This window comes from Streptomyces sp. NPDC002490, assembly GCF_040296045.1.
In the GTDB taxonomy this organism is placed as follows: domain Bacteria; phylum Actinomycetota; class Actinomycetes; order Streptomycetales; family Streptomycetaceae; genus Streptomyces.
Map to the genome: position 1 here is coordinate 1 of NZ_JBEOWM010000016.1, position 114,703 is coordinate 114,703.

General features: G+C 73.1%; 99 protein-coding genes, 2 tRNA genes and 1 riboswitch (1 of these 102 cut by a window edge). Of the genes, 39 read left to right on the forward strand and 62 right to left on the reverse strand.

Translation table 11 applies throughout. The annotated features are described in order from the left end of the window. Positions 1–165: 165 nt before the first annotated feature. Both ABT092_RS12630 and ABT092_RS12635 read left to right on the forward strand, forming a co-directional pair. A complete protein-coding gene (locus tag ABT092_RS12630; protein WP_351243094.1) occupies positions 166–597 on the forward strand; it encodes a MarR family transcriptional regulator in 432 nt (143 codons plus the stop codon). 182 nt (positions 598–779) lie between these two features. Continuing rightward, a complete protein-coding gene (locus ABT092_RS12635) occupies positions 780–2,903 on the forward strand; it encodes an MMPL family transporter (RefSeq protein WP_502968432.1) in 2,124 nt (707 codons plus the stop codon). Between the two features lie 59 nt (positions 2,904–2,962). On the opposite strand, the gene ABT092_RS12640 is transcribed toward ABT092_RS12635, so the two are convergent. Continuing rightward, positions 2,963–4,531: an MFS transporter gene (locus ABT092_RS12640; RefSeq protein WP_351242857.1), complete on the reverse strand. Its 1,569-nt coding sequence runs from the start codon at positions 4,529–4,531 to the stop codon at positions 2,963–2,965. A 340-nt stretch (positions 4,532–4,871) separates the two neighbouring features. Next, entirely contained in the window at positions 4,872–6,218 is a 1,347-nt protein-coding gene (locus tag ABT092_RS12645) for a UDP-glucose dehydrogenase family protein (RefSeq protein ID WP_351242859.1), read from the reverse strand. Between the two features lie 240 nt (positions 6,219–6,458). On the opposite strand from ABT092_RS12645, the gene ABT092_RS12650 reads away from it, so the two are divergent. Then, positions 6,459–7,640: an acyl-CoA dehydrogenase family protein gene (locus ABT092_RS12650; RefSeq protein ID WP_351242861.1), complete on the forward strand. Its 1,182-nt coding sequence runs from the start codon at positions 6,459–6,461 to the stop codon at positions 7,638–7,640. 82 nt (positions 7,641–7,722) lie between these two features. Here ABT092_RS12650 and ABT092_RS12655 read toward each other — a convergent pair whose 3' ends face one another. From ABT092_RS12655 to hutU, 8 genes are all read right to left on the reverse strand, one after another. Further along, positions 7,723–8,031, reverse strand: a complete 309-nt coding sequence (locus ABT092_RS12655) for a hypothetical protein (protein ID WP_351243096.1) — start codon at positions 8,029–8,031, stop codon at positions 7,723–7,725. Between the two features lie 64 nt (positions 8,032–8,095). Continuing rightward, complete coding sequence (locus ABT092_RS12660) at positions 8,096–8,605, reverse strand: DUF6879 family protein (protein ID WP_351242863.1); 510 nt, start codon at positions 8,603–8,605, stop codon at positions 8,096–8,098. After that, positions 8,589–8,786 carry a hypothetical protein gene (locus ABT092_RS12665; RefSeq protein WP_351242865.1) on the reverse strand — a complete coding sequence of 66 codons (198 nt, stop codon included), beginning with the start codon at positions 8,784–8,786 and terminating at the stop codon, positions 8,589–8,591. The genes ABT092_RS12660 and ABT092_RS12665 overlap by 17 nt, the downstream gene beginning before the upstream one ends. A 154-nt stretch (positions 8,787–8,940) precedes the next feature. Continuing rightward, complete coding sequence (locus tag ABT092_RS12670; protein WP_351242867.1) at positions 8,941–9,621, reverse strand: class I SAM-dependent methyltransferase; 681 nt, start codon at positions 9,619–9,621, stop codon at positions 8,941–8,943. Positions 9,622–9,804: 183 nt separating this feature from the next. Next, entirely contained in the window at positions 9,805–10,284 is a 480-nt protein-coding gene (locus ABT092_RS12675; RefSeq protein WP_351243098.1) for a GNAT family N-acetyltransferase, read from the reverse strand. A 64-nt stretch (positions 10,285–10,348) separates the two neighbouring features. Continuing rightward, positions 10,349–11,710, reverse strand: coding sequence for a formimidoylglutamate deiminase (locus ABT092_RS12680; RefSeq protein ID WP_351242869.1), 1,362 nt, complete (start codon positions 11,708–11,710; stop codon positions 10,349–10,351). Beyond that, on the reverse strand, positions 11,707–12,927 hold the full coding sequence (locus tag ABT092_RS12685) for an allantoate amidohydrolase (RefSeq protein WP_351242871.1): 1,221 nt from the start codon (positions 12,925–12,927) through the stop codon (positions 11,707–11,709). Before ABT092_RS12685 ends, ABT092_RS12680 begins: the two co-directional genes overlap by 4 nt. Beyond that, positions 12,924–14,582, reverse strand: a complete 1,659-nt coding sequence (gene hutU / locus ABT092_RS12690; protein ID WP_351242873.1) for a urocanate hydratase — start codon at positions 14,580–14,582, stop codon at positions 12,924–12,926. The genes ABT092_RS12685 and hutU overlap by 4 nt, the downstream gene beginning before the upstream one ends. A gap of 143 nt (positions 14,583–14,725) precedes the next feature. On the opposite strand from hutU, the gene ABT092_RS12695 reads away from it, so the two are divergent. The 4 genes from ABT092_RS12695 to ABT092_RS12710 all read left to right on the forward strand — a co-directional run bounded on the left by ABT092_RS12695 (position 14,726) and on the right by ABT092_RS12710 (position 17,861). Beyond that, positions 14,726–16,135, forward strand: a complete 1,410-nt coding sequence (locus ABT092_RS12695) for a type III PLP-dependent enzyme domain-containing protein (protein ID WP_351242875.1) — start codon at positions 14,726–14,728, stop codon at positions 16,133–16,135. Between the two features lie 234 nt (positions 16,136–16,369). Then, positions 16,370–16,783: a hypothetical protein gene (locus ABT092_RS12700; RefSeq protein WP_351242877.1), complete on the forward strand. Its 414-nt coding sequence runs from the start codon at positions 16,370–16,372 to the stop codon at positions 16,781–16,783. A 97-nt stretch (positions 16,784–16,880) separates the two neighbouring features. Further along, positions 16,881–17,396, forward strand: a complete 516-nt coding sequence (locus tag ABT092_RS12705) for a roadblock/LC7 domain-containing protein (RefSeq protein WP_351242879.1) — start codon at positions 16,881–16,883, stop codon at positions 17,394–17,396. A 90-nt stretch (positions 17,397–17,486) separates the two neighbouring features. Next, complete coding sequence (locus tag ABT092_RS12710; protein ID WP_351242881.1) at positions 17,487–17,861, forward strand: roadblock/LC7 domain-containing protein; 375 nt, start codon at positions 17,487–17,489, stop codon at positions 17,859–17,861. A gap of 15 nt (positions 17,862–17,876) precedes the next feature. Here the strand turns inward: ABT092_RS12710 and ABT092_RS12715 are convergent, their stop codons facing one another. From ABT092_RS12715 to ABT092_RS12750, 8 genes are all read right to left on the reverse strand, one after another. Then, positions 17,877–18,560 carry a hypothetical protein gene (locus ABT092_RS12715; protein WP_351242883.1) on the reverse strand — a complete coding sequence of 228 codons (684 nt, stop codon included), beginning with the start codon at positions 18,558–18,560 and terminating at the stop codon, positions 17,877–17,879. A gap of 151 nt (positions 18,561–18,711) precedes the next feature. Continuing rightward, a complete protein-coding gene (locus ABT092_RS12720; RefSeq protein ID WP_351242885.1) occupies positions 18,712–19,578 on the reverse strand; it encodes a MurR/RpiR family transcriptional regulator in 867 nt (288 codons plus the stop codon). Between the two features lie 234 nt (positions 19,579–19,812). Next, positions 19,813–22,467, reverse strand: a complete 2,655-nt coding sequence (gene alaS / locus ABT092_RS12725) for an alanine--tRNA ligase (RefSeq protein ID WP_351242887.1) — start codon at positions 22,465–22,467, stop codon at positions 19,813–19,815. Positions 22,468–22,707: 240 nt separating this feature from the next. After that, positions 22,708–23,385: an HAD family hydrolase gene (locus tag ABT092_RS12730; protein ID WP_351242889.1), complete on the reverse strand. Its 678-nt coding sequence runs from the start codon at positions 23,383–23,385 to the stop codon at positions 22,708–22,710. Continuing rightward, positions 23,382–23,927: an orotate phosphoribosyltransferase gene (locus ABT092_RS12735; protein ID WP_351242891.1), complete on the reverse strand. Its 546-nt coding sequence runs from the start codon at positions 23,925–23,927 to the stop codon at positions 23,382–23,384. The genes ABT092_RS12730 and ABT092_RS12735 overlap by 4 nt, the downstream gene beginning before the upstream one ends. Continuing rightward, positions 23,924–24,538: an SLOG cluster 4 domain-containing protein gene (locus ABT092_RS12740; protein WP_351242893.1), complete on the reverse strand. Its 615-nt coding sequence runs from the start codon at positions 24,536–24,538 to the stop codon at positions 23,924–23,926. Before ABT092_RS12740 ends, ABT092_RS12735 begins: the two co-directional genes overlap by 4 nt. Beyond that, the gene (locus ABT092_RS12745; RefSeq protein WP_351242895.1) at positions 24,535–25,431 is read right to left on the reverse strand and encodes a hypothetical protein; all 897 of its coding nucleotides are present in this window, start codon (positions 25,429–25,431) and stop codon (positions 24,535–24,537) included. The genes ABT092_RS12740 and ABT092_RS12745 overlap by 4 nt, the downstream gene beginning before the upstream one ends. Positions 25,432–25,481: 50 nt before the next feature. Beyond that, positions 25,482–26,318: an aspartyl/asparaginyl beta-hydroxylase domain-containing protein gene (locus ABT092_RS12750; RefSeq protein ID WP_351242897.1), complete on the reverse strand. Its 837-nt coding sequence runs from the start codon at positions 26,316–26,318 to the stop codon at positions 25,482–25,484. A gap of 345 nt (positions 26,319–26,663) precedes the next feature. On the opposite strand from ABT092_RS12750, the gene ABT092_RS12755 reads away from it, so the two are divergent. Together ABT092_RS12755 and ABT092_RS12760 are read left to right on the forward strand one after the other, a co-directional pair. Beyond that, positions 26,664–28,241 (forward strand): tetratricopeptide repeat protein, encoded by a 1,578-nt coding sequence (locus tag ABT092_RS12755; RefSeq protein WP_351242899.1) that lies wholly within the window; start codon positions 26,664–26,666, stop codon positions 28,239–28,241. An 18-nt stretch (positions 28,242–28,259) separates the two neighbouring features. Further along, complete coding sequence (locus ABT092_RS12760) at positions 28,260–28,610, forward strand: ASCH domain-containing protein (protein ID WP_351242901.1); 351 nt, start codon at positions 28,260–28,262, stop codon at positions 28,608–28,610. Positions 28,611–28,703: 93 nt separating this feature from the next. Here the strand turns inward: ABT092_RS12760 and ABT092_RS12765 are convergent, their stop codons facing one another. Both ABT092_RS12765 and ABT092_RS12770 read right to left on the reverse strand, forming a co-directional pair. Next, entirely contained in the window at positions 28,704–29,840 is a 1,137-nt protein-coding gene (locus ABT092_RS12765) for a serine hydrolase domain-containing protein (RefSeq protein WP_351242903.1), read from the reverse strand. An 86-nt stretch (positions 29,841–29,926) separates the two neighbouring features. Continuing rightward, positions 29,927–32,182, reverse strand: coding sequence for an MMPL family transporter (locus ABT092_RS12770; RefSeq protein ID WP_351242905.1), 2,256 nt, complete (start codon positions 32,180–32,182; stop codon positions 29,927–29,929). A 239-nt stretch (positions 32,183–32,421) separates the two neighbouring features. Between ABT092_RS12770 and ABT092_RS12775 the strand changes: the two genes are divergently transcribed. The 4 genes from ABT092_RS12775 to ABT092_RS12790 all read left to right on the forward strand — a co-directional run bounded on the left by ABT092_RS12775 (position 32,422) and on the right by ABT092_RS12790 (position 35,622). Next, entirely contained in the window at positions 32,422–33,609 is a 1,188-nt protein-coding gene (locus tag ABT092_RS12775; RefSeq protein ID WP_351242908.1) for a sensor histidine kinase, read from the forward strand. Beyond that, positions 33,606–34,346, forward strand: coding sequence for a response regulator (locus ABT092_RS12780; RefSeq protein ID WP_351242910.1), 741 nt, complete (start codon positions 33,606–33,608; stop codon positions 34,344–34,346). The genes ABT092_RS12775 and ABT092_RS12780 overlap by 4 nt, the downstream gene beginning before the upstream one ends. Positions 34,347–34,669: 323 nt before the next feature. Then, positions 34,670–34,903, forward strand: a complete 234-nt coding sequence (locus tag ABT092_RS12785; protein WP_351242912.1) for a LuxR C-terminal-related transcriptional regulator — start codon at positions 34,670–34,672, stop codon at positions 34,901–34,903. A 254-nt stretch (positions 34,904–35,157) separates the two neighbouring features. Then, entirely contained in the window at positions 35,158–35,622 is a 465-nt protein-coding gene (locus ABT092_RS12790; RefSeq protein WP_351242914.1) for a hypothetical protein, read from the forward strand. A 376-nt stretch (positions 35,623–35,998) separates the two neighbouring features. Here the strand turns inward: ABT092_RS12790 and ABT092_RS12795 are convergent, their stop codons facing one another. From ABT092_RS12795 to ABT092_RS12805, 3 genes are all read right to left on the reverse strand, one after another. Further along, positions 35,999–36,814 (reverse strand): phosphotransferase family protein, encoded by an 816-nt coding sequence (locus ABT092_RS12795; protein WP_351242916.1) that lies wholly within the window; start codon positions 36,812–36,814, stop codon positions 35,999–36,001. Between the two features lie 374 nt (positions 36,815–37,188). Beyond that, positions 37,189–37,839 (reverse strand): hypothetical protein, encoded by a 651-nt coding sequence (locus ABT092_RS12800; protein WP_351242918.1) that lies wholly within the window; start codon positions 37,837–37,839, stop codon positions 37,189–37,191. Between the two features lie 99 nt (positions 37,840–37,938). Continuing rightward, positions 37,939–38,139: a hypothetical protein gene (locus ABT092_RS12805; RefSeq protein WP_351242920.1), complete on the reverse strand. Its 201-nt coding sequence runs from the start codon at positions 38,137–38,139 to the stop codon at positions 37,939–37,941. A 510-nt stretch (positions 38,140–38,649) separates the two neighbouring features. On the opposite strand from ABT092_RS12805, the gene ABT092_RS12810 reads away from it, so the two are divergent. The 5 genes from ABT092_RS12810 to ABT092_RS12830 all read left to right on the forward strand — a co-directional run bounded on the left by ABT092_RS12810 (position 38,650) and on the right by ABT092_RS12830 (position 41,558). Then, positions 38,650–39,474 (forward strand): helix-turn-helix domain-containing protein, encoded by an 825-nt coding sequence (locus ABT092_RS12810; protein ID WP_351242921.1) that lies wholly within the window; start codon positions 38,650–38,652, stop codon positions 39,472–39,474. A gap of 15 nt (positions 39,475–39,489) precedes the next feature. Further along, positions 39,490–39,678, forward strand: a complete 189-nt coding sequence (locus ABT092_RS12815) for a DUF397 domain-containing protein (protein WP_351242923.1) — start codon at positions 39,490–39,492, stop codon at positions 39,676–39,678. A 63-nt stretch (positions 39,679–39,741) separates the two neighbouring features. After that, a complete protein-coding gene (locus ABT092_RS12820) occupies positions 39,742–39,948 on the forward strand; it encodes a DUF397 domain-containing protein (protein ID WP_351242925.1) in 207 nt (68 codons plus the stop codon). Positions 39,949–40,087: 139 nt separating this feature from the next. Continuing rightward, complete coding sequence (locus ABT092_RS12825) at positions 40,088–41,272, forward strand: helix-turn-helix domain-containing protein (protein ID WP_351242927.1); 1,185 nt, start codon at positions 40,088–40,090, stop codon at positions 41,270–41,272. Positions 41,273–41,351: 79 nt separating this feature from the next. Further along, the gene (locus tag ABT092_RS12830; protein WP_351242929.1) at positions 41,352–41,558 is read left to right on the forward strand and encodes a DUF397 domain-containing protein; all 207 of its coding nucleotides are present in this window, start codon (positions 41,352–41,354) and stop codon (positions 41,556–41,558) included. A 106-nt stretch (positions 41,559–41,664) separates the two neighbouring features. Here the strand turns inward: ABT092_RS12830 and tgmC are convergent, their stop codons facing one another. The 4 genes from tgmC to ABT092_RS12850 all read right to left on the reverse strand — a co-directional run bounded on the left by tgmC (position 41,665) and on the right by ABT092_RS12850 (position 46,532). Then, on the reverse strand, positions 41,665–42,861 hold the full coding sequence (tgmC, locus tag ABT092_RS12835; protein WP_351242931.1) for an ATP-grasp peptide maturase system methyltransferase: 1,197 nt from the start codon (positions 42,859–42,861) through the stop codon (positions 41,665–41,667). Positions 42,862–42,863: 2 nt separating this feature from the next. Further along, positions 42,864–43,817: an MvdC/MvdD family ATP grasp protein gene (locus tag ABT092_RS12840; RefSeq protein ID WP_351242933.1), complete on the reverse strand. Its 954-nt coding sequence runs from the start codon at positions 43,815–43,817 to the stop codon at positions 42,864–42,866. After that, on the reverse strand, positions 43,811–44,272 hold the full coding sequence (locus ABT092_RS31015; RefSeq protein WP_502968435.1) for a putative ATP-grasp-modified RiPP: 462 nt from the start codon (positions 44,270–44,272) through the stop codon (positions 43,811–43,813). The genes ABT092_RS12840 and ABT092_RS31015 overlap by 7 nt, the downstream gene beginning before the upstream one ends. 175 nt (positions 44,273–44,447) lie before the next feature. Beyond that, positions 44,448–46,532, reverse strand: a complete 2,085-nt coding sequence (locus tag ABT092_RS12850) for an AAA family ATPase (protein WP_351242935.1) — start codon at positions 46,530–46,532, stop codon at positions 44,448–44,450. A gap of 319 nt (positions 46,533–46,851) precedes the next feature. On the opposite strand from ABT092_RS12850, the gene ABT092_RS12855 reads away from it, so the two are divergent. Both ABT092_RS12855 and ABT092_RS12860 read left to right on the forward strand, forming a co-directional pair. Then, positions 46,852–47,709, forward strand: coding sequence for a hypothetical protein (locus ABT092_RS12855; protein ID WP_351242937.1), 858 nt, complete (start codon positions 46,852–46,854; stop codon positions 47,707–47,709). A 99-nt stretch (positions 47,710–47,808) separates the two neighbouring features. After that, the gene (locus ABT092_RS12860) at positions 47,809–48,192 is read left to right on the forward strand and encodes a beta/gamma crystallin domain-containing protein (protein ID WP_351242939.1); all 384 of its coding nucleotides are present in this window, start codon (positions 47,809–47,811) and stop codon (positions 48,190–48,192) included. Positions 48,193–48,395: 203 nt separating this feature from the next. Here ABT092_RS12860 and ABT092_RS12865 read toward each other — a convergent pair whose 3' ends face one another. Beyond that, complete coding sequence (locus ABT092_RS12865) at positions 48,396–49,796, reverse strand: SMI1/KNR4 family protein (protein WP_351242941.1); 1,401 nt, start codon at positions 49,794–49,796, stop codon at positions 48,396–48,398. 85 nt (positions 49,797–49,881) lie between these two features. Further along, positions 49,882–51,267 carry a cystathionine beta-synthase gene (locus ABT092_RS12870; RefSeq protein ID WP_351242943.1) on the reverse strand — a complete coding sequence of 462 codons (1,386 nt, stop codon included), beginning with the start codon at positions 51,265–51,267 and terminating at the stop codon, positions 49,882–49,884. A gap of 239 nt (positions 51,268–51,506) precedes the next feature. Here ABT092_RS12870 and ABT092_RS12875 point away from each other — a divergent pair, with 239 nt between their 5' ends. Continuing rightward, complete coding sequence (locus ABT092_RS12875; protein WP_351242945.1) at positions 51,507–52,538, forward strand: SGNH/GDSL hydrolase family protein; 1,032 nt, start codon at positions 51,507–51,509, stop codon at positions 52,536–52,538. 48 nt (positions 52,539–52,586) lie between these two features. Here ABT092_RS12875 and ABT092_RS12880 read toward each other — a convergent pair whose 3' ends face one another. Beyond that, complete coding sequence (locus tag ABT092_RS12880) at positions 52,587–53,099, reverse strand: hypothetical protein (protein ID WP_351242947.1); 513 nt, start codon at positions 53,097–53,099, stop codon at positions 52,587–52,589. 516 nt (positions 53,100–53,615) lie between these two features. Between ABT092_RS12880 and ABT092_RS12885 the strand changes: the two genes are divergently transcribed. Together ABT092_RS12885 and ABT092_RS12890 are read left to right on the forward strand one after the other, a co-directional pair. Next, positions 53,616–54,836, forward strand: coding sequence for an acetyl-CoA C-acetyltransferase (locus ABT092_RS12885; RefSeq protein ID WP_351242949.1), 1,221 nt, complete (start codon positions 53,616–53,618; stop codon positions 54,834–54,836). Positions 54,837–55,163: 327 nt separating this feature from the next. Next, on the forward strand, positions 55,164–56,078 hold the full coding sequence (locus ABT092_RS12890; RefSeq protein WP_502968433.1) for a hypothetical protein: 915 nt from the start codon (positions 55,164–55,166) through the stop codon (positions 56,076–56,078). Between the two features lie 66 nt (positions 56,079–56,144). Here ABT092_RS12890 and ABT092_RS12895 read toward each other — a convergent pair whose 3' ends face one another. The 6 genes from ABT092_RS12895 to ABT092_RS12920 form a co-directional block, all read right to left on the reverse strand. Next, a complete protein-coding gene (locus ABT092_RS12895; protein ID WP_351242953.1) occupies positions 56,145–56,456 on the reverse strand; it encodes a hypothetical protein in 312 nt (103 codons plus the stop codon). A 127-nt stretch (positions 56,457–56,583) separates the two neighbouring features. Continuing rightward, entirely contained in the window at positions 56,584–57,486 is a 903-nt protein-coding gene (locus tag ABT092_RS12900) for a Bax inhibitor-1/YccA family protein (protein WP_351242955.1), read from the reverse strand. A gap of 646 nt (positions 57,487–58,132) precedes the next feature. Then, positions 58,133–58,585, reverse strand: a complete 453-nt coding sequence (locus ABT092_RS12905) for an RICIN domain-containing protein (RefSeq protein WP_351242957.1) — start codon at positions 58,583–58,585, stop codon at positions 58,133–58,135. Positions 58,586–58,901: 316 nt separating this feature from the next. Beyond that, positions 58,902–59,312: an RICIN domain-containing protein gene (locus tag ABT092_RS12910; RefSeq protein ID WP_351242959.1), complete on the reverse strand. Its 411-nt coding sequence runs from the start codon at positions 59,310–59,312 to the stop codon at positions 58,902–58,904. Positions 59,313–60,260: 948 nt separating this feature from the next. Then, a tRNA-Leu gene (locus tag ABT092_RS12915) sits at positions 60,261–60,344 on the reverse strand. A 359-nt stretch (positions 60,345–60,703) separates the two neighbouring features. Further along, the gene (locus ABT092_RS12920; RefSeq protein ID WP_351242961.1) at positions 60,704–61,054 is read right to left on the reverse strand and encodes a DUF5713 family protein; all 351 of its coding nucleotides are present in this window, start codon (positions 61,052–61,054) and stop codon (positions 60,704–60,706) included. 276 nt (positions 61,055–61,330) lie between these two features. On the opposite strand from ABT092_RS12920, the gene ABT092_RS12925 reads away from it, so the two are divergent. Further along, positions 61,331–62,101, forward strand: a complete 771-nt coding sequence (locus tag ABT092_RS12925) for an ABC transporter ATP-binding protein (RefSeq protein WP_351240681.1) — start codon at positions 61,331–61,333, stop codon at positions 62,099–62,101. 101 nt (positions 62,102–62,202) lie between these two features. Further along, on the forward strand, positions 62,203–64,734 hold the full coding sequence (locus ABT092_RS12930) for an ABC transporter permease (protein ID WP_351242963.1): 2,532 nt from the start codon (positions 62,203–62,205) through the stop codon (positions 64,732–64,734). A 111-nt stretch (positions 64,735–64,845) separates the two neighbouring features. Here the strand turns inward: ABT092_RS12930 and ABT092_RS12935 are convergent, their stop codons facing one another. From ABT092_RS12935 to ABT092_RS12945, 3 genes are all read right to left on the reverse strand, one after another. Beyond that, positions 64,846–66,273: a class I SAM-dependent methyltransferase gene (locus ABT092_RS12935; RefSeq protein WP_351242965.1), complete on the reverse strand. Its 1,428-nt coding sequence runs from the start codon at positions 66,271–66,273 to the stop codon at positions 64,846–64,848. A gap of 231 nt (positions 66,274–66,504) precedes the next feature. Then, positions 66,505–67,887 (reverse strand): NAD(P)/FAD-dependent oxidoreductase, encoded by a 1,383-nt coding sequence (locus tag ABT092_RS12940; RefSeq protein ID WP_351242966.1) that lies wholly within the window; start codon positions 67,885–67,887, stop codon positions 66,505–66,507. A 449-nt stretch (positions 67,888–68,336) separates the two neighbouring features. Further along, on the reverse strand, positions 68,337–69,797 hold the full coding sequence (locus tag ABT092_RS12945) for a DUF2079 domain-containing protein (RefSeq protein ID WP_351242967.1): 1,461 nt from the start codon (positions 69,795–69,797) through the stop codon (positions 68,337–68,339). A gap of 528 nt (positions 69,798–70,325) precedes the next feature. On the opposite strand from ABT092_RS12945, the gene ABT092_RS12950 reads away from it, so the two are divergent. Next, positions 70,326–70,535 carry a type II toxin-antitoxin system RelE family toxin gene (locus tag ABT092_RS12950; protein ID WP_351243100.1) on the forward strand — a complete coding sequence of 70 codons (210 nt, stop codon included), beginning with the start codon at positions 70,326–70,328 and terminating at the stop codon, positions 70,533–70,535. A 4-nt stretch (positions 70,536–70,539) separates the two neighbouring features. Here ABT092_RS12950 and ABT092_RS12955 read toward each other — a convergent pair whose 3' ends face one another. The 12 genes from ABT092_RS12955 to ABT092_RS13010 form a co-directional block, all read right to left on the reverse strand. After that, positions 70,540–71,481 carry a Ppx/GppA phosphatase family protein gene (locus ABT092_RS12955; RefSeq protein WP_351242968.1) on the reverse strand — a complete coding sequence of 314 codons (942 nt, stop codon included), beginning with the start codon at positions 71,479–71,481 and terminating at the stop codon, positions 70,540–70,542. Continuing rightward, positions 71,478–72,065: a DUF501 domain-containing protein gene (locus tag ABT092_RS12960; protein ID WP_351242969.1), complete on the reverse strand. Its 588-nt coding sequence runs from the start codon at positions 72,063–72,065 to the stop codon at positions 71,478–71,480. Before ABT092_RS12960 ends, ABT092_RS12955 begins: the two co-directional genes overlap by 4 nt. A 74-nt stretch (positions 72,066–72,139) precedes the next feature. Continuing rightward, positions 72,140–72,655, reverse strand: coding sequence for an FtsB family cell division protein (locus ABT092_RS12965; protein WP_351242971.1), 516 nt, complete (start codon positions 72,653–72,655; stop codon positions 72,140–72,142). A 139-nt stretch (positions 72,656–72,794) separates the two neighbouring features. Further along, positions 72,795–74,075 (reverse strand): phosphopyruvate hydratase, encoded by a 1,281-nt coding sequence (gene eno, locus ABT092_RS12970; protein ID WP_351242973.1) that lies wholly within the window; start codon positions 74,073–74,075, stop codon positions 72,795–72,797. Between the two features lie 416 nt (positions 74,076–74,491). After that, on the reverse strand, positions 74,492–75,250 hold the full coding sequence (locus ABT092_RS12975; RefSeq protein WP_351242975.1) for a LysM peptidoglycan-binding domain-containing protein: 759 nt from the start codon (positions 75,248–75,250) through the stop codon (positions 74,492–74,494). 3 nt (positions 75,251–75,253) lie between these two features. Beyond that, positions 75,254–75,442: riboswitch (cyclic di-AMP (ydaO/yuaA leader) on the reverse strand. A gap of 175 nt (positions 75,443–75,617) precedes the next feature. Beyond that, positions 75,618–76,742 (reverse strand): transglycosylase family protein, encoded by a 1,125-nt coding sequence (locus ABT092_RS12980; RefSeq protein WP_351242977.1) that lies wholly within the window; start codon positions 76,740–76,742, stop codon positions 75,618–75,620. A 346-nt stretch (positions 76,743–77,088) separates the two neighbouring features. Then, positions 77,089–78,348 (reverse strand): cytochrome P450 family protein, encoded by a 1,260-nt coding sequence (locus ABT092_RS12985; RefSeq protein WP_351242979.1) that lies wholly within the window; start codon positions 78,346–78,348, stop codon positions 77,089–77,091. 1 nt (position 78,349) lies between these two features. After that, positions 78,350–79,342: a nucleoside triphosphate pyrophosphohydrolase gene (locus ABT092_RS12990; protein ID WP_351242981.1), complete on the reverse strand. Its 993-nt coding sequence runs from the start codon at positions 79,340–79,342 to the stop codon at positions 78,350–78,352. Positions 79,343–79,393: 51 nt separating this feature from the next. Further along, a complete protein-coding gene (locus ABT092_RS12995) occupies positions 79,394–80,068 on the reverse strand; it encodes a SurA N-terminal domain-containing protein (protein WP_351242983.1) in 675 nt (224 codons plus the stop codon). Positions 80,069–80,269: 201 nt separating this feature from the next. Further along, on the reverse strand, positions 80,270–81,844 hold the full coding sequence (locus ABT092_RS13000) for a serine/threonine-protein kinase (protein ID WP_351242985.1): 1,575 nt from the start codon (positions 81,842–81,844) through the stop codon (positions 80,270–80,272). Then, positions 81,841–82,527, reverse strand: a complete 687-nt coding sequence (locus ABT092_RS13005; protein ID WP_351242987.1) for a hypothetical protein — start codon at positions 82,525–82,527, stop codon at positions 81,841–81,843. Before ABT092_RS13005 ends, ABT092_RS13000 begins: the two co-directional genes overlap by 4 nt. 199 nt (positions 82,528–82,726) lie before the next feature. Then, a complete protein-coding gene (locus ABT092_RS13010) occupies positions 82,727–84,913 on the reverse strand; it encodes an N-6 DNA methylase (protein WP_351242989.1) in 2,187 nt (728 codons plus the stop codon). A 194-nt stretch (positions 84,914–85,107) separates the two neighbouring features. Between ABT092_RS13010 and ABT092_RS13015 the strand changes: the two genes are divergently transcribed. Continuing rightward, positions 85,108–85,581 (forward strand): hypothetical protein, encoded by a 474-nt coding sequence (locus ABT092_RS13015; protein WP_351242991.1) that lies wholly within the window; start codon positions 85,108–85,110, stop codon positions 85,579–85,581. 163 nt (positions 85,582–85,744) lie between these two features. Here ABT092_RS13015 and mfd read toward each other — a convergent pair whose 3' ends face one another. From mfd to ABT092_RS13045, 6 genes are all read right to left on the reverse strand, one after another. Continuing rightward, a complete protein-coding gene (mfd, locus tag ABT092_RS13020) occupies positions 85,745–89,305 on the reverse strand; it encodes a transcription-repair coupling factor (RefSeq protein ID WP_351242993.1) in 3,561 nt (1,186 codons plus the stop codon). A 157-nt stretch (positions 89,306–89,462) separates the two neighbouring features. Then, positions 89,463–92,039, reverse strand: a complete 2,577-nt coding sequence (locus ABT092_RS13025; protein WP_351242995.1) for an ABC transporter permease — start codon at positions 92,037–92,039, stop codon at positions 89,463–89,465. After that, positions 92,036–92,812, reverse strand: a complete 777-nt coding sequence (locus ABT092_RS13030; protein ID WP_502968434.1) for an ABC transporter ATP-binding protein — start codon at positions 92,810–92,812, stop codon at positions 92,036–92,038. Before ABT092_RS13030 ends, ABT092_RS13025 begins: the two co-directional genes overlap by 4 nt. A gap of 629 nt (positions 92,813–93,441) precedes the next feature. Then, positions 93,442–94,335 carry a cellulose-binding protein gene (locus tag ABT092_RS13035; RefSeq protein ID WP_351242999.1) on the reverse strand — a complete coding sequence of 298 codons (894 nt, stop codon included), beginning with the start codon at positions 94,333–94,335 and terminating at the stop codon, positions 93,442–93,444. Positions 94,336–94,711: 376 nt separating this feature from the next. After that, on the reverse strand, positions 94,712–97,273 hold the full coding sequence (locus tag ABT092_RS13040; RefSeq protein ID WP_351243001.1) for an SUKH-4 family immunity protein: 2,562 nt from the start codon (positions 97,271–97,273) through the stop codon (positions 94,712–94,714). Positions 97,274–97,280: 7 nt separating this feature from the next. Beyond that, the gene (locus ABT092_RS13045) at positions 97,281–98,288 is read right to left on the reverse strand and encodes an SMI1/KNR4 family protein (RefSeq protein WP_351243003.1); all 1,008 of its coding nucleotides are present in this window, start codon (positions 98,286–98,288) and stop codon (positions 97,281–97,283) included. Between the two features lie 294 nt (positions 98,289–98,582). Between ABT092_RS13045 and ABT092_RS13050 the strand changes: the two genes are divergently transcribed. Further along, positions 98,583–99,161, forward strand: a complete 579-nt coding sequence (locus ABT092_RS13050; RefSeq protein WP_451363926.1) for a YwqJ-related putative deaminase — start codon at positions 98,583–98,585, stop codon at positions 99,159–99,161. Between the two features lie 35 nt (positions 99,162–99,196). After that, positions 99,197–99,730, forward strand: coding sequence for an SUKH-3 domain-containing protein (locus tag ABT092_RS13055; RefSeq protein WP_351243007.1), 534 nt, complete (start codon positions 99,197–99,199; stop codon positions 99,728–99,730). A 28-nt stretch (positions 99,731–99,758) separates the two neighbouring features. Here ABT092_RS13055 and ABT092_RS13060 read toward each other — a convergent pair whose 3' ends face one another. Then, on the reverse strand, positions 99,759–101,090 hold the full coding sequence (locus ABT092_RS13060; RefSeq protein WP_351243009.1) for a sensor histidine kinase: 1,332 nt from the start codon (positions 101,088–101,090) through the stop codon (positions 99,759–99,761). Between the two features lie 226 nt (positions 101,091–101,316). Between ABT092_RS13060 and ABT092_RS13065 the strand changes: the two genes are divergently transcribed. The 6 genes from ABT092_RS13065 (at position 101,317) to ABT092_RS13090 (ending at position 106,220) form a co-directional block, all read left to right on the forward strand. After that, a tRNA-Gln gene (locus tag ABT092_RS13065) sits at positions 101,317–101,391 on the forward strand. Between the two features lie 110 nt (positions 101,392–101,501). Beyond that, positions 101,502–102,947 carry a bifunctional UDP-N-acetylglucosamine diphosphorylase/glucosamine-1-phosphate N-acetyltransferase GlmU gene (glmU, locus tag ABT092_RS13070; RefSeq protein ID WP_351243011.1) on the forward strand — a complete coding sequence of 482 codons (1,446 nt, stop codon included), beginning with the start codon at positions 101,502–101,504 and terminating at the stop codon, positions 102,945–102,947. Positions 102,948–103,085: 138 nt separating this feature from the next. Beyond that, positions 103,086–104,060, forward strand: coding sequence for a ribose-phosphate diphosphokinase (locus tag ABT092_RS13075; protein WP_351243013.1), 975 nt, complete (start codon positions 103,086–103,088; stop codon positions 104,058–104,060). 218 nt (positions 104,061–104,278) lie between these two features. Next, complete coding sequence (locus ABT092_RS13080) at positions 104,279–104,866, forward strand: 50S ribosomal protein L25/general stress protein Ctc (protein WP_351243015.1); 588 nt, start codon at positions 104,279–104,281, stop codon at positions 104,864–104,866. 106 nt (positions 104,867–104,972) lie between these two features. Next, positions 104,973–105,569 (forward strand): aminoacyl-tRNA hydrolase, encoded by a 597-nt coding sequence (gene pth / locus ABT092_RS13085; RefSeq protein ID WP_351243017.1) that lies wholly within the window; start codon positions 104,973–104,975, stop codon positions 105,567–105,569. A gap of 141 nt (positions 105,570–105,710) precedes the next feature. Then, entirely contained in the window at positions 105,711–106,220 is a 510-nt protein-coding gene (locus ABT092_RS13090; RefSeq protein ID WP_451362114.1) for a hypothetical protein, read from the forward strand. A 7-nt stretch (positions 106,221–106,227) separates the two neighbouring features. Here the strand turns inward: ABT092_RS13090 and ppc are convergent, their stop codons facing one another. Next, positions 106,228–108,960, reverse strand: a complete 2,733-nt coding sequence (gene ppc / locus ABT092_RS13095) for a phosphoenolpyruvate carboxylase (RefSeq protein WP_351243019.1) — start codon at positions 108,958–108,960, stop codon at positions 106,228–106,230. Positions 108,961–109,247: 287 nt separating this feature from the next. On the opposite strand from ppc, the gene ABT092_RS13100 reads away from it, so the two are divergent. Both ABT092_RS13100 and ABT092_RS13105 read left to right on the forward strand, forming a co-directional pair. Beyond that, positions 109,248–110,237, forward strand: coding sequence for an acyl-CoA desaturase (locus ABT092_RS13100; protein WP_351243021.1), 990 nt, complete (start codon positions 109,248–109,250; stop codon positions 110,235–110,237). Beyond that, positions 110,234–110,905 (forward strand): TetR family transcriptional regulator, encoded by a 672-nt coding sequence (locus ABT092_RS13105; RefSeq protein ID WP_351243023.1) that lies wholly within the window; start codon positions 110,234–110,236, stop codon positions 110,903–110,905. Before ABT092_RS13100 ends, ABT092_RS13105 begins: the two co-directional genes overlap by 4 nt. Positions 110,906–110,936: 31 nt before the next feature. Here ABT092_RS13105 and ABT092_RS13110 read toward each other — a convergent pair whose 3' ends face one another. Continuing rightward, a complete protein-coding gene (locus tag ABT092_RS13110; RefSeq protein ID WP_351243025.1) occupies positions 110,937–111,758 on the reverse strand; it encodes a trans-aconitate 2-methyltransferase in 822 nt (273 codons plus the stop codon). 91 nt (positions 111,759–111,849) lie between these two features. On the opposite strand from ABT092_RS13110, the gene ABT092_RS13115 reads away from it, so the two are divergent. Both ABT092_RS13115 and ABT092_RS13120 read left to right on the forward strand, forming a co-directional pair. Continuing rightward, positions 111,850–112,347, forward strand: coding sequence for a MarR family winged helix-turn-helix transcriptional regulator (locus ABT092_RS13115; RefSeq protein WP_351243027.1), 498 nt, complete (start codon positions 111,850–111,852; stop codon positions 112,345–112,347). A 233-nt stretch (positions 112,348–112,580) separates the two neighbouring features. Continuing rightward, positions 112,581–113,285, forward strand: coding sequence for a restriction endonuclease (locus ABT092_RS13120; protein WP_351243029.1), 705 nt, complete (start codon positions 112,581–112,583; stop codon positions 113,283–113,285). A 40-nt stretch (positions 113,286–113,325) separates the two neighbouring features. Here the strand turns inward: ABT092_RS13120 and ABT092_RS13125 are convergent, their stop codons facing one another. Further along, a complete protein-coding gene (locus ABT092_RS13125; protein WP_351243031.1) occupies positions 113,326–114,090 on the reverse strand; it encodes a LuxR C-terminal-related transcriptional regulator in 765 nt (254 codons plus the stop codon). Between the two features lie 358 nt (positions 114,091–114,448). Next, positions 114,449–114,703: the final stretch of a galactokinase gene (gene galK / locus ABT092_RS13130; RefSeq protein ID WP_351243033.1), read on the reverse strand. Its footprint extends 930 nt past the window's final position; 255 of the gene's 1,185 nt are visible here — the last part of the coding sequence; its start codon lies off the right edge, out of view — the gene reads right to left on this strand; it ends in the stop codon at positions 114,449–114,451.

A 114,703-nucleotide genomic window follows, 5' to 3' on the forward strand; every position in this document is an offset into this window, starting at 1 on the left:
GCCCCCGCCCCCCCGCGCGCGGGCCGCCCCCGCCCCCGGCGCGCCCGCCCCCCCCCCCCCCCCCCCCGGGGGGGGGGGGGGCCCCCCCCCCCCGCCGCGGCCGGTACGCTTCCGGGCGTGGACGGCGAGAACGGGGTGGGGAACGCGGGGGCATCCGACCGGCTGATGGCGCTGGCGGTGTCCTTGCGGCGGGTGAACGGCGAGATCGACCGGCTGACGCGCGCCTTCGCCTCGGCGCACGGTCTGCACCCGACCGACGTGAGCGCGCTCGCGATGGTGCTGGACGCGGACCGGCCGGTCACCCCGGGGATGCTGGGGGCCCGGCTGGGACTGACGTCCGGGGCGGTCACCGCCTGTCTGGGCCGGCTGGAGCGCGCCGGTCACATCCGCCGCACCCGGGACGAGGTCGACCGGCGCGTGGTGCGCGTCGTGTACGTGGACGAGGCGCGACTGGCCGCGCGGGCCTTCTTCAGGCCGCTGGCGGTCGCCGGAGAACGCGCGCGGGTCCGGTTCGAGGACGCGGAACTCGCCGTCGTGCTGCGGTTCCTGGACGCGTTCAGCGAGGAACTGGCCCGTCTGGACGAGCCCCCGCGCTGAGCGTCGCCACCGGGTGCGGCGGGCCGTTCGCGCACCGGTCGTCGCAGAGGCGCGCCGGACTCCTCCCCGGCGCGGAGGGGGACCGGTTGCCGGCCCGTCCCCCCGGTCCCCTACCATCGCGAACATCTCACTCCATCAAGATGTTGAGCCCGGGTGAGACCGTTGCCCCGTCGAGACAGCGGATGTGTCCCGTGCCCAAGCCCACCCGCCCCGCCGGCTCCTCCCGCGCCGCCCGCCTGCTGATCCCGCTGGTCCTCCTCGTCACCTGGCTCGAGGTCGGCGGGGTGCTCGGCCCGTACGCGGGACGGCTCGGCGAGGTCGCCACCAACGACCAGGCCGCGTTCCTGCCCCGTAGCGCCGAGTCGACCCGGGTCATCGACGTCCAGGAGGACTTCCGGCAGGGCGAGTCCCTGCCGCTCGTCGTCGTGTGGACCGCACGCGGGGACGGCGCCCCGCTGCCCGAGGCGGCACGCGGAGGGGCCACCCGGGTCCTGACCGGACTCGCCGGCGCGACCCCCCTCGCGGGGGCCGCCTCCCCCGCGCTCGCCTCGGACGACGGCCGCGCGCTGCGCGCGGTGGTGCCGCTGCGCACCGACCTCGACGACGGACTGGCCGACGCCCTGGACGAGATCGGGGCACAGGCCCGGACCGTGCCCGGGACCGTCGTCCACCTAGCGGGTCCGGCGGCGGCCCAGGCGGACCTCAAGAACGCGTTCTCCGGCATCGACGGCCTGCTGCTGGGGGTCGCCCTGGCCACGGTCCTCGTCATCCTGCTGCTGGTCTACCGCAGCCTCCTGCTCCCCCTGCTGATCATCGTGGCCGCCGTCCTCGCCCTCGCCCTCGCCTGCGCGGTGGTGTACGCGCTCGCCGAACGCGGCGTCGTCCGGGTCGACGGCCAGGTGCAGGGCATCCTCTCGATCCTGGTGATCGGCGCCGCCACCGACTACGCGCTGCTGCTGACGGCCCGGTTCCGGGAGGAGTTGACCCGCGGGGACGACCGGACGGCGGCCATGCGGGCCGCGCTGCGCCGCTCGGCCGGTCCGGTGCTGGCCAGTGCGGCCACGGTGGCGCTGGGGCTGCTCGCCCTGCTGCTGAGCGATCTGACCAACAACCGCGCCCTGGGCCCGGTCGGGGCCGTGGGCATCGTCTGCGCCGTCGCGGCGGCGCTCACCTTCCTGCCCGCCGTCCTCGTCCTGCTGGGACGTGCGGCCTACTGGCCCGCGCGCCCGTCCCGCACCGACGGGGAGGCGCGCGGCGGCTCGCACCGGCTCTGGCGCCGGGTCGCCGACCTGGTGGACCGCGCCCCGCGCCGGGTCTGGGCACTCACCCTGGCCGCCCTGCTCGCCTGCGCGGCCTTCGCCCCGACGCTGACCTCGCGCGGCGTGCCGCTGGACGAGACCCTCGTCGGCGAGGCCCCCTCGGTGACCGCGCAGGCCGTGCTGGGCGAGCACTTCCCCGGCGGTTCGGGCAGTCCCGCCGTCGTGGTCGCCCGCGCCGACGCCCTGGAGCCGGTCACCGCAGCCGCCCGGCAGGTGCCGGGGGTCGCCTCCGTCCTCCCGACCACGGCCGGCGACCCGGGCGGCCCGCCGCTGGTCGCCGACGGCCGGGTGCGCCTCGACGTCACCCTCGCCGACCCCGCCGACGGCGAGGCGGCCGAACGCACCGTGACCGCGCTGCGCGAGGCCGTCCACGCGGTGCCGGACGCCGAGGCGCTGGTCGGCGGGGTCACCGCGCAGCGGATCGACACCCAGCGGACGGCGGCGGCCGACCGCGCCCTGATCGTGCCGGTCGTCCTCGCCCTCATCCTGGTCATCCTCACGGCGCTGCTGCGCTCGCTGCTGATGCCGCTGCTCCTGGTCGCGACGGTGGCGCTGAACTTCTTCGCCACCCTCGGCGTGGCCTCCCTGGTCTTCACCCACCTGTGGGACTTCACCGGCACGGACGCCTCGGTGCCGCTGTACGGGTTCGTGTTCCTGGTGGCGCTCGGGGTGGACTACAACATCTTCCTGATGTCCCGCGTCCGGGAGGAATCGATCCGCCTCGGCACCCGGGAGGGGCTGCACCGCGGTCTGGTGGCCACCGGCGGGGTCATCACCTCCGCCGGGGTGGTCCTGGCCGCGACCTTCGCGGCCCTGGGGGTGATCCCGCTGGCCTTCCTGATCCAGATCGCCTTCATCGTGGCCTTCGGGGTGCTCCTGGACACCCTGGTGGTCCGCTCCCTGCTGGTCCCGGCACTGGTGCGGCAACTGGGCCCCCGGGCCTGGTGGCCGGGGGGCCCGGCCGGCTTCCGCTCCCCCGCCGCCTAGCCGGCCGCGGGCAGGTCGCCGCCCTGCGGGGCCGGACCGCGGGCGGCGGCGGACCCCGGTCACGGGGGCGGCGCGGTGGCGGTGCCGGGCGGGAAGAGATGCCGGACCCCGAGGGATTCCCGGGCGAGTGCCTCCGCGGCGGCCTCCAGGTCGCGGTCGGCTCCGGTGAGGCGCCCGCCGTGCTGGCTCAGGTGCTCGCCCCAGGACCGGACGGCGAACAGTTCGACGATCCGCTCGGGGTCCGCACCGTCCTGGTACACCGACCAGTCCATCGCTCCGGTGCGTCTGCGGGACTCGCGTACCGCGTCCAGCGCGGTGAGGAAGGGGGCGAGGCGGTCCGGCGCCACCCGGTAGGTCTTGATCACCAGGACGGGGCCGTCGTCGGGATGCGGCTCCACCAGGAGCATGGGCTCCGGCCAGTGCAGCGAGGGGGTGCGGTCCAGGTGTTCGGTCGCCGCCGGAACCGGCCACCACAGCACGCTGAGCGCGCACAGGAGCAGGCCGGCGGCGGCCGTGAGCAGAGTGGCGGTCAGGCCGGCCGCACCGGCGACCAGCCCCCACAGGAAGGAGCCCAGGGCCTGCCCGCCCATGAACACCACCAGGTAGGCGCCGAGCCCCCTGGCCCGCACCCATTCGGGCAGGACCAACTGGAGGGAGGCGTTCAGGGTGGACAGTACGGCGAGCCAGGCGGCCCCGGCGAGGAGCAGCGTCGCGCTCACCACGAGCGGGTCCCCGACGAGCCCGAGCACCGCGCACGCCCCGGCGAACACGGTGCCGGAGGCGGCCAGCACCTGGTTGGCCGTGTGGCGGGCACGCAGGGCGGGCAGCCCGACCGCGCCGATCACCGCCCCCAGACCGAGTGCGCCGAGGAGGATCCCGTACCCGGCCGATCCCAGCCCGAGCGGTCCGCTCGCCGCGAGCGGCAGCAGAGCCCACAGTGCGCTGGCCGGGACCACGAAGAGCACGGAGCGCAGGAACAGTCTGCGGACGATGGGCGCGTACCGGACGTAGCGGGTTCCGGCGCGCAGTGCCGGAACGGCTCGTTCTGCGCGCAGCGTCGTCGTCGCCACCGGACGGTGCCAGGCGAGGAGCACGGCGACCACTCCGGCGAAGGACACGGCGTTGATCGCGAACACTGCCGTGGGCCCGGACCACGCGACGAGTACGCCGCCGACGGCCGGGCCGACGGCGCGGGCCACGTTGATGCTCATGCTGCCCAGCGCCACTGCCGCCGGGATCTGGGCCCGGGGAACCAGTTCGGGCTGGACGGCCTGCCACGCGGGCCCGGCGAGGGCCTGGCCGCACCCCAGGACGAACAACAGCAGAAGGAGCACGGCGGGGTCGGTCGCCCCCAGGGCGGTGACCACGGCGAGGGCGGCCGCAGCGACGGCCATGCCGGTCTGGACAGCCACCAGGAGCCCCCGCCGGTTCAGCGCGTCCGCGAGGATGCCGGCGGGCACGGAGAGGAACACCGCGGGCAACAGACCCGCGGTCTGCACCAAGGGCACCAGCGTCGCGGCGTTCGGCGCGGACACCAGCATCCACTGCGCGCCCACCATCTGCATCCACGTCCCGAGGTTCGACCCGAGCTGCGCGATCCACAGGGCGCGGAACACGGGCCTGGCCATCGGCGCCCACGCGGACGACCGCGGCCCCTCAGCGGTGCCGTCCCGCCTCCGTCTGCCCACGTGTCCTCACCACTTCCCGGCAGCCGCACCGCCCGGAACGCCCGGCGTCGCCCCCAGGCCGTGGAGCACTCGCGCCGCCCCGAACCGCTCGGCGGGTCGGGGCGGCCCCGTCGTGGCCGACTGCCGAAGTCCACGCTGCCGCAGACGCCCGGGCCCGGCGAGCTCACCGGCGTGCCCGGGTGAACCGGTCCGCGCCGACCGGCGACGAGTCCGTCCTCCTCGTGCTCGACGCCCGGCAGGTGGACTCACGCGGCTGGCCCGTCGCCGGGACGGCCCCCGCTCAGGCCGTGGGGCGCCCCATGGCCCGGAACGTCCAGCCGGCCCGGCGCCACACCGCCGGGTCCAGGGCGTTGCGCCCGTCCAGCAGCACCCGTTGACGGACCACGGCGCCCAGCTCCTCGGGGTCCAGCTCGCGGAACTCCCGCCACTCGGTGAGGTGCAGCACCGCGTCGGCGCCGCGGGCCGCCTCCTCGGCGGAGTCCGCGTAGCCGAGCGTCGGGAACAGCCGCCGCGCGTTCTCCATGCCCTTGGGGTCGTACACGGTGACCTGTCCGCCCTGGAGGTGGATCTGCCCGGCGACGTTGAGCGCCGGCGAGTCCCGCACGTCGTCGGAGTCCGGCTTGAACGCGGCGCCCAGCACGGCGATCCGCCGCCCGAGGAACGGCCCGCCGCCGAGCGCCTCGCGCGTCATCTCCACCATCTGCCCGCGCCGGCGCATGTTGATGGAGTCGATCTCGCGCAGGAACGTCAGCGCCTGGTCGGCCCCCAGTTCCCCGGCCCGGGCCATGAACGCCCGGATGTCCTTGGGCAGGCAGCCGCCGCCGAAGCCGATCCCGGCGCGCAGGAACTTGCTGCCGATCCGCTCGTCGTGGCCGATCGCCTCGGCGAGCTGGACCACGTCCCCGCCGGCGGCCTCGCACACCTCGGCCATCGCGTTGATGAAGGAGATCTTGGTGGCGAGGAAGGAGTTGGCGGAGGTCTTCACCAGTTCGGCGGTGGGGAAGTCCGTCACCACGAACGGGGAGCCCTCCGCCACGGGCGCGGCGTACACCTCCCGCAGCAGCTTCTCGGCCCCGGCGCTGCGCACCCCGACCACGATCCGGTCCGGGTGCAGGGTGTCCTGGACGGCGAACCCCTCGCGCAGGAACTCGGGGTTCCACGCCAGCTCGACCCCGTCCCCGGCGGGCGCCAGCTCCACCAGCCGGGCGGCGAGCCGGTCCGCGCTGCCCACCGGCACCGTCGACTTGCCGACCACCAGGCAGGGCCGCTCCAGGTGCCGGGCCAACGACTCGACGGCGGAGTCGACGTACGACATGTCGCAGGCGTACTCGCCGTGCTTCTGCGGGGTGTTCACGCAGACGAAGTGCACCTCGCCGAAGGCGCCGACCTCGGCCCAGTCCCGGGTGAACCGCAACCGTCCGGTGGACCCCTCGATCCCGGCGACGTGCCGCCGCAGCAGTTCCTCCAGCCCCGGCTCGTACATCGGCACGCGCCCCTCGCTGAGCAGGGCGATCTTCTCGGGGACGACGTCCAGGCCCAGCACCTCGAAGCCCAGCTCGGCCATGGCGGCGGCGTGGGTGGCGCCGAGATAGCCGGTTCCGATCACGGTGATCTTGAGGGGGGCCATCAGTGCTCCGGGTCCGTAGCGAGGGGGGCGGGTTCAGCGGGTTCCGGGGTGCCGGTCGCGCCCGGCCGAGCATAGTCGGGCAGGTGGCGGCGGCAGCGGTCGAGTGGGGCGCCGCCGCACGGTTCGCGCCAGCGGGGACGTGTCGTCCAGGTCACCTGGTCCCGACCCGGTGCGCGCCCTAGGATGCGGGGTACTCATCGAGTTACTTAACGGTAATTAGCGACCTGGGAGCGTGGGCCCGTGGCTGGTTCGGCAGGCAACCCGGCATTCGACCTGTACCGGCCGTCCGAAGAGCACGACCTGCTCCGCGAGACGGTCCGCGCCCTCACGGAGGCGAAGATCGCCCCGTTCGCCGCCGCCGTCGACGAGGAGGCGCGCTTCCCGCAGGAGGCCCTGGACGCCCTGGTCGCGGCCGACCTGCACGCGGTGCACGTGCCGGAGGAGTACGAGGGCGCTGGAGCGGACGCCCTGGCCACGGTGATCGTGATCGAGGAGGTGGCCCGCGCCTGCATGTCGTCCTCCCTCATCCCGGCCGTCAACAAGCTGGGCTCGCTGCCGGTGATCCTCTCCGGCTCCGAGGAGTTGAAGCGCCGCTACCTGCCCCCGCTGGCCCGCGGCGAGGCGATGTTCTCCTACTGCCTCTCCGAGCCGGACGCCGGTTCGGACGCGGCCGGGATGCGAACCCGTGCCGTCCGGGACGGCGACACCTGGGTGCTGAACGGCGTCAAGCGCTGGATCACCAACGCCGGCGTGTCCGACTACTACACGGTCATGGCGGTGACCGACCCGGAGCAGCGCACCCGCGGCATCTCGGCGTTCGTGGTGGAGAAGTCCGACGAGGGCGTCACCTTCGGCGCCCCCGAGAAGAAGCTCGGCATCAAGGGCTCCCCCACCCGCGAGGTGTACCTGGACCAGGTCCGCATCCCCGCCGACCGTATGATCGGCGCGGAGGGCACCGGCTTCGCCACCGCCATGAAGACCCTGGACCACACCCGCATCACCATCGCCGCGCAGGCCCTCGGCGTCGCCCAGGGCGCGCTCGACTACGCCAAGGGCTACGTCCGCGAACGCAAGCAGTTCGGCAAGCCGGTGGGCGACTTCCAGGGCGTCCAGTTCATGCTCGCCGACATGGCGATGAAGCTGGAGGCGGCCCGCCAACTCACCTACGCCGCCGCCGCCAAGTCCGAGCGGGTGGCCGAGGGCGGCACCGAGGACGACCTCACCTTCTTCGGCGCGGCGGCCAAGTGCTACGCCTCCGACGCGGCGATGGAGATCACCACCGACGCGGTGCAACTCCTCGGCGGCTACGGCTACACCCGTGACTACCCGCTGGAGCGGATGATGCGGGACGCGAAGATCACCCAGATCTACGAGGGCACCAACCAGATCCAGCGGATCGTGATGGCCCGCAACCTGCCCTGATCGGGGATTTCGCAGTTCAGCGACGGTCTCATCGACTCAAGTGGGAGCCCCGGCCGCGGCCGGGGCTCCGCTGTCGCCTCGTTCACCCGACGGGACAGGCCAGTTCGGGCATCGAGCGGTTCGGGGAACACGTCACGACGGCCAGGGACAGGTACGAGGGACGTTCGAGGTAGAAGCCGTGGGCCACGTCGCCTCCCTCCCTCAAACGCTCGGCGGCACGGTCCACGAGGAGCGACAGTCGGTCGGCATCCCGCTCCGCCACCGAGGCGAATCGGGGCGCGTACTCGGCGAGCCCTTCCCCCGCTTCCTTCACCTCACCCCAGGTACCGCTCACCAGGCTGATCTTGGTTTGACTCATGTTGCAGCGGAGCGCCAGGCGTTCCCCGCTCAGCCCCGAAGCACGACGGAGGCCCCGAAGGGCCTCCGCGAGGTTCTGCCGTTCCCGGTCCTGGGTCTCAGGTTCGATGGGCACGGAAGGGTACTGCGCTTTCCGACGCCAGGTCCCGCCACATGAGGTACTGGGCGAGGTTCGGTTCGGCGATCAATTCACGGTTGATCTGTGTTCCGTCCGAGCGGTAGTTCAGGTGCACCACGACCGATTCGTCGAACATCCAGAAGTCCTGTCGAGGGAGGTCGACGTTCTCGTTGGTGAGGTCCAGGATGCGGATGCCCTCCCCGGCCCGGATGTTGCCCGGGATTCCCCAGGCGAACTGGTAGCGCTGGTAGTCCGTGAGCGGCTGGCGGACGACCCGGACCCGGCCGATGGTCTTGCCCGACGCCACGGCGTCCCGCACCGTGCCGTGCCAGTTCGCGTTGTGGTCGTCCGGCTTCGGCTCGCCCCGCAGGAAGCGGGCGAAGTTCTCCGCCTCCGCGGGCATCGTGTACGTCGGCTGCACTTCGAGTCGCCAGGCCGACCGCTTGAAGTCCCGGAACATCGCTGCCCAGGGTTCACCATCCAAGAGCACGTGCGGCCTCCTTCAAGACCCGCCCGGGCAGCACGACGATCGCTTCGCCCTGCGGAGCGGGGTGGTCGGTCACGTACCCCTGTACGGCGATGGTGTCGGGCTGGTCCGTCCTGAAGACGTTGGCGCAGTCGCCACCGTCACACTGCGGATCTTCGCCCGCAACCTTCTCGGTCAGCTTCATGGAGCCCCCTCCGGCTGTGTGATCGACAAGCTACGGAGTGTCGTCAGGCGGGGCAAGCGCGGCGGGCGTCCAGTCACGTTTTCGCATAACTCCGCTGCGAGCAGCCGTCGATGAAGCAGCGCGGGGCGTGGAGCGGTGCCGGCGCGAGCACGTCCTACCCCCCGCGCACCCCCCGCACCAGCAGCGTGCCCAGTCGGCGGGCGCCGTGCCGGGGCGGGGGCAGGAGGACGGCGGTCACCTCCTCGAAGCCGTGTTCCTCCAGCAGGGCGACCCAGGTGGGCGCCGGGTAGTCCCAGCGCTTCACCACCGCGGGGTCCTCGTCCGGGCCGCGGGCGACGTACGACGCCTGGCAGCCGTAGCAGCCGTCCACGGCGGGGTGCTGCGACATCGCGAAGACGCCGCCGGGGGCGAGCGCCCCGTGCACGGCGGGCAGGAGCTGTCCGGGGGCGGTGGAGTAGGCGGCGCCGAACACCGAGTACACGGCGTCGAAGGGGCCGGTGGGGTGGGCGAGGAAGGCCAGGGCGTCGCCCCAGTGGAGTTCCATGCCAACCACGTCCTCCCAGTGCTCGCGGGCCCGGGCGAGTTGGACGGCGGAGGCGTCCACGCCGACCGCGCGCATGCCGAGCGCGGCCAGGTGGGCCAGGTTGCGGCCGGCGCCGCAGCCCAGGTCCAGGACCCGCCGCCCGGGGCGCAGGGCGAGCACCTCGGTGCCGGGGCCGTGGCCGGGGTGCAGGGTCCAGCCGAAGGAGGTGGTCGGGGGCGGGGCGGTCGCCGTCAGCGCCGGCGGGCCGTTCCTCGGGTACGTGGTCCAGGGGGCGCTGCGGGGAGGCGTCACGTGCGTTCCGTTCCGGTTCGGGGCCGTTCGCTGGTTCCAGCGTGGCACCGTGCGCGGTCGGTACGGGCGGGTCCGGGGTGGTTCGCCGGCCGGTCACCCGCTCGTCCACCGTCCGGGAGGGGCGGTCGAAAGGGTGACCGCAGGTGATTCGCAAGCGGGTTCGGTGGGTTGCGCCCGGCGTGGTCAGGGTGCGGTCAGGGCGGTCAGGGTCAGGAGCAGTTCCTCGATCTCCTCGCCGCGGGCGGCGGCGAAGCTCCGCTCGCGGCCGGTCACCGTGAACCCGCAGGCGTGCAGCACCCGTAGCGAGCCCGCGCTGTCGGCGGCGACCCGCGCGTGCAGGGGGCGTTCGGGGACGGTGACGAGCAGGGCGCGCAGGGCGGCGGTGGCCACGCCGCGGCCCCAGTGGGCGCGGCCGATCCAGTAGGTGACCTCGCGCTCGTCCGGGGGGCCGTACACGGCGGCGTGGCCGAGGAGTTCGCCGTCGGCTCCGGCGGTCACCGCGCGCAGCACCACCTGCGGGTCGGTGCGGATGCGGCTCCAGTGGGCGTCGAAGCGGGTGCGGTCGGTGGGGTCGTCGGCGGTGAAGGCGGCCATGCGGAGGGCCTCGGGCTCGATCGACTGGGCGTGGAGGGCCGGCAGGTCGGCGTCGCGGACCTCGCGCAGGACGACGTTCGCGGTGACGGTTCCTCCCCACCCCGAGGGATTCGCACGGGTGTACGGGGCGAGCCTAGCCGCTCAGTGCCGCGATGGCCTCGCGGAGCGCTGCGGCCGGGTCGGGCACCGTGGTGTGGACGCCGTCGCGGACCACCTGCCGGCCGGCGACCACGGTGTGGCGGACGTCGGCGGCGGTGGCGGCGAACACGGCGGCCTCGGCGACCAGGCGGGGCGGGGTGCCCGCGGTGCGGACGGTGTCGAGGGCGACGGTGGTGAAGTCGGCGAGGGCGCCCGGGGCGAGGGTGCCGCCGTCCGGCCAGCCGAGGGCGACGTAGCCGGCGGGCGAGGCGGCGTGCAGCAGGGCGGCGGTGGTCCAGTGGCCGCGGATGCGGGTGCGCAGCCGCTCGTTCAGCTCCAGGGCGCGGGCCTCCTCCAGCGGGTCGATGACGGCGTGGCTGTCGGAGCCGAGGCTGAGCGGGGAGCCGGCGCGCTGGAGGTCCCGGGCGGGGCCGATGCCGTCCGCGAGGTCGCGTTCGGTGGTGGGGCACATGCAGGTGCCGGTGGACGAGGAGCCGATGAGGTCGATGTCGGCGGAGGTGAGGTGGGTGAGGTGGACGCCGGTGGTGCGGGGGCCGAGGACCCCGTGGTCGGCGAGGAGCCGGGCGGGGGTGCAGCCGTACGCACGGTGGCAGGCTTCGTTCTCGGCGGGCTGTTCGGAGACGTGGACGTGCAGCGGGGCGCCGCGTTCGGCGGCCCACTGCACGACGGGGCCGAACTGGTCGGCGGGCACCGCCCGGACGGAGTGGATGGCGGCGCCGATGCGGGTGTGCGGGGATTCGCGCAGGGCCGAGGCCCGTTCGGCCCAGGCCCCGGCGGAGCCGTCGGAGAACCGGAGCTGGTGGTGGGTGGGGGGTTCGCCGAAGCCCGCGGAGAGGTAGGCGGTGTCCAGCAGGGTGAGGCGGATCCCGGCGTCAGCCGCGGCTTCGACCAGGGCCTCGCCCATCGCGTTGGGGTCGGCGTAGCGGGTGCCGCCCGGGCCGTGGTGCAGGTAGTGGAACTCGCCGACGACGGTGATCCCGGCGAGCGCCATCTCCGCGTACACGGCGCGGGCGAGGGCGTGGTAGGTCTGCGGGTCGAGCCGGTCGGCGACCGAGTACATGACGTCGCGCCAGGTCCAGAAGGTGCCGGAGCCGGCCTGGACCCGGCCGCGCAGGGCCCGGTGGAAGGCGTGGGAGTGGGCGTTGGCGAAGCCGGGCAGGGTCAGTCCGCGCAGCACTTCGGCGCCGGGCGGCGGGGTGGGCACCTCGGTGCGGACGGCGTGGACGCGGCCGTCCGCACCGGTCTCCAGGAGGACGCCGGGTTCGGCGGACGGGTCCAGCCAGGCGTACTCCAGCCAGTAGGTGCGCGGCACGGCGGAGCCCGGTTCCGGCGTCATCGGCATGCGAGTCCTTCCAGTACGTCGGTGAGCGCGGCCACCCCCGCGAGACAGTCGTCCTCGGTCGCCCGTTCGGCCGGGGAGTGGGAGACGCCGGTGGGGTTGCGCACGAACAGCATCGCGGTCGGGACGCTGCCGGCGAGGATTCCGGCGTCGTGTCCCGCGCCCGTGGCGAGGACGGGCACCGGTGGGCGGGTGCCGTCGCGGGTGAGCAGCCGGCCGAGTTCGTCACGCAGGGCGTGGGCGAACTCGACCACGGGGGTGAAGGACTCGCGGGTGACGGCGAGCCGGACGCGGTGCCGGTCGGCGTGGTCGCGGGCGGCCCGTTCGACGGCGGAGACGACCCGGTCGAGGGTCGTCCGGTCGGCGGCGCGGGAGTCCAGCCAGCCGCGGACGAGGGAGGGCACGGCGTTGACGCCGTTGGGTTCGACGGCGACCTTGCCGAAGGTGGCGACGGCGCCGGCGCTCCTCGCCGCCTCGCGGGCGGCCAGGACGGTGGCGGCGTAGGGGAGCATCGGGTCGCGGCGGTCGGCGAGCCGGGTGGTGCCGGCGTGGTTGGCCTCGCCGTGGAAGTCGAAGCGCCAGCGGCCGTGCGGCCAGATCGCGGCGGCCACGCCGACCGGGTGGTCGGTGAGGTCGAGGGCCCGGCCCTGTTCGACGTGGAGTTCCACGAAGGCGCCGATGCGGGCGAGCCGTTCGGGGTCGGGGCCGATGGCTTCCGGGTCGTGTCCCGCGGCGGCCAGGGCGGCGGGCAGGGTGGTGCCGTCGGCGTCGGTGAGGGCGAACGCCTGCTCCCGGGTGAGGTGTCCGGCGGTGAGGCGGGAGCCGACGCAGGCCAGTCCGAAGCGGGCGCCCTCCTCGTCGCCGAAGTTGACGATGCCGAGGGGGCGGGTGAACCGCGCGCCACGGGCCAGGAGTTCGTCCAGGGCGGCGAAGGCGGAGACCACGCCGAGGGGGCCGTCGAAGGCTCCGCCGTCCGGGACGGAGTCGAGGTGCGAGCCGGTCACCACGGCGTCGCCGACGGTCGGGTCGCCGTGCCAGGCCCACTGGTTGCCGTTGCGGTCGACCTCGTAGGCGAGGGCGCGCCGTTCGGCCTCGGCGCGGAACCAGGCCCGGCACTCGGCGTCGGCGGGGGTCCAGGCGTGGCGGCGGTAGCCGCCGGTGCGCGGGTCGCGGCCCAGGGGGGCGAGGTCGCGCCACATCCGGTGGAAGCTCATCCGTCCTCCCGCATGGGGATGCGCACGCCCTGCCGGGCGGCGACGCGTTCGGCGCTCTCGTAGCCGGCGTCCACGTGCCGGATGACGCCCATGCCGGGGTCGTTGGTGAGGACCCGGCGGATCTTCTCGCCGGCGAGCGGGGTGCCGTCGGCGACGGTGACCTGGCCGGCGTGGATCGAGCGGCCCATGCCGACGCCGCCGCCGTGGTGGAGGGAGACCCAGGAGGCGCCGGAGGCGACGTTGACCATGGCGTTGAGCAGCGGCCAGTCGGCGATGGCGTCGGAGCCGTCGCGCATGGCCTCGGTCTCGCGGTAGGGGGAGGCGACGGAGCCGCAGTCGAGGTGGTCGCGGCCGATGACGACGGGCGCGGACAGCTCTCCGCTGGCGACCATGTCGTTGAAGCGTTCGCCGGCGCGGTCGCGTTCGCCCTGGCCGAGCCAGCAGATCCGGGCGGGCAGCCCCTGGTAGGCGACGCGCTCCCCGGCGAGGGTGATCCAGCGGCGCAGCGACTCGTTCTCGGGGAAGAGGTCGAGGACCGCACGGTCGGTGGCGGCGATGTCCTTGGGGTCGCCGGACAGGGCGGCCCAGCGGAAGGGTCCGCGGCCCTCGCAGAACAGCGGGCGGATGTAGGCGGGGACGAAGCCGGGGAAGTCGAAGGCCCGTGCGTACCCGGCGAGTTGTGCCTCGCCGCGGATGCTGTTGCCGTAGTCGAAGACCTCGGCGCCGGCGTCCTGGAAGCCCACCATGGCCTCGACGTGCCGGGCCATGGACTCGCGGGCGCGGGCGGTGAAGCCGGCGGGGTCCTCGGCCGCGTACGTCGCCATGTCGGCGAGGTCGACGCCGAGCGGGAGGTAGGCGAGGGGGTCGTGGGCGGAGGTCTGGTCGGTGACGATGTCGACGGGCGCGCCCTCGGCGAGGAGCCGGGGCAGCACCTCGGCGGCGTTGCCGAGCACCCCGACGGAGAGCGGGCGGCGGGCGTCGCGGGCTTCGACGGCGAGCCGCAGGGCGTGGTCGAGGGAGTCGGCGCGCACGTCGAGGTAGCGGTGCTCGATGCGGCGTTCGATGGCGCGCGGGTCGCAGTCGATGCAGAGGGCGACGCCGTCGTTCATGGTGACGGCGAGCGGTTGGGCGCCGCCCATGCCGCCGAGTCCGGCGGTGAGGGTGATGGTTCCGGCGAGGGTGCCGCCGAACCGTTTGGCGGCGACGGCGGCGAAGGTCTCGTAGGTGCCCTGGAGGATGCCCTGGGTGCCGATGTAGATCCAGGAGCCGGCGGTCATCTGCCCGTACATGGTGAGGCCGAGGGCTTCGAGGCGGCGGAACTCCTCCCAGTTGGCCCAGTCGCCGACCAGGTGGGAGTTGGCGATGAGGACCCGGGGCGCCCACTCGTGGGTGGTCATCACGCCGACCGGGCGGCCGGACTGGACGAGCATGGTCTCGTCCTGCTTGAGGGTGCGCAGGGTGCGGACCATGGCGTCGTAGGAGGCCCAGTCGCGGGCCGCCTTGCCGGTGCCGCCGTAGACCACGAGCCGGTCGGGGTGTTCGGCGACCTCGGGGTCGAGGTTGTTCTGGAGCATGCGCAGGGCGGCTTCCTGCGGCCAGCCGAGGGCGCTGCGTCCGGTGCCGCGCGACGCTCGTACGGGGCGGGGTCCTGACACGGTCTGCCTCCTCGCGGCGGGCCCGCCGGAGGGGCGCCCGCACTCCCATGACAACTTTCCATTCACATCCTGAAGTTCTGAATAGAGCTAGTCAATAGGGCGGTGGGGAAGCCCGCGCGCCCGAGCGGTGGTTCGCTGGACGCATGCCTCCCACGAGCGAACGCGCCCCGCACCCCCGAAGCGACGCGGCCGCCCTGGTCGCCCGCCGCGACACGGCCGTCCGCGCGGCCGTGGCCCGGGGCCTGGTCACCGACCGGGAACCGCTGGTGGCGCTGATCGACGTGACCGGCGTGCGCACCGCCGCCCGGGCCCTGCACGCCGCCTTCGCCGCCGCCACCGCCCCCGGCACCGAGGTGCTGCACACCTTCGCGGTGAAGGCGTGCCCCCTGGTCGCCGTGGTGCGGCTGCTCGGCGACGAGGGCATCGGTGCGGAGGTCGCGAGCCCCGGCGAGCTGGCCCTCGCCCGGGCCGCCGGCACCCCCGCCGAACGGACCGTGCTGGACTCCCCCGCCAAGACCCCCGCCGAACTGCGCGAGGCGTTCGCCCTCGGCATCGCCGTGAACGCCGACAACCTCCAGGAACTCGCCCGGCTGGACGACCTGGCGGTGGCGTACGGGCCGGCCGGCGCCGACCGGCTGCCGCCGCTGGGACTCCGGGTGAACCCGCAGGTCGGCGCGGGGACCATCGACGCCCTGTCCACCGCCACCGCCACCGCCAAGTTCGGCGTGGCGCTCGGCGACCCGGGGGGACGCGAACGGGTGGTGCGCGCCTTCCTGGACCGGCCCTGGCTGACCCGGCTGCACGTGCACAGCGGTTCGCAGGGGGTGCCGGCGGACCTGATGGTCGAGGGCGTCGCCCGCACCCACGCCCTGGCCGAGGAGGTCAACGCCCGCGCCGGGCGGCTCCAGGTGGACACGGTGGACCTCGGCGGCGGGCTCCCCGTCGACTTCGCCTCCGACGACCCGGACCCCGGCTTCGCCCGCTACGCACGGCTGTTGGCGCACCGGGTGCCGGCCCTGTTCGACGGGCGGTACCGGCTGGTGACCGAGTTCGGCCGGGCGCTGCTGGCCAGACCCGGGCTGGTGCTGAGCCGGGTGGAGTACACCAAGTCGGCGGGCGGGCGACGGATCGCGGTCACCCACGCGGGGGCGCAGATCGCGGCCCGCACCGTCTACGCCCCCGAGCAGTGGCCGCTGCGCGTCGCCGGGTACGACGCCCGGGGCGTGCCGCTGGCCACCCGGCCCGAGGTGCAGGACGTCGCCGGGCCGGCCTGCTTCGCGGGCGACCTGATCGCCCGCGGGCGCACCCTGCCCCGACTGTCCCCGGGGGACCACGTCGCGGTGCTGGACACCGGCGCGTACTTCTTCGCCCACCCCTACGCGTACAACGCGCTGCCCCGCCCCGCGGTGTACGGCTTCCTCACCGCACCGGACGGCGACCCCGCGGCCGGAACCCCGGACGGGGTGAGTTTCGCCACGGTGCGCAGCGCCCAGACGATCGCCGAGGTGGTGGCCGAGGCGGGCGGCGAGCACCCGGACGGGCTGCTGTTCTGAGCCCCGGCCGGCGGGACGGGCCCCGCACGGAACCGGGCGACCGACCGCCCCGACCCGACCGGAACCCTTCGTTCGGCGATCGCCTCCGATCAGTTCACGCACGTTCCGGAGGAAAGTGCCGGCTCGGCACATCAGACACGTGTGCGTAGAGTAGCCTTTCGATTACCGGGTCCACGGCAGAGGTTCCGGTGCCGATGCCACGACGCCCGAGCGGGCCCAGGGGAGGAAACCGGCGTGCCCGGAATCGATGCGTGCCTCCAGGAGGCGATGGCGCTGCCCGGAGCCCGGGGAGCGGCCGTCGTCGACTGGACCAGCGGCCTGGCCCTCGGCGCCCTCGGCGAAGCCTCCGGCGGGGACCACGAGGTGACGGCGGCGGAGACCGCCGACATGGCCCGCGCGGCCGTCGAGTACACGGTCTTCGCGCCGCCCGCGCCCCGCGCGCTCGGCGACCTCCCCACCCCCACGGCCCCGCCCGCGGTCGAGGACCTGCTGGTCACCACCGCGACCGCCTACCACCTGATGCACTTCGCCGACGCGGCGTTCGACACCCACGCCTTCGTGTACCTGTGGCTCGACCGGGACACGGGCAACCTCGCCCTGGCCCGCATGCGCCTGCGGGACCTCGCACGGGGACTGGTCCTGGAGTGAGCCCCCGCGACGACGAGGGGGCGCCCCGCCCGTGCCCGGCCGCGGGGCCCCGCCCCGGGCCCGGCGCGCATCGGCAGCGCCCGAGAGGAGAACGTTGATGGCCGCCGAAGCCGACATACTCGGCGAACTGCGAGAACTGCGCGCCCGGGTCCCCCAGATCACCGGGGCGCTGCTCGCCAGCGCCGACGGATTCGTCCTCGCCCAGGACGCGGACGGCATCGAGACCGAAGCCGTGGCGGCCCTGACGGCCGCCGCGCTCGGCGTCGGCAGCCGCCTCACCGAGGCGACCGGCCGGGGCCCCTTCCTGGAGCTCCTGGTGCGCGGCACCCACGGCTACGCCGCCACCTACGCCGCGGGCCGGGCCGGCGTCCTCACCCTGGTCGCCGACGCCCGGGTGAACGTCGGCCGGCTGCACCTGGAGGGCCGCCGGTGCGGCGCCCGGCTCGGCGCGCTCGTCGAGGCCGCCGCCCGCGCCGCCGCACCCACCGCCGTGCCCACCGTGCCGCCCGCACGACGCCCCGACCCCGAGGCGCCCCGGCCGCCCCTCTCGCCCCGCCCGGTCAGACATCCGGGATCCCCGGGCCAGTGGGGTCCGCCCGTCCACCGAGCCTGAGCCGGCTCCCCCCGGGGCCGCCCCCGCACGCCCCGGCACACCGAACGCCCGACGTCCGCACGCCCTCGACCACCAAGGAGTCAGCTCAAGATGAGCACCACCGAAGCCGCCCTCAAGGACATCACCACCTCCATCGAGGGGTTCATCGGCGCGGCCCTCGTCGACTACACCAGCGGCATGGCCCTGGGCACCGCGGGCGGCGGCAAGGACTTCGACCTCGCGGTCGCCGCCGCCGGCAACACCGACGTGGTCCGCTCCAAGTTCCGCACCATGGAACTCCTGGGCCTCCAGGACGAGATCGAGGACATCCTGATCACCCTGGGCACCCAGTACCACCTCATCCGGCTGATCCGGGGCCGCGGCCACAGCGGACTGTTCCTGTACGTGGTGCTGGACAAGGGCCGCGCCAACCTGGCGATGGCCCGCCACCAGCTGCGCCGCATCGAGGCCGAACTGGAGATCTGACGGGGAACCGGCCCGTCAGCGGGCGGCCAGGCGGCGGGCGCCGCCCGGAGCCGCGTCGCCCGCGCCCGGCCCGGTCGTCCGCAGCGCCCGCACCGCGGGCCCCACGGGCCGGCCCCCGCGGGCGTCCAGCCAGTCGATGCGCACCCACCACAGCACCCCGTCCCCGGCCTCGCGGCGGCCGATCCGGACCGCCTTCAGCCAGCGGCCGACGCCCACCCCGGCCAGCAGCATGCCGAGCGCCGCGGGCACCGCGACCGAGGAACCCGCCGCGACCAGGAACGCGAGCACCAGCCACCAGCGGTGGCCGCGGCGCCACGCCCGTACGGTGACCGCCCGGTCCTGGAGCACGTCGTGCCGCCCCGCCCGTTCGGCCCGCCCGGCGAGTTCCGCGTACCGCCCGAAGCCCGTGCGGCCCACGACCGCAGCGGCGACCAGGAACAGCGCGGCCCCGGCGAACACCCCGATCCGCCGCCCGGTCAGCCCCGGCACCAGCAACCCCGCGCCGGCGGCCACCGCCCCCGCCCACCACAGCGGCGCCGCCCCGGCGCGCACCACCACGGCCACCCGCGCCAGCCCGTGGTTGCCCTGCCGTCCCCGCGCCCGGGCGCTCCGCCCGTCCCGGGGCACCCGGCCCGTGCGGTCGGTACCGGCGCCCCGGTCGGTTCCGTCCGTCGTGTCCGTGCCGTGTCCGCGCGCCATCCGCGCCTCCCGTTCCCGCTCCGGCCCCGGGCCCTCGCCCGCCGGCGGGACCGCAGGCTACCCGCCGTTCCTTAAGGCGCCATGAGGACGTGCGGGACCCGCCCCCGTACGGCGCAGCCCCGACCGGCGGGCCGGTACGGACCCGCCCGCGTCACTCCACGAACAGCGCCCGCGCCGCCGCCCGGGCGTCGAAGTCCTCCAAACGGGCCTGGGCCTCGGGCAGGGCGTCGCACATCGCCTCCAGGAGCACCCGGCCGAGCAGCATCGGGGCGCACGCCGTGTCGAAGGCCAGCCCGGTGCCCACCGGAGCGGGCAGCAGGACGTCGGAGAGGGCGGCCACCGGCGCGAAGGCGCTGTCCGCGACGGTCACCACCCGCAGCCCCGCGCCGCGCGCCTGTTCCAGGGCCTCGACCGTCTCCCGCGGGTACCGGGGCAGGGCGAAGCAGAGCAGTGCCCCGGCCCCGGCCGCCGCCGCCCGGTCGATCCGGTCCGCGAGCAGCGAACCGCCCCCGTCCAGCAGCCGGACGTCGGGGTGCACCTTGGCCGCGAAGTACGCGAAGCCGTACGCCTGGGCCGCCGCCGCGCGCAGCCCCAGCACCGGCAGCGGGCGGGAGGCGGCGAGCAGCGCCCCCGCCTCCCGCACCGGAGCCGGGTCGGCCAGGAGGGCGGCCAGATGGCGCAGATTGCCGATCTCGGCGTCCACCGCCTGCTGGTAGGCGGTGCGTTCGGGCCGCTCGACGGCGGTCTCCGCAGGGACGACCTCCCTCAGGTGGCGCCGGAGCGCGGGGTAGCCGTCGAAGCCGAGCGCCACCGCGAAGCGGGTCACCGAGGGTTGGCTGACCCCCGCGAGTTCGGCGAGTTCCACGCTGGACAGGAACGGCACCTCGGCCGCCCGGCTGACCATGCAGTGCGCCAGCCGCCGCTGGGTGGGGGTCAGCCGATGCCCCTCGAACAGCCTCCGCAGCCGCTGCGCGGCCCCCTCCTCGACCCGGCCCGCCTCGTCGCCCTGACCCCTCATGGTCGTCGGCTCCCCCTTCCCCGGCGCCCCGGCGGCGCCTCGTCCCTCCCCCCAATCTATTCAGGAACGACGACCCCTGCATGGCGGTATGCAGTACCGGTGGGCGCCGGCCGTGCCCGGCCCGTTGGGGACGCGCAACGGGCGGCCCGTACGAGGCGGGGCACGTCCACGCGCATCCGTCCTCCCGCCACCCGTACGCGGGGCTGATGGAAGTTCACGGACGGCGGTCCTGCGTCACTGGGTCAGCAGAGCGGTGGCGTCCTCGGCGGCCGCGGTGAGGGCCTGGTCGAGATGCTCGGGGCGGCGTCCGCCCGCGCTGGCGAGGGCGCCGGTGCCGCCGCCTCCCCCGCCGACGGTCTTCGCGGCGCGGGCGATGACCTGGGCGGCCTGGATACCGTGACCGAGCAGGTGCGGTGTGATGGCCGCGACGAGCAGGGCCTTGCCGGAGTGCTCCAGAGCCAGGATCACGGCCGCGGGCCCAGAGGGCAGATGGGTCAAGGTTTCGGAGGCCAGTTGCCGCAGCTCGTCCGGCGTGACTCCGGTGATCTTCTGGGCGACAAGCTGCCCGCCACCGGTCGGGCGCGCCTGTTCGGCAAGCCGTGCGGCCTGGGAGCCCAGTTCGATGGCCCGAAGCCGCCCCAGCTCGGCCTGGGCTGCGGCGAGGGAATCCAACCGCTTGCGCAGACCGTCGGGGGTATCGGCGGGTCGGGTGCCGAGCAGGCCGGCGAGTTCGTTCAGCAGGCGCCGTTCGGTGTCGAGGTGGCGGAGGGTGCCGTGGCCGGTGAGGGCTTCGACGCGGCGGAGGTTGGAGCCGATCGAGGATTCGGACAGGAGGCGGAAGGCGCCGACCTGGGAGCCGTGGGCCACGTGGGTGCCGCCGCAGAGCTCGCGGGAGAAGTCTCCGATGTCGACGATGCGGACGGTGTCACCGTACTTCTCTCCGAACAGGGCGATGGCGCCGGCGGCCTCGGCTTCGGCGCGGTCGGCGTACCAGGCCCGCACTGCCGGGTCGTCGAGGACGTGGCCGTTGACGGCCTGCTCGATCTGGTGAAGCTGGTCGGGGGTGAGGGCGGTGAAGTGGGCGAAGTCGAAGCGGAGCCGGTCGGGCTCGACGAGGGAGCCCTGCTGGCGGGCGTGCTCGCCGAGGGTGGCCATGACGACGGCGTGCAGGATGTGGGTGGCGGAGTGTGACCGCATCAGGCCGGCCCGGCGTTCGGCGTCCACGACGGCTTCGCCGCTGGAGCCGGTGCGGAGTTCGCCTTCGAGGACGCGGGCGGTGTGGACGCGGAAGCCCTCCAGGCCGTAGCGGGTGTCGGTGATCTGCAGGCGGGTGCCGTCGGTGAGGTCCAGGGTGCCGCTGTCGCCGATCTGGCCGCCGGCCTCGGCGTAGAAGGGCGAGCGGTCCAGCACGAGCTCGACCTCGACTCCTCGCCCGGCGGTGGTGACGACGGTGCCGCCGGAGATGAGGCCGGTGACGGTGGCCTCCGCCGTCAGGTGCTCGTAGCCGAGGAACTCGGTCCCGGGCAGGCGCGCGGCCAGTTCGCGGTAGGTGTCCATTTTCCTGAGGGCCTCGGCGGTCTTGGCCTTGCCGCCGGCCTTCGCGCGCTTCTTCTGCTCGTTCAGGAGCGCGGCGAAGCGGTCCTCGTCGACGGTCAGCCCGGCGTCGCGGGCGGCCTCGACGGTCAGCTCCAGGGGGAATCCGTAGGTGTCGGCGAGCTCGAACGCGGTCTCGCCGGGCAGGGCGGCCGAGCCGCTGTGCCGGGTGCGGCTGATCGCGGCGTCCAGCAGCCTCGTGCCCTGGGCGAGGGTGCGGGTGAAGGACCCTTCCTCAGCAGTGACGACCTGCTCGATCAGCGCTGCCTGTGTGGTCAGCTCGGGCCAGACGCTGCCGAGGTTGCCGATCACCGAGGCGGTGGCGGCGGGCAGGACGGGGCCGTCGATGCCGAGCAGACGCGCGTGGCGGATCGCGCGGCGCATCAGGCGCCGCAGGACGTAGCCGCGGCCGTCCTTGGCGGGCAGGACGCCGTCGGCGATCAGGAAGGCGATGGAGCGGGCGTGCTCGGTGACGACCTGGAAGGACACCTTCTCCTCGCCCTCGTCCGGGCAGGCCCGTCCGGCGAGGTCCTGGACGGTGTGGAAGGTGGGCAGGAGCAGGTCGGTGGTGCAGACGTTCTGGGCGTCCTGGAGGATGGCGGCGAGCCGGTCCAGGCCGAGGCCGGTGTCAACGCCCTTGCGGGCGAGCTCGCCGAGGACGGGGAAGTTGCCCTTCTTGTCTCCTTCGCCGCGCTGGAACTGCATGAAGACCAGGTTCCAGATCTCGACGTAGCGTTCGCCGTCGACAGCGGGGCCGCCCTCCTTGCCGAAGGCGGGGCCGCGGTCGTAGTTGACCTCCGAGCACGGTCCGCAGGGGCCGGGGACGCCCATGGACCAGTAGTTGTCCTCCATGCCCAGGCGCTGGATGCGGGAGGCGGGGACACCGATGCGGCGCCAGATGTGCTCGGCCTCGTCGTCGTTCTCGAAGACGGTGATCCAGAGCTTGTCCTTCTCCAGCCCGTACCCCTGGGTCAGCAGCTCCCAGGCGAAGGCGATGGCGTCCTCCTTGAAGTAGTCGCCGAAGGAGAAGTTGCCCATCATCTCGAAGAACGTCGCGTGCCGGTTGGTACGGCCGACGTTGTCGATGTCGGAGGTGCGGGCGCACTTCTGGATGCTGGTCGCGCGGGGGAAGAGTGGGGTGGTCTCGCCCAGGAAGTAGGGCTTGAACTGGTTCATCCCGGCGTTGGCAAGCAGCAGGGTGGGGTCGTCCGGGACCAGCGGGCTGGAGGGGACCGGCTGGTGGCCGCGGGAGGTGAAGAAGTCGGTGAAGGTCTGACGGATCTGCGTCGAGCGCATGGCTGGATGGCCTCACGGAGGAGTCACGGAAGGTGGGAGGGGAGATCACACGCCGAGCCGGGCCGAGAACTAGGGACTGAGAGGGTTCTCAGTTCTCCGGCTCGACGCAGATAGCTCGCGCCCCCATGGGCCGCACCTTGACTCCAGATCCGTTGATCACATCGGTGGTGCAGCAGATCACCAGAGGTGCTGTCCTGTCTGCTGCTCCAACGACTGTAGCGGGTCGGGAGTCAAGGTCGCTCAGCGTGTGCGTGTCGTCGCCGTGAGCCCGGTCGTCGGGCAGGATGTGAAGTCAAGCAGGCCGGGCCCGATCCGGATCGGATCGTCCAGGACCGCAGCGGCCCCGGCTGCCTTGAGGGCGGCGGGTCCGGCATAGCCCCACGCGGCCCCGAGCGGGGTGATGCCTGCGGCGCGGGCGGCGGCGATGTCCCCGACCGTGTCACCGAGGAACGCCGTCTCGTACGGGTCGGCACCGAGCTTGCCCAGGGCGAGCAGGAGCCCGTCCGGGGCGGGTTTGGCCGCGGCGTCTTCCCGGCAGACGGTCACGTCCAGCAGTGCCAGGACGGCCCGGGGCAGCAGCCAGGGCAGCCGGGTGCGGGTCTGCAGGGTGACGAGGCCCGTCGCGATCCCGGCGTCCTTGATCGCCGTCAGCCCTTCCAGCACCCCGGGGAACAGGGTGGTACCGGTGGCGGTGGCCAGGGCCGGGTCCCACCAGAGCGCGCAGAGCTCGTCCGCCTCGGCGACGCCGAGTCCGGTCAGGACCTGCACTCGCGGGCTGGTGAGTGCGTCCGGTGGCAGGTCGGCGGCGGTGACGCGGCGCCCGAGGGCGGCGGTAGCGATCCCGGCGAGGGTGGCCAGCATCGTGTGGCGGCTGTCCAGCAGGACCCCGTCCATGTCGAACAGCACCGCCCCCGTCACGACGCCGCCCCCTTGGCGGTGGGCAGGTCGGCCTCGGTCAGCAGCGAGTGGAGGGCGACACCGTGCTCGTCCAGCAGCAGTCGCCCGCCGAGCGGACGTTCCAGTACGCACAGCGCGTGGGCGACCGGAGCTCCGGCGACCCGCAGTATGCGGGTCATGGCCAGCAGTTGGCCGCCGGAGCGGACCACGTCGTCGACCAGGACGACCCGCCGCCCGGTGACGTCGGGGCCCTCGATCTGCCGCTTGGAGCCGTAGCGCTTGGACAGCCGCCTGAGGAACGCGGCCGGGAGCCCAGTCACGGCCGACAGGGCGATGACCAGAGGGACGCCGCCGAGCTCGATGCCGGCCAGTACCTCGGCGCCCTCGGGGACGAGGGCTGCCATCGCGTCGGCGACGTCGTGCAGCAACTGCGGGCGGGCGGCCAGGCGGTACTCATCGAAGTACGCGTCCAGTACCTGCCCGTCGGCCAGAGTGAACGTGTCGGCGACGCAGGCCGTCTCGGCTACCCGGGCCGCCAGGGTGGCGGTGGTGTCGGCGGTCATGCTCCGGCCTCCTTCTCGGCTGTCAAGGTGTGGAGCTGGGTGGCGAACGCGGCCGCCGACGCGATCGGGCTGATGAAGCCAAGCGGCCGGGTGGGCGTCTCGAACAGCCACTTCTCGCGCCGCAGGAAGGCCAGCAGTTTCAGCGCGGTGGGACCGGTGATCCAGACGGGAACGGATCGGATGTTGCCCGCGTAGTAGAGGGCAGCGGTCAGCTCGTGCAGGGTGCCGACCCCGCCGCCCATCGCGACCACCAGGTCCGCCGAGTCGAGGTAGCGGTTGAGGCGGGCGCCGATGTCGGGCAAGTGGACCTCGTCGGTGACGTACGGGTTGAAGTCGCCCCACTGGGTGTGCTTGTCGGCGAGGGTGACGGCGGTGACCGTGCCGCCCTCGGCCGCGGCCCCTTGGGCGGCGGCTGCCATCAGCCCGTTGTAGCCGCCGTGCAGCAGCGCGAACCCGGCCCCGGCCAGGGCCATGCCGACCTCTTCGGCGAGACGTTCCTCGCCCGGGGAGGCGGGGACCACGCCTCCGAAGAACGCCGCCGTCTTCTGCCGGCCCTGGGCCCCGTCCCGGCCGGTGGCCGGCACGGGGAGGCGGCTGGCCTGGGGCTTCACGCCAGCTCCAGGTAGGCGCGGTACGCGGTGATCGCGTCCGCCAGGCCGTCCAGGGCGTTCGGGCAGGCCCTCGTCGTCAGCGCGATCACCCGGTCCAGGGCGTCGTTGACGTCGGAGGCGTCCGGGACGGCCGGGGAGGTGATCGCGGCGTCCAGGTCGGCCAGGCAGGCCCGGCCGATCGGGGTGAGCGCGAGCTCCTCCCTCAGCTGGTACCAGCCCCAGAACCTGGAGGTCGGCGCGAGCGCGGTCTTGATCAGGTCCTTCGTCGCGGTGTGTAGCAGGTGCCACTCGGCGTAGGCGACGAACCGCTGACCGCGCTGGATGCGCTTGTGCAGCAGCACCGCCAGCACCAGGTGTTCGATCAGCAGCTCGGTGCACGAGCGCGGCCGGGCCGTCAGCTCGGCCACCTGAGTCTGGGCCTGCTCGATCTGGGAGGTGGTGATCTCCTGCGGCGGGCGCTGCAGCAGCATCTTGCCGCCGACCTTGCGCCGCAGGGCGGTGATCCGGGAGGCGGGCGCGATGTAGAGGTCGACCTGCTGGAGCTTGCCCTCGTGCTGGACGAGGAAGACGAACCCGATGCCACCGAGGTCCGCGACGATGCTGTCGCGCCAGCCGGGCAGCAGGGCCCCGGCCGCGACCGTCATCAGGTCGTTCAGGGCCGAGGTGAAGGCGGGCAGGTCGCGGTCGTGGACGCCGACGACGAAGTCGACGTCCGAGAGGCGGTCGGCGGTGCCGGAAGCGAGCGAGCCGCGTACCAGCAGGTGGGTGACGGCCGGGGAGGCCGACAGGAGGCCGGCGATGCGGGTCAGCAGCGGCAGCTGGGCGGGCCGGTTGGCCTCGGTGAGTTCGGCCAGGTGTAGTTCGGCCGGGGCCGGGGACAGTGCGGTGGGCATGAGCGGGAGTCCTTCCGGGCTGGTGGTGGCGCGGACAGGTGCGGGCGGCGTCACGGGACGAGAGCGAGGAGCTTGGACTTCGCGGACGTCCAGCGGCGGTTGGCCTCGCGGTCGCCGAGCGCGGTGTGCAGGCCGGCGATCAGGTCGTAGGCGGTGCCCTCGGGGAGGGCGTAGGAGTAGAACATCCGCAGTAGCAGTCGTTCGGCGGCCTCCACGTACCCGAGGTCGGCCAGGCGCCGGGCGGCGGCGAATCGCTCGGCCAGCTCCGTTTCCGACGCGGACGGCAGACGCTCTGCCTTGGTCGCCTCGTCCGCGTTCCGGGCGAGGCGGGTGTAGGCGTCATCGGCGTAGACGTCCGCGATCAGGTGGATCCTGTCCGGGCCGAGCAGGTTGCAGACCCCGTGCGCGTAGGTCGGGGTCAGCCGCCAGATCCGCCCACCGTCCATGTGGACCTTGGTGCCACCGGTGACCAGGAACGCGGAGGAGTTGGTGTGCAGTGCGATGTGCAGGCGGTGGCGTTCGACCTGGTCAAGCTCGTCGTAGTCGCGGTGCTCCCACAGAAAGGCGTTCGGCTCCAGCCTGGCGAGCCGCACCCACATGTAGTTCAGGCCCAGTTCGGCCAGCAGGCCGGCGGTGGCGGGCATGTGCTCCAGCAGGGCGGTGGGGCGGGCAGCGCCGTCGGCGATCCTGACGTCGGCGGCGTCGCCGGAGGCGTTCATCAGCGATGTGGTCCACCAGCCGCCGGACTGGAAGTCGCCGTACTCGGCCTTCCAGGGCGCCGGGGCGGTCAGGGCCTCGTGCCGCATTCGCTCGATCAGCGAACCGTCCAGACGGTCGAGCTGGACGATCTGCCCGGCCAGGGCTGCGGCCGGTTGTGCGTCTTCCATGGAATCCCTCTCGGTCTTTCGCCCGGGCCGGGGCCTGGGGCATGTGGACGGGGTGGAGGGCGCGGCGCGTCCGGCCGGATGCCCCTGACGCAACCGCCGAAGGGGAGCCGGCCTATGTCGAAGGGTCCGTCGGCCGGACGCGGCGCCGGGATTCAGAGTGATCTGCCCGCGTCGTCGCAGGTAGTGCGAGGTGACCGCCCCTCGTGGGCGGTACGGCCGCACCCTGCGGGCGGCGAACCCGCCTTCGCCAGGTGGTTTGATCCCCTGCCGGGTCAGGCAAGCAACCGTTGGCCAGCACCGGCGGCGCAACCGGCGCCCGCATCGTGCTCGCGGGGGAGGCGACCAGTGAGATCCCAGGCGAAGCCGCAGACCCAAGTGGTCCACGACATCTCGTGCGGCAAAGCCTTACGTGAACGGGCCCTGGGCGAGGCCGGCTCCCCCGACCCGGTGCCGCAGGTCCTCATCGCGCGGATCGCGGCCCAGATCGAGGACCACTGCGGCCACCGCCGACTCAAGTGCCGCCGCCTCGCGGTGGGGTGGACCGTCGTCCAGGCCGTCGCCGCCGCCCACCAGTTCGTCGAGGACGAGAACCTGGCCAAGGTGGGACTGTCCGAACGGTCCTGGAAGGACTGGGAGGCCGGCGGCCTGCCCAGCCCCGACTACCAGGACCTGCTGTGCCGCCTGCTGGCCACCAACCCCGTCGAGCTGGGCTTCGCCCGCGACTACTCCCCCGCCCCTGCCCAGGACGATGCCGATCCGCTTGGGAACGGGGACGGCCCGGATGGAACACTTCTCCAAGGGACAGCGGTCGGCGCAGGTGCCGGTCCGCAGGCCGGCACGGAGGTGGGGGCAACGAAGCGTCGAGACGCGGTCAAGCTCGCCGGACTGGCCGTGGCCTCCCCCGCCGCCGCAGCCCAGATCCTGCAACAGGCCGCGGCCGAGGCCATGGAGTTCACCCGGCAGGCCGAGGCGACCTCGCTCGGCTCGGTAACCCTGGACCACCTCGACCTCGCGGTCACCGAGTTCAACCGGGCGTACTCGCTCAAGCCGCCCCGGGCCGTCTTCGACGCGGTGATGGACTACCGGCGCAAGGTCGATGCCCTCCTCAAAGGCCGGCACACCCACCGTCAGAAACGCGAACTGCTGGGGTTCGCAGGCTGGCTGTCCGAGCTCCTGGCCTGGCTCGCACACGACCTCGGCGACGCCCGTACCGGCCTGGCGTTCGCGACCGACGCCTTCGTCCACGGCCAGCAGGCCGGACACGGCCAGCTGTGCGCGTGGGCCATGGACGCCTCCGCTTCCATCAACCTGTACGAGCAACGGCCCGGCAAGGCCCGCGACGCCGCCCTCAAGGGCCTCGTCGAGACCCCGGCCACCCATCCGCTGACCGTACGCCTGCACGCCCAGGCCGCCCGCGCGGCCGCCGCCGACGGCGATGCGGACGGCTTCACCACCGCCTACCGAGCAGCCCAGGACGCCCACCGGCTCCTGCCGCCCCGCTCGCCCCGCCGCTTCGGCATGGACGTGCTGCCGCTGGCCGACTACGCCCTCACCTCCTACCCGGCGACCTCGTTCATCTGGCTCGGCCAGGCCGAGGAAGCCCGCCGACACGCCGAACAGGCCCTGGCGACCTACGAGGCAGCCCCTGCGGCATCGAGGTCCCCCAGCCGGGAGGCCATCGCCCGCATCGACATGGCCCTCGCCCATGCTCTCCTCGGCGACCCCGACGACGCCGTCGCCCTCGGCCACCAGGCCCTCGGCTCTGCCCGCGTCGTCGACTCCGTACGCCACCGGGCTGGCGACCTCACCTCGTACCTCACCCGCCGCTATCCCGGCCAGGCAGCAGTCGAGGGCCTGTGCGAACGGCTGGCCGCCACCGACGCAACCGCCCGTACGGGCCTGCCCACAACCACCGGAGCCTGAGCCCGAAGGAGACGAGAAGTGACCGGCGACCAACAGAGGGCCGAGCACTCCCTCAGCATCCGCAAGTCGTACTTCGACCTGATCGCGGCCGGCGCGAAGACCATCGAGGTCCGCGTCGGATACCCGAAAATCCGAAAGATGGCCGCCGGGGACACCCTGACCATCGCCTGTGCACACGAGACGCTGACCACCCGCATCTCGGCCGTCCGGGAGTACGACTCGTTCGCCGCCATGCTGGACGCCGAAGAGCCCGCCGCGATCGGCGGACCGGGCATGACCCATGACCAACTCGTCGCCGCGATCCGTGACATCTACCCGCCGGAGAAGGAGGCCCTCGGTGCCTTCGCCCTCCACCTCACCCTCGTGTAGACCAGCAGCGGAGACGTGCGTCCCTCTTTCTCTCCGGGAGGGGACGTAGGGGTGGTGTACCGCGTAACGTCCGCGGCCGCGCGGCCGAGGGGGTCAGCGGCACAGGGCCCGGTCCACGAGCGCTCCGGCCCGTGCGATCGTGGGGCCGTCCGGGATGGTGGTGAGCGTGACGTTCACCGCGCGGCCGTCCGCGGTGACGCCGCCGTAGGTGCTGAAGCCGGGGATGCCGCCGCCGTGGCCCCAGGAGCGGCCGCCGCAGCTCAGCGCGGTGCTCAGGACGCCCAGGCCGTAGCGGGCCCCCTCGGCGTCGGTGGGGACCGTCGTGCGCATCTCGGCGAGTTGGGCCGGAGCGAGGAGGCGGCCGGAGAAGAGCGCCCGGTAGAAGCGGTTGAGCTCGCTGTTGGTGGAGACCATGGCGCCCGCCGCCCAGCCCCAGGAGGGGTCCATCTCGGTGAAGTCCCGCCAGGGGCCGTCCTCGGCGAGCTTCTGGTAGCCGTGCGGGTGCTTGCCCCGGATCGACAGGTCGCCGGGCGCCGGGAGGTAGGTGCGGCGCAGCCCGATGCGGTCGGTGATCCGCTTCTCGATCTCCTCGCCCAGCGGACGTCCCGTCACCTTCTGCACGAGCAGTCCGGCGACGACGTAGTTGGTGTTGCTGTACGACCACGTGGTCCCGGGCGCGAACTCGGCCGGGCGGGCGAGGGCGCGGTCGACGAGTTCGCGGGGCTCGTAGTAGCGGCGCGGATCGGTGAGCGCCGCCTGCTTGTCCAGGTACTCGGGGAGTCCGCTGGTGTGCTGGAGGAGCTGACGGACCGTGATCCTCCGGCCGTCGACGCCCTCACCGCGCAGCAGCCCGGGGAGGTACGCGTCCACCGGCTCGTCGAGGCCGACCCGGCCCTCGCCGACCAGTTGCAGCACGACCGTCGCCGTGAACGCCTTGGTGTTGCTGCCGATCCGGATCGAGCCGTCGCGGGGCACCTTGGCACCGGTGGCCAGGTCGCCGACGCCCGCGGTGTGGTGCCGTACCGTGCCGTCGGCCCGCACGGTCCCGGCCAGCGCGCCGGGCGCACCGCCGCCGCGGACCAGGGCGTCCAGCTCCCGCTGCACGGGGTCGGGGGTGCGGGCGGGACTCGCCGCGAAGGCCGCGGGGGTGCTGGTGACGAGGCCAGCGGTGAGGGCGGCGAGCACGGTCAGCGCGGCCGCTCGGAAGGCGGTGCGGGGGGATGCGGACATGGGTTGCTCCCTTGTGTCGGGTAGGACGCCGGCCGGTTGCCGGGTCGGTTTCGGGCCGTGGTCGGTCGGGCCGGGCCAGGGGTGGGTCAGCCGGTGTTCGCGGGGGATTCCGCACGGTGGTCGGCCGTGCCGGGCACGGGTGCGGCGGGCTCCGGGCGCCGGCCAGGGCCGCGGCGCCCGCCGGGGCGCACCGGCCACCAGATGCCCCGGCCGAGCAGCGCTGCCGCCGCCGGGACCAGCACGATCGACAGGACGAACGCGGACAGCAGGATCCCGAGTCCCGTCGCGAAGCCGATCTGCTGGGTGGAGGCGTTCGAGCCGATGGCGAGGCTGCCGAAGGAGGCGGCGAGGACGATGCCCGCGGTGGCGATGGCCGGTGCGGTGTGGCGCACGGCCCGGGCGACGGCGGCGCGGGCCGTGCGCGGGCCCTCCATCTCCTCGCGGATGCGGTCGCTGATCAGGATGTTGTAGTCGGTGCCGATCGCGACGACGAAGAGGAAGAGCACGAGCGGCAGGACGAAGTTGACGCCGGGCTCGTCGAGCGCGTGTTGGAAGACGAGGGTCGCGGAGCCGAGCGTGGCGGCGAAGCACAGGCCCACGGAGAGCAGCAGCACGACCGGGGCGAGCAGGCTGCGCAGCAGCACCAGCAGGATCAGCGCGATCAGGCCGGCCGCCACCGGGAAGACGGTCTTCAGGTCCTCGTCGACGGCGCTGGAGATGTCCGCGAAGATCGCCGCCGTGCCGCCGACATGGGCCCGCAGGCCCTGCGGGGTGTGGGCGGCGACGGTGTCGCGCACCGGCCCCGAGACCAGGTCGCGAGCGGCTTGTGTCTGGGAGTCGGCCGTCAGGTGGAGGTCGATGCGGGCGGCGTCGCGCTGCGCGTTGAGGACCGGGGCGGCCACCGAGCCGACGCCCTCGACGCGGGCCAGCTCCCGGGAGAGTCCGCCCAGTGACGTGGTGGTGACGCGGTCGCCCGCGGAGGCGGTGACGTAGACCGTGGCCGGGTCGGACACGCCGGCCGGGAGGGCGCGGGCGATCTCGGCGGCGGTGGTGGCGGACCGGGTCTCGTGCGGGGTGCCGCCCTGGCCGAAGTCCATGTGCATGCCGGTCATACCCATGGCGAGCGCGCCGAGCAGGGCGACGGAGGCGAGGAACGAGGTCAGCGGCGCACGGGCGACGAGGTCGCCGGTCCGCCCGGCGAGCCCGGGGCGCGGGGTGCGCTTCAGGGCGCGGGAGGGCCAGAACATGCGGCGGCCGGTGACCGCGAGCAGGGCGGGCATCAGCGTGAGGCTGGCCACGAGCATCACGAGCACGGCCACGGCCACGGCGGGGCCGAGCACCCGGAACCCTCCGTAGGTCGCGATGCCCAGGGTGGCGAAGGCGGCCACGATGGTGAGGGCGGCGGAGGTGACGGCGGTGCCGACGCGGGAGCCGACCTCGGCGGCGACGGCGCGCGGGGGCGCGTCGGGGCGTTCTCGCAGCAGCTCGCGGAAGCGGAAGAGCAGGAACAGGAAGTAGTCGACGCCGATGCCGATGAGGACGACGCCGATCATGCTGGGCGTGGAGGCGTCCAGCTTGATGCCGGTGAGCAGGGCGCCGACGACGATGACGCCGGTCGCCGCGCCCCCGACGACCACGACCGCGAGCAGCGGGATGAACGCGGCGCACAGGCTGCGGAACACCAGCACGTTCACCAGCACGATCAGGCCCAGCATCAGCAGGCCGACGACGCGCTGGGTGGTCTCCTCGGCGTCGCGGGTGTCGACCTGGTCGGCGAGGCCGCCGGTGAACCCGGTCCGCAGGTCCACGTCGGCGAAGGCGCCCTCGGCCTGCTCGCGGAAGGCCCGGAACAGGTTGTGCATGCCGGTGTCGACGGTGTTGCCCTCCAGACGCACCGACAGCAGGGCGAAGGTGCGGTCCGGGGCGGTCATGCCCACGCTGACCTCGGGCGTCTGCGAGTAGTCCGTGGCCAGGAACGGGATCTGGTCGTCGGCCGTCGTCGCGGTGTCCTGCGGGTCCGGCATGGTCACCCGACGGCTGCCGAGCTCCTTCGCGACGGAGGCCACGTGCTTCTGGTCGGTTCCCGTCAACGGCTTCCCGTCGGGCCTGCCGACCAGGACGGTGAGGGCGCTGGCGTCGGACGCCACGCCGAACCTCTCCTCGGCGACCCGGAGGGCTGCGGCCGAGTCGTAGCTCTTCGGCAGGAGCTCGCCGCTGGACGCCTGCGACGCACGGGGCATCAGCGCTCCGGCGACCACGGTGAGGAGCATCCCGATCACCGACCACAGGGCGATGACCTTCCAGGGATGGCGGGTGGAGAACCCGGTCAGGGCACGGATCACGGCTTGCCTCCGGCAGGGTGGAGAAGGGGGTGGGGTCGCCGGGACCTTCCGGCTGCCTCCAGCACATCAGCGCCGAGGCGCCGGATCCTCCGGGCCGGGAACGAGATGGCGGGCGGGAGCACGGTGCCGCGCGGCCCCCGACCAGGACCCTGCTCCCGGTCCGGGATCGTCCTCGGGCCCCATGCCCCGGGCCGGAGCCCGGGGAGAATGGACGTCGAGGTGGCTGAGGAAGGAACACGATGCCCACGACCCGCACCGCGCCCGCCGCACGGCGCGACCGAGCGCCCCTCGGCGACGCCCTGCCCTGGACCCGCGACGACGCCCTCGTCGCGGTCGGCGCGGCGGCCCTCGACCTGATCGGCTTCACCCTCACCAGTCAGGACGTCCAGGGCTTCGTCCCGGTGGCCGGCTGCCTGCTGATGACGGTGTCCGCGCTGACGCTCCTCGCCCGGCGGCGGGCACCGCTGCTCACCCTCGCCGCCGTCCTGGCCGTCGGGCTCGTGGTCCATCTGAGCTGGCCGGTGGGCCAGGGCTTCAACGCCGCCGTGGTCGTCGCCCTCTACTCCGTCGTCCGCGCCCGGGGGCCCGCCGTCTACGTGCCGGCGGCGCTGGTGAGCGTGGCCTTGCCGCTGGCCGTGCGGGAGCCCTGGTCCCAGGGTTCCGTCCTGAAGCTGACCGGGAACTGTGCGGCCGTGCTCTTCGTGGTCGTCGCCGGACTGGTGATGAACCGCTGGCAGCGGGAGGTCGAGGCGCACCGCAGGCTGCTCGCCGAGCGGGCCCTGGCCGACGAACGCCGCCGCATCGCCCGCGAGATGCACGACATCGTCGCCCACCACGTCACCACGATGCAGCTGATGGCGGGCGGTGCCCGTGCCAACCTCGATCGGAACCCGGAGGTCGCGCGGGACGCCCTCGTCACCCTGGAGGGCCTGGGGCGCACGGCCCTGCACGAACTGCGGCAACTCCTCGACGTGCTGCGGGCCAACGACGCCCGGGAGGAGTCGACCGCGCCGCAGCCCGGCATCGCCGACCTGGAGCGGATCGTCGCCGAGTCGTGCGCGGCGGGCCTGCCCACGGAGTTCGAGGTGCGGGGAGAGCGCCGGCCGCTGCCGGCCGGCATGCAGTTGACGGTGTTCCGCGTCGTGCAGGAGGCGCTGACCAACACCCGCAAGTACGCGGGGAGCGACGCCCGTGCGCGGGTGCGCCTCACGTACGGGGAGCACGGGACGACGGTGGACGTCCTGGACGACGGGGAGGGGACGGCCGGCGGCCTCGGTTCCGCACCCGGCTCCGGCTACGGCCTGATCGGCATGCGCGAACGCGTCGCGCTGCACGGCGGGTCCCTGGAGGCGGGCCGGCGCGAGGGACCGGGCTACCGGGTCACGGCCCGGCTGCCGCTGTCGGAGGAAGCGGGAGCACTGCGGTGAGCGGGACCACGGACGGCACGAACGGGGCGGACGCGACGGCCGCGGCGGAGCCCGCCCCCATCCGCGTGCTCGTCGTCGACGACCAACTCCTGGTCCGCCACGGCCTGGTGCTCATGCTCGGGCCCGAACCCACCGTCGAGGTCGTCGGCGAGGCGGCCGACGGCGCCCAGGCCGTGGAACTTGCGCGGCGGCTGCGGCCCGACGTCGCCGTCATGGACATCCGCATGCCGGTCCTGGACGGCATCGCCGCGACGGAACGGCTCACCCGGGAGGTGCCGGACTGCCGGGTGCTGGCGCTGAGCACCTTCGACCTGGACGAGCACGTGGTCGCCGCGCTGCGCGCGGGCGCCTGCGGCTTCCTGCCCAAGGACGTCTCGCCCGAGGAACTCGTCACCGCGCTGCGCGTGGTCCACACCGGCGAGGCGGTGGTCGCCCCGCGCCTGCTGACCCGTCTCCTCTCCTCGTACGTGACGGCCCCGCAACGCCCGGCGCGGCCCGCCGCCGGGGCCGACCCCGCGGGCGTCCCGGACGAGCTGACGCCGCGCGAACGGGAGGTGTGGCGGCTGATCGCCACCGGCCTGAACAACACCGGCATCGCCGCGGAGATGGCCGTCAGCCCGTCGACGGTGAAGAACCACATCACCGCGCTCTTCGCGAAGCTCCGGGTCCGCGACCGGGCCCAGGCGGTGATCGCCGCGTACGAGGCGGGCCTGGTCAGGGCGGGCGAGCGTGACTGACGAGGGCAGCCGCACCAGGTCGCACCGCGCAGGAGCGTCCCTCGGGCGGATCGCCCGGCCAGAACGCCCCCGGCCGGAACGCCGACCCGCGGGGGGCGAGCCGCGGCGAGCGAGCCGTCGGCCGTGCCGACCGCCGTCCGCGCGGGGGCCGATCCCCCGGAAGACGGTCGTTGTCGACCACCGGGATGCACACTGGCGCAATTACGCCAGCTAGACCGCCCCTTTACTGACCTTTGAGGAAAAATATGAGCCTGCCGAGAGGGGGTCGGGCTTCTTACAGTGGAGGAGATCGTTGACCACCGATCGCCTTACGGGGAGCACCGATGACCGACATACCGGACGCCACCGAGACCGAGATCCGCATTCTCCGCCTGCTGCACGCGGGCCTCGACGACGCGGCCGTGGCCCGTCGCCTGTGCGTGGGACACCGCACCGTCCAGCGCCGGGTGCACAACCTGATGAAGCGTTGGGAGGTGAACGGTCGGGTGGCCCTGGGGGCACGCGCCCAGGAGTTGGGCGTCTACACGCACGAAGACTCGCACCAACTGACCGTGTAGAGCGCCCGGACGGTCCGGGCCGCGGGGGAACGCGGCCCGAGGACCGTGCCGGGAGCACGAGGAACCACCGTCCGGGGCGAGACCCGCACCCGGACCGGACAGCACGCAGGGAGCGCACGGGGAGCGCGGCCGGCAGGGGGACGACGGCCGCGCTCCCCGTGGCGTTCCGCACCCTCGGCCCGGTGGGGAACCACAGGTCAAGAGGGGGGATTACCCCAGTGTGCCGCCGGCACCCGCTGCCTAGGCTTGTCGTCATGGAAGCCCGCGATGCCGACTTCAAGAAGGAACTCGACGCCACCCTCCAGGCCCGCAAGGACCTGGGCGAGGAGTACGAGTCCGCCTTCGTGGACTCGTTCCTGGAAAAGATCGAACAGCGCGTCGACACCGCGGTCGACCGCCGGGTCCGACGCCAACTCGCCGAGCACCAGATGGTCGTCGCCCGCGGGAGCAGCCCGGATCGTTCCGCCGAACGCTGGGGGGAGCGCTTCGGCTTCGCCATGATCAGCATGATCCTGGCCATCCCCCTGTCGGCGATAGGCGGCACTCAGGGCGGCAAGTTCGGCCTCTTCGTCACCTGGTTGGGCATCGTCGGAGTCAATGCCGTGCACTCGGCCGGCCCCTGGTCCCTGCGCGCCCTGTGGTCGCGGTGGACCCGCCGCGAGGAGCAGGGGCACGGCCCCGGGGACGGCAGGAGACGCACCTCCGACTGGGCCGCGTAGCCACCCGCACGCCACGGGGACAGCGGTGCGCGGGGACCGCCGGCCCCCCGGTGGCACCGGAGGACGGGACGACGGCGGTCCCCGCGGGCACACGGGGCCGGTTCAGGGACCGGACCCTGCGTGCATGGCGTTCCCACCGGTTCCGGGAGCCGCTCGTCACCTCCCCGGCAGGGCGCCGTTCGCTGTCGGACCGGGACGGGGAGCCGCGCCCGCCCCCGCCGACACCTCCACTGTGCGGGAGGGCTGTTAACGGCGTGCTGCGCCCGTGTGACGTGCGGATGCCGATCGGACGAAGCGGGGCCGTCCCCGCCCGCCCCGCGTGCACGGGGCACCGGGAGCGGCGGTGAGGCCGGCTCCAGCAGGTGCCCCCACCACGTCACTTCTCGACGAGCTTCTGCCGGTATTCGGACCAGTCCCGTGATGCCCGCACGAGTCGAGAAGTCCACGCATCGGGTTGCGCTCCCCCGATCTCCCTCCACATCCGTGCGTTGGCCGAGGCGAAGGCATCCAGGGCCATCGGCGTGGCCGCTTCCCAAGACGGGATGCGCCGCGCCCACCCCTCCGCCTGCTCCACCGTGTGCTTCCCCGCAGCCAGCAGCCACATCACCCAGTATCCGGCGTCGAGCCAGGGCGCCCCCCTCGTGGCCCACGCCCAGTCCACCAGGTAGGCGTGCCCATCCTGAACGAGAACGTTCTCATTGTTCAGATCCGTGTGAAGGAGAGATTCACCCTCGAACAATTCCAGCTGCGATCGATCGCTCACATAGTTGCCGAGCCTTTGCCCTGCTTCACGCAATTCGATCGAGGGAAGCTCGACCTCACCCAGGCGGGTCAGAAGATCCGCCACGCACGACAAGTCCTGAGATCTCGGGCGGTAATCCGCATGGTGACCGGAAACGAAATCGAAACCGAGAACGTCCCAGCCGTCCACTTCCTCCCGCCAGAGGAGTTCGGGGGAGATCCCTTTGAGGAAGGGGTTCACCTCGGCCTCGCGTCGCTGCGTCCAGACCCTATCGTGATCGGATCGAAGACCCTTCACATGCACGTCGCCTGCCTCGCAGCGCAGACGAACGGCAAGCTGGCTGTTGAGCCCCGAAGACACCGGGTCGGCACAGTGAATCCGACCCGTGTGGAACGCGATAGCCGCCCGGACGCGTGGGGGCAACTCCTCGAAGGTGGTGCGAGACGCCATGAAGCCACTCTCTCACTCAACGCGGCGTGGGCCCCACCGAGGCGAGGCCCACACGAAGAGCACGCTGATCAGTTGTACGGGTTGTCGTCACCGCAACCGGGAACGATGTCCTCCGTCAAAGAGGCCACGTCGTCCACCAGAACGAGGGAGCCCACCCTCTCCTCGCTCGCCGGGGCGGCGAGAGCCAACTGTCATCCCCTTTCGAGACCCAGGGAGGACGGCGATATACTTTCCCTGCTGGGGACTCACAATCACCTTGCGCAACAGAAGTCTCCACTCTCATGCATGTCGTTCCCTCTTTGACGTTCCGGACGACCCCGTCCAGCACCAGGAGGAGCGCATTCCAGCCGTGGCGAGGGGTCGCCGGGAACGCGTCAGCGACTTGCCAGGGATTCCCGGTCCGCCCGGCCGATCTCCTCCTCGGCGATCGCCGCCAAGCGACCGGTGCAGGCGGCACACGCGTACATGGGAGTGTCGCCCCGGGGGACTCGGACGGGACCGATCCAGGTCACGGGAAGATCCACGCCCCCGCAGTACAGCCAGCACCGACCCGGCGCCCACCCCTCGCCCGGCGCACCGGCCGCCGCTGGGCCTCCCAGCGCCGGCCGGTCCGGTGGCGGGGTGTCCAAGGCCGGGCGGGCGGTGCAGAGCCTGGTCGTGCTGAGCCAGCGGGCGAGCGATTCGTACTCGGGGTCCCGCAGCTCCCACGAGTGGTGGCGGGCGTGGTCCCAGTACAGGGTGCACGCCTCATCCCGTCCAAGACGGGCAACCTCGCACCAGGGCAGCGACTCCAGCCGGGTCCCCGCCCCGTCCGGGGACCAGCGCACCCACAACGCGTGCGAGGGCCGGTGGTCCCAGTCCCACACGTGGTCGGCGTGCTCGCCCTCGTGCCACAGGCCCAACTCGCAGCGCAGCTTGCGGGGAATCCGCGCCAGGTCGGAGGTGCTGACCCTCCCCTGACCCGCGAGTATCGCCAAGAACACGTCACGGTGGGGTACTTCGGCGGCAGCGGTGCACTTGCGCATGTCGTGTGTCCTTCACTGTGGTGGACGCCCCGCCCGGGCGCGTGCGCGCGGGGACGGGGCTCGAACGCCCGGCGGAGCCGGGTCTCCGGGACGTGCGGGTCAGGGTGCGGAGGCGAGCCGCAGACAGGTCGGGCAGTTGACCCGGCGCAACCACTCCCAGGTCTCGTCGCCGTCCTTCCCGGCGCCGCACATCGGCCAGGCGTAGGGCCTGCGGTCGGGCTCGCGCCGCATCTCCAGCACGTGGACGGTCAGCACGTCCTCCCCCACGGTCACGGCCCGCACGCCGGACGCCGCCCTCACCGGTACACACCCCATCGAGCCCGTCGGTTCTCTTCCTCCACGATGGGCCGGATGCGCTCCATGGTGGGGCTGTGCGACCGGTCGTCGGGGCCCGCGTACGGAACGGGGTCGGCCGGCGCGGCCGGCTCCGGTTCAGCCGGGCCCACTTCGCCCGGACCCTTCTTGCGGACCATCCGGCGGAGTTGTTGCAACGCCGCTCTCGTCTTGCCTGACACGTACCCTCATTCCCGAACGGTGCGGAAGCCTCGATGGCGAGGGAGCCTTCGAAGCCCCGCAAGATGCCTGCGAAAGGCACATCAGTGCCCCAGGAGCCTTCAGACCGCAGGCGCGACCGGTGCCTGCGGCCCTTCTTCACGTCACCGTGCGTGTCCCACCATGGACTCACCGCTAGTAGGCTGGAAAGGGCTTCACGTCTCGATCTGGGCAATGGGAAGCGAGGCATATGCCTGCCCTTCTGACCAGGCACGAGACACGGTGGCCAGTTACGACCAGCGGTATGGGCAGGGGCCGATGAGCAGCGACGAAGAGCAGGACCACCCGCGGCGTCGATTCGCCGAAGAACTCCGGAGCGCCCGGGAACTCCACGAAGACGGACCCCTAACTCAGACGGAGTTGGCCAAACGCACGCGTACGTCCAAGTCGACCATCAGCCGACTGGAGACGACCGACTGCCCCATCCCGCCGGAGCTTCCCGAACTGTTCGATCAGGTCTTCGCCACGAACGGGAAGTTCAAGGCTCTCTACGAGGCGTGCATCGCAGCCGACTTCCCCGCCGTCTACCGGCGCAGAATGGAACTTGAGTTGCAGGCGGATTCCATTTGGGAATGGTCTTCCAGCGTGGTGCCTGGCCTCTTGCAGACCGCGCCGTACGCGGGTGTGCTCCTGGGGAAGGGCTCCCCTCGGGCAACCAAGGAGGAGATCGCAGCAAGCGTGCGGAAGCGGCTGGCTCGGCAGAAAATTCTGCGAAGCTCTGCACCCCCGGACCTCCGCGTCATCCTCTGCGAGTCCGTACTGATGCGCCTCATCGGCGGGCGAGAGGTCATGCGGGAGCAACTAGGCACGCTCCTGGATCAGCACAACACCCCCACCACACACGTACGGATCTTGCCCATCGGTGCAGAAGCACACCTACTTTTGGACAGCTCCGCATCGTTCATCACCCTTCCAAACCGACGAGCGCCCGTGATCTGTGTCGAGGCGTACTACACAGCGGGAATCATCGAGGATCCTGAGCGTGTCAAGGCCGCAGTGCGCGCCTACACTGACCTGATGGGCGAAGCGCTATCTGCCAAACAAAGCGCAGACCTCATCGTCAAGTACATGGAGAAGCTGTGAACTCCGCCCAGCACTTTGGCCCGAATCCGGTGGATCAAGTCCAACTACAGCGAACCTGACGGTGACAACTACCTGGAACCGATGCCGGACGGCACTGCCCACTCCGGTACCGTCCCAGCACGGGACTCCAAGCAGCACGACGGCCCCGTCCTGCGGTTGCCCACCATTCAGTGGGCCCACTTCGTGGATCACATGGGCGTCTGACCTCGCACAACTGTCGCTCACTTCGACCGCAGCCACATCGTCACGTACGTACACGGAGAAGTTGTGAACCTCAACCAGCCCTTGGATCAGGACATTTGGCTCAAGTCCAGTTACAGCAATCCCCAGGGCGGCAATTGCCTGGAATGGGCGCCCAGCACCGCCGCGCACTCCGGCACCGTCCCCGTCCGGGACAGCAAGAGCCCCGACGCCGGAACCCTCCTCGTGCCCCACCCCCAGTGGACCCGCTTCGTCCGGCACATCAGCGCCTGACCCACCCGGAACCACCTCGGAGCCCCGGTCCCCGACCGGGGCTCTCGCACGCTCACGTGGCAACCGTCGCACCACCATCGACGAAAGCCCGAACCGCTCCCGACGAATCACCCACCGGGGAACGTGGAACCGTAAGGACATGGAGAGCGTCCCCGCACCCGGCGAGAACATCGCCGTCCTCCGCAAAGCACGTGGCCTCGCACAGGCCAAGCTGGCTCGGGCGGCCGGAATCTCGGTTTCCTACCTCAGCAAGATCGAGGTCGGCACGCGGCCGGTGACGCCTCCCGTCGTCGCCGCCCTGGCCAAGGCCATGCGTGTGCCCACGCAACGCATCTACGGACAGCCGTTCCTCGGCCCGTCCGAGCAGGCCGACCTCCTCAACGACCTGCGGAGCGCCGTGCGGAGGTACACCCTTCCGCGGGAGGACGTTCCCGCCCCGGAGCAGTTGGCAGCTGACGTGGCCAGAGCCATGCAACTGCGGGCGGAAACGAACTACCTGGAACTCCTCGGAATGCTCCCGAAGCTGTTGGGCCAGGCCACCGCCACCGCCTTGTCCGCCGCTTCCGGTGAGGCAGGCGCCTGGACCCAGGTCGTGGACGTCTACGGATGCGCCTACGCGGCGGCGCACCGGTTGGCGCAACCGGACCTCGCGGACATGATCGTGTCCCGTCAGACTTGGGCCGCCCGTCAGACGTGGAACCCGGAGGCCGAAGTCGCCGCGGCCTGGAACGAGGCCGGCACCTACCAGTCGGCCGGACAGTACGAGGACGGCCTGGCCATCGTGGAGAGGGCCGTCATCCAGTACGAGAGGGCATCGGACCGGACACCGGCACGGTCGTCGGTCTATCTGGGATCGCTACACCTCCGAGGGGTCGTCCTGGCCTCCCGGGAGAAGGACGAGCAGGCCACCGCCGATCACCTCCGGAAGGCCAAGCTGCACGCCGAGGGCATCCCGCACGACGTGTTGCGGCACAACCTGACCTTCGGCCAGGAGAACACGGCCCTGTACGAACTGGCCGCACACATCGAGTTGGGGAAGCCGAACAAGGCGGCCGAGATGGCCAACCCCTTGCTCAAACGACCACCCACGACGCTGACCCCGAACCGTCTGGGCCGCATGTACATCGACATGGCTCGGGCCCGGCTCGACACCAGGAACTACCCGGGCACCGAGGAGGCTCTCGAAAGGGCCTTCCAGATCGCACCCCAGATGACCGAGGTGCACCCCATGGCCCGCGAGGTCGTACGGGTGCTCTTCGTCCTCCACCAGAGGGCACGACCGAAGCTGATGGAGATGGCCAAGAGGACCGGCCTCACCCTATGAGCCAACCCCTCCCGCTTCCCGGGAACAGCCCCAACAGCTGCCATCCACGTTGGTCTTTCGGATAGAGAGGCACTTCCTGATGAGCACCACCCCTGACCTCGCCCACGCCCGCTGGACCGCTTCGAGCTACAGCGGAAACGGAGGGGGGCACTGCCTCATCGTGGCCCCCGACGTCGCCACCGCGACCGGCACCGTCCCCGTCCGGGACAGCAAGAGCCCCGACGCCGGAACCCTCCTCGTGCCCCACGGCCAGTGGACCCGCTTCGTCCGGCACATCAGCGCCTGACAGTGAGGATGTACGTGAGCGTTCCCCGGCCCACGCTCCCGGACCGGGGATCGGTGCGTCGAGTCTGTCCCCTCTCCCGGGGCACGATGCCGGCGAGCCGCCGTGATCACTCCAGGGAAAGAGTGGGCATCGCCGGGTGCTGGAGATGCTGCCCCGCCGCGTCGATGGTGAGGCGGAACGCTTCCGGCCCAGGACGGCCCGCCGCCTCGTGGGCGTCGAGGACTTCCGCGGCGCGGTCCCAGAGGCGGACCGGACCGGCTTGACGTACGCGCAGTCGATCACCCTCGGGGACGAGTTCGGCCACCGATCCGGTAGCGATGTCGATCAGGCTGGTCGCGCCGTCGACCGTGGTGATCTGGCTGGTCGGCAGGGCCGACTGGATCAGGAAGCGGGTGAAGAACGCTTCCTCGGTCGCGGCGGTGAACCAGTCGAGGGAGTGACCGGTGGTGGTCGGGTTCGCGTCGGCCAGGAGCGAGAGCCAGTGGGTGGGGTTCCCGAAGCCGGGAGCCTGGTGCGAACGGGCGAGCATGAAGGACACGCTGCCCGGGAGCAGGGGCCCGCTAGCGGCGCCGTCGTCGTGGACGGTGAGTAGAGTGCGGCCGAAGCCGAACTGCCAGCCGCCGAGGGTCGTGAGGATCTTCCCCCCGGGCCGGGTCTGAGCGATCCACACCCGGGGGACGGTGCGGACGGAGCAGGCGGCGACGATCCGGTCGAACGGGGCCGACGGCCAGTAGCCGTACAGGCCGTCCGCGACCGCGAGATCGGGAGCGTAGCCGAGGCCGTACAAGGCGTCGGCGGCCTGTTCGAGCCGGTGGTTGTCGACCTCCACGCTGGTGATCGCGTCGGACCCGTATCGTTCACAGGCCAACGCGGTGGAGTAGCCGGTGCCCGTTCCGATCTCCAGGATGTCCTGGCCTTCGGCCATGTCCGCGTCCTCCCACATCCGCAGGACCAGGGACGGCAGGGTGGACGACGAGGTGGGGTTGCCACCATCGCAGGGCTCGGGGTGGTCCCAGTCCGGCTCCTCACCGTCGAACTGGGTGACGAGGGTCTGGTTGGTGTAGGCAGCGGTGAGCCACCGCTCGGGGTCCAACTCGGCGGTGACCGGCTCCCACCAGGTGAACCCCCTCGGAGAGGGCTTCTCGGCCGGCAGGTAGAACCCGGGGGTGAACCGGTGTCGGGGGACCGCCTCCACAGCTGACAACCACCCGTCAGCCCGCTCATCGCGCACCACGACAGCGGCCAACTCCCTCCGGAGCCGCTCCGCGCGCCGCTCGCGCTCGGTGTCGCCTGCGCTGGTCATGATCAGGGTCCTTCCATCAGGATGCGGGCGAAAGCCACTGCGATGTCGGTCGAGTCGGGCAGCCACCCCCACTGTCCGTTGGCGTTGCACTCGATGAACGTGAACCGCTCCGGAGCGTCCCGGGCAAGTTCCTCCCGGAGGGCGAAGTCGAAGCAGCCGAACGCGAGGCCGAAGGTGTCCAGGTACGCGATCAGGGTCTCGGCGAGCGCGGGCGGAACGGTGAGCGGCTGGTGGCCCAGCTCGTCCCAGTCGCCGCGCCGCCAGTCCAGGACCCCGTCGGGGGCGCAGATCCGCTGGGCGAAGGTCGTCCGCCCCACCACTGTGATCCGGGCGTCCGCCGTCTTCGGCACCTCGGCCTGGAAAAGGTGAGCGGTTAGGGCGACGGACTCGTCCAGCGTTGCCGGGTCGATCCGCTGGGCCCAGATCGCGCCGGCCTGCCCGTCGTCCGAGACGGGCAGGCCCCGGAAGGGCTTGTAGACCACCGGCCCGTGCTCAGCGGCGAAAGCGTGCGCCCGCGCGACATTATTGGTGACCAGCGTCGGGGGCACCACCAGGCCGAGTCCCACGGCCGTCTGGAGCTGGGCCGTTTTGAACTCGGCCCGGGTGACGGCCCCCGGATGGTTCACGTACCGGCATCCCGAGATGTTCGTCAGAACGCCGCCGAGGCCGTGTTTCGCCTCCGTCGCGGCGAACGCGCGGGTCCGGTCGTCGGCCCCGGCGAGAAGGGGCATCCGCCAGGGGCCCGGCCGCCGGTAATACACGGCCCCGATCTCTTCCAGCGCCACCGTGCGACTCGGCGTCGTCAACGAACCCGCCCACCCGCGGGGCCCCAGGGCGGCCCCGAACGTCAGCTCGGGACCGATGTCCGCCGGGTCGACCCGCACGACCCGGGCGCCCAGGGCGTTCAGCTCCTCGATGACGAGGTCCGCGGTGACGTCCTCCAGGGATGTCACCACCAGTACCGCCTGACCCACCGGATCAGTCCGATTCGAAGTCGGTCGTCACGTCGTCCTGAACCTGTGGCTTCGGGCCTGACCGTCGCCGCCCCCGGACCCCCCCCGGACATCGACGCCGTCCCCTTCGTCTTGCTCGTCCCGTGTTTCCCCATCTCCACAACCTGCCCGGCTGCGTCGGTGTAGCGGGCGAGCTGCGTCAGCGGGTCCAGCTCGACGCTCGCGTACGACGGCGGCGACACCGGCAGCCGGTCGGTCACTAACTGCATGGCCCAAGGAACATCCTGCATCGGCATGCCTTCCCCATCGCCGGGGCGCGGGACCGTACCCGGCGCCCCGAAGGTCATGGTGACCCTACCGATCACGAACTGCGCGGCCCCTGCGATTTCGCCATTCCGCCTCTCTGATCCGGTGGCCCGAGGCCCACGACTACCGGGTCCGCTCCCGGGGAACAGCATGGCCACCGCGGAGCCCCGGTCCCCGACCGGGGCTCGCGCACGCCCACCCGCCAACCTCCGTCCCACCACCGGCGGGAAGCCGGGGCGGTACCGCGGCGCCGGGCCGCGAGGACGGGGAGCGCCCGGCCGCGGTCCGTGGCCTCCTGCTCGGGCGACGGAGCCGGCCCTTCGCCGGTCAGAGGTGGCCGGGGCCGTGGAGTTCGCGCGCCCAGAGGCGCTCGCTCACCTCGGCGAGCGCCTTCTGGAGCCGACGGCGGTAGGTGCCGTACGGCATGCCCAACCGGGCCGCCGCCGCCTCCTGACTGCGCCGGGCGTCGAGATAGGTCGCCCGGAGGACCTGGTGGGACTGTGGTGCGTCCGATCCTGCGGCCAGGGACTCCACGGCGGACCCGAGCACCCCCCGGATGCGTGCGGCGGCGTCCGCGCCGGGGGCGTGTGCCATGAGCCGGGTACGGGCCAGGGCGTTCGCGGACAGCACGTCGGCCTGGTGCACGTTCCTGAGCGCGTCGCGTACCGCCGCGTCGAACTCCTCACGGGCGAGCACCACCAGTTCTTCGGCGGACGGGCCGGGCCGCTGACCGGAACGCGGGTCGGGGTTCACCTGGTCGAGCCGCCGCCCGCTGGGGCGGAGCCACTGTTCGACGGAGACGGCCCGCCAGTCGTGCGCGAACAGGGTGTGGGGCCGGCCGTCTACGGAGGGCGCCGGGTCGATGGCCGGTTGGTCGAGGTAGGAGAAGAACGGCCGCCACGCATCTCCGTCGGAGAGGGCGATGTACGACCAGCCCACCTGCTTGAGGTGGAAGAGCTCGCCGATCACCCGGTGCAGCATGATGTCCATGGCGGGGGAGGGGCCGCGGACGCCGTCCCGGCGAACGAGGAAGCGGGCCACCACCAGGTGCTCGCCCTCCCGGAGCGGCAGGGTGGTGCGACAGTGCTCCCAGCACGCGGCGACGACCGGGTCGGCGCTCAGCTGCCGTGGGTCCGGTTCGTCGAGTTCGAGCCAGGCGCTGAACGCGGCCGGGCGATCCGTGCGGGAACTCCGCAGCACCCGGAACGCCTCGGGCCGTTCGGCCAGCCAGAACCCGACGATCGCCGCCGACTCCTCCCCCTCCGCCCCGCGGGTCAGCTCCACGAGCAGCTCGTGGTCCTCCGCGCGCAGGGAGTCCTCGTACACGTCACCGTTGATCCGCCAGGTCAGGAAGCGGGAGACGAAGCCGTTGGACCGTTGCAGATGGGTGAAGGCGAGCACGGCCGGCACGAGGTCGGCGCCCGTGGCGGTGCGAGCCCGGGCGACCACATGGGAACGCACTCTGCCGTGCAACTCGACGTAGCCGCCGGGATCCCGCCACCGCAGATCGGCGTCGAGGATCTCCCGCACCACGTCATGCGGGAAGACACCGAGCGGACAGGGGTCGATGTACGGCTGCCGACGCAGCCAGTCGAACAGCTCTCCGGCGTCCGCATCGGGTAACGCGTGGGCGAGCAGTTCCTCGGTGGTGGCGAGTGCGTGGGCGCACACCTCCAGGGCCTGGCGGTGTTCCGGCGACGGCACGTCGTCGACGAGGTGCCGGATCAGGGCGGCGATCACGTCCCGGTCCGGCCGCCACACCATGGCGCGGCGGCCGGTGTCCCGCTTGGCGACTTCCGCGGAGAGTTTCAGGGCCACGGGGTTGCCGCCGGCGAACGAGAGCACCGGGGCGTGCAGTTCGGCCGGCACGCCCTCCGCACGCAGCAGTTCGACCGCGTCGCTCGGAGGCAGGTCGTCGAGGCGGACGATCCGCAGGGACTTCCGCCATCCCGGGTCGGTGCGCCAGCACACTCCGGGCGGCTGGCGGCCGGCGACCACGACCAGGACCCCCAAGGGCAGCTGCGGCAGGAACTTCTGGTGGAACCACTCCTCCAGCCCCTGGCAGCGCTCGAAGTCGTCCACGAGGAGCACTCCGTGCCGCCGGGTCAACGCCTCGGTGGCCGCGTCCTCCAGGACTCTGCGGGAAGGGAGCATGCCGCGCACCTTGACGTGGACCACGGGCCGACCCGCCTCGGTGGCCTCGTCCCCGAAGCGTTCCAACAGGGTCGACTTGCCGATGCCGCCCTGACCGTGCAGGAAGAGCACCGAGGCGGAGTCGGGGTCACCCGCGACCGTGTTCAGCGACTTCCTGAACAACGCCACCTCCCTCTCCCGCCCGACGAAGCCGTGCGAGCGGGCGGCGCGCAGGCGGTCGGCCAGGCGCGCGGGGGAACCAGAAGCGTTGACCAGCATGGGACCTGTCCGCCCTCTCACGGCCCCGGCGGTGCTCACCAGGAGCCTCTCGTGCCCTCGGTAGTCCTTCGCCTCCACAGACTAACTGCCTTGACAGCGCCCCGGGTTGCGTCGGTGAGCAGTTCGTGAGCACGGCCTGATCTGGTGGTGAGCAGTACGGGCGAACGAGGCTTGGCACCGACACACCGAATCGTTGCGAGCCGGGAGGGACATGTCCGCCGAGCACCCACCACCGTTAGGTCGCGACGCGCACCGGGAATGCAACGCGGCCGGTGAGAGCCGTCAGGGCCCGCGCCGACGCACCTCCATCTCATCTGCGGTGTCCACGACATGTGTCATGGTGGTGGGCATCGCCCTGGTGGCCACCGGGTGCTCTGCGGGCGGCGGGGGCGCGGACACGACGACGACTCCGCCGGCCATCGCCTCCGCACCCCCGTCGCCCGTCACCGGGTACGACGGGCTCATCGAGCTTCCGCTGTCCGCCTACGGCACCTCCGAGCGGGACGACCACCTGCTGTACCGGACGAACGAGGCGCTGGTCGCCCGCTGCATGACGGGCCTGGGGCACCGGGGCTATCCGAGCCCGCGGACGCCCCGGAGCACCACCAGGACGAAGGCGGAGAGAGAGGCCGTCCGGCCGGCCGGTGCCTGGGGCTACATCGGCAGGGCGACCGCCGAGCGCCTCGGGTTCCACGTCGCGGTGCCGGTTCCGGCGGCCAAGGCCCCGGCCGGCCGGGAGCTCAAGGACTACAACGCCTGCTGGAAGAAGGCGGGCAAGGAGATCCCGTCCCTCGCCGGCACCCGGGGCTGGAAGCTCGCCCAGGACCTGTTCGGCCGGTCCTTCCAACAGACGGCCGCGGACAGCCGGGTCACGGCGGCACGCGAACGCTGGGCCGCCTGCATGGGTGAGGCCGGCCACCCGGCCGACGATCCCGAGAAGCTGGCCGAGGGCTTCCTGAACGCCGAGAAGGCGACGCCGAGGGAGATCGCCGTCGCCACGGCCGCCGAATCCTGCACGCGGTCCTCGCACCTCGCAGGCGTCTACTTCGCCGTCCTCACCGGCTACCAACGGCAGCTCGTGTCCACCCACACCGATGTCCTGACCGGCTACCAGCGGCAGGTCCGGGAGCGGCTCGACCGGGCCGAAGCCATCCTGTCCGCACCTCCCACGGCCTGATCCACGGCCACTCACCCCTCGACGCCGGGGGGTGGTGCGGCCGGACCGCACCGCCGCCCGGCGCGCCAACACACCCAGAACAACGAAGGAGAAGACTCCATGAACCGATCCGTCAAGCGGGTGGCACTGTCCGCCCTGACCGCCACCGTCGCGGCGGTCTCACTCACCGCAGTCTCCGTCCCGCAGGCCGCCGCGATCAACCGCGTCGACTGCGGTACGAGGGAGGACTTCGCGAAGGTCTACGGGCACGTCGCGCCCTTCGGTAGCGATCGGAACAGCTGCTGGGCCAACGGCGGGTCGGAACAGTGGTCGTGGCAGAACAGCCCGGTCGACTGGATGAAGTGGCTGAAGACCGGCAACAACGTCGTCCAGTGGCACGGCGACGGAAGGTGGCAGCCCAACGCCGCGATCGGGAAGTGGACCACCTACAGCTTCCCGAACCACCCGGGCGGGGTGCGGATCGACGGAATCCGCATCCTCTAGGACCTTCCTGACCCCCGCCGGCCAGGTGGCGCCTGCCGGTGGATGACGGCCGGGGTCTTCGGGCGGTCGATCGAGTTCGTGGGCACCCCACGGCTCGCCCGAAGGCCCCCGCCGGACCGGTGGACCCGCTCCGCCCCGCACGCCACCGCCGGCCTCCGCGGGCCGGGGCCAGCCCGGCCCCGGCCCGGCGCCCGGAACGCCGGCTACGCCAGCGGGCCGAGGTCGCCTTCGAGGACGGTCCGGACGATCGGGGGTCGGCCCCGGAGGGCCAGGACCTCGTTGGCGAGGGCCACGATCGGCAGGGGGTCCTGGTCGCCGTGGACCACGACGGCCGCCGCCGACAGGCTCGGCGGTACGGCCCCGGCGTCCAGGAGGACCCGCCACTCCTGCGGGCCGAGCGCCAGGAACTCCAGCCCCGTCAGCTCCTTGATCTCCAGGGGGTCGGCCAGGGTGCCCGGGTAGGCGGTGAGGGTGCGCAGTCGGGGCAGTCCGACGACGGGGGCGAGGCTGAGCGGTGCGCCCTCCCACACGCCGATGGAGAGGACTTCCAGGGCGGGGTGGGCGGCGGCCCGGACGCTCTCCAGGCTGGACCGGTTGACCCTGGCCACCACGGGCGACTGCCGCCGCACCCGCGGGTCGTCGGGTTCCGCGGGGGGCCGGCCGAGCACCAGGTCGGTGAGGGAGTCGGCGAGGAGTTCGGCGCCGGTGTCCCGCTCGTGGGAGAGCAGGATGACCTGCCCGGTGTGTCCGCGCGGGCCCGGGGTGAGGTCGACGGCCAGCTGGTCACCGCCGCCGTTGTCGCCGAAGGCGATCCAGCCCGGTGAGCCCACGAGGCCCTGCACCGCGGCATCGGGCGGGGTGACGACCGCCTCCGTGGCACCGGAACCCCAACGGCAGTGCCGGGACGCCGGGTCGGCCACGTACAGGTCGCCGAGGTCGGAGAGGTCACAGCCGACCGCATCGCCGATGCGGTCCGCTTCCTCGTAGCGGTCCGGGTCGTCCCACGGCACCCGGGTCACCCGGTAGAGCGCCTTGAGCTCGTCGGGCAGCGCGAGGCCGAGGCGCGCCTCGGTGGCGGCGATCTCCTCCTCGGTGGCGCCGACGGCGTCCGGCAGGCGTTCGCGCAGCGTCCGTTCCAGCAGCTCCAGGTCCGCCGAGGGGGCGGGCACCGCCTCGGGCGCCGGGTCCGGGAGCCTGCGCCAGGGCTCCGGAACGGAGCCGTCGACCAGGACGAGCGCCCCCGGGTGCGGGCCGATGCCGGGCTCCACCGCCGGGCTGGGCGCCGCCAGGTGGAGCGCGGTCCTCCCGGACTGCTCCACCTCCGCGGTGAACGCCAGGCTGTCGACTGCGGTGCCCGCGAGCGCGTTGCGCACCCGGTCCACCGCCTCCGTCTCCTCCCGCCGGTCCTCCGCCTGCACCGCCCGCCCGGGCGGCGGCGTCGGACGGTTCAGGGCCAGGCTCCAGCCGCCCCGGCCGATGCGCCCCGCCACCCGCACCGGCCACGTGCCGTGGTCCCGGGGCCGGTCGGCCAGCAGGAGCCGCAGCACGGGTTCCCAGGTGGCGAAGTCATGGATCAGGGCAAGGGAGTTCGGCTGATCGTCCATCCGCGAACCGTACGCGGGGCCGCTGACAGTCGAGCTCCCCGGTCCGCACGCGATCCGGGCGGACGACGCCCCTCCGACCCGTCGACTACCCCGCGGCCTTCGCCAGGAAGGCGAGCAGGTCCTGACGGCTCACCACACCCGTGGGCTTCCCCTCGACCAGGACGATCGCGGCGTCCGCCACGCCCAGGACCGACATCAGGTCGGCGACCGGTTCCCCGGAGCCGACCTGCGGCAGCGGGGCGGACATGTGCTTCTCCAAGGGGTCGGCGAGGGAGGCCCGCTGGGTGAAGAGGGCGTCCAGCAGCTCGCGTTCGACGACCGAGCCGACGACCTCCGCGGCCATCACGTCGGGGTGGCCGGCGCCCGGCTTCACGATGGGCATCTGGGAGACGCCGTACTCGCGGAGCACCTCGATGGCCTGGCCGACCGTCTCGTCGGGGTGCATGTGCACCAGGGAGGGGAGGTCGCCCTCCTTGTCGCGCAGCACGTCGGCGACCCGGGCGGCGCTGCCGGTGTCCTCCAGGAAGCCGTAGTCGGCCATCCACTCGTCGTTGAAGATCTTGGAGAGGTAGCCGCGTCCGCTGTCCGGGAGGAGGACGACGACCACGTCGTCCGGGCCGAGGCGTTCGGCGACCCGGAGCGCGGCGACGACCGCCATCCCGCAGGAGCCGCCGACCAGGAGGCCCTCCTCCTTGGCGAGTCGGCGGGTCATCTGGAAGGAGTCCTTGTCGGACACGGGCACGATCTCGTCGGCCACGGTGCGGTCGTAGGCGTCGGGCCAGAAGTCCTCGCCGACGCCCTCGACTAGGTAGGGCCGGCCGGAGCCGCCCGAGTACACCGAGCCCTCCGGGTCGGCGCCGATCACCTGGACCCGGCCCTCGCTGGCGTCCTTGAGGTAGCGGCCGGTGCCGGAGATGGTGCCGCCGGTGCCGACGCCGGCCACGAAGTGGGTGATCTTCCCCTCGGTCTGCTCCCACAGTTCGGGGCCCGTGGAGTGGTAGTGCGAGAGCGGGTTCTGCGGGTTGCTGTACTGGTCGGGCTTCCAGGCACCGGGGGTTTCGCGGACCAGGCGGTCGGAGACGTTGTAGTACGAGTCCGGGTGCTCGGGGTCCACGGCGGTGGGGCAGACGACGACCTCGGCGCCGTAGGCGCGCAGCACGTTGATCTTGTCGGTGGACACCTTGTCCGGGCAGACGAAGATGCACTTGTAGCCCTTCTGCTGGGCCACGATCGCCAGGCCGACGCCGGTGTTGCCGCTGGTGGGCTCGACGATGGTGCCGCCGGGGAGCAGCGCGCCGCTCTCCTCGGCGGCCTCGATCATGCGCAGGGCGATGCGGTCCTTCACGGAGCCGCCCGGGTTGAAGTACTCGACCTTGGCCAGGACCGTCGCCCGGATGCCGTCGGTGACGTTGTTGAGCCGTACCAGCGGGGTGTTGCCGACGAGGCTGACCATCGAGTCGTGGAAGTGCACCGTTGTCTCCGGGCTGTGCTGAAGGGTGAGGGTTCGTCCTCACCCTACGGCCCGGCCCCGCGCGGCGGGCCGGGGGCACGGTGGTCCGGGGGCCGGTGCGCGCCGGTGCACACCCCGGCGCGGGCGGCCGGACGGGCACCGCCGTTCGGCCCCGACCGTTCACCCGTCGCTCGCGATTGGCGCACCGTCCCGGCGGGGCAAGGACTGGGTGTACGGCTCCGAGGAGGTGGCTGCGGCGCATGTCGAGGGCGAGGGTGGCACGGCGGATCGCCGCGGGCGCGGCGTACGGCGGCGGCGGGATCGGGCTGCTGGGGGTCGCGACGGTCGGGGTGGTGTTGGCCGAGGTGCAGTTGGCGAAGCGGCAGGTGGGCAACCACGGCGGGGGCAGCCCGGCGCCGCCGCGGGCGGACGGCCGCTACGGGGCGGGGCTGGCCGGCGGCGGGGAACCCTTGCGACTGGTGATGTTGGGCGACTCCACGGCCGCGGGGGTGGGGGTGCACCGGGCCAGGGAGGCCCCTGGTGCCCTGTTGGCCTCGGGGTTGGCCGCGGTCGCGGACCGGCCGGTGGAGTTGCGGACCGTCGCCCAGCCCGGTGCCCGCTCCGACGACCTGGAGCGCCAGGTGGGGCTGGTGCTGGCGGCGCCGGAGCGGATGCCGGACGTCTGCGTGATCATGATCGGCGCCAATGACGTGACGCATCGCATCCCGCCCACCCGTTCGGTGCGCTGGTTGTCGACCGCGGTGCGCCGGCTGCGCACCGCGGGGGCGGAGGTGGTGGTGGGCACCTGTCCCGACCTGGGCACGATCGAACCGGTGTACCAGCCGTTGCGCTGGCTCGCCCGGCGCACCTCGCGGCAGTTGGCCGCCGCCCAGACCATCGGGGTGGTGGAGCAGGGCGGGCGGACCGTGTCCCTCGGCGACCTGCTCGGTCCGGAGTTCGCGGCCAACCCCCGGGAGTTGTTCGGCCCGGACAACTTCCACCCCTCCGCGGAGGGCTACGGGACCGCGTCGATGGCCGTCCTGCCCACGGTGTGCGCGGCGCTCGGGCTGTGGCCGGAGGAGGAGCGGCCGGACGCCTTCCGGGACGAGGGGTTCCTGCCGGTGGCGCGGGCGGCGGTGCGGGCCGCGGAGGAGGGCGGCACGGAGGTCACCGCGGCCCCGCAGACCGGTCCGCGGGGCCCGTGGGCACTGCTGAAGCGGCGGCGCCGGCGGCGCATCCACAGCCCCGGGCCGGAGGTGGACCAGGACCGTCCGAGCCCCGCCGCCCCCTGATGCGGCTCCGCCGCCCGGGCCGTGCGGCCCGGGCGGCGGAGCGCGGGATCAGAGGTTCTCGCGCTTCCAGACGTTGACGTTCTGCCGCTTGGGCACGTCCACGGTCTTGTTGGCGTACGCGGTCCGCCAGCGGCACTGGCCGTTGTTGAAGACCTTCTTGGTCACGTTGACCTTCTTGGAGGCGTGGTACATCCGGATGCGCTGGGTCTTGCCCCGAGCGATGTCCAGGCTGTACGTCCAGGTGTCCGAGTCGCTCCAGGACTTGGTGTAGGTGCCCTCGTACTTGGCGGAGATCTTGACGACGAGCACCTCGATGTCGCCGCTGAGCCCGGCGGAGCCGGACCAGCCGGCGGTGGCCGTCTTGGTCTTGGCGTAGTTGATCCGCCCCGGGCCCTGGATGAAGTCGCTCATCACGTTGGTCGGGCGGTAGCTGTTCTTGGCGTTCGACAGGGTGAACCTGGGCTTCTCCGGAGCACAGGCCGCGGCGCTGGGATGGGCCGCGACGACGGTGCCCGCCGACACCATCGTGAGCACCAGCGCACCGCGCGTGATCGTTCTCATGGGTCCCCGCTTTCCTGGTCGGGCGCCGGCCGCCGGTCGGGCCCCCCTGGCCGCCGGTCGGGTGCTGCGCCCGCTGCGGCAGACAGTGCCAGGGCGGGGCGCGGGGACGCACCGGCATTTCAGCAACATCTGAGGTGACCGTCCGTTTCCTCACCCTTTCGATCCGCAGTCCGGCGGGGTGCGCCCGTCCGATCGTCGGGCGGAGGACACCCGCCGATCGGCGAGGACATGGCCGGGACGCCCCGCCCCGGCGGCCGGAACCAGGCGGGCCGCGGCCTCCGTCACCTCGTCCGGCCCGTCCCCGGGCCGGCCGGAGTACGCTGAGCAAGCGCTTGGAAATGCGGTCCGGGTCACACTCCGACCCTCGTGACCGAGGAGCTACGTAGCGGTAACTTACGTGCGCGTCACCCCGCGCGACCGCAGGAACCCGTCCGTACCGCCCGATCGCGCCGGACCGCAAGCGCCCCGCCCGGCGCCCGACCCGTCCGGCCCGGTCCCCCCGGCAAGGAGAACCCGATGCCCGAAGCCGTGATCGTCGCCACCGCCCGCTCCCCCATCGGGCGCGCGTTCAAGGGTTCGCTGAAGGACCTGCGTGCCGACGACCTGACCGCCACGGTGGTCGCCGCCGCGCTCGCCCGGGTCCCCGGGCTGGACCCGCGCGAGATCGACGACCTGATGTTGGGCTGCGGGCTGCCCGGCGGCGAGCAGGGCAACAACCTGGGGCGGATCGTGGCGGTGCAGTTGGGCCTGGACCACCTGCCGGGGTGCACCGTCACCCGTTACTGCTCCTCCTCGCTCCAGACCAGCCGGATGGCCCTGCACGCGATCAAGGCGGGCGAGGGCGAGGTGTTCGTCTCGGCGGGCGTGGAGATGGTGTCCCGCTTCGCCAAGGGGAACTCCGACAGCCTGCCCGACACGCACAACCCGCTCTTCGCCGAGGCGGAGGCCCGCACCGCCGCCGTCGCCGCGTCCACCGGCGCCGGCTGGCACGATCCGCGCGAGGACGGGCTCCTCCCGGACGCCTACATCGCGATGGGGCAGACCGCGGAGAACCTGGCCCGCCGGGAGGGCATCACCCGCACGGAGATGGACGAGTTCGGGGTGCGCTCCCAGAACCTCGCCGAGCAGGCCATCGCCCGGGGCTTCTGGGAACGCGAGATCACCCCCGTCACCACCCCGGACGGCACGGTCGTCACCGCGGACGACGGGCCGCGCGCCGGGGTCACCCTGGAGGGCGTGGCGGGCCTGAAGCCGGTGTTCCGGCCCGACGGGCTGGTCACCGCCGGCAACTGCTGTCCGCTGAACGACGGCGCCGCCGCGCTGGTGATCATGAGCGACACCAAGGCCCGCGACCTCGGGCTCACCCCGCTCGCCCGGATCGTCTCCACGGGACTGTCCGCGCTCTCCCCCGAGATCATGGGCCTCGGGCCGGTCGAGGCCTCGCAGCAGGCGCTCGCCCGCGCGGGGCTCACCATCGGGGACATCGACCTGGTGGAGATCAACGAGGCGTTCGCCGCGCAGGTGATCCCCTCCTACCGCGCGCTGGGCGTGGACCTCGACCGGTTGAACGTGAACGGCGGCGCCATCGCGGTGGGCCACCCGTTCGGGATGACCGGGGCCCGGATCACCGGCACCCTGATCAACAGCCTGCGGTTCCACGACAAGCAGTTCGGTCTGGAGACCATGTGCGTGGGCGGCGGCCAGGGCATGGCGATGGTGCTGGAACGGCTCTCCTGAGCAGGCGCACCCCCCGGCCCGGCGCCCCTCCCGTTACCCGTGCCCCCTTGAGGGGCCGGGCCGGCGTTGGTTACGGTTGTGCGCTCTCGGGCGTGCGTCGCGCATCGTGACCCCGTCTCCCCCAGGACATCAAGACGCGTCCCCTACGGGGAGAACGTTTGCGCAGCTCACACGGTTGCCCGGGACTGCACTCCCATCTTGGATTGTTCATAAATCCAGCGATCTGCCCGATTCGTGACGTAATGCACTGACAGAGGGTGGGTCCGCACCGCAAGCTGAGATGGGAAGTCGGGGGTCGACTGACACCGGGAGTACTACGTGAGCGCCATGTCCACCGCTTTGCTGGTCACCACGGTCGCCGCCACCGCCGTGGGAACCGCCGCCCTGTGCGTCGTGCTCGGGCTGCGCCGCCAGCTCTCCGAGCTGCGCACGGAACTCGTGGCGCGCGCCACGGCCGATGCCCGCGCCCTGGTGCCCACGGCCCGTTCCGCCGACACCGAGGAGATACGCACGGCGGTCGCCGCCGCCCTCGCGGAGGAACGGGAACGCGAACTCGCCGAGGCGCGCGCCTTCTGGGCCGCCCAGGAGGCGCGGGACATCGCCGACGCGCCGTCCCTGCTCGGTCTGACCGCCGATGACCTGTACCTGCCCCGACCGACCGACTTCGTGGGCCGCCTGGACTCCCCCGAACCGCACCCCGCGACCGCGCCGGAGGGCCCGGAGGGCGCCGAAGGACTCGTGGACGGGCCGGGCGCCGACCCCGCGGAGGGGACGCCCGAGACCACCACGCTCATCGGGCCCGGTCGTCCCGTCGACGGCCAGGAGGCCCGCCCCGGCCACCCCGGCGACTCCCCCGAGCTGGCCGCCGCCCGCCGACGCCACCCCTCGCACCCCGACTTCGTGCCCGTCCAGGCCACCCAGCCCCCGTCGTTCACCCCGATCGGCGACCACGAGCGCACCGTGCTGTGCCTGGAGGAGTTGGCGGCGACCCGGGCCGCCCTCGCCGACGTCCGCCCCGGCCCGCTCGGCACCCTGGACGTCTACGTCTTCGAGGACGGCACCACGCTGTGCATGAGCCCCGGCCACCGCGAGACCGCCGAACGGCTCGCCGCGGCACTGCACGCCGGTGACGCACCGGTCCTGCTGGGGGGCTCCGGGATATCGGGCGCCTACGCGCTGACCTTCACCTGCGGCGAGGAGACGGTGTACGTCCTCGCCGACCGGGTCATCGCCTCGCTCTGACCCTCCCGCACCACAGAACGCGGGGGCGCGCACGCCCCAGGGCGTGCCCGCCCCCGCGCTCTGCGTTCACACGCCGGCGCGGGCCTGTGCCTCCTGCACCAGGGCGACCGCCTCGGTGAGCTGCTCGGAGTCCCCCAGCACCACCGCCAGGTCGCGGGCGGCCACCGTCACCTGGTCGGCGACCGCGAACATCCCCGCGTCGGGCATCTCGCGGGGCTCGGTGCCGGGGGCCTCGATGCGCTGGGCGCGCCGGGAGAGCTCCCGGGCGAGGTCGAGCGCCACGGCGGCGGCGCCGCGCTGGAGGCGGCTCTGCGGGGCGGCCCGCAGGTGGTCGGCGAAGCGGTCCACGGCGGCGGTCAGCGGCGTCGTATCAAGCACGGCCCGACCCTATGCGATGCCCGCACGCCGGGCTCCCGGGGGCCGACGCACGCGGACGGCCCCGCGAACCAGTGGTTCGCGGGGCCGTCCGTCGACCGGGCGGGGCGGGCGCCGGGCCCGCCCCGGGTCAGTCGCTGCTCTGGAGGATGGCGATCAGACGCAGGAACTCCAGGTAGATCCAGACCAGGGTCATCGTCATGCCGAAGGCGGCGAGCCACGCCTCCTCGCGCGGGGCGCCGTAGGCGATGCCGTCCTCGACCTGCTTGAAGTCGAGGGCCAGGAAGCAGGCGCCGAGCAGGACACCGACGATGCCGAAGACGATGCCGAGCGTGCCGCTGCGGAAGCCGAGGCCGTCACCGCCGCCGAACACCGCGAACAGCATGTTCACGGCCATCAGCAGGACGAAGCCGAGCGCCGCGGCCATCACGAAGCCGTAGAAGCGACGGTTGACGCGGATCCAGCCCGCCTTGTAGGCGACCAGCACCGCGGCGAAGACCGCCATGGTGCCGATCACGGCCTGCATGGCCGCGCCGCTCGCGATGCGGTTGTCGACGATGCTGGAGATGACGCCGAGGAAGACGCCTTCCAGGGCGGCGTAGGACACGATCAGCGCGGGCGACGCCTTGCGCTTGAAGGACTGGACGAGGCCCAGCACCATCGCGGCGAGACCGGCGACGACGGCGACGCCGATCGCGCGACCGATGTTCGCGTCGTCCACCGGCAGCAGCGCCCAGGCGAGCGCGGCCGTGACGACCAGGATGCCCAGCGTGGTCGCCGTGCGCACGATGACGTCGTCCATCGTCATGCGACCGGTGGAGACCGGGGCCTGCGGGCCGGCGCCCTGGAGGCCGTCCGGCTGCGCGTAGGGGTTGGCGGCGTACGGGTTGGTGGGCGCGGCGGTGCCCTGCGCGTACGGGTTGCCCTGGGTCTGGACGGCGGGTCCCCCGGCCTGCGGCGCGGCGTTGAACCCCGCGTAGCCGTTGTCGCGGCTGAACCCCCGACGCGAGAAGACCGGGTTACTGCTCCTCATTTCACTCCTCCATGGCCGCCCTGCGCGGCCTTGGCTCAAGAGTAATGTGCGGGCAAAGGATCTCCCCTAGTGCCTAGGGAGGATCTTTCCCCTTCCGTTACGGAAGAACGTCCGGTGGTAGCCGTCTGTTCCCGCACGCTCACCTGTTTCGTCTGTCCTACCCGCTTACCCGGCGGGCACGGCGTTCTCACCGGTCCCCACGCATCCGCCTGGAGCAACACGGGTCGCGTGCGTCACATCCGACGCCGCTGGCCACCCGCCCCGCGGGCACGGCGGCCCGGAGCCCCACTCTCGCCGGACCGGCCCCGACACCGCCACCCGATTACCCCGTTCGGAAGCGTGTCGTCACCACGGACCCACGGCAATCGGGTGCGGAATGCGCGTGCGACGGCATCCCGGCGCGCTTCCCCGTCGGTTCGCATACCCGCTCGACCGGGCACTGCGGATTCGAAGAATCGGGAATGCACGGTGCCGGGCCGGCCGGCGCCCGCGGGTCGGCCCGTACCGGTAGCCCTCGCCGGCGGGGGTCAGGCCCCTGGGCATCCACCCGCACGCGCCGGCCGAACGCAGGGAGGCCGGGTGTGTGCCGGGGGCCGGGCCGACCGGTGTCCCGTGGCCACGGCGCCAGACGCGGACCGCGGGAGGCTCAGGCCCAGCGCTGGTGGGTGCCGGCGTCGCAGGTGCGGGTGTGGACCTGGCCGGTCGCATCGCCCTCCAGGCAGTGGCCCGAGAGCGCGTACCTGAGGACGTAGGCGGAGGACGAGGAGACGATCCACCGCCCGCGCGCCGCGGTGGTGCAGCTGTAGGTGACGACCTCGCCGAGGGTGTCGCTGTCCAGACAGCGGCCCGTGACCTGGTTCTTCAGGTAGTAGCCGGAGGTGGAGCCGGAGACCGTCCACCTCTGCTGGGCGCCGGCGTCGCAGACGCGCGTGTAGACCCGGTCCGTCGCGTCGCTCTCCAGGCAGCGGCCCGTGGCGACGTTCATGAATTGCTCGGTGCCCGGGACGGCGGCCTGCGCCGGGCCCGGCACGGCGAGGAGTCCGGCCCCGGCCATCGTGGCGGAGCACAGGACGGAAACCAGGCTCTTTCGCTTGAACATCGTCGCCCTCTCGTAACGCCCTGGTGGTGGTGAACGCTTCTCGGTCCGCTCCGACGTGGCCGGGGCCGTACCAGCGGGAAGGCGGCACCTCCGAAGGGACCGGAGGTGCCGCCCTGCGTGCTCGTGCCACGGCCGTCGGGCCGCTGCTCGGAGATCCGCCCGTCAGCGCGGGGGACGGCCGCCGGCCTCCTCGGCGGGCGGCGGAGTCCCGCCGTGCGGCGGCGGTGCGCCACCTGCTCGCGCGGCGGGCGCCTCCGTCATCGGGGCGGCTTCCGTCCGGGGCGGGACCTCACGGGTCCGTCGCACCGCGGGAGGATCAGGTCCAGCGCTGGTAGTTGCCGGAGTTGCAGGAGTGCGTGTAGACGTCCCGCGCGGCGTTGCTGTCCAGACAGAAGCCCGTGGAGACGTTCTTCAGCACCCAACCGGCACCACTGGTGTAGATGGTCCAGCGCTGGTAGTTGCCGGAATTACAGGAGTGCGTGTAGACGTTCCGCGCCGCATTGCTGTCCAGACAGTAACCGGTGGCCTGGTTCTTCAGGACGTAGCCGGCGCCGGAGGAGTAGACCGACCAGTTCTGGTAGGCGCCGCCGTTGCAGCCGAGGGTGTAGACGTTCCGCGCGGCATTGCTGTCCAGACAGAAGCCCGTGGAGACGTTCCGGAGTTGCTCGGTGCCCGGAATGGCGGCCTGCGCCGGTGCGGACACGGCGAGCACTCCGGCGCCGGCCATGGCAGCGGAGGCTAAGGCAGAAACCAGGGTCTTTCGCTTGAACATGATTTCCCTCTTTCGTGATCGCCGTTGTCGCTGGGAAACGTATCCGAGGTGATCGACGGGAACAACGGCAGTGACGGTCTCCGTTTCCTCAACAGACGTGTGCGCGCCAAGAGTTACATCCCATGAATAGTGCGCACGGCTGGTGGTAGAAGCACCCGCCACGGCGCCCGAGAACCACGGCATCGGGGTGATTTGACCATCGGAAACGGAGTTCCGTGCTCCAACCTTCGGACGCCCGAAGCACCGAAAGATGCCCGATCGTTCCCCTTGTTCGCATCGAACGGCTACACCGGAACAGGAAATTCCATGGACGGGAACAGGCGGGATAGGTTTGTCTTTGCCTCGAAATCAGGCCTGTTTCCCCAACCCGTACGGATCCCGGAATTCGGCGACGGGCCCGCCCCCTACCGGAGAACGACGCGGCGAGGCTTCCCGTTCCCGTACACGGAGGCGATCGGGCGTGCCCGCCAGGAGCACGGACCCCGGGATTCCTTCCCGATCAACTCCGGTTCGCGGTCGGGGCGCTCCGTCCCCCCGACGGGATGCACCGCGGAATTCCCCGCGGCGTCGGGTGCGGACCTGCGACCCCATCCGAAGTCCGGCCCTGTCGCCGGGGTTTCCGGAGGGCGGCGGAGCCTCGGCCATGGTCCCGCCGCCGGCCGTCCGGGGTGGTGCGGGCGTCGGGCTCGGAGGGACGTCGAGCGGCGGCCTCGTCGCCCCCGGACCCACGGAGCCCTTCGCGGCCCCTCGGAGGGGCTCCGCGTCTCGACGCCGACGGGGTCGCTCGGGCCGAGCCCTGCCTCCGCCTCCGCGGGAGTGCCACCGCGTCGACCCGGCGCCGGCCCGAGGGTCCGCCGGCCGCGGGTCGGCCGCCTCGCCGGCCGTCGCGATTGTGAAGATCAGTGCCCGGAACCGGACTTGAACCGGTACGCCCCGCGCGGGGCAGCGAGGTTTAAGCTCGCCGTGTCTGCATTCCACCATCCGGGCCCGGGCCGTGGCGCCGTGACCAGGGGTCCGAGCCTATCCGGACGGGTAGTCCGAACAGCCGAGTCACAGCCCGATGTTGTCTGATTTTATTGAGGTCTGAGGGAGCATCAGACACCAGGGCCCTCCTCTTCGCACCCGGAGATCGTGGTCATCGACGGGTCACGGCCGTGTCGGTGGAATGACGGGATTTCACCGTCCGTGTAGGGGGTCGTTCGGTCGTTCGCGTGGGTTTCGGCCACCAGGATGCGACGGGTCGTCAGCTCGGCGATCCTCACATCACCCACACGAGTCCCTCTGGCACCCTCCACCAGACCACCACACACAGCCGGACCACCCGTCTCGGACATCCGGCGGGGGCGTCACCAGTTGCGTTCCTCGATCAACCGCTCGGGGTCCGCGTCCGCGAATCCGTAGGCCTCGGCCACGAGGAAGAACGACTCGCCGATCTCCTCGCGGGCCACGGTCTCGAACTCGCTGCCCGCCGCGTCGAAGGCGGACTCCAGGTCGTTGAACTCCCGGGTCGCGACCGCGGTGAGGGCGTACAGCGCCGTGAGGTCCACCACCGGTGCAGCCTCGATGCGCTCGCAGAGCCGCAGCAGGATCGCCTTGCCCCGGTCGACCAGGTGGTCGGGGAAGTAGTCGTCGGCGTACATGCCCGCCAGGAGCCCGGAATCGGCGAGCTCGTGGATCTTCTGGTTGTCGACCGGCACGGTGGCCCGTCCTCTCGTCGGCTCGGTCCGGCGCCGTCGACGACGGCGCCCGGCGGCCGGCCCGGCGGGGTCCGGCCGCGCCCCACTGTGCACGGCGGCACTGACACCCCCGGGCAGACCCCGGGCGGATGCGGGGGTCCTCCCCAGGTATGACGGCGACGGGCCCGGTCCGTCTGAGGACTGTCACCGGAACGGGAACAACGGCTGACTCCACGGCGCGGATCAACGGACAAGATGAATGACGTACCGCACCGACCCCGACAGGAGCCTCCTCCCGTGACCACCTACTCCATCGCCGACCGGGCCACGGGCGTGGCCGCGCGTGCCACCGAGCTCAGCAAGGTTTACGGCCAGGACGAGACCGAGGTGGTCGCGTTGGACCGGGTCAGCGTCGATTTCCACCAGGCCCGGTTCACCGCGATCATGGGCCCCTCGGGCTCCGGGAAGTCGACGCTGATGCACTGCGTCGCGGGCCTCGACACCTTCACCGGCGGCTCCGTCAAGATCGGTGAGACCGAGTTGGGCAGCCTCAAGGACAAGCAGCTCACCCAGCTCCGCCGCGACAAGATCGGTTTCATCTTCCAGGCGTTCAACCTGCTGCCGACACTGACCGCCCTGGAGAACATCACCCTCCCCATGGACATCGCCGGCCGCAAGCCCGACCGACAGTGGCTGGACACCGTGATCGACATGATCGGGCTCCGGGCCCGACTCGGCCACCGCCCCACCCAGCTCTCCGGCGGCCAACAACAACGCGTCGCCGTCGCCCGCGCCCTCGCCTCCCGCCCCGAGATCATCTTCGGCGACGAACCCACCGGCAACCTCGACTCCCGCTCCGGCGCCGAAGTCCTCGGCTTCCTCCGCAACTCGGTGCGCGAACTCGGCCAGACCGTCGTCATGGTCACCCACGACCCCGTCGCCGCCTCCTACGCCGACCGCGTCATCTTCCTCGCCGACGGACGCATCGTCGACGAACTCCACACCCCCACCGCCGACGCCGTCCTCGACCGCATGAAGGCCTTCGACGCCAAGGGCCGCACCAGCTGACACCACCGGCCACCCCACCACCCGCACCGCAGCCCGGCCGCCACCCCCTGCCGCACCGCCGCATCGCCGCCACCCGGCCCTCACCCCAGGACACCACACCCATGCTCCGTACCGCCTTGCGCAACGTCCTCGCGCACAAGGCCAGGCTGCTGATGACCGTACTCGCAGTCATGCTCGGCGTCGCCTTCGTCTCCGGCACCCTGGTCTTCACCGACACCCTCGGCAACGCCTTCCGCAACCAATCCGCCAAGAGCTACGACAACATCGCCGTCGCCGTCGAGGGCCCCTACGGAGACAGCACGGAGGCGGGCATCCCCGCCGCCACGCTCAAGAAGATCGAGGGCCTGGACGGGGTCGCCGCGGTCACCGGCCGGGTCTCCGGCTTCGCCGGGGTCGCCGACCAGGACGGCGAACTGATCGGCAGCGGCTGGTCCAACAAGGGCGGCAACTTCGCCCCCGACAAGGACGGCAAGGACGCCGCCTACGACTTCGTCCAGGGCACCGGCCCGGTCGAGGCCGCCCAGATCGCCCTCGACAAGACCACCGCCGACGCGGGGAAGTACCGGGTCGGCGACACCGTGCGGGTCGCTTCGACCGGGCCCGTCAAGGAGTTCGTCCTCACCGGGATCTTCACCACCGAGGACGGCGCCGTGAACGCGGGCGGCAGCCTGGTGCTGTTCGACACCGAGGTGGCCCAGCGGCAGTACCTTCAGGCCGGACGGTTCCAGAACCTGACCGTCGCCGCCGAGCCCGGCGTCCCCGCCGAGCGCGTCCTCGCGGGCGTCGAGCCGCTGCTGCCCAAGGACTCCCAGGCCAAGACCGCGCAGGCGTGGGCCGACGAGGAGGCCAAGGAGATCGAGTCCGGCATGGCCGGCATGAACGCGATGCTACTGGCCTTCGCCGGCATCGCGCTCTTCGTCGGCATCTTCCTGATCGCCAACACCTTCACCATGCTGGTCGCCCAGCGCACCCGGGAACTGGCCCTGATGCGGGCCGTCGGCGCCTCCCGCCGCCAGGTCAAGCGGTCCATCATCCTGGAGGCCCTCTTCGTTGGCACCCTGGCCTCCGCCATCGGCTTCGGCGTCGGCCTCGGCCTCGCCACCGGCCTGCGCTCCGCCATGGACTCCTGGGGCGTCAAGATCCCCGCCGGCCCCCTGGTCGTCTCCCCCACCGCAGTCCTCGCCGCCCTCGGCGTCGGCATCGCCGTCACCGTCCTCGCCGCCTGGCTCCCCGCCCGCCGCGCCGCGAAGATCCCGCCGGTCGCCGCCATGAGCAGCGTCCACGCGGCCGCCACCGCCAAGTCCCTGCTGGTGCGGAACGTCATCGGCTCGGTCCTCACCGGCGCCGGCGCGCTGGCCATCGTGGGCGGCGCCTCCTCGGGCGGTTCGAGCGGCCGGATGATGATCGGCGCGGGCGCCTTCCTGGCCCTCATCGGCGTCATCGTGCTCATCCCGCAACTGGCCCGCCCCGTCATCGCCGTCTTCCGGCCCTTCCTGATGAAGGCCTTCGGGGTCTCCGGCAAGCTCGCCGCGCAGAACGCCGTCCGCAACCCGCGCCGCACCGGGGCCACCGCCTCCGCGCTCGCCATCGGCCTGACCCTGGTCACCGGCCTGACCGTGCTCGGCGCCACCCTCGGGCAGGCCATCGACCGCACCACCACCGACAACCTGCGGGGCGACTACGCGGTCACCATGGCCAGCGGGCACTCCCTGGACGAGTCGGCGGTGGCGGCGGTGGCCAAGGCCGAGGGCCTGACCGCGTTCTCCGCGCAGCAGGCCGCGCACCTGGACATCGACGGCGAGCACCGAGCGGCCTCCGGGATCGACCCGGCCGGGGTGGCCGAGGTGTTCGACCTGCCCGTCGTGAACGGCTCCCTGGACACCCTCGCCGAGGGCCGGATCGCCGTCGCCGAGAAGACCGCCGACGAGCAGGGCTGGAAGGCCGGGGACACCGTCTCCGCCACCTTCGAGGGCAAGGGCAAGAAGGACGTCCGGAAGCTGACCATCGGGGCCGTCTACGAGGACAACGAGTTCGTCTCCCCCTACCTCGTCCCGCGCGAGGTGTTCGCCCCCTACGAGGAGCGGCCGGAGATCCGCGAGATCTGGGTGAAGATGGAGGGCGGCGCCACCGAGGCCAACAAGCAGGCGCTGATCGACGCCCTCGGGGACAACCCGGCCGTGGCCGTGCAGGACGAGCAGGAGATCCGCGACGCGTTCGGCGGCGTCATCAACGTGATGCTCAACATCATGTACGGGCTGCTGGCGATGGCCCTGATCATCGCGGTGCTCGGCGTCGTCAACACCCTGGCCATGTCGGTGTTCGAACGGCAGCAGGAGATCGGCATGCTGCGGGCGATCGGCCTGGACCGGCCCCGCGTCAAGCGGATGATCCGCCTGGAGGCCATCGTGATCTCGATGTACGGCGCCGTCGTCGGCATCGCGCTCGGCTCCTTCCTCGGCTGGGCCGTCGGCGAGACGATCCGCGACAGCATCCCCGGCTACGAGCTGGTGATCCCCTTCGGCCGCGTCGGGCTCTTCCTGCTGCTGGCCGGCCTGGTCGGTGCCCTGGCCGCACTCTGGCCGGCGCGCAGCGCCGCCAAGCTGAACATGCTGACGGCCATCAAGACGGAGTAGCCGCCGGGGACCCCCCTCCCGGTGCGGCTCCTCCCGCCCCGGCACCGGATCGCCTCCGGTGCCGGGGCGCTCCGGTGCCCGGGCGCTCCGCGCGTCGCGGTCCGGCGGGGTTCAGCGCGGCAGGGGCAGCGGGTCGTCCGGTGCCGGCTCCTCCCGTGCGCCGGGGGCGTGCGGGACGGCCGGCGGGGCGGCCATCAGCGGGTCGGCCGTCCAACTGCGGGTGCGCAGCGGCAGCCCCGACGCGCCGGAGCCGGTGGTGCGGACGGCGAGGATCTGGTTGACGCCGATCCGGTTGCGCTCGAAGGAGAGCGCGGACGCGGCCATGTAGAGCCGCCACACCCGGGCCCGTCCCGGGGAGGTGAGCGCGGCCGCGTGCGCCCAGCCGGCCTCCAGGTTGCCCACCCAGTGGCGCAGGGTCAGGGCGTAGTGCTCACGGATCGACTCCAGGTCGCGGACCTCGAACCCGGCCCGTTCCAGGACGCCCACCGTGGTGCCGACCGGTGCCAGCTCGCCGTCCGGGAAGACGTACGCGTCGATGAACTCGTCCAGCCGGTAGGCGGACTCGTCGCCCCGCGGACGGCGGGAGATCTGGTGGTTGAGCAGCCGCCCGCCGGGCCGCAGCAGGTCGTGGAGGTCACGCGCGTACTCCAGGTAGCGGTCCGCACCGACGTGTTCCGCCATCCCGATCGAGGAGACGGCGTCGTAGGGCCCGTCGTGGACGTCGCGGTAGTCCTGGAGGCGGATCTCCACCAGGTCGGAGAGTCCCGCCCGGGCGACCCGCTCCCGGGCGTGGGCGGCCTGCTCCCGCGACAGGGTCACCCCGACCACCGCGGCCCCGTGCTCCCGCGCCGCGTGCAACGCCATGGAGCCCCAGCCGCACCCCACGTCCAGCAGCCGCACCCCGGGGCGCAGCCCCAGTTTGCGGGCGACCAGCTCCAGTTTGGCCTGTTGGGCGTCCTCCAGGTCCCCCGCGGCACGGGCGGGGTCGTCCCAGTAGGCGCACGAATAGACCATGGACGGGCCGAGGACCAGCCCGTAGAAGTCGTTGCCCACGTCGTAGTGGTGGCTGACGGCCCGTCGGTCGCTGTGGCGGGTGTGCAGGTGCGGCCGGCGGGTGCGGTGGCGCTCCTCGCGGGGCGGGCGCGGCGGCGGCAGCGGGCCGGCCAGGGCGGCCAGTTCGCGGGCCGCCGCGCGCACCGCGGGATCGCGCAGCAGGGCGAGCGGGCCCGGGGCCCGCCCCTCCGGCCCGTGCAGCAGCCCGGCCAGCGCCTCCAGCACCGCGTACAGGTCGCCCTCGACCTCGATCTCCCCGGCGACCCAGCCGCGCGCCAGCCCGAGTTCCCCCGGCTTCCACAGCAGCCGGCGCAGGGCCCGGCGCCGGCGGATCACCAGGGTGGGGGGCGGCGGGGCGGGGCTCCGGTCGGGCGTCGTGGGGGACGGATCGGACTCCGTTCCGTCCCAGGCCCGGATGCGGAACGGGAGGGGGGCGTCGAGGTGGCGCTCGGCGAGGCGGCGGATTCGGTGGGCGGCGGACGGCATCGCGGGGTCCCTCCGTGGCGGGCTGCTGACGGTCGCTCACCACGTAAACACCGGTGGCCGGGTCGGACCGTCCCGGCCGCCGGTTCCCCCGTCGGTTTTCCGTCACTGCCCTCCGGGTGGCGGAACGGTCCGGAGCACCGGGCGCCCCCCGCCCGGCGGGGCCCGGACGGGCCGAGGGGCCGTCCGCACCACGGATGGCGGACGGCCCCTCGGGACGTGCTCGGGCTCGGATCAGGCGCTGACCTGGGCCGGCTCCTCCTGCTTCGCCGCGGGCGGCGGGGTCGGCTTGGCGGCCTCGTAGAACTCCTCGCGGGGGGTCTCGATCGCACCGAGCGACACGACCTCGCGCTTGAGGAACATCGCGAGGGTCCAGTCCGCGAAGACCCGGATCTTGCGGTTCCAGGTCGGCATGGCCATGCCGTGGTAGCCACGGTGCATGTACCAGGCGAGACGGCCACGGAGCTTGATCTTGAACTTGCCCATGACGATCATCGCGACGCCCTTGTGCAGGCCGAGGCCCGCGACCGCGCCCTTGTTGGCGTGGCTGTACTCCTGCTGCGGGAAGCCCCGCATGCCGGAGATGACGTTGTCGCCGAGGACCTTGGCCTGGCGCAGCGCGTGCTGGGCGTTGGGCGGGCACCAGGCGTTGGGGTTGCCGGCCTTGCGGCCGACGAGGTCCGGCACCTGGGCGTTGTCGCCGGCGGCCCAGATGTAGTCGCTGCCCTGCACCTGGAGGGTGGTCTGGGTGTCGACGTGGCCGCGCGGGCCCAGCGGCAGGCCGAAGCGGGCCAGCGCCGGGTTGGGCTTGACGCCGGCGGTCCACACGAGGGTGCCGGCGTCGACCTCCAGGCCGTTCTTCAGCACCACGTGGCCGTCGACGCAGGACTCCATGGAGGTGTTGAGGTAGACCTCGACCCCCCGGCCCTCCAGGTGGTCCTTGCCGTACTTGCCGAGCTTGGGGCCCACCTCGGGCAGGATCTTGTCGGCCGCGTCGACCAGCACGAAGCGCATGTCCTCGCGGGAGACGCTGCCGTAGTACTTGGCCGCGTCGCGGGCCATGTCCTCGACCTCGCCGATGGTCTCGGCACCCGCGAAGCCACCGCCGACGAAGACGAAGGTGAGCGCCTTGCGGCGGATCTCCTCGTCGGTCGTGGAGTCGGCCTTGTCGAGCTGCTCCAGAACGTGGTTGCGCAGGCCGATGGCCTCCTCGACGCCCTTCATGCCGATGCCCTGCTCGGCGAGGCCGGGGATCGGGAAGGTGCGGGAGACGGCGCCGAGCGCGATCACCAGGTAGTCGAAGGGCAGCTCGTACGCGTCGCCGACGAGGGGCGCGACGGTCGCGACCTTGCGGTCCTGGTCGATGGTGGTGACCCGGCCGGTGAGGACCTCCGCCTTGGGGAGCACGCGTCGCAGCGGAACGACGACGTGCCGCGGGGAGATGTTGCCGGCGGCGGTTTCGGGGAGGAAGGGCTGGTACGTCATGTACGACCGCGGGTCGACGACCGTGACCGTCGCCTCGCCGTACCGCATCTTCTTGAGAATGCGGCGCGCCGCGTACAGACCGACGTACCCACCGCCTACTACGAGGATCCTGGGACGCTCCGTGGTGCTCATGCCATCGAGTATCCACCCGGCGGGGAGGGGTACTTCGTGCGCCCCTTCACAAGGTTCGTTGGACCCTCTGCTATAGTGCGCGACCCACGTGATGGAGGTCATGCGGGCCCGGGGGAACCCGCACCGTTCCCGATACGTTGGGACACCCCTGTCAACACCGTCTGAGCTGCACCGCAGACCCTCGACCCGGTCCTCTTCACCCCCGCGCGCCCGGCGCGCGTAACACGCCTGGAACACCCCACAGTCACCCGACTCGGGACCTTGGACCCGTAGCGGGGGGTCTCGGGGGGCTTCAGGGCCCTCGCCTGGCACTTTTTCCTTGTGAAGAACTTCACGAAGTTTCTCCCGGAGGGTGTCCCGAACGGCCCGGAACGGCGGGTTCGGAGCCCTTCCGAGCGGCACGGAAGCCCTCTTCCGGAGGCGGGGGCGGAGGCGGGAACGCGGGGCGTTCAGTGCCGGCGGGCGTCCTGCTCCCGGAGCACCACGTAGTGGCGGTCCCGGAAGACCGTGGTGTACGAGGCCCCCGGGTGCGCCCGTTCCGCGTAGCCGACGTAGTCGCCGTCCGACGCCGGGTTCCATCCCCCCAGGTCGACGACGACGTACTCGGGCAGCAGGGGTTCGGCGTTGCCCACCCACAGCACCCGGGCGTGGTCCACCAGGTGCGACAGGATGCCGCCGCTGGTCTCCACGGTCGCCCCGGCGGGCACCCGGGCGACCACCTGGGCCGCCGATGCGGCACGGTCCGAGGCGCGGTAGGTGTCCGGGGAGGCGAGCTGGGCGATCGGGAACCGGCCGCACAGGGTGAGGGCCACCGCGAGGACGGCCGGCACGGTGCCCGCCGCGTAGCCCCTGAGCCAGGGGCGCGGGGACTGTCGCAGTCGGGCGACCCCGTCCAGGAGGGCGACGAAGAGCAGGGGCATGAGGACCGCGTCGTAGTGCCAGTCGGTGCTCCAGTAGTGGGGTTCCCCGGAGAGGAACCGCCAGCCCAGGGTGGGCACGACGAGGAGCACCAGGCGGGAGCGGAAGGCCACGAAGGCGGTGATGCCGAACAGCAGGAGCAGGGTGGTCAGTTTGGCTTCGGTGCCGTCGAGGAAGAGGCCGGCCAGGTTCCCCGGGCCCAGCGAGGAGCCCTCGTCCATCTTGCGCCAGTACTCGTACTTCCCGCCGTTGTTCATCGCCGGTATCAGGACCAGCACGATGACGGCGCACCCCGCGAGCCCCGAGGCGAGCAGCACCGCCCCCGCCCGGCGCCCCCCTTCGGCCAGCACGTACAGGCCGGCCACGGCCACCGTCAGCCCGAGGTCCTCCTTGACCAGGAGCAGCGGCAACAGCCACCGGGCGGCCGCCCACCACCGGCGCAGCAGGAGTTGCTCCCCCGCGAACGCCAGCAGCGGGACGGCGAAGCATATTTCGTGGAAGTCGAAGTAGACCGCGCTCTGGACGCCCCAGGACAGGGCGTAGGCGCAGCCCAGCATCATTCCCTTCGTCCGGTCGGTGGCGCGGATCGCGGCGCGGGTGATCGGCACCACGGAGAGCGCGAACAGCGCGGCCTGCACGGTCAGCAGGGTGATCGCGCTGGGAAAGACTTTGTACAGCGGCGCCAGCAGCACCAGGATCGGGCTGAAGTGGTCCCCGAGAATGTTGAACCCGACGCCCTTGATGTCGGACACCGGGGCTTCCAGGGCCGCGTACGACCGGACGACCTGGACGAATATCCCGAGGTCCCAGGAGCCGTTCTCGACCTGGACGAAGCGGCGGATCGAGAGGGTGGCGTAGGCCAGGAACGCCACCGCGGCCAACAGCCACAGCGCGCGGGGCGCGTGGAGGAAGCCGGGTGCGCGGACCCTGCGGCGCCGCTGTTCTCCGGGGAGCGCGGTCGGGCGGGCAGGGGCTTCCTGGTGCTGTGTCATCCGACGGTCTCCGCGACGCTCTTCAGTGTTCGCCTCCTGGTCCGGAACCGGCCCGCCGTCCCGGTCAGGACCGGCGTCATCGCCCCGGGAGCGGACCGCGACGTCCTGGCCGCCCGCCGCGGGCGGCCGGCCCGCGAAGTCCTGGCCGGGATTCGCCTTTCGCCGCCGAACGAGTGCGGAGCAATAGTACCCGTCATACGAATCGCCTCAAGATGGCGATTCGATCTTCACGGGAAAGGGAATTCGGCAAGCCCGGAGTCGGCCATTCCAGATATGCCGGGGGCCGGACCCGCAGGCACCGTCCGCTCGGCGGGAAACGCCCATGTGGACCGGATGCACATAAACGTGTCAACAGAGCGAACGGGCAAGGGACCTGAGGGAAATTCCCCGGGAATGCGGCGGGGGGAGCCCCTTCGGGTTCGCCTCGTGGGAGCCGCTCGCCGCTGCCGCCTCGAAGTCGTCCGCGCCCCGCCGTCGGGCGGGCGGGTCCGCGGCGTCCCGCCACCCACCGGGAACCGCGACGGGCGGATCGACGCCGCGCCCGTCCTGACCACGTCGACCGCGCTGTGCGACGACCCGTACCGCGAGGACGCCGACGTCAAGAAGCTCACCGGCCCGTCGGGCCGCTACCGGCTCCGGGTCGGAAGCCACCGCATCGCCTACCAGATCAACGATGGTGAACTCGTCGTCCTCGTCGTCAAGGTGGGCGACCGGCGGGACGTCCACCGCAACCCGTAGGCGATCAGGCCAAGGACCAGGCGATGCCGTCGAGGATGTCGTGCTCGCTGACGACGACCTCGTCCGCGCCGACGCGTTCCATGATCGCCAGCAGCACCAGGGCGCCCGGTCCGATGACGTCCACGCGGCCCGGGTGCAGCACCGGGATGGCCGCGCGCTCGGCGTGGGTGGCGGTGAGCAGGCGCTCGGTGATCTCGCGGACCCGGGCGTAGGGGACGCGGGCGTGGTGGATCGCGGTGGAGTCGTACTCCGGCAGGTCCAGGGCGATGCCGGCGACCGTGGTCACCGAACCGGCGAGGCCGACCAGGGTGCGGGCCTCGCGCAGCGGCACGGACCGCTCCGCGAGGTCGAGTGCCGCCTCGACGTCCGCGCGGATCGCGGCCACCTGTGCCGGGGTCGGCGGATCGGCGACGGTGCCCCCGTGGACGAGGTGGCGTTCGGTCATGCGGACGCAGCCGACGTCCACCGAGCGGGCGGCGCGCACCCGGTCCTCGCCGACGACGAACTCCGTGGAGCCGCCGCCGATGTCCACCACCAGGTACGGCCCCGGCAGGTCGCTGCGGCCGGTCAGACCGCCGGTGGCGCCGACGAAGGAGAACTCCGCCTCCTGGTCCCCGGTGATGACCTCCGGGTCCACGCCGAGGATCCGGCGCACCCCGCGCACGAACTCCTCGCGGTTCTCGGCGTCCCGGCTGGCCGAGGTCGCGACGAAGCGCAGGTGCCGGGCGCCGTGCTCCTCGATGACGGCCGCGTACGCGCGGCAGGCGGCGAAGGTGCGCTCCAGGGCCTCGGGGGCGAGCCGGCCGGTGCGGTCCACGTCCTGGCCGAGGCGGACGATGGTCATCCGGCGGTCGAGGTCGGTGAGGGTGCCCGTCGCCGGGTCCACGTCCGCCACCAGCAGCCGGATGGAGTTGGTGCCGCAGTCGATCGCGGCGACCCGGGTCATCGGGCGTCCCCCTCGCCCGCCGGACCGCCGAAGCCGCCGCCGTTGGCGCCGAGGGTCAACAGGTCCTGGTGCGGGGGCGTCACGCACGGGCCCTTGCGCCACCACTCGGGCAGCAGGGCCAGCGCCTCGTCGCCGAGGGGGTTCACCCCGGGCCCGGACACCAGCGAGTGGGCCACCAGGACGTGCAGGCACTTCACGCGGTCGGGCATGCCCCCGGCACTGGGGAAGCCGGTCAACTCCTCGATCTCGTCGCGACGCCGGAGGTAGTCCTCGTGCGCGGCCCGGTAGCCGGCGGCCAGTTCGGGGTCGGTGCCCAGGCGTTCGGTCATCTCCTTCATCAGACCGCTGGCCTCCAGCGTGCCGATCGCCGAGTTGGCGCGCGGGCACGTCAGGTAGTAGAGCGTCGGGAAGGGGGTCCCGTCCGGCAGCCTCGGAGCCGTCTCCACGACGTCCGGCAGGCCGCAGGGGCAGCGGTGCGCGATGGCGCGCAGGCCCCGCGGGGGGCGTCCGAGCTGCTCCCGGAAGGCCGAGACGTCGGCTTCGGTCGGCTCGGTGCGCGGGGTGGTCGGCGGAGCGGTTTCCATGCCTGGGGCTGTGTCTTTCGGTTTCGGGCACGGCCCGGGGGTTCCCGGGCCGTCGAGGGGTGCGCGCGGACGGGTCAGGGGGACGGGGCCGGGGACTCCCGCCTCGCTCCGCCCGCGCCCTCCGGCCGGTCCGCCCGGTCGAGGCCGCCCCACAGGGTGGCGTACCAGGCGCGGTCGGGCGAGCCGCGGTCGGCGCGCGGGTCCTGCGCGGACCGCGGGTCCACGATGGTGTAGCCGATCTCACCGGGCAGCACGTAGTGCAGCCGCTCCCTGATCCGCTGCTCGGCGTAGGCGTCGTCCTGCCAGCGGGCCTTGGCGTCCCGGAGCTGTTCGACGCGGGCGCGGGCGTCCTCGCGGTCCTGGAGCTGGTCGGCGATCTCGGCGCGCTGGGAGACGTACTGGCGCAGCGGGAGGGCGAGGGCGACGGCCAGGGTGCACACCACCAGCGTCAGCAGGGCGGCCCGGCCGGTGAGGCGGGAGCGGCGCGCCTGACGGCGGGTCTGGGAGCGGTAGACCCGGGCGGCGGTCTGCTCGCCGAGCACCCGCAGCCTGGTCGCGGTCGAGAACCGGTCCCGGTCCTTGACGGCCATCTCTCGGCCTCCCCGTCACTCCCGTGATGTGCGTACGTCCCCGCACACGGTACGGGACCGGGTGCGGGGACGTTCGCAGCCACCCTCGCCGGTGCCCGGTCGGGGGCCCGGACGGGGGTGGCCGCGCGGCTCGTGCCGATCAGCCCTTGAAGCGGGGGAAGGCGCTGCGACCGGCGTACACGGCGGCGTCGTCGAGGATCTCCTCGATGCGCAGCAGCTGGTTGTACTTGGCGACGCGCTCGGAGCGGGCCGGGGCACCGGTCTTGATCTGGCCGCAGTTGGTGGCGACGGCGAGGTCGGCGATGGTGACGTCCTCGGTCTCGCCGGAGCGGTGGCTCATCATGCACTTGAAGCCGCTGCGCTGGGCGAGCTCCACGGCGTCCAGGGTCTCGGTGAGCGAACCGATCTGGTTGACCTTGACGAGCAGGGCGTTCGCGGAGTTCTCCTCGATGCCGCGGGCCAGGCGCTCGGGGTTGGTGACGAACAGGTCGTCGCCGACGAGCTGGACCTTGTCGCCGAGGCGGCTGGTGATCTCGTTCCAGCCGGCCCAGTCGTCCTCGAACAGCGGGTCCTCGATCGAGACCAGCGGGTACGCGTCGACGAGCTCCGCGTAGTAGTCGGTCATCTCGGCGGCGGTGCGCTCCTTGCCCTCGAAGACGTACACGCCGTCCTTGTAGAACTCGGAGGCGGCCACGTCGAGGGCGAGGGCGACCTGCTGGCCGGGGGTGTAACCGGCCTCCTTGATCGCTTCGAGGATCAGGTCGAGGGCCTCGCGGTTGGAGCCGAGGTTGGGGGCGAAGCCGCCCTCGTCGCCGAGGCCGGTGTTCAGGCCCTTGGCCTTCAGCACCTTCTTCAGGGTGTGGTAGACCTCGGTGCCCCAGCGCAGGGCCTCGGAGAAGGACTCGGCGCCGATCGGCGCGATCATGAACTCCTGGATGTCCACGTTGGAGTCGGCGTGCGAGCCGCCGTTCAGGATGTTCATCATCGGCACCGGCAGCAGGTGCGCGTTGGGGCCGCCCAGGTAGCGGAACAGCGGCAGGTCGCTGGCCTCGGAGGCGGCGTGCGCGACGGCGAGGGAGACGCCGAGGATGGCGTTGGCGCCGAGCGAGGACTTGTCCGGGGTGGCGTCCAGGTCGAACATCGCCTGGTCGATCAGGCGCTGCTCGGTGGCGTCGTAGCCGACGAGCTCCGGACCGATCTGCTCGATGACCGCGAGGACGGCCTTCTCGACGCCCTTGCCGCCGTAGCGGTTGGCGTCGCCGTCCCGCAGTTCGAGGGCCTCGAAGGCGCCCGTGGAGGCGCCGGACGGAACGGCGGCACGGCCGGTGCTGCCGTCGTCGAGGCCGACCTCGACCTCGACCGTGGGATTGCCTCGGGAGTCCAGGATTTCCCGGGCTACGACGACGTCGATGGACGGCACGAGCATCTCCTTCTGGGATGTGACGCGAGTATGCGGGGCCGGTGGTCCCGCCGCCCCTGAGCCTAACGGCCCCGGGGAGGTCGGCCACTCGGCCGCCCGCCCTGTGGACAAACGGAAACCAAATTGTTCCGTCCGCAAACAAATGGGTGCCCGGGGCTTCACTTGAGCCCCGGGCGTGTCGGATTTCCGGGGGCTCCCGGACACACCTCCGCCCCGGCGCGGGGATCGTGCACCGGGGCGGACTGACCCGAGGGGACGGGTCCCGGTCGGGCCGGGGCGCGGCTCGACCGGGGGGTGCGGCTCGCGGCCGGGGCGGGCCGGAGCCTGGGGTGGTCCGAACGGCCGGGGCGTGCCCGGCCCCCGGCGCACGCACCGATGGGGCGGCGCGGCGGCGGGAGCGGGTCCCCGGCGCGGGGTCAGGAGAGGTGGAGCTGCTGACCCGGGTAGATGAAGTCGGCGTCGTCGATGATGTCGTCGTTCAGCTCGAACAGCCGCTGCCAGCCGCCCTTGACGCCCTCGGCCGCGGCGATGGCGCTCAGGCTGTCGCCCCGGACGACCTTGTACTCGCCGTCGCCCTTCTGCACCTTCTTGCCGGTGGGGGTCTGGACCGTCTTGGCCGGAGCGGCGGGCTTCGCCTGCGGGGCCGGCTGCGCGGGCTGGGCCGCCGGGGCGCGGTCCTGGGTGCGGGCGGCGCGCTGCTCGGTCTGCTGCTTGGGTGCGGCCTGCTGCTGCGGCGCGGTCTGCTGCGGCTGGGGCTTGGGGGCGGCCTGCTGCTGGGGCACGGCGGCGCCGCCGCCGTAGGGGGCGTTGGACAGGCCGACGCCGCAGCTCGGCCAGGCGCCCTTGCCCTGACCCGCGAGGACCTTCTCGGCTATCTCGATCTGCTGCGCCTTGGAGGCCAGGTTGGCGGTGGGCGCGTACTTGGTGCCGCCGAAGGCGGCCCAGGTGGAGGCGGAGAACTGGAGGCCGCCGTAGTAACCGTTGCCGGTGTTGATGGACCAGTTGCCGCCCGACTCGCACTGGGCGACGCGGTCCCACTCGGCGGCGGTGGCGGCCGACGCGCTGGTCGCCGTCATCAGCGGGGCGGCCACGGCCGCACCGGTCACACCCGCGACGGTGACGATTCGGGTGGCCTTGCCGGGCTTGCGGTGCTTGCCCTTGCCGGAGAACAGCATGAGTCATCCCCTCACCGACGCCTACGAGGTGAGCTGTCGGGTTCGGGCCGAGTGAGTGCCCGGCCGCGCCTGACGCGCGGCTCCACCCCTAGCCGTCCGGTGGCCCGTCGGGAGTCCCGTTTCGACTCCCGAGGCCGGCCCGTTCGGCGCTTACCTTGGTTCCCCCGCTCCTGCCAACGGCGCTTCACGCGACGACTGGTCCCGAGCCACCGTCGGCAGGATTCGGCGTGACGGCGATCGGTGTCCGCATCGGCGAACGGCACTGACCGTATGCATGGGCGGGGGTGAAACTCAAAGCCATGGACGTCCGATGAGACCCATGTCTCACTTCCACCCCACGCGCCAAATTAGGACATTAGGTGTCGAACTACTGCTTCTTCTCGGGCTTTTCGGGCGCCAGGTCGAGGCTCTGACCGGGCACGATGTGGTGCGGGTCGCCCCCCACGGTGCCCTTGTTGCCGTCGTAGAGCGCGGCCCAACCCCCTTCGACGCCCTGGGAGTCGGCGATGGCCGACAGGTTGTCACCGGACTTGACGGTGTACGAGGCGTCCAGCGCCTCCCGTTCCGTGCTGCGGGAAGCGTGCTTGCCGATGCTCTCCTCGCTCCGGGAGGCGGTGGCCTCCTCGGTCGCCGCCTCGCCCCGGTGACGGCCGGTGCCGGCGTCGACCTCGGCCTCCGCCGCGCCCGCTTCGGTGGCGCCGGTGGTGCCGGACGGTTCGGTCGAGGGCGTCGCACCCGGCTCGCCGGACTCGGTTCCGGTGCCCTCGCCCGGGGTCTGACCGGGACTCTCCGTACCGGGCGAGGACGGAGCGGTCGGATCGGTCGACGGCGAGGAGCCGGGGGTCTCGGAGGAGCCCTCGTCCGGCGAGGACGACGGGGAGTCGGAGGGCGAGGCCGGCGACGAGGGGGTGGTGCCCGAGGAGCTCGGCACCTCCGAGGGGTCGGTGGTGGGCGCCTTGGACGCACCGGACTCGTTCTCCGGCTTCGGCCGGTCGGCGGTGGAGAGGGAGGCGTCCGTCTTACCCGAGGTCACTCCGGCCGACACCCCGTCGGAGACGCTGCCGCTCTTCTTGCCGGGCTGCACCGGACCGCCCGGGTCCACTTCGGCCGCCGGGCCGCCCTTGTCGAGCCCCACGGCCGCACTGCAACCCGGCCATGCGGCGGGTCCCTGCGCGGCGAGGATGCGCTCGCCGACCGCGATCTGCTGGGAGCGGCTGGCCTGGTCGGGGCTGACCGCGTAGGAGAGGCCGCCGTGCTTCTCCCAGGCCTCCTGGCCGATCTGGAGCCCACCGTAGAAACCGTTGCCGTCGTTGGCGCTCCAGGCACCGCCGCTCTCGCACTCCGCCAGCCGGTCCCAGGTCGCGGCCTCCGCCGCGCTCGCACCCGTGGCGCCCAGCAGCGGCAGGGCGATCGCGGAGCTGGTGACCCCTGCCGCGACGACCAGAGCGGGGGCCTGACGGGGGCGTCGATGACGACCGTTCCCGGAGAGCATGCGGTGGCCTTTCGTGCGACAACGGGGACCGACCCGCGGCGGTTGGAGGCCGCCGAAGTCGTCGTGAACGTAACCGGAGTCGAACGCTTGTCACAAGTTAATGCAGCGCAGATCACGCGAACATCACGGATGTGATGTCACATCAACACCACTCGTCACGGAACTCGCTCCCCTCCCCTATCTGGGGGACGGCCCGACCCATCGGCCACCGGGCGACAACTCCCCTGGCCAACAAGCGGGTTGACACGTCGGCGAGGCGGTTGACGCCGTTCCCGACCGGTATGCACCCGGTGCGGAACACCTACGGATACCCACCGGAGTGCACCCCGTCGGGCGGAATGCCGCCTCAGCGCGGGGTGAACCGGACCGGCAACGTCCGTAGCCCGCGCATGATCAGACCCCCGCGCCAGCGCAGTTCCTCCGGAGCCGCGGCCAGTTCGAGGTCCGGCAACCGGCGTAGCAGGGTGGCCAGCGCGGTCTGCCCCTCCAGACGGGCCAACGGAGCGCCCAGGCAGTAGTGGATGCCGTGGCCGTAGCCCAGGTGCGGATTGTCGCGGCGGGTCAGGTCGAGGTGGTCGGGGCGGTCGAAGCGGGCCGGGTCGCGATCGGCCGCGGCCAGCACCACCAGCACCGGGTCCCCCCGCTCGACGTCCTGCCCGCCCAGGCGCAGCGGCTCGGTGGCGAACCGCCAGGTGGCCATCTCCACGGGGCCGTCGTAGCGCAGCAGTTCCTCCACCGCAGTGGTCAACAGCCCGGTGCTCCCGGCGGTCCCGTCGTTCAGCGACCCTTGCAGCAGCGCGCGCTGTTCGGGGTGGGTGAGCAGGGCGAACGTGCCGTTGCCGATCAGGTTGACGGTCGTTTCGAACCCCGCGAACAGGAGGATGAACGCCATCGCCGCGGCCTCGCCCTCGGTGAGGTGCTCGCCGTGGTCGGACGCCCGGATCAGCCCCGAGATCAGGTCCTCGCCCGGGTCGGCCCGCTTGCGGTGGATCAGGTCCACCAGGTAGCCGCGCATCTTCTTCACGCTGCGCGCGACCCCGCCCCGCGGGCCCCCGCCGTGCCGGATCATCATCCCGGCCCAGTCGCGGAAGTCGTCCTGGTCCTCGGCGGGCACCCCCAGCAGATCGCAAATGGCGTAGATGGGCAGCGGGAAGGCGAACTCGTGGATGAGGTCGGCCTCGCCGCGGGCGGCGAAGTCGTCGATGAAGCGGTCCGTCAACTGCTGTACCCGGGGTGCGAACGCGGCCACCCGGCGCGGGGTGAACGCCTTGGAGACCAGGCGCCGCAACCGGGTGTGGTCGGGCGGGTCGATGTTGAGCAGGTGGGTCATCAACTCGGCCTTGCGCTCGCCGGGGATGCCGGTCCGACCCCTGGCGTGCGCCGGCTCGTCGTGGTGCTCCGGGTTCTTGCTGAGCCGACCGTCCGCGAGGGCGCGGCGGGCGTCGGCGTAGCGGGTGACCAACCACGCCTCCACCCCGCTCGGCAGTCGGGTGCGGTGCACCGGGGCGTGCTCCCGCAGCCAGGCGTACGCCGGGTACGGATCGGTCGCGAACTCCCAGCTGAACAGGGCGGGCCCGGTCGGCGCGCCCCCGGACGTCCCGGACACCTCAGACACCCTCGGCGGCGCGGATCGCGTCCCGGTAGCTGCGGGCCGCGGCCCGCAGCGCGGTCTCCGGGTCGACGCCCTCGTCCTGGGCGCGGACGGCCAGCGCCAGCAGCGCGTAGCCGAGGCCCTCACCGGTGGGCACGGGGACCTCCAGGCCCGCGGAGCCGACCCGGGCGGCGAGCTTGCCGACGAGGGCCAGGGCGGGCTGGGCCAGCGGAACGCCGTCGGTGACCGAGGTGCGCCGGTGCTTCTCCTCGGCCTTGGTGCTCAGCCAGAGCGCCTGGACCTCCTCGGGGGTGGTCGCGGTGGCGTCGCCGAAGAGGTGCGGATGGCGGTGGACCAGTTTGGTGACGAGCCCGGCGGCCACGTCGTCGATGGAGAACGGCCGTTCCGCGTCGTCCTGGGCGATGCGGGCGTGGAAGACCACCTGGAGCAGGACGTCGCCGAGTTCCTCGCGCAGCTCGTCCCGGTCGTCGGTCTCGATGGCCTCGACGAGTTCGTACGCCTCCTCGACGGCGTGCCGGGCCAGGCCGCGGTGGGTGCGCAGGGACGACCAGGGGCAGTCCAGCCGGATGCGGTCCATGACCTGCACGACGTCCAGCAGCCGGGCGCCGGGGAGGTCGTAGGAGGCGGGCAGCAACTCCAGCTCCGGCATGACGGTGCGGCCGGAGCCGGCGAGGCGGGCCAGTCCGTCGGTGAGCCGGGGCTCCCCCTCGTCCCGGGCGAGGACGGCCACCGTGCGGCCGGCCGCCGCGTCGACCAGGTCCCGGGCGTCGGGCTCGACGGCCTCCACCGTCACCCCCGCCTCCCGTAGATAGGGGAGCTGGGGGTGGTCGGGGTCCGCGCAGAGCACGCGGTCGGCGGTGCGCAGTACCTGCCAGGCGGGCCAGGACAGCAGTCCGGGCGCCACCCGGTGGCTGGTGGTGACCAGGACGACGCGGCCCGGCGCGCCGCCGGGTCCGCGCTGATCGGCGTCGGTGTCGTTCTCCCTCACCCGACGAACCTAGCCCACCGCGCGGTGCCCCGCCGGTGCGGGGCGGGCGGGTCAGAGGACGGTGGCCCCGGGGTCCGGCTCGCTCACCGCGCGCACCCACGGAGTGGGCGCGTCCACCCGGCCGACCCGGCCGTTCTCGGCGACGCTCCAGGTGCCGTAGCGGGGGTTGAGGCGGACGCCGAGCGCCTCGGAGGCGTTCCCGAGCGCCTTCCAGAAGGTCCGCTGGCCGGCCGGGGTGTTCATGTCCGCGCCCAGGGCCTCGGAGAGCTTCTGCGCGCTGACCTCCGTGCGCAGGCTGGCGTCGAGTTGGCTCGGCGGCACGTTGTACTGCTGGAGCCAGGCGGCCTGGAGCCCCTTCTCGCCGCCGGCCTGGAGGGCCAGCCCCTTGCGCAACTGCTGGACGTCCTTGCGGGTCACGCCGACCCCGGCGTCGTGCGCGGCCCTGGCCAGCACCCGGTCCAGCACCATGGTGTGCAGCGTGGAACGGGTCAGTTCGCCGGAGCCCGCGAGGACCTGCGCGTACTGGGCGTCGTCCTCGATCGCCGTGCGCTGGGCGGCGCGCACCGCGTTGACCCGGCCCTCCAGCTGTTCGACGGTGATCCGCTGCTCGCCGACGACGGCCGCCGCGCCCGGCCGTGCGTCGTTGCCGCAGGCGGTGAGCAGGGGGGTCGCCGCGAGCAGGGCGGCGGCGGAGAGGGTGACTGCGGTGCGACGGCGGCGGTGCAAAGGAGCCTCCCGGCGGCGAGATTGTGCTTCGGTGCACAAAGTCCAGCGGTGATCGATGGTAGGCAGTGGCCGGTGGTTCGGCCACTGGTTCGGCAGACCTGATTCCGCCGAAGTGGCGGCCGGCCCCGATGCACCAACGAGCCGCCGACGGCCGGGGTACGCGTGTCACCCGGTGCGCGCCGCGCGGGCGGCGGCGGCCGGTCAGCCCCTGACCTGGCCCAACCACTGGAGGGTGCGCTGGACCTCCACCGGGATCGGGTGGCCGGGTCCGTGCCGTCCGGTGGCGTCGTGCAGCAGCCGCACCAGGGTGTCGTGGGCGGCGGTCCGGTCGCCGAGGGCGAGCAGCAGGTGCCCGATGCGGCGGCGGATCTCGAACGGCAGGTCGGGGTCGGCGGCGGTGTAGGGGTTCTGGGCGTACGGGTTGTCGTGGTGCTCGAAGTGCGGCAGCAGGGCGCGGTACTCGGCGAGCGCGGCGGCGGGTTCGCCGAGTTGCTCCAGGCAGTGCGCGGCGTCGTAGCGGAAGCGCAGGGCCTGGGGGTCGGCGGGGCCGGCCTCGGCGGCCCGGTCCTCGGCGAGGCGGTGCAGTTCGGGCAGGGCGCGCCGGTACTGGCCGTCGTCCATGAGGGTGGCCGCGTACTGCTTGCGCAGGGTGCGCACCACGGGGGACCGTTCGCCGTGCTGGGCGGCGGCGGCGGGCAGGATCGCGCCGAGGATGTCGACGGCCTGGGTGATCCGGCCCTCGCCGAGCAGGCGCTTGACCTCGTCGACGGCCACCGCCACGTCGGGGCGGCCGGGGCCGGTGGTGCCCGCGGTCGGTGCGGCGACCGGCGGGGCCGCGGGGCGGGGCGCGGGGGTGACCGCGCGGTCGGGCCAGGGGGCGTGCGGGCGCAGGAAGGGGCGGGTGGGGTCGAGGGGCGCGCCGGTCGGGGCGCCGCGCTGCGGGAGCAGCGGCAGCAGGTGCTCGTACACCTCCTGGGCGCTGGCCGGGCGGTGCTGGGGGTCCTTGGAGAGCAGGCGGAGCACCAGGGACTCCAGGGCCTCGGGGACCTCGGGGCGGCGTCGGCGGACCGGGAGCGGCGGTTCGTAGAGGTGGCGGTGGAGCACGCCGAGCGCGGTGGAGCCGGCGAAGGGCACGTCACCGCTGAGGAGTTCGTGCAGCAGCACCCCGAGCGCGTACAGGTCGGTGTAGGGGCCGACGGCGCCGCCCATGGCCTGTTCGGGCGCCATGTAGGCGGGGCTGCCGATGGGGGAACCGGTGTGGGTGAGGCGGGTGGTGTCGGAGTCCATGACGGAGGCGACGCCGAGGTCGAGCACGGTGACGGTGCCGTCCTGGCGGACCATCACGTTGCGGGGCTTGAGGTCGCGGTGGACTATCGGCACGGCGTGCACGGCGGAGAGCACCGCGCACAGTTGGGCGGCGACGGCGACCGCCCAGGGCCAGGGGTAGGGGTCGTGTTCGGCGAGGTGGTCGGAGAGGTCGGCGCCGTCGACGTACTGCATCACGAGGTAGAGGTCGCCGTCCTCGCTGCCGGCGTCGTGCACGGTGACCAGCCCCGGGTGGTCGACCTGGGCGGTGATGCGGCACTCGCGCACGAAGCGGCGGCGCAGTTCCTCGGTCTCGGCGCTGCCGGGGCCGGTGACCCGGTCGGGGCGGAGCAGCTTGACCGCGACCCGGCGGTCGAGGCGCTGGTCGTAGGCGGTCCAGACCTGGCCCATGCCGCCCTGGCCGATGAGGGTGGAGAGCGCGTAGCGGTCGGCGACGACGCGTCCGGTCACCAGGCGTCCCCTCCGCGGCCCCGGGGGTCGCCGTGGTCGGGTTCCTGGCGGCGCAGGTAGTCGCTGAGCTCGTCGAGTTCGGCGCGGACCTGGTCGATGCGGCCGGGCGCGGGGGGTGGCACCGGCGGCGGGCTCGGGGAGTGCGCCGGGGGCGCGGGCACCGGGCCGGGGCCCGGGTACGGGGGTGCGGGGGCGGCCGGGTGGGTGACGGAGTGCGGGGCGACAGGGTGTCCGGAGTGCGGGGCAACCGGGGGTCCGGGGTGCGCGGTCGGGGGGTAGCCGTAGCCGGCCGTCGGGGCCGCGGGCGGCACGGGGCGGGGCGGGTGGGCGGCGGGCCACGGGCCGGGGACCGTGCGGAAGTGGCGGATGTCGGCGTACAGGAAGTAGCCGGCGCAGGCGAGGCCCGACAGCAGCAGGACGGCCATGCCGACGTTGCCGTGCCAGGTGTCGAGGTTCTCCGTCCGGTCCGCGGCGACCATGGCGAACCCCACGAGGAGGACCGCGAGCGCGAGGGAGAAGTACTGCCAGTCGCGCCGGGCGCGGGTGACGACGGCGACCCTCAGCAGGGCCGTCCAGCCGAGCAGGCCGCAACTGCCCACGGCCACCGTCACGAACAGCACCCGGAGCGCGATGAGCGACCCGTTCGCCGGCCGCGGGGGCTGCTGCGGTGGGGTGCCGTACATGGCTCTCCTGTTCGGGCCGGGCCGCCGGGCGGCGCCGTGGGGTCCTGCGGATGCGGTGCGGGTCCGAGCGTATAGGCCGTATCCGGCGGCGGATCCGCCGATGTCGGGAACCCGAACTCCGTCCCGTGGCGAAACGTTACGGTTCACGGGGGTTCGACCGGACGCCCGGGGGGCTGCGCCCCCGGACGCCGGTCCGGTTTCAGCTCCGCCGGCCGGCCGGGGCGCCGTCCCCGCCGGGCAGGGCGTCCGGGGGGACCGTTCCGTCGGTGAGGCCGTCGTGCATGCCGCGCACCAGGCGTTCGCCGAGCGCCCCGGCCAGGCGCAGCGCGTCCTCGAAGGCGGCCAGTGCCCGGAACCGGTCGCCGTAGCGGCGCTGCTGGTCCAGCGGGATGCGGGGCACCTGCATCCGGCGCACGTCGAGCCGGGTGGCCGTGGAGGCGTAGCTGCTGGCCTGGCGGTTGTTGGCGGTGCCGCGCAGGAAGCCGGCGAGGAACCAGGGGTCGAGGGCGGTCGGGTCGGGGCGCAGCAGGGTCAGGTTGCGGCCGAGGGCGGCGCCGGTGGCGTCCTCGGCGACGACCCGGGCGACCGCGCCGCCGCCGAGGACGGGCACCACCACGTCGCCGGCTTCGGTGAGCACGGCGTCCTCGGGGAGTTCGCCCGCGGGCAGTTCGGCGGAGGGGGCGGCGCCGGCGAGCACGTCGTGGTCGGTGAGGACGGGGGTGCGACCGGCGCCGGGGTCCCGGTCCGACGGGGTCGTGCCGGTGGTGGTCGGCGGGGCGTGGACGGTCGCGGTGCGCAGCACCACCGCGCCGGCGCGGGCGAGTTCGCCGATCGTGGTCAGCGGCCAGCGGACCTCGGGGTCCGCCTCGGACGGCGGCGGGGGCGGGGTGAGCTCGGCGGTGAGCTTCAGGGTGTCGCCGAGGCGGCGGTGGACGGCGGCGAGTTCGGCGGCCCCGCCGCCCGCGGCCGGCGGCGGCAGGTGGCGGGCGGGGGTCAGGTCGACGTCGTCGTCGAGGAGTTCGACGACGGGGACGGAGCGGCTGAGCCCCGGCCGGTCCTCGGCGGTGCCGGTGCGGTCGTAGGGGCGCCAGGCGTCGAGGACGGCGTCCCGCACGGTCGACCAGCCGGGCCGGGGGCGGCCGTCGGGGGTGTCCCCGGCGGCGTCGACGAGCAGTACGTCGGGGTGGGCGGGGGGCTGCCCGGCGACGGGGCGGCGCAGCACCCACAGGTGGAGGGGGATGTTGTAGGGCGGGGCCGAGCCGGCGGGCAGGGCGATGACGGCCCGCAGTGCCCCGCGGCGGAGCAGGTCGGCGCGGATGCGGCGGCCGGAGCGGCGGGAGGCGGCGGCCGGCGGCATCAGCAGCACGGCGGTGCCGCCGTCGCGCAGATGGGCGACGGAGTGCTGCACCCAGGCCAGTTCGGACTCGGTCCGGGCCGGGAAGCCGTACTCCCAGCGCGGGTCGTAGGCGAGTTCGTCGTGTCCCCAGTTGCGTTCGTTGAACGGCGGGTGGCACAGGACGGCGTCGACCCGCAGGCCGGGGAAGGCGTCGGCGCGCAGGGTGTCGCCGGCCCGGGCGTGCACGTCGGCCCCGTCGTGCAGCGCGAGCCGCAGGGCGGTGAGCGCCGCGAGGTCGGGGACGGCCTCCTGGGCGTACCGGGCGTGGCGGCCTCCGGGGGTGCGGGCGGCGCGCAGCAGGGCGCCGGTGCCGCAGGCGGGGTCGAGGACGGTGCGGACCTCGCCGGCGAGTTCCGCCATGAGTTCGGCGGGTCCGGTGGGGGTGAGCGTGTACTGCCGCGGGTTGGCGTCGAGGTGACGACCGAGCAGGAACTCGAAGGTCTGGCGGGCGCCGTGTTCGGCGGCGAGGTCGGCGACCCCCCGCAGCAGCGGTACGGAGGGGGCGAGGTCTTCGGCGGTGGGCGGGGTGACGGCGGCGGCGGAGGCCGCGGGCTGTGAACCGGAGCCCGGCCGCCCGGAGGTGTCGGGGGTGTGGGTTCCGAAGCGGCTGACGATGACCTTCGCCAGGGCCTCGGGGAGGAGTTCCGGCATCCGGCGGTCGGAGGCGGCGGCGATTTCCAGCCAGTCGGTGGGGCGGTCGCGCACCAGCAGCAGGGCACAGCCCGCGTGGACGAGTGCGGTGACGGGACCGGCGGGATGCCCGGCGAGCTGCTGCCAGACCCGTTCCCGGGGCGGCACCTCGGCGAGCTTGCCCTGCCGGCGCAGCCACTCCTCGACGTGGGCCAGGGCGAAGGAGGGGCTGGTCTCGGTGCCGCCCACCGGTCGGGGGAAGTCGGAGTGGCGGCGGCGCCAGTTGCTGACGGCGGCCCGGCCCACCCCCGCGAGTCGCGCGATCCCGGCGGCGGTGACCTCCGTGGCGTTGTCGGGCACCCGCCGACCTCCCTCATCCCCGTGCTCCATGTGACACCGAGCATACCTAGCCACATACAACCCATCCATTCACGCCGTGAACTTTCAGTTCGCGAGAGCACGTGTTGACTCGGTTCACAGCATCTGTTGTTATTGACCCACTGAACGAATGGCACCTCGGTTCGGGGGCCTTCACATGTGGGAGGGGACCCTTCATGGGCATCAGGAAGACGCTCGCCATCGGCCTCATCGTCGGCATCGCCGCGGTCGGAGCGGTGGGGTGCACCCCCGAGGAGGAGGGCACGGGCGCCAAGAAGGACAGCTCCGCCGCGGCGAGCACCGGGGAGAAGGACTCGGCGGGCGGCGGGGAGGCCAAGGAGAAGGGCGAGGCCGCGGCGAAGGGCTCGCAGGCCGACCGCTTCAAGGCGTTCGTGAACAAGAACGGCACGCCCAAGGAGAAGGACGCCGTCTCCCACGTCACCAAGGTCCAGGGCGCCGACGACATCAACGACATCCTCAGCACCGCCGACGTCTACACCGACTACACCGGCGGCATCATGGGCAGCGGCAGCGGCCCCGCCAAGCTGCTGGCCTCCGCCTTCGCCGAGTGGAAGAAGACCGAGGACGGCGGCGGCCTGGTCACCGTCTACGACGCCGACGGCGAACTGATCGGGAACGGGAACTTCTGATCCGCCGCCCTGCCGTGAGCGGCGACGAACCGACCTGGGAAGCCTCCCCCGCCGGTGCGCGCACCGCCCCTCGGCCGTGAGGGGGCGGGAACGGGGAAGCCGCGCGGGCCGCCACCGGTCGTCCGGTGACGGCCCGCGCGGCTTCCCCGGCCGGGCGCTCCCGTCAGGACCCCAGGATCGACGCCAGGAACTCGCCCGTCCACGCCAACAGCTCGCGGCCCGTCAACGGCTTGCCGCCGACCTTCGCCGTCTTGGGGCGGGGCACCAGCAGCTGACCGCTCGCCGCCTTGATGACCGAGCCCGGGTACAGCCGCTTCAGCCGCAGCTCCTGGGACTCCCGCAACTCCACCGACGCGAACCGGATGTTGGTGCCCTGGAGCACGACCTCGCCGACCCCGCAGGCCCGGGCCAGCATCCGCAACCCGGCCACCAACAGCAGGTTCTCCACCGGCTCCGGCAGCTTGCCGTAGCGGTCGGTCAGCTCCTCCCGGACGGCCGCGACATCGGCCTCCGTGTTCGCCGAGGCGATCGACCGGTACGCCTGGAGCCGCAGCCGCTCCCCGGGGGCGTAGTCGTGCGGGACGTGCGCGTCCACCGGAAGCTCGATCTTGACCTCCAGCGGCGGCTCCTCCTCCACCCCGCCCTCCAGCGACGCCCGGTAGTCCGCCACCGCCTCGCCGACCATCCGCACGTACAGGTCGAAGCCGACGCCCGCGATGTGGCCGGACTGCTCGCCGCCCAGGAGGTTGCCCGCGCCGCGGATCTCCAGGTCCTTCATCGCCACGTACATGCCCGCGCCCATCTCGGTGTGCTGCGCGATCGTCGCCAGCCGCTCGTGCGCGGTCTCGGTGAGCGGCTTCTCCGGCGGGTACAGGAAGTAGGCGTAGCCGCGCTCGCGGCCCCGGCCCACCCGGCCGCGCAGCTGGTGCAGCTGCGACAGTCCGAAGTTGTCGCCGCGCTCCACGATCAGGGTGTTCGCGTTGGAGATGTCGATCCCGGACTCCACGATCGTCGTGGACACCAGCACGTCGTACTTCTTCTCCCAGAAGTCGACGACCACCTGCTCCAGCGTCTGCTCCGACATCTGGCCGTGCGCGGTCGCGATCCGCGCCTCCGGCACGATCGCCCGCAGCCGGGCCGCCGCCCGGTCGATGGACTCCACCCGGTTGTGGATGTAGAAGACCTGGCCCTCGCGCAGCAGCTCGCGCCGGATCGCCGCGCCGATCTGCCGCTCCTCGTACGGGCCGACGAAGGTCAGCACCGGGTGCCGCTCCTCCGGCGGAGTGGTGATCGTCGACATCTCCCGGATGCCGGTCACCGCCATCTCCAGGGTGCGCGGGATCGGCGTCGCGGACATCGTCAGCACGTCGACGTTGGCCCGCAGCTTCTTCAGCTGCTCCTTGTGCTCGACGCCGAACCGCTGCTCCTCGTCGACGATGACCAGGCCCAGGTCCTTGAACCGGGTCTCCGAGGCGAACAGCCGGTGGGTGCCGATCACCACGTCCACCGAACCGTCGCGCAACCCCTCCAGCGTCGCCTTGGACTCCGTGTCGGTCTGGAAGCGGCTGAGCGCACGGACGTTCACCGGGAACTGCCCGTACCGCTCGCTGAAGGTCCCGAAGTGCTGCTGCACCAACAGCGTGGTCGGCACCAGCACCGCCACCTGCTTGCCGTCCTGCACGGCCTTGAACGCGGCGCGCACCGCGATCTCCGTCTTGCCGTACCCCACGTCGCCGCAGATCAGCCGGTCCATCGGGACCGTCTTCTCCATGTCCTCCTTGACCTCGGCGATGGTGGTCAGCTGGTCCGGGGTCTCCGCGTACGGGAACGCGTCCTCCAGCTCCCGCTGCCAGGGGGTGTCCGGGCCGAAGCCGTGCCCCGGGGCCGCCATCCGCGCGCTGTACAGCTTGATCAGGTCCGCGGCGATCTCCTTGACCGCCTTCTTGGCGCGGGCCTTCGTCTTCGTCCAGTCGGCGCCGCCGAGCCGGTGCAGGGTGGGCGCCTCACCGCCGACGTACTTGGTGATCTGCTCCAGTTGGTCGGTCGGGATGTACAGCCGGTCGCCGGGCTGGCCCCGCTTGGCGGGCGCGTACTCCACCACCAGGTACTCGCGGGTGGCGCCCTGCACGGTGCGCTGCACCATCTCGATGTAGCGGCCCACCCCGTGCTGCTCGTGGACGATGTAGTCGCCGGCCTCCAGGGTCAGCGGGTCGATGGACTTGCGGCGCCGGGCCGGCATCCGCTGCCCGTCCTTGCCCGCCGAACGCTGCCCCGACAGATCCGTCTCGGTGAGGACGGCCAGCTTGAGGTGCGGGTCGACGAAGCCGTACTCGATCGAGCCGCGCGCCACGTGCACCACGGACGGCACCAGTGCCCCGGTCCCGCCGTCCGGGGTCCGGTCGAGGGAGGAGAGCCGGGCCGGGATGCCCTCGCCGCCGAGCACCTCCACCGTGCGGGCCGCCGGACCGTGCGCCTCGGTGACGTACACCGTGCGCCAGCCCTCGGCCAGCCAGCCCTTGGTGTCGGCCAGCGCCCGGGCGGTGTCGCCGCGGTAGGTCTCCGGGGCGTGCATCCCCAGCTTCAGGGTGTCCGCCTCGGCCAGGGACGCCGTCTCGTCCGCCGCGAACGGGGACACCGACCACCACATCACGCCCAGCTCGCGGGCGCGTTCCCGCACCTCGGAGATGGACCGCAGGGAGGCCGCGCCGACGTCGATCGGCGCCTCGCCGCCGCCCGCGCTCGCCGCCCAGGACGCCTGGAGGAACTCCTGCGAGGTCGCCACCAGGTCCGCCGCGCGGGTCCGCACCCGCTCCGGGTCGCACACCACCGCCATGCTGCCCGCCGGCAGCACGTCCAACAGGAGTTCCATGTCGTCGACCAGGACCGGGGCCAGGGACTCCATGCCCTCCACCGCGATCCCCTCGGCGATCTTGCCGAGGAGTTCGCCCAGCTCGGGGTGGGCCTCGGCGAGGGCCGCGGCCCGACCCCGCACCTGCTCCGTCAGCAGCAGCTCACGGCAGGGCGACGCCCACAGACCGTGCTCGGCGATCTCCAGGGAGCGCTGGTCGGCGACCTTGAAGTACCGGATCTCCTCGATGTCGTCGCCCCAGAACTCCACCCGCAGGGGGTGCTCCTCGGTGGGCGGGAAGACGTCCAGGATGCCGCCGCGCACGGCGAACTCGCCGCGCTTCTCGACCAGTTCGACCCGGGTGTAGGCAGCCGCGGCCAGGGCTTCGACCGTCGCCCCGAGCTCCGCCTGCTGCCCGGTGCGCAGGGCCACCGGTTCCAGGTCGCCGAGCCCCTTGACCTGCGGCTGGAGCACCGACCGGATCGGGGCGACGACGACCGAGACCGGCCCCGCCTCCGGGTCGTCGGGGCTGGGGTGGGCGAGCCGGCGCAGGACCGCGAGCCGGCGGCCCATGGTGTCCGAGCGGGGCGAGAGCCGTTCGTGGGGCAGCGTCTCCCAGGACGGGTACTCGACGATGCCGTCCGCCGGCAGCAGGGAGCGCAGGGCGGCCGCCAGGTCCTCCGCCTCGCGCCCGGTGGCCGTCACCGCGAGGACCGGGCGGTCCGCGCTCCGGGCCAGGGCCGCCACCGCGAAGGGGCGGGCCGCCGGCGGGCCCACCAGGTCGACGTGGGGGCGGCGGGCTTCGCGGGCCGCCTGTACCGCTTCGATCAGGGCCGGGTCCTCGGCCACGGCGTCCAGCAGAGCGTGCAGGCTCATGAAGGGGGTTTCCGTCCCGGTGCTTCGACAACACGAACGCCCCGGTTCGGGGAACCGGGGGTCTCCCAGCGTACGCCGTCGGACGCCGGGGGCGCGGTCGCTGGCCCGGGCGCCGGGGACGGGGCGCTTCCCCGTCCCCGGCCGCCGCGGGGCCCGCTCAGTCGGTGGCTATGGCACGAAGGACGTTCATCCGGCCCGCACGGAACGCGGGGACCAGCGCGGCGAACAGTCCGACGAAGGCCGAGCCGATGAACACCGTGACGATCGTCGGCCAGGGGATCTCCAGGACCTTGAGCCCCTCCAGCGCCAGCAGCTTCTGGGCGGTGGTGCCCCAGGCCATGCCCAGCCCCAGGCCGAGCAGGGCGCCGAAGAGGGCGATGACCACCGACTCCAGCCGGATCATCCGCCGCAGCTGGCGGCGGGACATCCCGATCGCCCGCATCAGCCCGATCTCCCGGGTCCGCTCCACCACCGACAGCGCCAGGGTGTTCACCACGCCCAGCACGGCCACGATGATCGCGAGGGCCAGCAGCCCGTACACGATGTTCAGCAACTGCCCGACCTGGTCCTGGAGCTGCTCCTTGTAGTCGGCCTGGTTGCGGACCGTGTACTGCGGGAACTCCTTGAGGTCGCCCTTGAGGGAGGCGTACGCCGCGTCCGCGCGGTCGTCCCCGGCCTTGCCGAAGACCATCACGCTCTGCGGCATCCGGTCGGCCGGCAGGTACTTCTCGACGGTGGTGATGTTGAGGTACTGCGCGTTCATGTCGATGCTGGTGTCGTCCGCGGTGATGGCGGCGATCCTCAGCTCGGCCTTCTCGCCTCCCTTGAACGCCACCGGCAGGGTGTCGCCGACCTTCAGCCCCTGTTCCGCGGCGAAGCCCCGGGACACCGACATCGCGTCCTCGCCGTAGGCGGCGTCGAGGTCGCCGGCGGTGACCTCGCGGCGCAGGTCCTGCGGATAGGTCGGGTCCGCGGCGGACAGCTCCGTGTCGTGGGTCTTCCCGTCCGGGGTGGTGAGTTCGGCGTCCACCAGCTTGTACCGGGTGACGTGGTCGAGGTCCGCGTTGGCCTTCATCGCCCGCTCGGCCTGCGCCACGATGCCCTGGCCGCTGTCGGACTGGACGATGAAGTCCGCGCCCACGGACTTGTCGAGTTCGTCCGTCGCCGAGGCCACCAGCGAGGAACCGACCACCGACAGGCACGCCACCAGGGCGAGACCGATCATCAGGGCCGCTCCCGTGGCCCCGGTGCGCCGGGGGTTGCGCAGCGCGTTCCGCTCGGCCATCCGCCCGACCGGGCCGAACACCCGCAGGACGAGGAGGCTCAGCGCGCGGACCACGGCGCTGGCGAGCAGCGGGCCGATCACCACGAAGCCGACCAGGGTGAGGAAGACGCCGAGGCCGAGGAAGAGCGAGCCGTCGCCGGCCTCCTCGGCGTCCGCGGCCAGGTAGAGCGCGGCGGCTCCGGTGCCGGTGAGGACGAGACCGACGACGCCGCGGATCCGCCCGGACGTGCCGTCACCGGGGGTGCCCACGTCGCGCAGGGCCGCCATCGGGGAGACCTTGCCGGCCCGGCGGGCCGGGAGGTAGGCGGCGAGGACGGTGACCACGATCCCGAGGACCAGGCCGACGACCGGGGTCACGACGGTGACCGTGAGGTCCTCGGTGGAGAGCTCCATGCCGAGGGAACCCATCAGCTCCATCAGTCCCACGGCGAGGCCGATGCCGGCGCCGATGCCGAGCACCGAACCCACGACGCCGAGGAGCAGCGCCTCGATCAGCACCGACCGGTTGACCTGCTGGCGCGAGGAGCCGATGGCCCGCATCAGCCCGATCTCCCGGGTGCGCTGGGCGACCAGCATGGAGAAGGTGTTGACGATCAGGAAGACGCCGACGAGCAGGGCGATCCCGGCGAAGCCGAGCATGGCGTACTTCATGACGTCGAGGAAGGAGCCCACCTCCTCGCGTCCGGCGTCGGCGGCCTCCTGCTGCGTCTGGAGCTTGTAGGCACCCGCGCCGAGCGCCTCGGCGACGTTCCGCTTGACGGTGGCGTCGCTGACGCCCTCCGCCGCGGTCACGTGGATCTGGGTGAACACGTCGGTGGCCCCGAGCAGTCGCTGCTGGGCGGTCGCGGTGTCGAAGTAGACGATGGCCGCGCCCGGGTTGGTGACCTTGAAGGCGGCGATGCCGGAGATCTTCGTCGTGAAGTCACCGGAGGCGGTGATGGTGCGCAGTTCGTCGCCGAGCTTCAGGTCGTGCTTCTCGGCGGTGTCGGCGTCGACCATCACTTCGGTGGGACCGCGCGGGGCGTGGCCGGAGCTGATCTCCATGGCGCGCAGGTCGTTGCGCGTCCAGTTGCCCGCGAAGGTGGGGGCACCGCTGGTGGCTCCGACGTTCTCGTCGTCGGCGTTGACGACGGTGACGCCGGTGGAGGACACGGCTCCCTCCGCCGACACGACGTCCCGGGCCTTGGCCGCCTGCTGCACGGCCGAGCCGGGAACCGTCTCGGGACGGCCGGTGGGGGTGCTCTCACCGGCGTCCGCGGCGGACTTGGCGCTGACCGTGACATCGGCCGAGGTCGTGGCGAACAGCTTGTCGAACGTGGTGTTCATGGTGTCGGTGAACACCAGGGTGCCGCAGACGAACGCGACGGACAGCAGGACCGCCACCGCGGAGAGCGTCATTCTCCCCTTGTGCGCCAGGAAGTTGCGCAGGGAGGTCTTCACGACCGTCATGAGGTGCGCCCCCGGGCGTCGAAGTCCTTCATCCGGTCGAGCACGGCCTCGGCGGTCGGCTGGAGCATCTCGTCGACGATCCGGCCGTCGGCCAGGTACAGCACGCGGTCGGCGTAGGAGGCGGCCACCGGATCGTGGGTGACCATCACGATCGTCTGCCCCAGCTCGTCCACCGAGCGGCGCAGGAAGCCGAGGACCTCGGCGCCGGCGCGGGAGTCGAGGTTGCCCGTCGGCTCGTCGCCGAAGATGATCTCCGGCTGGGCGGCGAGGGCCCGGGCCACCGCCACCCGCTGCTGCTGACCGCCCGACAGCTGGGTCGGACGGTGCTTGAGCCGACCCGCGAGGCCCACCGTCTCCACCACCCGGTTCAACCAGGCGCGGTCCGGCTTGCGGCCCGCGATGTCCATCGGCAGCGTGATGTTCTCCAGGGCGTTCAGCGTGGGCAGCAGGTTGAACGCCTGGAAGATGAAGCCGATCCGGTCCCGGCGCAGTTGCGTCAGCTTCTTGTCCTTGAGCCCGGTGATCTCGGTCTCGTCCAGGTATATCTGGCCGCCGGTCACGGTATCGAGGCCGGCGAGGCAGTGCATCAGCGTGGACTTCCCGGAGCCCGAGGGCCCCATGATCGCGGTGAACTGGCCGCGCGCGATGTCCACGTCGACGTGGTCCAGCGCGACCACCCGGGTCTCCCCCGAGCCGTACGCCTTCACGACCTGCCGCGCCCGAGCCGCCACGGCCGTACGCCCTCCCGTACCCCCGCGCTGGGGCGTGCTCACAGCCGTTGTCACCGTATGTCTCCTATGTCGGTCAGCGAAGGGAACGGGGCCCCCAAGGAAGGAGGGAACCCGTTGTCCCGGGTGGAGGCGGAAGGGCGGTCAACCCGTCGTACGACCAGTCTCGGACGCGGCCGGGGTGCCGCGCCCTGGTGCAGAGCGCAGTCTTTTCCTGGGGTTAACCTCAGTACCCGACCTGTGGCCCGCAGCAGGGCCACGGGCGAACGGCTCGACGGCCCGCCCGCACCGCGCCCCCGCTCGGTGCCCCTGCTCGTGGATCCGCACGCCCCCGCGACCCCCCGGAGAAACCGCAGGCACGTGCCGGATCCACGGCGGGAGGCCGTCGCCGACCCCTGGTGGGCCGGCCGTTCCCCGCCGTGTAAGACCAATCTAAGGATCGGTCAGCCCCCGCACCTCCTCCGGTGGTACGACACCCGACCGCCCCCTCCTACCGAGGTACCCCTAGGGGACGCGCCGGCCCGCGAGGGGCGCGCCTCAGGGTGCCGGCGCACCCGTCGGCCCGTTCCCGCGCAGCCTCCGCCCTGCCACGGTGCGAAGGTCAAGCGCCGCACGGACCGGGCGGCGCCGTTCCGCTCCGCCCGACGGCCGCGACCGCCCGCGGCGCCGGCGTCCTACTCCTCCTCCGGCACCGACCCGGTCAGCGCGGCCAGACTGCTGCGGACGTGCGCGATGTGGGCGCGCACCTCGTCCCACTCCCGCCCGTGCTCGCGCAGCACCCGCTCCGTCTCACGGGCGGTCCGCTCCTCGTGCGCCTCCGCCCGCGCCAGCAACCGCGCCGCCTCGGCCTCCGCTTCGCCCTGCGCCCGCCCCGCGGCCTGGACCGCGCGGGCCCGGACGCGCTCCGCCGCCGCGAGGCCCTCCTCCGCCCGCGCCAGGAGCTCGGCGCGCGCCGCCTCCGCCCCGGCCGCCTGCTCGGCCTCCGCGGTCTCGGCGGCCCGGCCCCGTTCCGCGAGGTCCCGTTCCTGCTCGGCGCGGAGCGCCGCCGTCCGTTCCCGGGCGTCGGCCAGGACCGCGGCCCCCTGGCCGCGGAGGTCGGCGGCGTCCTCCTCGGCCGCCGCCAGGGCGTCCGCCGCCTGGGCGGTCGCGGTGGCGATCCGTTTCCGCGCCCGGGCACCGGCGTCCTCGCGCACCGACCGCGCGCGCTCGGCCGCCGCCGCACCCAGCAACCGGCCGGCCTCCTCCGCCTCGGCGAGCAACCGGGCCGTCTCGTCCCGGGCCGCGCCCGCCACCGAGGCGGCCTCGGCCTCGGCGGAGACGAGGAGACCGGCCGCGCGCTCCCCCAGGGACTCGTAGGTCTGCGGGGCCAACCCCGCGACCTGCTCCCGCAGCCGGACGGCCTCCGCCTCCATCTCCTTGGCGAGGACGGTCAGTCGGGCGGCCCGCTCCCACGCCCCGTCCCGCAGGTGCGACAACTCCGCGATCCGGCGGTCGACCTGGTCCCGGCGGTAGCCGCGCCCCCGCTGCACTCCGAAACCGTGGGGCGACGCCGATGCTGCACTGCTCACCTGTGAGTCCTCTCCTCGACGCGACCGGAACCCCGCACGGAGCCGGCCCCCGGCCCCGCACGGGACCCGGGCGGCCCCGGCGCTCCGCCGTCCGCTCACCCCAGGATGCGCCCAAAGGCACCGAAAGGCGGAATCGGGGTTGTCACTTCCCATACCCGCCCACCACGCCCCCGTGTCCCGGACGCACCCGAACTCCCGCCCGCACCCCGCACCCCCGCGCACGCCCCGTCGCTCCCGTGCCCCATGAGCCCCGGACGCCTCGCACACCACCACGTCCCGCAGCGCAGGTGGCCGTCGACGGGCACCCCCCAACGCGGGAGGCGCCCGACCCCCCAACGGGTCGGGCGCCTCCCGCACGGAACGAACCGTCGACGGCCTACAACAGGCCGTCCCACATCTGCTCCAGCACCACGGACCACCAGCCCTCCGGCGAGGCGAGCGCCGCCGGGTCGAGCGCGGCGAGCTGGGCCTGGAAGTCCACCGTCCAGCGCCCCGCCTGCTCCGGGGTGAGGCCGTAGCGCAGTCGCCACATCCGCCCCAGCAGAGCCAGGCACCGCACGAACTCCGGCAGCCCGGAGTTGACGAACTGCGGCGGCACCGGCGCACCGCCCGGACCGGCCTCCACCGGCACCGCGACGATGTGCGCCGTCCCGTACTGGACGCACAGCGCCTTGCCGAAGTCGCTGCCCACCACCAGGTAGGAGGAGGCGTCCGGGGCGGGCCGGACACCCCGCTCCTGGGCGTACTCGGCCAGCGTCGGCACCGGATGCCCCGGCCTGGCCTGTGCCCAGAAGAACGGTCCCACCTCGACCGGCAGGCCCGCCCACATCAACGTGACCGCGACCGCCTCGGGCACCCCCTGGCGCGACACCGCGTGCTGGTCGAACCGGAAGACCCCGGGCCCGAACGCCGCCGCCAACTCCTGGGCGACGGCCTCCGGCGGTGCCGGGGGCGCCGGCTGCACCGGCGGCAACGGCGCACGCACCGGCGCGGGCCGCGCCGGACCGTCCGCGACCTGGTGCAACTCGCCCTGGTGCTCCAACAACTGGCGCATGCCCTGCTGGCGCGAGGCGTGGTCCGTGCCGTACGGGGCGATGCTCGTGACGCGCGCCTGCGGCCAGCTCTCCCGGATCATCCGGGCGCAGTACGCGCCCGGCAGTTCGCAGGACTCCAGCTCCGTGTGCAGCTCCAGCACCTGCTGCGGGGGCACGTTCATGGCCCGCAACTCGTGCAGGATCTGCCACTCGGGGTGCGGGGTGCCCGGCGCCGAACGCCGGATCAGCTGCTGCTCCGAACCGTCCGCGGCCCGGTAGCGCAGCACGGCCTGGTAGCCCGGGCCGACCATCGGCTGCCCCGGCGGAGCGGGCGGATACCCGTACGCGGGCGCCGGCGCACCCGGCGGGCCCACCGGACCGGGCGGGGGGGGCGGCGGTGCACCGGGGCCCCCGCCCTGCGGCGCCGCCGGCGCACCCAAAACGCCCGGGGGCGGGGTCGGCGGCACGCCCGGCACGGGGCCGGCCGGGCCACCGGAGCCGGCGAACATGGTCGCCGCGTGGTGCACCCCGCCGCCCGGGGCACCGGGCGGCCCGGGCGGCGGGGGCGGCGCCCCCGGCCCGGACGGTCCGGCCAACACGGTCGCTGCCGGGTCCGTTCCGCCCCGCGGAGTGCCGGGAGCCCCCGGAGCCCCGCCGAGCGAGGGCGTCAACTGCGTGGGGACGTAGCCTCCGGCCGGCGCACCGGGCCCCGCGGGCGCCCCCGGTCGCGCGCCCGGCACACCGGGCACGCCGGGCGGCGGCGGAGGGGGCGGCGGCACCGAGGCACCGCCCCGCCCCGGGCCACGGGGCGGGCGCTGCGCCTTGCTGGTCGCCGCGTCGGCGATGTCCTGCGCGCCCCTCGACGGCGGGGAACCCGCCGCGGACGGCCCGGGCGCCCCGGGCACGCGGGGCGCTCCGGGGGGCGGGGTGGCGGGCCCTCCGGGGGGCGGTGCCGCGGGGACGCCCGGCGGTGGGGTCGGCACGCTCGGGGGCGCGCCCGGCGCGGGGCCGGACGACGCCTCCGGTGCGGGAGGCGTGGGACGCAGCGCCGCCGCCACCGCGGTGGGCGGCAGTTGGCTGCCGCCCTGCATCAGCGCCGTGGGGGCGTCCGCCGGCACGGACGGAACCGCGCTCTCCTCGACCGCGGGCGCGGCGATCACCGTCTCGGGCAGCGGTACCGAGCCCGCCTCGTCACCACCGCCCGAGGTGTCCGTCCCGGCCCACGGCGTGTCCTCGAAGTCCGGTCGGGGCTGCGGGCCGGACGGCGCACCGGCACCGGGCGCCCCCGGGCGGGGCGCAGCACCGGCGGGCCCGGCCAGGGTCCGCGCCAGACCGGGCGGCCCGGCCACCGTCTGCGCCAGGGGCGGCTCCGGCGCGGCCGGAGCCGCCGGCGCGCCACCCGTTGCGGGGCCCGAAGCCTCAGCACCCGGCGCCGAGGCGCCGGCCGAGGTCGACGTCCCGGCCCCCGTGGACCCGCCGGGCCCACCGGAACCACCCGCCTCGCGCCGCTGATCCGGAATCCCGGCCTGGTCCGCGGCCTCCTGCAACCACTCGGGCGGACTCAGCAGGAACGAGGTCTGGTGCAGGTCGATCCGCTCCGGCGCGGCGGGACCGGCGCCCGCGCCCTGCTCGACGGCGCCCGCGACCGGCCCGTACTCCTCCTCGTACCGGCGGATCACCTCGCCCACCGGGAGCGACGGCCACAGCGTGGCCTCCCCGCTGTCCCGGGCGATGACGAGCCGCTGCGCACCGCCGTCCGACCGCGGGCCCTCCGGACGGTCCTCCGCCCACACCACGAAGCCGAGCCCGAACTCCCGCACCCGCACCTCCCGGTGCTGGTACGCCGGGACCTCGCCGTTGACCCACTCCTCGCCGCGCTCCTGCGCCTGCGCGAACGTCACCATCGGCTGCTCACTCCCCCGCGGCCCGCGTGTCCGACCCGGTGCCGCCCACCGGCACCGAGCGCGCGAACCCGCCGTCGACCATCAGGTTCGCCACCGTCTCCAACTCCGGCGGACTGCCGGCCAACCGCGACAGGAACCCGTCGAAGTCCTCGCCGCACGGCATCAACAACTGCTCCACCCGTTCCTGCACCGACCAACCGTCCCGGTCCCGCACGTCGTCGTACGCGCAGAACCACACCGAACCCGGGGCCCGGCCGCGCACCCGTACCGCCAACAGTCCGCCCTGCACGAAGCCGATGCCCAGGTAGTCCTTGGTCAGGTGGTCGCGCAGGCACTTGTTCATGTAGACGAGGTCGTTGACCGCCGCCTCGTCCCGCACCGTGAAGAAGGGTTGGTCCACCAACAGGCCGAGTTCGGCGTCGAGCGCCACCCCCACCGGGGCGCAGCCGCCGGCCGCCTTCAGGAACGTGCGGTACGCCCCCGGCAGCCGGTAGCCGAGTTCCTCCTCCACCGACTGCACCTGGGCCTCCGACACCGCCACCGCACCGCGCGGCAGACCGACGTGCGCGGGGCGCGTCTCCTGCAAGGGCCGCGTCCCCCGCTTCTCCTGGTCCACCGGCGCGGTGGCCAGGCCGCCGTGGTGCCGCAGCAGCGCCTTCACCTCGACCGGCACCAGTTCCAACCGCCGGGTGCCCGCCACGTGGTGCCAGGTCCAGCCGTGCGGGGTCGCCACCGAGGGCACCGATTCCCACAACGGGTGCCGCTCCGCCGCGCACACCGCGTTCGCCGACACGTAGTCCGTCAACCGCAGTTCGTCGACCCCGAAGCCGGCCGGCGGCTCCGCGACCTCCACGGCGACCCGCGCGTACGGCGAGAAGTCCGGATGCCCCCGCTCGTCCACCCGCACGCCCCGCGGGTGCCGGGCCGCCCGGACCGGGTCCGGGAAGTGCACGACCTGCCCGGCGTACACCGCGTTCGGCGGCGCGGCCTGCTGCCCGAGCCGACCTGTCGTCATGGCGGTAGCCCCCCTGCGGCGCTGGGTTGGATCGATGCGTGATCATGTACGTCATCGATGCGGACGGAACTCAGTCGGCGACAGCCTAATCCGAACCGCCATGCCGGTCATCGGCCCACGACTTCGGTGACCTGCTGTCACGCCGACGTGACCGTACGACGAGCGACACGCGCGACGGCCTGCCCCGCAACGCCGCAGCTTCCACAGCGGCGCTCGGATTTGGCAGGCTGATACACCGCACGCGGGGCGGCCACACCAGCCAGGCGCCCTCCCGCGGGGAGGGAAGCAGGTCCGATGAGAACACCACAAGCACGGCCGATCCGACCGACCCCGTCGGCCGGCGCGACGGCGACCGTACCGGCGCCCACGCCCGCGCGTGCCGCGTCCCGCACGCCGTCCGGCACCTTGGGGGACCCCCGGGTGGGATGGAGCGCCGAGCGCACCGTGGACCCGCCGGTCCTCGCCCACCGGAGGGACGGCATCCTCCCGACCGTCGCCGCGGCGCTCTCCGTCCACGGCACGACGCTCACCGGCACGGCCGCCCGCGGCGACCGGCCGCCCATCCTGCACCCCCTGGTCCAGGAGTTCCTCGACGCACTCGCCGGCGACCGCCGCGACCGCTACACCGGACGCTGCGCCGAGACCATCCTCATCTCCCGTCACCTCACCGCCGCCGACACCGAGCGCTCCAAACGGGCCCGGCGCAAACCCATGACCAACGGCGAAGCCCGCAAGGCCCTCAAACACGCCAAGCTCACCACCCGGCGCATCCGCGAGGACGACGACCCCCTGCACGGCACCTTCGCCCACCCCTGCCGCGCCTGCGCCGCCCTCGCCAGCCACTTCGGCGTACGCGTCATCGGCCCCCGCTGACCAGCCCCGCACCCGCCCCCACCCAACGAGAGCCGATGCAGCCCGACCGCACCTCCACCACCCGCTTCCCCGTCCCCGTCGAGGCCGCCCTGCGCGCCGCCGGTTGGGAACCCGGTCGCTGGGACATAAAGCAGGCCGAGTACTGGGCCGACACCCTGCGCGCCCACACCTCGCCCGCCGGCCACGAGCACGCCGTCTTCCCCGCCGCCGTCGAGGCGTGGGCCGAGTTCGGCGGGCTGCACCTCGCCCCCGGGCCCGTCCCGCCCGGCGCCGGCCGCCCGGTCGCCCCCACCGCGGTCCGGCTCGACCCCCTGCACGGGCTGCACCTGGCCCGCACCCTCGCCGACCTCGGTCGCGCCCTGGGCACCGAGGTCAGCCCGCTGGGCGAGGAGGTCATCGCCGGCTCGCCCGCCCCCGGTGACCACCAGGCGCTGCTCGCCATCGACGCGGAGGGCCGTGTGTACGGACTCGACCACACCGGCGACTGGTACCTCGGCCCCGACATGGACGCCGCCCTCACCACCCTCGTCACCGGAGCACGGCCGGCCCGCCTCAGCACGGCCCCGTAGCCCGGCGGGCCGAGCGGCACCGAGTCCGTCAGACCCCGCGGGGGATCACCGCCGACACCCGGAACCCCCCGCTGTCCGTGGGCCCCGACACGAACACGCCCCCCAGGGCGCTCACCCGCTCCCGCATCCCCACCAGACCGTTGCCCCCGCTGGGCAACCGCGCCGCCGCGCCCTCCCCGTCCACCGGCGGGGCCTCGTTCTCCACCTGCATCGCGATCTCCGACGTCCGGTGCGCCAACCTCACGTGCGTCCGGGCCCCCGCCGCGTGCTTGTGGACGTTCGTCAACGCCTCCTGCACCACCCGGAACGCCGTCTGCTCCACCGCCGCCGCGTACGCGCGCAGCTCCCCCTCCACCGACAGCACCACCGCCATCCCCGCCACCCGCGACTGCCCCACCAACTCGTCCAGATCCGCCAGGCACGGCCCGTCCCCCACCGGCACCCCGCCGTCCCCGGCCGCCCGGGACGCCGCCGCCGCGGCGGCGGCCCCCACTGCGGCCAGGGGCACCGACCCGGCGCCCTGCGCCGTCGACACCGTGCCCTCGCCGGTGCGCAGCACGCCCAGCATCTCCCGCAACTCGCTCAGCGCCTGCCGCCCCATGTCCCCCACCAGTGCCGCGTTGCGCACCGCCTTCTCCGGGTCCTTGCGCGCCACCGCCTGGAGGGCCGCCGCGTGCACCACCATCAACGACACCCGGTGCGCCACCACGTCGTGCATCTCCCGGGCGATCCGGGTCCGCTCCTCGCTCCGCGCCCACTCGGCGCGCTCCTCCGCGCGCTCCGCCAGCAGCTGCAACTCCCGCTCCAGCGAGTCGGCCCGCTCCCGCAGGCTCTCCATCAGCCGTCGTCGCGCACCGATGTAGAGGCCGAGCAACACCGGGGGCGCGGTCAGCCCCAGCGACATCGTCAGGGCGATGAACAGGACGAACCAGCCCTCCGCGGGCAGCGCCCCCGCCGCCGCCTCCTGCTCGGTGCGCACGTAGGACACGATCAGCGCGCCGAGCAAGGACATCCCGGCCAGGCCCGCGATGATCCGGCGCGGGGCCTCGGAAGCGGCGAGCGAGTACAGGCCCACCACGCCCAGCAGGAAACCCATCTCCGCCGGGGTGACCGCGATCGCCACCAGCACCACCGCCACCGGCCACCGGCGCCGCACCAGCAGCACGGCCCCGACCAGCATGCCGAACACCAGCCCCGCCCCGGAGGGCAGGCCGACGCCGCCGGCGAAGTCGGCGCCCTGCTTGGCGCACTCGATGCTCGACAGCGCGGCCAGCGTCACGTCCAGCACGGCGCTGCGCCGCCGCGGCCACCACCACGGCCCGGTCAAGGCCGCCCGGTGGTCTTCCCCCGTCGTGGTCATGGACCCAGCGTACGGGCGGGACGGACGGCTGCCACGAGGAGTTTCGGGGGACGGACCCCCGCGGCGCCCGGGCGGTGCGGGCTCCCGCGGACGCCCCGACCGCGGGGACGCCAGAGGCGCGTGCCGCGGCCGTTCGGCGGCGTGTGTCCGCAAAAGGACCGAACCGTGCGTGGCCGGGAACCGTGACGGCGACCACGGTCGACTCGGGTAAGGTCTGGGGCAGTGATCCGCCGTGGGGTAACGGTAGCCCGCAGGCCTTTGAAGCCTTGTAGTGCTGGTTCGAATCCAGCCGGCGGAGCCACTGGCATCGGGGCCCCACCGCGCAGGAGGGGCCCGCACTCATTTCCGGCCCCCTACGCCCCGGTATCCTGCGGTTGTCCGCACCCAAGCACCGAAGTCGAAGGGCACACCGTGAGCACTCGCCCGGCCGCCGTCGTCGTTCTCGCAGCGGGTGAGGGCACCCGTATGAAATCGGCCACACCCAAGGTCCTGCACGACATCTGCGGACGTTCCCTGGTCGGTCATGTGCTCGCCGCCGCCCGGGAGCTGGAGCCGGAGCGGCTGGTGGTGGTCGTGGGGCACGCCCGCGAGCGGGTCGCCGCGCACCTGGCCGAGGTCGACCCGCAGGCCCGCACCGCCGTGCAGCAGGAGCAGAACGGCACCGGGCACGCGGTCCGCACCGGGCTGGCGGAGCTGGACGGCCCCCTCGCCGGAACCGTGGTCGTGGTGTGCGGTGACACCCCGCTGCTGACCGGGGAGACCCTGCGGGAGCTGGCGCGCACGCACGAGGCGGACGGCAACGCGGTGACCGTGCTGACGGCCGAGGTGCCGGACGCGACGGGGTACGGGCGGATCGTGCGGGACCCGGCGTCGGGTGCGGTGACCGCGATCGTGGAGCACAAGGACGCCTCCGCGGAGCAGCGGGCGGTGCGGGAGATCAACTCGGGCGTGTTCGCCTTCGACGGGGTGCTGCTGGCCGAGGCCCTGGGGCGGGTGCGGACGGACAACAGCCAGGGCGAGGAGTACCTGACGGACGTGCTCGGCATCCTGCGGGAGGCGGGGCACCGGGTGGGCGCGTCGGTGGCCGCGGACCACCGGGAGATCGCCGGGATCAACAACCGGGTGCAGCTGGCCGAGGCGCGGGAGGTGCTGAACGCGCGGCTGCTGGAGCGGGCGATGCTGGACGGGGTGACCGTGGTGGACCCGCGCTCGACCTGGGTGGACGTGTCGGTGTCCTTCGAGCGGGACGTGGTCCTGTGGCCGGGCACCCAGTTGCTGGGCGCGACGCGGGTCGGCGAGGGCGCCGAGGTGGGCCCGAACACCCGGCTGCGGGACACCGTGGTCGGTGCGGGCGCGCGGGTGGACAACGCGGTGGCGGAGCGGGCCGAGGTGGGCGCGGGGGCGTCGGTGGGTCCGTACACGTACCTGCGGCCGGGGACCCGGTTGGGCCGGTCCGCGAAGGCGGGCTCGTTCGTGGAGATGAAGAACGCGGCGGTCGGCGAGGGCACGAAGGTGCCGCACCTGTCGTACGTGGGGGACGCGACGATCGGCGACTTCACCAACATCGGCGCGGCGAGCGTGTTCGTGAACTACGACGGTCAGGACAAGCACCACACGACGGTGGGGTCGCACTGCCGTACGGGTGCGGACAACATGCTTGTGGCTCCCGTCACCATCGGGGACGGGGCGTACACCGCTGCGGGATCGGTGATCACGAAGGACGTACCGGCGGGTTCGTTGGCCGTGGCCCGTGGTCAGCAGCGGAATATCGAGGGCTGGGTGGCCCGGAAGCGTCCGGGGAGCGCGGCGGCGAAGGCGGCCGAGTCGGCGGGCCGGGAGGCCGGGGGCGAAAGCTGACCGGATTCGGGTGCGTCCGATAGCGCGTACCGTGATAGGTGCACTCATTCCGCTGGATTGGGGCATTGATTCGGCTGGCTCGTCGGTGCGGGACGCGGACGGGCGCAGCAGCTGCGAACACGTCGAGGAGACTGTGCTGTGACCGGGATCAAGACGACCGGCGAGAAGAAGATGATGCTCTTCTCCGGCCGCGCCCACCCCGAGTTGGCCGAGGAGGTCGCCCACCAGTTGGGGGTCGGCATTGTGCCGACGAAGGCATTCGATTTCGCCAACGGTGAGATCTACGTCCGTTATCAGGAGTCGGCGCGCGGCGCGGACTGCTACCTGATCCAGAGCCACACCGCTCCGATCAACAAATGGATCATGGAGCAGCTCATCATGATCGACGCGCTGAAGCGGGCGTCGGCGCGGAGCATCACGGTGATCGTGCCCTTCTACGGGTACGCCCGGCAGGACAAGAAGCACCGCGGTCGGGAGCCGATCTCGGCGCGGCTGGTCGCGGACCTGATGAAGACCGCCGGTGCCGACCGCATCCTCGCGGTGGACCTGCACACCGACCAGATCCAGGGCTTCTTCGACGGCCCGGTGGACCACCTGTTCGCGCTGCCGGTCCTGGCGGACTACGTGGGCGCCAAGGTGGACCGCTCGAAGCTGACGGTGGTGTCCCCGGACGCGGGTCGGGTGCGGGTCGCCGACCGCTGGTGCGACCGGCTGGGCGCACCGCTGGCGATCGTGCACAAGCGGCGCGACAAGGACGTGGCGAACCAGGTCACCGTGCACGAGGTCGTGGGTGACGTGAAGGGTCGCGTCTGCGTCCTGGTGGACGACATGATCGACACCGGTGGCACGATCTGCGCGGCGGCGGACGCCCTGTACGCGCACGGCGCCGAGGACGTCATCGTCACGGCCACGCACGGCGTGCTGTCGGGTCCGGCGGCGGACCGGCTGAAGAACTCGAAGGTGAGCGAGTTCGTGCTGACGAACACCCTGCCGACGCCGAACGAGCTGGAGCTGGACAAGATCACCGTGCTGTCGATCGCGCCGACGATCGCGCGTGCGGTGCGCGAGGTCTTCGAGGACGGTTCGGTCACCAGCCTCTTCGACGAGCAGTAGGACCGCGGGGCGGTGGGCGCGGGAGCCGTCGTCGCCTTCACCGCCGGTGTGATCCTTTTGGAGTGCGGCCTGCCCGCCGAGTAAGCTGGTGGAGTTGCTCGGCGAGGGAGGCCGCACTTCTCATGTGCGGCGGTCCGTTATCGACGCGCTCTTCGTAGCAGGCCAGTCGTACGGCCGGGTAACGGCCGTAGTTTCCGATCACCCTACGAGGAGTGCTGATGTCCGAGGTCAAGCTCGCCGCCCAGACCCGTACCGAGTTCGGCAAGGGCGCCGCCCGCCGCATCCGCCGTGAGCACCAGGTTCCCGGTGTGCTGTACGGCCACGGCACCGAGCCGGTCCACCTGACCCTGCCGGGCCACGAGCTGCTGCTCGCCCTGCGCACCCCGAACGTCCTGATCTCCCTGGACATCGAGGGCCGCAACGAGCTGGCGATCCCGAAGTCCGTGCAGCGCGACGCGGTCAAGGGCTTCCTGGTCCACGTCGACCTGCTGCTGGTGAAGCGCGGCGAGAAGGTCGCCGTCGAGATCCCGGTGCAGACCGAGGGCGAGCTGGCCCCGGGCAACTTCCTCCTGGAGCACGTGCTGAACGCGCTGCCCGTCGAGGCCGAGGCCACGCACATCCCCGAGTCGGTGACCGTGTCCGTGGCGGGCCTGGAGGCCGGTGCCTCGATCCACGCCAAGGACGTCGTGCTGCCGTCCGGCGTCTCCCTGGCCGTCGACGAGGACGCGGTGGTCATCCAGGTCCTGGCCGCGCAGGTCGAGGAGGCCCCGGCGGAGTCCGCCGAGGGCGAGACCGCCGAGGCGTGAGCCTTCGTCCCGCCGCGCGGGACGTTGCAGTGTGTGTTCCACAGCCGTCGCCCCGCCGGGGCGACGGCTGTGGCCGTGAGGGGCGTACCGGAGAGGCGGAGGACGGATGACGGACGGCGACAACGCGCCCTGGCTGGTGGTGGGGCTGGGCAACCCGGGGCCGGGGTACGCGATGAACCGGCACAACGTGGGGTTCATGGTGGCGGACCTGTTGGCCGCGCGGATGCGGGGCACGTTCAAACGGGCGACCAAGGGACAGGCGCAGGTGGTGGAGGGGCGCATCGGCCCGCCCGGGCCGGCGAGCCGGCGCGTGGTGCTCGCCAAGCCCCTGTCGTACATGAACCTGTCGGGCGGGCCGGTGACGGCGCTGCGGGACTTCTACAAGGTGCCGACCGCGCAGGTGGTCGCGGTCCACGACGAGTTGGACATCGACTACGGGGTGCTGCGGCTCAAGCTGGGCGGCGGGGACAACGGGCACAACGGGTTGAAGTCGATGACGAAGGCGATGGGGCCGGAGTACCACCGGGTGCGGTTCGGGATCGGTCGGCCGCCGGGGCGGATGCAGGTCGCCGACTTCGTGCTGAAGGACTTCTCGTCGACCGAGCGCAAGGAGCTCGACTACTTCGTCGACCGGGCGGCCGACGCGGTGGAGTGTCTGCTCGCGGAGGGGCTGGAGCGGGCGCAGGGCACGTACAACGGGTGAGCCCCCGCCGGTCCGCCGGGGGCCGGACGGGGCACCGGCCGCCCGCCGGAAGGTGGGAGTGGTCACAGCCGGATGTACATCTCGGGACATGTCGCGGCGGGCAGTTGACCTGGAGTCAGGAGATGGCCAAGGATCCGGGCCATGGCTGCGACGCGTTCCCCCTCGGGCCGCCGGGTCCGCCCCTCCCCCTCCGGCCGGATCGCGGTGTCCTGGGCCGGCCGGGCGGTGATGGCCGCCGTGGCGCTGCTGCTGCTCGTCGCCGGAGTGTGGGCGTCCTGGAGCAGCGCGCAGCACGTGATGCTCTCCAAGGGGCGCGAGCGGGGCACGATGACGGTCGCGGGGTGCGACGCGGAGGAGTGCGTGGGCCCCTACGCGCCGGCGTCGCCGGGTTCGTTGAGCCGGGCGCGGGTGGTGCTCGACGAGTCGGTGGGCGCGGACCCCGGTGATCGGATCGCGGTGGTGGTGAAGCCGGACACCGACGAGGTGGTGCGCGCCGGCGTGTCGGGCGTGCTGCGGGCCTGGGTGCCGCTGGGCGGTGCGCTGTTGTTGGCGGCGGTGATCCTGGCGGGGGGCGTGCGGATGCCCCGGACCGCGTGGGCGACGGCCGCCGCAGCGTTGACCTTGCTGACGGCGGCCGTCGTCACGGTGTAGGGCGGGGTCAGCCGGTGTTGCGCAGTCCGGCGGCGACCCCGTTGACGGTGAGCAGCAGGGCCCGGCCGAGCAGCGGGTCGGGCGCCTCGCCGCGTTCGGCGGCGGCCCGCTGGCGGGCCAGCAGCGACACCTGGAGGTAGGAGATCGGGTCCAGGTAGGCGTCGCGGATGGCGAAGGTCTGCTGGAGCACCGGGTGGGTGTCGAGCAGGCGCTCCCCGCCGGTGACCCGCAGCACCTCGCGGACGGTCAGCTCGTGCTCGGCGACGATCGCGTCGAAGACGTGCTTGAGGTCCTCGGGGACGAGGGTGTCGACGTAGTGGCGGGCGATCCGCAGGTCCGTCTTGGCGAGGGTCATCTCGACGTTCGACAGGAAGTTGCGGAAGAAGTGCCACTGCTCGTGCATCTCGTCCAGGACGGCGTCGAGGCCGGCCTCGCGCAGCGCCTTCAGCCCGGAGCCGACGCCGAACCAGCCGGGGACGATCTGCCGGGACTGGGTCCAGCCGAAGACCCACGGGATGGCCCGCAGTCCGTCGAGGCCGGCGCCGGAGTCGGGCCGGCGGGCGGGCCGGGAGCCGAGGTGCAGGTCGGCGAGCTGGTCGACGGGGGTGGAGGCGAAGAAGTACGCGGGCAGGTCCGGGTCCTCGACCAGGGTCCGGTAGGCGGCGTGGGCGGCGTCGGAGACGACGTCCATGGCCGCGTCCCAGCGGGCGAGGGCCTCGACGGACTGCCGGGGCGCGGTGTGCAGGGCGGACGCCTGGAGGGTCGCCGCGACGGTCAGTTCGAGGTTCTCCCGGGCGAGGGAGGGGACCAGGTACTTGTCGGAGATGACCTCGCCCTGCTCGGTCACCTTGATCTCGCCCTCCAGGGTGCCCCAGGGCTGGGCGAGGATCGCGTCGTGCGAGGGGCCGCCGCCGCGGCCCACGGTGCCGCCGCGGCCGTGGAAGAGGCGCAGCCGCACCCCGTGGCGGTGGGCGACGTCGCGCAGTCGGCGCTGGGCGCGGTGGATCTCCCACTGGCTGGTGGTGATGCCGCCGAACTTGGAGGAGTCGGAGTACCCGAGCATGACCTCCTGGACGTCCCCGCGCAGGGCGACCAGTCGCCGGTAGGAGGGGTCGGCGAGCATGCCGTCGAGGATGACGTCGGCGGCGCGCAGTTCGTCGGTGGTCTCCAGCAGCGGCACGATGCCGATCTTGGCCCAGCCGGCGTGCAGGTCGACCAGTCCGGCCTCGCGGGCCAGGACGGTGGCGGCGAACACGTCGTCGGCACCCTGGCACATGGAGATGATGTACGACTCGATGACCTCGGGCCCGAAGACGGCGAGCGCGCGGCCGACGGTGTCGAAGACGCCGAGGGTCTTGCGGCCGGCGGCGTCCAGCGGGGCCGGGGTGGGCGCGAGGGGGCGGCGGGAGCGCAGTTCCTTGGCGAGCAGCTTGGTGCGGTGCTCGCGGGGCATGTCGGCGTAGCGCCAGGACTCCTCGCCGAGCCGGTCGAAGAGCTGGCCGAGGGCGTGGTGGTGGGCGTCGGCGTGTTCGCGGACGTCCATGGTGGCGAGTTGCAGGCCGAAGGCGGACAGGGTGCGGATGGTGCGGTTCATCCGGCCGTCCGCAATGAGCGCGCCGCGGTGCTCGCGCAGGGACGTCTGGACGAGGGTGAGGTCGCGCAGGAGTTCCGCGGTGCCCAGGTAGTCGCGGCCGGACTGGTGCGGGGTGCCCTGGGCGAGGCGCGCCTTGGTGTTCTCCAGCTTCTGCCGGATGCAGGTGGCCTTGAGCCGGTAGGGCTCCTCGGCGTTGAGCCGCTTGTAGCGGGGGCTGATCTCGGGCAGGTGCTCCAGGTCGGCCTGGAGGGAGGTGAGGAGTTCCTCGGTGGCTCCGGTGTAGCGGATGGAGTTCGAGAGGAAGCCGCGCAGTTCGTCGACGAGCGCGAGGGCGTCGTTGATGCCGTGCTCGTGCTGGAGGATCAGGACGTCCCAGGTCACCTGGGGGGTGACGTTGGGGTTGCCGTCTCGGTCGCCGCCGATCCAGGTGCCGAAGGTCAGCGGACGGGTGTCGTCGGGGAGTCGGAAGCCGACGCGGTCGAGTTCGGCGGTGAGGTCCTCCAGGACGTCGCCGACCGCCCCGGCGTGCAGTTCGTCGAGGTAGTAGATGGCGTTGCGGGCCTCGTCGGCGGGCTCGGGGCGGACCACGCGCAGTTCGTCGGTCTGCCACACGAGGTCGATGTTCTCGGCGAGGCGGACGTCGTGGCGGCGGCGGTCGGCCTCGATGACCGGCGTCTCCAGCAGACGGGCGATGCGGCGGAGCTTGTTGAGGACGCTGCGCCGGGCGGCCTCGGTGGGGTGCGCGGTGAAGACGGGGCGCACGTTGAGGTTGGCGACGGTGGCCCGCAGGTGCTCCGGGTCGGCGTCCTTGAGGCGGTCGGCGGTGCGGGCGAGGAGTCCGCCCTCGGCGGCGCGCCGGGCCCGCAGTTCCCGGCCGCGGTGCACCTGCTCGGTGACGTTGGCGAGGTGGAAGTAGGTGGAGAAGGCGCGTACCAGCTTCGCCGCGGTCTCCAGTTCGGTGCCGCCGAGGAGTTCGGCGGCGGCTTCCCCGTCCTCACGGGTGAGGCGGCGGACGCGTTCGACGAGTTCGAGGAGCTCGGGACCCTCCTGACGGACGAGGGTCTCGCCGAGCAGGTCACCCAGTCGGCGGATGTCGGCCCGCAGTTCGGGGCTGGTGGTGGGAGTCCGGTCGTCGGCACTGCTCACAGGTGCGGCTCCTTGCAGTGTTGAGGCGCTTCTGGAGGGGAACCCGGGTCGTCGGTGATGAGGGCGGTGGACACCGCTCACGGCCCGGGACGAACACAGAGCGGACGACGCTGTCCGGCCGTCTCCAAGGATAGGTGTCCAAACGGACGCGCGGTCCGCGGGCCTCTCGTCCGACGGCTACGCACTGCCATACTTGCGTCGCCGTGGGTTACGGGCGTGCGGGAATCCCGTCCGCGCCGTGCCCGCGCGCCCCCTCCCCCGTCCCCGACCCCCCAAGGGAACGCCCCATGACCACCCGCTCCGAAGTGCTCGACGACGCCGCACCGGCGGCCCGGGGGCCCGCCCCGGCCGTCCCCTCCGCGACCCTCGGCGGCGAGCGGAAGGGCTCGGTCGAGCAGATCGCCCTGGCCCTCTTCATCGTCGTGCCGTTCCTGGCGCTGGCCGCCGCCGTCCCGCTGGCCTGGGGGTGGGGGGCGAGCTGGCTGGACGTGGGGCTGCTCGTCTTCTTCTACTTCCTCGGCTGCCACGGCATCACCGTCGGCTTCCACCGCTACTTCACGCACGGCGCCTTCAAGGCGAAGCGTCCGCTGCGGATCGCGCTGGCCCTCGCCGGCTCGCTCGCGGTGGAGGGACCGCTGGTGCGCTGGGTGGCCGACCACCGCAAGCACCACAAGTTCTCGGACGCGGACGGCGACCCGCACTCGCCCTGGCGCTACGGGGACACCGTCCCGGCGCTCCTCAAGGGGTTGTGGTGGGCCCACATCGGCTGGATGTTCGACCGGGAGCGGACCTCCCAGGAGAAGTACGCCCCGGACCTGGTGAAGGACCCGGCGATGCGCCGGATCTCGCGGCAGTTCGTGGGCTGGACGGTGGTGTCGCTGGCGCTGCCCGCACTGATCGGCGGGCTGGTCACCCTGTCGTGGTGGGGGGCGTTCACCGCGTTCTTCTGGGGTTCGCTGGTGCGGGTGGGGGTGCTGCACCACGTGACGTGGTCGATCAACTCGATCTGCCACGCGGTCGGGAAGCGGCCGTTCCGCTCCCGGGACCGGTCGGGCAACGTGTGGTGGTTGGCGGTCCTGTCCTGCGGCGAGTCCTGGCACAACCTGCACCACGCGGATCCCACCTCGGCGCGGCACGGGGTGCTGCGCGGGCAGATCGACTCCTCCGCCCGGATCATCCGTTGGTTCGAGCGGGCGGGCTGGGCGTACGACGTGCGGTGGCCGTCACAGTCCCGGATCGACTCCCGACGCCACCGGGAGTCCGCCGAACCGGCATGATGGACGGCGTGGCGACCGACTCCAGCACCTCCAGCGAGAAGCCGCGGCGTCCCCGCCGCACCCGGATGACCGGTGCGGAGCGCCGCCAGCAACTACTGGAGATCGGTCGCACCCTCTTCGCGGAGAAGGGCTTCGAGGGCACCTCCGTCGAGGAGATCGCCGCGAAGGCGGGCGTCTCCAAGCCGGTGGTGTACGAGCACTTCGGCGGCAAGGAGGGCCTGTACGCGGTGGTGGTCGACCGGGAGATGCGCCGGCTGCTGGACGGGGTGACGGGCTCCCTGACCGCCGGGCACCCCCGGGAGCTGCTGGAGGAGGCCGCCTTCGCGCTGCTCGACTACATCGAGGAGTACACGGACGGCTTCCGCATCCTGGTCCGGGACTCGCCGGTCGCCCAGTCGACGGGTTCCTTCGCCTCGTTGATCTCGGACATCGCCACGCAGGTGGAGGACATCCTGGGGCGCGAGTTCAAGAGCCGGGGCTTCGACCCGAAGCTGGCGCCGCTGTACGCGCAGGCGCTGGTGGGGATGGTCGCGCTGACCGGCCAGTGGTGGCTGGACGTCCGCCGTCCCAAGAAGGCCGAGGTCGCCGCCCACCTGGTCAACCTGGCCTGGCACGGCCTGGACGGCCTGGAGCCCCGGCCCCGGTTGATGGGGCACCGCAAGGCGTGAGGGGCGGCGTCCCCCCGGCCGGTCCGGCAGCTCACGCCGTACGGGCCACCACGAAGATCCGCCGGAACGGGAACACCGTTCCGTACCCGGCGGGCGGGTAGGCGCGGCGCAGGGCCGTCCGGTACTCGTCCAGGAAGGCGTCGAGGGCGGTCGGGTCGGCGTCCAGGGCGGTCAGGACGGGGCGCAGGGTGGTGCCGGCGACCCAGTCGAGGACCGGGTCCTCTCCGGTCAGCACCTGGGCGTAGGTGGTCTCCCAGGCGTCCACCGCGCAGCCCAGCCGGGTGAGGACGTCCAGGTAGGCGGCGGGGGTGTGGACCGCGCCCTCGTGCCGCAGCACGCCGTCGAGGCGGGCGCGCCAGCGGGGCGAGTCGGCCAGTTCGCGCAGCAGGACGTGGCTGGGGGCGTCGAAGTTGCCGGGCACCTGGAAGGCGAAGGTGCCGCCGGGGACGAGCCCCGCGGTCCAGTCGGCGAACCGTTCGGTGTGCCCGGGGACCCAGTGCAGCAGGGCGTTGCTGATGAGCAGGGCCGGCGGGTCGGCGGGGTCGGGGGCCCACTCCCCCGCGTCGGCGGGGGCGAAGTCGAGGTGACCGCCGCCGGCGGTGGGGCCGGCCAGGGTCCGGGCCCGGTCGAGCATGGCGGGGGAGGCGTCGTAGCCGGTGATCCGGGCGGTGGGCCAGCGTTCGGCGAGCAGGGCGGTGACGTTGCCGGCCCCGCAGCCGAGGTCGGCGATGCGGGGCGCGGGGCCGCCGGGCAGTTCGGGGACGCGGGCCAGGAGGTCGACGAACGCCCGGCCGCGGTGGCCCGCGTGGCGCAGGTACTGGTGCGGGTCCCAGACGGGGGTGGTGGTGGGCACGGTGGACCTCCTCGGGGCGGTGGGCCGTCCACCGCCCACCTATCTTGACATCAAGAGACTTCATGTCGACAGACCTACTACACTGATCGCCATGGAGGACGAGGTCGATCGGCTCGTCGCGGCGTGGCGCCGGGAGCGCCCCGACCTCGACGTCGAGCCCCTGGAGGTGCTCAGCCGGGTGAGCCGGCTGGCCCGGCACCTCGACCGCGCACGCAGACTCGCCTTCGCCGAACACCAGCTCGAACCCTGGGAGTTCGACGTGCTGACCTCCCTGCGCCGAGCCGGCACCCCCTACCAACTCTCCCCGGGCCAACTGCTCACGCAGACCCTGGTGACCTCGGGCACCATGACCAACCGGATCGACCGGCTCACCAAGAAGGGCCTCGTCGAGCGGCTGCCCGACCCCACCGACCGGCGCGGCGTCCTGGTACGGCTCACCCCGGAGGGCCGGGACCGCGCCGATCAGGCCCTGGCCGGCCTGCTGGACCAGGAGCGGGCCATCCTGGCCGAGCTGTCGCACGCCCAGCGCGCCGAGTTGGCCGCACTGCTGCGCCAGCTCACCGCCCCCTTCGACAACCTCCCCGGCTGACCGCCCCGCACCACGACCGGGACGAACGGCCGTATTCGGTCAGGTCCGGTCACCATCGCGTCATTCGCCGGGAATCATCCGCCGGTGCGGACCCGACACCACTACACAGGACGGGCCGGGGTGGTGCGTCGCATCCCCCGTGACGGCCGGTCGTGGGGGAGGTCTGGACGGGTGTCGACCAGGGACGGGGCGGTACCGCCCGGCCATGCCGTACCGAGCGTCCGGGCCGGGCGATGAGCCCCCGGAAGCGGCGACCGCCGGTGCGCCGGCGCACCCGCCGTTCCGCACGGCGGCAACGCGCGGACGACTCTCTGGTCGGCCTGCTCGCGGTCGGGTTCTTCGCCGTCGTCCTGGTGGCGGCCGTCGTCGACTGGCTGTTGGCGCACGCCTGGGTCCTCGTCCTGCTGGGCGCGGTCACGGTGCTCGCCCTCGTCGTCCGGCACCGGCGCGCGCGGGACCGGGCCCGGGGGGAGGCGGAGCGCAGCCGCTCCCTGCGCTACGCGCTGGAGCAGCTCGACGCCCTGCACCACACCCGCTTCGAGGACGCGGTCCGGGACCTGATGCAGCGGGACGGCTGCCGGGACGCCCTCCGCGTCGGAGGCGGCGGCGACCTGGGCGCCGACGTGAAGGCCACCGACCCCTACGGCCGGCTCTGGGTGATCCAGTGCAAGCACCGGCGGGCGGGCGCCGCCGGGTCCGCGGTCGGCACTCCGGACCTCCAGGTGCTGAACGGCACCGCCCGGCCGGTCCACGGGGCCGATGTCGCGGTCATCGTCACCAACGGGCGGGTGACCGCACCCGCGGTGGCCTTCGCCGAGCAGCAGCGGCTCCACGTCGTCGACCGTCAGGCCCTCGGGGCGTGGGCCGCCGGGTCCCGTCCCCTGTGGGAGGTGCTGCGGGCGGTGCCGCCGCCGCGCCCGCCGACCGCGCTGTCCTGACCGGCGGCCGGCGGCGCGGGTCAGGACGGACCGGCCGCGCTCAGGAGGCCGCCTCCAGGTCCACCGGGCCCACCCCCGCGCGGCGCGCCAGGGCGACCGCGGCCAGGGTGCTGTGCACGCCCAGCTTGCCCAGGACGTTCTGCATGTGGGTGCGCACGGTGTGCGGGGACAGGAAGAGGCGCTCGGCGACGGCCTTGCGTCCCAGGCCCGCGACCATGCAGCGCAGCACCTCCCGCTCGCGCGGGGTGAGGGACTCCACCAGCCGCTCGCTCTCGGTGCGGTGCTTGCGCGCCGCGGTCAACTCCCGCAGCACCCCGGTGAGGAGGGCCGGCGGGAGGTGCGTCTCGTCGCGCAGCACGCCCCGGATGACGTTCAACAGCCGTGACAGCGAACAGTCCTTGGCGACCCAACCGCCGGCCCCCGCCTGGAGGGCCTGGGCCGCGCGCCGCGGATCGTCCTTCTCGGCGAGCACCACCGTGCGGACGCCCGGTTGCGCCTGGCGCACCGCCGCCACCAGCGAGATCCCGTCGGTCGGCGCCCCGCCGCCCTCCGCGGAGGCGTCGGCGACCGCCACCGGAGGCCGTGCCCCGGGCAGGACACCGACCGCCGAGGCGCCGAGGTCGGCGTCGACGAGCAGGACGTCGAACCTGCGCCCGTCGGCCACCGCCCGGTCCAGACAGCGCAGGGCCGCCGGACCGCTGCCCGCCGCCGCCACCTCCACGTCCGGCTCGGCGGCGAGCGCCGCTGCGAGCGACTCGGCGAAGATGCGATGGTCGTCGACGACCAGCACGCGGATACGAACCACAAAAACCCCCTTCGGGGGACGGCCTGCGCGGGTGCGGCGACCGATGTGGAACCCGGCCCCGGTTCGGTCCGGGCACCGGCCGCCGCAGCCGCACGGCCGCCGCCGTGCCTTGGACTGCAATCCCACTCGGGCGTCCTACCCGACTGTTTCGCCCCCTGATACGCGCCGGCCCCCACCGACGCTGCCCCTCAGGGTAAGGCCGACTGGCAGAAGCGGAAGCCGATTTGCAGAACTGTTTGACCTCGCCGTTCAGGGTGGTCCTGATGCTTCGTATTGAGACAGAAGTCGACAAAGTACGGGGGGATTCGCCGTTCTGCGGGCGGACGGGCGCCCGGAGGGGGCCGCGGCGGGGCCGGCGTCAGGCCAGTCTGCGGGCGCCTTCGGAGGGGGTCGCGTCGAAGGTCACGGGGGGCGCGAACCCGGCGCGGGCGAAGGCCGTGCGCACCGCCTCGACCACTCGGGGCGCCTCGGCCGCCTCGGTGAGGACCACCGCCGAGCCGCCGAAACCGCCCCCGGTCATCCGGGCCCCGAGCGCGCCGGCCGCGTTCGCGGTGCTCACCACGAGGTCCAGTTCCGGACAGGAGACCCGCAGGTCGTCGCGGAGCGAGCGGTG

Bases quoted from the DNA above. Each gene is read 5' to 3' on its own strand.
- mfd (WP_351242993.1), bottom strand. From the start codon at position 89,305: ATGAGCCTGCACGCTCTGCTGGACGCCGTGGCCGAGGACCCGGCCCTG.
- ABT092_RS13045 (WP_351243003.1), bottom strand. From the start codon at position 98,288: ATGACGACAGGTCGGCTCGGGCAGCAGGCCGCGCCGCCGAACGCGGTG.
- tgmC (WP_351242931.1), bottom strand. From the start codon at position 42,861: ATGACCAGCGCAGGCGACACCGAGCGCGAGCGGCGCGCGGAGCGGCTC.
- ABT092_RS12955 (WP_351242968.1), bottom strand. From the start codon at position 71,481: ATGACCCGGGTCGCCGCGATCGACTGCGGCACCAACTCCATCCGGCTG.
- ABT092_RS12960 (WP_351242969.1), bottom strand. From the start codon at position 72,065: ATGGAAACCGCTCCGCCGACCACCCCGCGCACCGAGCCGACCGAAGCC.
- pth (WP_351243017.1), top strand. From the start codon at position 104,973: ATGACGGACGGCGACAACGCGCCCTGGCTGGTGGTGGGGCTGGGCAAC.
- ABT092_RS12705 (WP_351242879.1), top strand. From the start codon at position 16,881: ATGGCCGCCGAAGCCGACATACTCGGCGAACTGCGAGAACTGCGCGCC.
- ABT092_RS12720 (WP_351242885.1), bottom strand. From the start codon at position 19,578: ATGAGGGGTCAGGGCGACGAGGCGGGCCGGGTCGAGGAGGGGGCCGCG.
- ABT092_RS13050 (WP_451363926.1), top strand. From the start codon at position 98,583: ATGAGAACACCACAAGCACGGCCGATCCGACCGACCCCGTCGGCCGGC.
- ABT092_RS13090 (WP_451362114.1), top strand. From the start codon at position 105,711: ATGGCTGCGACGCGTTCCCCCTCGGGCCGCCGGGTCCGCCCCTCCCCC.
- ABT092_RS12945 (WP_351242967.1), bottom strand. From the start codon at position 69,797: ATGACACAGCACCAGGAAGCCCCTGCCCGCCCGACCGCGCTCCCCGGA.
- ABT092_RS13105 (WP_351243023.1), top strand. From the start codon at position 110,234: ATGATGGACGGCGTGGCGACCGACTCCAGCACCTCCAGCGAGAAGCCG.
- ABT092_RS12810 (WP_351242921.1), top strand. From the start codon at position 38,650: ATGAGCAGCGACGAAGAGCAGGACCACCCGCGGCGTCGATTCGCCGAA.
- ABT092_RS12880 (WP_351242947.1), bottom strand. From the start codon at position 53,099: ATGAGAACGATCACGCGCGGTGCGCTGGTGCTCACGATGGTGTCGGCG.
- ABT092_RS12710 (WP_351242881.1), top strand. From the start codon at position 17,487: ATGAGCACCACCGAAGCCGCCCTCAAGGACATCACCACCTCCATCGAG.
- ABT092_RS12680 (WP_351242869.1), bottom strand. From the start codon at position 11,710: ATGACGCCGGAACCGGGCTCCGCCGTGCCGCGCACCTACTGGCTGGAG.
- ABT092_RS12795 (WP_351242916.1), bottom strand. From the start codon at position 36,814: ATGGCGTCTCGCACCACCTTCGAGGAGTTGCCCCCACGCGTCCGGGCG.
- ABT092_RS12910 (WP_351242959.1), bottom strand. From the start codon at position 59,312: ATGGCCGGCGCCGGAGTGCTCGCCGTGTCCGCACCGGCGCAGGCCGCC.
- ABT092_RS12745 (WP_351242895.1), bottom strand. From the start codon at position 25,431: ATGCCCACCGCACTGTCCCCGGCCCCGGCCGAACTACACCTGGCCGAA.
- ABT092_RS31015 (WP_502968435.1), bottom strand. From the start codon at position 44,272: ATGCTGTTCCCCGGGAGCGGACCCGGTAGTCGTGGGCCTCGGGCCACC.
- ABT092_RS13040 (WP_351243001.1), bottom strand. From the start codon at position 97,273: ATGGTGACGTTCGCGCAGGCGCAGGAGCGCGGCGAGGAGTGGGTCAAC.
- ABT092_RS12640 (WP_351242857.1), bottom strand. From the start codon at position 4,531: ATGGCCAGGCCCGTGTTCCGCGCCCTGTGGATCGCGCAGCTCGGGTCG.
- ABT092_RS12850 (WP_351242935.1), bottom strand. From the start codon at position 46,532: ATGCTGGTCAACGCTTCTGGTTCCCCCGCGCGCCTGGCCGACCGCCTG.
- ABT092_RS13120 (WP_351243029.1), top strand. From the start codon at position 112,581: ATGAGCCCCCGGAAGCGGCGACCGCCGGTGCGCCGGCGCACCCGCCGT.
- ABT092_RS12825 (WP_351242927.1), top strand. From the start codon at position 40,088: ATGGAGAGCGTCCCCGCACCCGGCGAGAACATCGCCGTCCTCCGCAAA.
- ABT092_RS12830 (WP_351242929.1), top strand. From the start codon at position 41,352: ATGAGCACCACCCCTGACCTCGCCCACGCCCGCTGGACCGCTTCGAGC.
- ABT092_RS12965 (WP_351242971.1), bottom strand. From the start codon at position 72,655: ATGGCCGTCAAGGACCGGGACCGGTTCTCGACCGCGACCAGGCTGCGG.
- ABT092_RS12860 (WP_351242939.1), top strand. From the start codon at position 47,809: ATGAACCGATCCGTCAAGCGGGTGGCACTGTCCGCCCTGACCGCCACC.
- ABT092_RS13080 (WP_351243015.1), top strand. From the start codon at position 104,279: ATGTCCGAGGTCAAGCTCGCCGCCCAGACCCGTACCGAGTTCGGCAAG.
- ABT092_RS12685 (WP_351242871.1), bottom strand. From the start codon at position 12,927: ATGAGCTTCCACCGGATGTGGCGCGACCTCGCCCCCCTGGGCCGCGAC.
- ABT092_RS12785 (WP_351242912.1), top strand. From the start codon at position 34,670: ATGACCGACATACCGGACGCCACCGAGACCGAGATCCGCATTCTCCGC.
- ABT092_RS12765 (WP_351242903.1), bottom strand. From the start codon at position 29,840: ATGTCCGCATCCCCCCGCACCGCCTTCCGAGCGGCCGCGCTGACCGTG.
- ABT092_RS12865 (WP_351242941.1), bottom strand. From the start codon at position 49,796: ATGGACGATCAGCCGAACTCCCTTGCCCTGATCCATGACTTCGCCACC.
- ABT092_RS12885 (WP_351242949.1), top strand. From the start codon at position 53,616: ATGCCCGAAGCCGTGATCGTCGCCACCGCCCGCTCCCCCATCGGGCGC.
- ABT092_RS13060 (WP_351243009.1), bottom strand. From the start codon at position 101,090: ATGACCACGACGGGGGAAGACCACCGGGCGGCCTTGACCGGGCCGTGG.
- ABT092_RS12715 (WP_351242883.1), bottom strand. From the start codon at position 18,560: ATGGCGCGCGGACACGGCACGGACACGACGGACGGAACCGACCGGGGC.
- ABT092_RS12980 (WP_351242977.1), bottom strand. From the start codon at position 76,742: ATGCTCTCCGGGAACGGTCGTCATCGACGCCCCCGTCAGGCCCCCGCT.
- ABT092_RS12935 (WP_351242965.1), bottom strand. From the start codon at position 66,273: ATGCCGTCCGCCGCCCACCGAATCCGCCGCCTCGCCGAGCGCCACCTC.
- ABT092_RS12630 (WP_351243094.1), top strand. From the start codon at position 166: ATGGCGCTGGCGGTGTCCTTGCGGCGGGTGAACGGCGAGATCGACCGG.
- ABT092_RS13100 (WP_351243021.1), top strand. From the start codon at position 109,248: ATGACCACCCGCTCCGAAGTGCTCGACGACGCCGCACCGGCGGCCCGG.
- ABT092_RS12800 (WP_351242918.1), bottom strand. From the start codon at position 37,839: ATGCGCAAGTGCACCGCTGCCGCCGAAGTACCCCACCGTGACGTGTTC.
- ABT092_RS12975 (WP_351242975.1), bottom strand. From the start codon at position 75,250: ATGCTGTTCTCCGGCAAGGGCAAGCACCGCAAGCCCGGCAAGGCCACC.
- ABT092_RS13055 (WP_351243007.1), top strand. From the start codon at position 99,197: ATGCAGCCCGACCGCACCTCCACCACCCGCTTCCCCGTCCCCGTCGAG.
- ABT092_RS12775 (WP_351242908.1), top strand. From the start codon at position 32,422: ATGCCCACGACCCGCACCGCGCCCGCCGCACGGCGCGACCGAGCGCCC.
- ABT092_RS12790 (WP_351242914.1), top strand. From the start codon at position 35,158: ATGGAAGCCCGCGATGCCGACTTCAAGAAGGAACTCGACGCCACCCTC.
- ABT092_RS13005 (WP_351242987.1), bottom strand. From the start codon at position 82,527: ATGTACGGCACCCCACCGCAGCAGCCCCCGCGGCCGGCGAACGGGTCG.
- ABT092_RS13115 (WP_351243027.1), top strand. From the start codon at position 111,850: ATGGAGGACGAGGTCGATCGGCTCGTCGCGGCGTGGCGCCGGGAGCGC.
- ABT092_RS12665 (WP_351242865.1), bottom strand. From the start codon at position 8,786: ATGAAGCTGACCGAGAAGGTTGCGGGCGAAGATCCGCAGTGTGACGGT.
- ABT092_RS12645 (WP_351242859.1), bottom strand. From the start codon at position 6,218: ATGGCCCCCCTCAAGATCACCGTGATCGGAACCGGCTATCTCGGCGCC.
- ABT092_RS12750 (WP_351242897.1), bottom strand. From the start codon at position 26,318: ATGGAAGACGCACAACCGGCCGCAGCCCTGGCCGGGCAGATCGTCCAG.
- ABT092_RS12695 (WP_351242875.1), top strand. From the start codon at position 14,726: ATGCCTCCCACGAGCGAACGCGCCCCGCACCCCCGAAGCGACGCGGCC.
- ABT092_RS12875 (WP_351242945.1), top strand. From the start codon at position 51,507: ATGTCGAGGGCGAGGGTGGCACGGCGGATCGCCGCGGGCGCGGCGTAC.
- ABT092_RS13015 (WP_351242991.1), top strand. From the start codon at position 85,108: ATGGGCATCAGGAAGACGCTCGCCATCGGCCTCATCGTCGGCATCGCC.
- ABT092_RS13025 (WP_351242995.1), bottom strand. From the start codon at position 92,039: ATGACGGTCGTGAAGACCTCCCTGCGCAACTTCCTGGCGCACAAGGGG.
- ABT092_RS12940 (WP_351242966.1), bottom strand. From the start codon at position 67,887: ATGAGCACCACGGAGCGTCCCAGGATCCTCGTAGTAGGCGGTGGGTAC.
- ABT092_RS12735 (WP_351242891.1), bottom strand. From the start codon at position 23,927: ATGACCGCCGACACCACCGCCACCCTGGCGGCCCGGGTAGCCGAGACG.
- ABT092_RS12900 (WP_351242955.1), bottom strand. From the start codon at position 57,486: ATGAGGAGCAGTAACCCGGTCTTCTCGCGTCGGGGGTTCAGCCGCGAC.
- ABT092_RS12930 (WP_351242963.1), top strand. From the start codon at position 62,203: ATGCTCCGTACCGCCTTGCGCAACGTCCTCGCGCACAAGGCCAGGCTG.
- ABT092_RS12635 (WP_502968432.1), top strand. From the start codon at position 780: ATGTGTCCCGTGCCCAAGCCCACCCGCCCCGCCGGCTCCTCCCGCGCC.
- ABT092_RS12905 (WP_351242957.1), bottom strand. From the start codon at position 58,585: ATGTTCAAGCGAAAGAGCCTGGTTTCCGTCCTGTGCTCCGCCACGATG.
- alaS (WP_351242887.1), bottom strand. From the start codon at position 22,467: ATGCGCTCGACGCAGATCCGTCAGACCTTCACCGACTTCTTCACCTCC.
- ABT092_RS12890 (WP_502968433.1), top strand. From the start codon at position 55,164: ATGTCCACCGCTTTGCTGGTCACCACGGTCGCCGCCACCGCCGTGGGA.